Genomic DNA, 115,343 nt, shown 5'->3' with positions numbered 1-115,343 from the left:
CTAACGATGGACAGAAAGGCATTGGTCTGGTGATGCTGGTCCTGATCGGCGTCGCCCCGGCGGGCTTCGTGGTGAATATGAACGCCTCCGGTTACGAAATCACCCGTACCCGCGATGCGGTCAACAATGTGGAAACTTTCTTCCAGCAGCGCCCTGACCTGCTGAAGAAAGCCACCGGCGTTGACCAGCTGGTTCCCTCTCCGGACACCAATACCGCGGCCAACGGCGAGTTTCATTGCCATCCGGCGAACACCATCAACGCCCTTGACCGCGTGAAGACCATGCTGACCGGCGTTGAGAACTACGAGTCGCTAAAACCGGAACAGCGCGGCCAGCTGCGTCGCATCATGCTCTGCATCTCAGACACTACCGACAAAGTGGCGAAACTGCCGGACGTGAGCGCTGACGACCAGCGTCTGCTGAAGAAACTGAAAACCGATATGCTGAGCACCATCGAGTACGCGCCAATCTGGATTATCATGGCGGTCGCGCTGGCGCTGGGTATTGGTACCATGATCGGCTGGCGCCGCGTGGCGACCACCATCGGTGAGAAGATCGGTAAGAAGGGCATGACCTACGCCCAGGGGATGTCGGCGCAGATGACCGCAGCGGTCTCAATCGGTCTGGCGAGCTACACCGGAATGCCAGTTTCCACCACCCACGTGCTCTCCTCCTCGGTAGCGGGGACGATGCTGGTGGATGGCGGTGGTCTGCAGAAAAAGACGGTAACCAGCATTCTGATGGCCTGGGTACTGACCCTGCCGGCAGCGATTATCCTTTCAGGCGTCCTTTACTGGCTCTCCCTGAAGCTGATTTAAGCGTTATTCGTTCAAAACGGGCCAGCTTGCTGGCCCGTTTTTTATTCTGAAAATATCGTTAGTGCCAGATCATCAGCGCAATCAGGCTCACCACCACCAGGCCGCACAGGGCGCTGGTCAGAATAAACTGGCGACGAACACGTTCGCAGCGACGAATAAATTCATCGTCATGATGGTCACGGTAGCGCTGGGCATAGATATACCAGACCAGCCGCATCTGTTTGCTGGGCTGCCCGTGCGAGGTAAAAAAGCCGCCGCCATCGACGTACTGATAGAGCAAGGGATCGCAACCACGTAGCACAACCAATAATGCACGCAACGATGAGAAGTAGCGTGCCATATTCACCACACAAACGACACACAGGGCCCAAAACAGCGCAATAGTGCTGATCATACCTCCTCCCCGGCGACCCGCCCACGGAGAAATCCTCCGCGGCTACCGCTCCCCAAATAACCGACGACAATACCGTAAAGAGTGCGATTCCGATCACATTTATTTTTCCGACCGGCTCATTAAATAGTGTAGGAGATCCATTAATTTTTTTACCACAAGGTTATTCGTTATCAATACGTAAGACGGATAAATTTGTTTAGCTTTTAGGTGAACCCAGTGCATTGACGGAGTGCGGGGGGCGCTATAAGGTAAGAAATATCTTCTACAATGAAGTCCTTAAAGGCTACCCTCCCGCGAATGTAGCACGCAGGACGCGGGCGAAACGGCAGCGCCAGCTGTCAGGTCCAATGGTCATCGACAAACTTATGGAAGGAGTAACACTATGGCTTACAAACATATTCTGATTGCAGTAGACCTGTCCCCGGAGAGTAAAGTACTGGTTGAAAAAGCCGTTTCTATGGCCCGCCCTTATAACGCGAAAGTCTCCCTGATCCACGTGGATGTAAATTACTCCGACCTCTACACCGGGCTGATTGACGTGAACCTCGGCGATATGCAAAAACGCATCTCCGAAGAGACCCATCACGCGCTGACCGAGCTCTCAACCAACGCCGGCTACCCGATCACCGAGACCCTGAGCGGCAGCGGCGACCTCGGTCAGGTGCTGGTCGATGCGATTAAAAAATACGATATGGACCTGGTGGTCTGCGGCCATCATCAGGACTTCTGGAGCAAGCTGATGTCCTCTGCCCGTCAGCTGATCAACACCGTCCATGTCGACATGCTGATCGTCCCGCTGCGCGACGAAGAAGACGAATAACCCTCCCGTTGTGTCATGCCAGACGCCCGCCGCTGCGGGCGTTTTTATTTTCGCTTCTGCCCCGCCAGACAACAGAGATTAACTCCATAAAAAAGCTATTCAATTAGTGTGATCAGCCAGTTATTCACTAAAACATCTATATAATAATCTACTCATTAAGCCAATAACCGCAGCATGGCGAGTTATCAGACATTTTCGGCGCGTTCTGGCATACGCGTTCATACTTTTTGGGAAAGTAATACAAGGCGAAGGAATATGAATACAACTGCACCTACGGGTTTGCTGCAGCAACCTCGTCCGTTCTTCATGATCTTCTTTGTGGAGCTCTGGGAACGTTTTGGCTATTACGGCGTTCAGGGGATCCTGGCGGTCTTCTTTGTTAAACAGTTGGGCTTCTCTCAGGAACAGGCCTTTATCACCTTCGGCGCCTTCGCGGCGCTGGTTTACGGGCTGATCTCGATCGGCGGCTACGTGGGCGACCATCTTCTGGGGACCAAACGTACCCTGGTGCTCGGCGCGGTTGTGCTGGCTATCGGCTACTTTATGACCGGGATGTCGCTGCTGAAACCGCAGCTGATCTTTATCGCCCTCGGCACCATCGCCGTCGGCAACGGTTTGTTTAAAGCCAACCCGGCGAGCCTGCTGTCAAAATGCTATCCGCCGAAGGATGCCCGTCTCGACGGGGCGTTCACCCTGTTTTATATGTCGATAAACATCGGTTCGCTGCTGTCGCTGTCGCTGGCGCCGGTGATCGCGGAAAAGTTTGGCTACGCGGTGACCTATAACCTGTGCGGCGCGGGGCTGATTATCGCGCTGCTGGTCTACTTCGCCTGCCGCGGGATGGTGAAAGATATTGGCTCCGAGCCCGATCATCGCCCCCTCAGCCTGCGCAATCTGGCGCTGGTGCTGGCCGGTACGGTGGTAATGATTTTTCTCTGCGCCTGGCTGATGCATAACGTGATGATCGCCAACCTGGTGCTGATTGTCCTGTCGGTCGTGGTCATTGCGTTCTTTTTCCGCGAGGCGTTTCGCCTTGATAAAACCGGGCGCAACAAAATGTTCGTCGCCTTTATCCTGATGATCGAGGCGGTGCTGTTTTACATTCTCTACGCCCAGATGCCGACCTCGCTGAACTTCTTCGCCATCAACAACGTCCATCATCAGATCCTGGGTTTTACCATCAACCCGGTCAGCTTCCAGGCGCTGAACCCCTTCTGGGTGGTGGTAGCCAGCCCGGTGCTGGCGGCGATTTACACCCATCTCGGTCATAAGGGTAAAGACCTGACCATGCCGGTGAAATTTACCCTCGGGATGTTCCTCTGCGCGCTGGGCTTCCTGACCGCCGCGGCCGCCGGGATGTGGTTCGCCGACGCCCAGGGATTAACCTCGCCGTGGTTTATTGTGCTGGTTTATCTGTTCCAGAGCCTGGGCGAGCTGCTGATCAGCGCCCTGGGGCTGGCGATGGTCGCCGCGCTGGTGCCGCAGCATCTGATGGGCTTTATTCTGGGGATGTGGTTCCTGACCCAGGCCGCCGCGTTCCTGCTCGGCGGCTATGTGGCGACCTTCACCGCGGTGCCGGAAAATATCACCGACCCGCTGCAGACGCTGCCGGTTTACACCAGCGTGTTCAGTAAAATTGGCCTGGTGACCCTGGGGGTCACGGTGGTGATGGCGCTGATGGTGCCTTGGCTGAACCGGATGATTAATACCCCGGCCAGCGCCGAGTAACCGTTTAAGATGGCCGATCCGCACTGGCGCCGTTTGTTCAAATATTACGGTTCCCGGCTTGCGCTACGCTGAGCCGGGCTACAATGCGGTAGCCCGGATAAGGCGCGTTGCGCCGCTATCCGGGAGATACCACCACGGCGTAATATTACTCCGGTGTGCCGGCGTAGATATCAAACCGATGCCCTTTGGTCACCACCGCGTTCGGCGTGGCGACTTCCGCCAGCGGCGGCGCGTAATCCGGGCGCTTTACCACCACCCGTTTGGTCGCCAGCTGGCGCGCCGGGGCCAGCAGGCCATCGGCGTCTAAATCAGGCCCCACCAGCGACTGAAAAACGCGCATCTCTTTCTTCACCAGCGCGCTTTTCTGCTTATGCGGGAACATCGGGTCGAGGTAGACCACCTGCGGACGCGGGGTGATATCGGTCAGCGCCGTCAGGCTGGAGGCGTGGATCAGCTGCAGCCGCTCCTGCAGCCAGCCGCCGATTTCCGCATCGGCATAGCCGCGGGCCAGACCATCGTCGAGCAGCGCGGCGACCACCGGATTGCGCTCCAGCATCCGCACGCGGCAGCCGACCGACGCCAGCACGAAGGCATCGCGCCCCAGGCCGGCGGTGGCGTCAACCACATCCGGCAGATAATCGCCTTTAATGCCCACCGCTTTGGCTACCGCTTCACCGCGGCCGCCGCCAAACTTGCGCCGGTGGGCCATCGCCCCGCCGACGAAATCGACGAAGATACCGCCAAGCTTAGGCTCATCGCGCTTACGCAGCTCCAGATGCTCAGCGGTCAACACCAGCGCCATCAGGTTATCGTCATCCTGCTCCAGCCCCCAGCGGGCGGCTAAAACAGATAAGGCGCCGTCTCCGGCGCCCGTTTCATCAATTAAGCAGATCTTCACGTAGCAATCAGCCTTTGATCCCGTAATGCTCAAGCATCGCGTCCAGCTGCGGCTCGCGCCCGCGGAAGCGTTTGAACAGCACCATTGGCTCTTCGGAACCGCCGCGGCTCAGGATGTTGTCGAGGAACGACTGACCGGTTTCGCGGTTGAAAATCCCCTCTTCTTCGAAGCGTGAGAAGGCGTCTGCCGCCAGCACGTCGGCCCACAGGTAGCTGTAGTAACCCGCCGCGTAACCACCGGCGAAGATATGGCTGAAGGCGTGCGGGAAGCGGCCCCAGGTTGGACCCGGCACCACGGCGACCTGCTTTTTAATCTCCGCCAGGGTCTCAAGGATTTTCGCCCCCTGCTCCGGCTTGTACTCCGCGTGCAGGCGGAAATCGAACAGGCCGAACTCCAGCTGGCGCAGAATAAACATCGCCGCCTGGTAGTTTTTCGCCGCCAGCATTTTCTCCAGCAGCGCCTGCGGCAGCGGTTCACCGGTTTCATAATGACCGGAGATAAAGGCCAGCGCTTCCGGCTCCCAGCACCAGTTTTCCATAAACTGGCTCGGCAGCTCGACCGCGTCCCACGGCACCCCGCTGATGCCGGAAACCCCGGCGGTATCGATGCGGGTCAGCATATGATGCAGACCGTGGCCGAACTCGTGGAACAGGGTGATCACTTCGTCGTGGGTGAACAGCGCCGGTTTGCCGTTGACCGGACGGTTGAAGTTACAGGTCAGGTAGGCGACCGGCTTCTGCAGGGAGCCATCCAGCTTACGCATCTGGCCGACGCAGTCGTCCATCCACGCCCCGCCGCGCTTGTGCTCGCGGGCATACAGGTCGAGATAGAAGCTGCCGCGCAGCTCGTTGTGTTCGTCATACAGCTCGAAGAAGCGCACTTCTGGATGCCACACATCGACATCGGTACGCTCTTTGGCGGTAATGCCGTAAATGCGCTTCACCACTTCGAACAGACCGTTAACGGCTTTGTTTTCCGGGAAATAGGGGCGCAGCTGCTCATCGCTGATGCTGTAGAGATGCTGTTTCTGTTTTTCGCTGTAGTAAGCGATGTCCCACGGCTGCAGCTCTTCGACGCCGAACTCGGCTTTAGCGAAAGCGCGCAGCTGGGCCAGCTCTTTTTCGCCCTGTGGACGGGCGCGTTTTGCCAGGTCGGTGAGGAAGTCGAGCACCTGCTGCGGATCCTCCGCCATTTTGGTGGCGAGGGATTTAAAGGCGTAGCTGTCAAAGCCCAGCAGCTGCGCCAGCTCGTGGCGCAGAGCGAGGATCTCCGCCATCACCGGGCTGTTATCCCATTTCCCGGCGTTCGGCCCCTGATCGGAGGCGCGGGTGGAATAGGCGCGGTACATCTCTTCGCGCAGCGCCTGATTGTCGCAGTAGGTCATCACCGGCAGGTAGCTCGGGATATCCAGCGTCAGCAGATACCCTTCCTGCTCTTTGGCCTGGGCCTGCGCCTGAGCGGCGGCCAGCGCGCTTTCCGGCATACCGGCCAGATCGGCGACGTCGGTCACCAGCTTGTTCCAGCCCATGGTGGCGTCAAGAACGTTGTTGCTGTACTGGTTGCCCAGCTCAGAGAGGCGCGCGGCGATTTCACCGTAGCGTTTCTGTGCCTCCGGCGGCAGGCCAATACCGGATAATTCGAAATCGCGCAGCGCGTTATCAACCGCTTTTTTCTGCGCGGTATTCAGCGTGGCGTAGTTATCGCCATCGCGCAGGTCGCGGTAGGCTTTATACAGGCCTTCATGCTGGCCGACCCAGGTGCTGTACTCGGAGAGCAGCGGCAGCGTCTGTTCGTAGGCCTCGCGCAGTTCCGGGCTGTTTTTTACCGAATTGAGATGGCTGACAGGCGAGAAGATGCGTCCCAGCACATCGTCCACTTCCGCCAGCGGCTGGCAAAGATTTTCCCAGCTATACGGCGCGCCGTGCGCCACCGCGCTTTCCACTGCGGCCCGGCAATCCTCCAGCGCTTTGGTGACCGCGGGGACCACGTGCTCTGGTTTGATCGCAGAAAAAGGCGGCAGGGAAAAAGGCGTCAGTAATGGATTGGTCATATGCGCTGTCCTGTTGAAAAGGGTGAGTGAAGCGCGCGTCCGGCGCTTATGCATGAGATCTAGAATGGGGGATAGTTGGGGGAATTTCAATGACGGGCGGTGCGTCAGCCTGGGTATTGCTGCGATAAGTCCGCCCGTTGCCGGAAAAACGCGGCACGCGGTGCAGCGTGCCGGAAACCGCATTAATGCCCTTTTTGCGCCATTTCCCAGGCCGCCGACAGATTTACCCGCTGCCAGAACTGCTGCTCGGGGGTGGCGCCGGACAGCGGGTAGCCCGCCGGCAGCGCGGTATTGACCATCAGCGCCCGACGCTGGGCCGCAGACAGCTGCGGCAGGGCAGCCTCCAGCAGCACTTCCGCCCCCTTCGGCACCTGCAGGCGCGGCTGCGGCCCCGTCTGCCGCGGCAGGTCGTAGGTCATGGTGAAACGAGTGAAATCACGCATCGCCGGATCGCGCCAGGGATCGTCTTTCAGGCTGCTCTTCGCGCACTCGGCAAGCGATGTGCCGCAGGCTTTCGCCAGCGCGGCGCGCAGCTGATCGCGGGCTTCGTTAAATAATACCCGGTAGCGCGGATCGTTAAGATAATGGGCCACGTTGCGCTCGGCCACCATCCGCGAGCCGATCACATCCAGGGGATAGTGGACACCCAGCACGATGCGCGAATAGCCATAGCGTGCGCCGCGCGCCACCAGCGCGTCGTAGCGCTCCGGGATCATCGCCGCCAGCAGCAGCGCATCAGTATAGCCAGTGTTGGTGTGACCGCTGGGGAACGAGCCGCCGTCGGCGGTATAGGGCTGGTTATCCTTCACCACCACGTCGTCCGGCACCAGGTGAATGGTGTTGCCCTGCACCAGAAACGGCCGCGGATTGTTGTAGTGCTTTTTCGCCTCGCCGGTGCTGACCTCCGAGGCTTTGATCAGCGCCGCCGCTTTCCCTAGCGCGCCCTGGTCATAGGCGGTCAGAAACGCGTTGCCCAGCCGCGGCCCCAGCGCGTCGCTGAGGAAGTAGAGGTAGCTAATCCCTTCCGCATCGGCCAGCGCCTGACGGCGGGTGGTCTGTACGGCGTCGCGGTTAATGGCGGTGACCGTCGCCAGATTCTGCTGCACGACGGTCTCCCGCAGGCTGCTGAACGCCGACAGCAGCGCAACGCCCGCCTGCTGATTGGCCCGGGTCTGGAAGTCATAGCCGCTGGCCTTCAGCCATGCGGTATCGGCCTGGGTTGTGTTTTGTTTCGTGTGCGCCAGCCGATCGCGTGTCAGCGCGGCGGCATCCCCCTGCAGAGCGTGGCGCAGCTGCGCCAGCGCCTGTTGCTCAAGATCGTCATACGCCTGGCTGGAGGCAGCCGGCGTCACGCTATTGGCGAGGGCCGCCGCCCTGTTCAGCGGGATGTCTTTAGCCAGAACCGGTTGCGCCAGCAGCAGCGCCACGGCCAGCAGCGAGAGTTGATTTTTCATTATTTTTCCTTTTATTCAAACAATTACCTTGCCTGTATCCGACGCTAGCGCGGCCGTTTGACGCTTTTATGACATCGTTATGTTTTGCAACGCTTTTGGCAGAAATGAAACAGCGCGGCGGCGCAGCGGTAATCTCGGCCGATCTGCGGTAAACTATCGGTTAACTTGTTTATTTCCCGGAATCTCTGCATCCATGCTCAGTTATCGCCACAGCTTTCACGCAGGCAACCACGCCGACGTCCTCAAACACACCGTTCAGAGCCTGATCATCGAAGCGCTGAAAGAGAAAGAAAAACCGTTTCTCTACCTGGACACCCACGCCGGCGCGGGCCGCTATCAGCTGAGCGGCGAGCACGCCGAGCGTACCGGCGAGTATCTCGAAGGCATCGCCCGGATCTGGCAGCAGGACGACCTGCCGGCAGAGCTTGAGCCCTATATTTCGGTGGTCGAACACTTCAACCGTAACGGCCAGCTGCGCTACTACCCGGGCTCCCCGCTGATCGCCCGCCAGCTGCTCCGCGAGCAGGACAGCCTGCAGATGACCGAGCTGCACCCGAGCGACTTCCCGCTGCTGCGCGCCGAGTTCCAGAAAGACAGCCGCGCGCGCGTCGATAAAGCCGATGGCTACCAGCAGCTGAAAGCTAAGCTGCCGCCGGTCTCGCGCCGCGGTCTGATTCTGATCGACCCGCCGTACGAAATTAAAACCGACTATCAGGCGGTGGTGACCGGGATTAACGAAGGCTATAAACGCTTCGCCACCGGCACCTACGCGCTGTGGTATCCGGTGGTGCTGCGCGCGCAAATAAAACGCATGATCAAAGATTTAGAAGCCACAGGTATCCGCAAAATTCTGCAAATCGAGCTGGCGGTGCGTCCGGACAGCGACCAGCGCGGCATGACCGCCTCCGGGATGATCGTCATCAACCCGCCGTGGAAGCTGGAGCAGCAGATGAACAATGTGCTGCCGTGGCTACACAGCAAGCTGGTGCCGGCCGGTACCGGTCACACGACCGTCAGCTGGATCGTGCCGGAGTAATCGCAACCATCGGTGGAACCTTTTACGCCTCGCGCTACAATCGCGGCAATCAACGATTAAGGACATATGGGCATGAGCAAACATTATGATTACCTCGCCATCGGCGGCGGTAGCGGCGGTATCGCCTCGATTAACCGTGCGGCCATGTACGGCCAGAAGTGCGCGCTGATTGAAGCCAAAGCGCTGGGCGGCACCTGCGTCAACGTCGGCTGCGTGCCGAAAAAAGTGATGTGGCATGCGGCGCAGATCCGCGAAGCCATTCATCTTTACGGCCCGGACTACGGTTTCGATACCACCATCAACCATTTCGACTGGGAGAAGCTGGTCGCCAGCCGCAGCGCCTATATCGACCGCATTCATACCTCCTACGACAACGTGCTGGGTAAGAATAACGTCGACGTGATCAAAGGGTTTGCGCGCTTTGTCGATGCCCACACCGTGGAAGTGAACGGCGAGACCATTACCGCCGATCATATCCTGATCGCCACCGGCGGCCGTCCGAGCCACCCGAACATTCCGGGCGTGGAATACGGTATTGATTCCGACGGTTTCTTCGAACTGCCGGCGCTGCCGAAACGCGTGGCGGTGGTCGGCGCGGGCTACATCGCCGTTGAACTGGCGGGGGTGATTAACGGCCTCGGCGCTGAGACCCACCTGTTCGTGCGTAAGCACGCGCCGCTGCGCAGCTTCGATCCGCTGATCGTCGACACGCTGGTGGAAGTGATGAACGCCGAAGGTCCGCAGTTGCATACCAACGCCATCCCGAAAGCGGTGGTGAAGCATGCCGACGGTAGCCTGACCCTTGAGCTGGAAGATGGCCGCAGCCAGACCGTTGACTGCCTGATCTGGGCGATTGGCCGCGAACCGGCGACCGATAACTTCAACCTGGCGGCTACCGGCGTGAAAACCGACGATAAAGGCTACATCGTCGTCGATAAGTTCCAGAACACCAGCGTGCCGGGCATCTACGCCGTGGGCGATAACACTGGCGCCGTCGAACTGACCCCGGTGGCCGTGGCCGCAGGCCGTCGCCTCTCCGAACGCTTGTTTAACAACAAGCCGGAAGAGCATCTGGACTACAACAATATTCCGACCGTGGTCTTCAGCCACCCGCCTATCGGCACCGTCGGCTTAACCGAGCCGCAGGCGCGCGAGCAGTATGGCGACGACGCGGTGAAGGTCTACAAATCCTCCTTCACCGCGATGTACACCGCCGTCACCTCGCACCGCCAGCCGTGCCGCATGAAGCTGGTGTGCGTTGGCCCGGAAGAGAAGATTGTCGGCATCCACGGCATCGGCTTCGGAATGGATGAGATGCTGCAGGGCTTTGCGGTGGCGTTGAAGATGGGCGCTACCAAAAAAGACTTCGACAATACCGTCGCTATTCACCCGACGGCGGCAGAAGAGTTTGTCACCATGCGCTAACACGCGAGCGCCGGATGATAAAAAGAAGCCCTGAGGGGCTTCTTTTTTTATGCTCAGGCCACGCCGTTATTGCCATGGCGCATAAACGCCGGGCGCTGATTGAGCGCCATATACCAGCGCTCCACGGCCGGCATTTCCGGATGCGCAAAGGGCGTCATCTTCCAGCGATGCACCGACAGCCCCAGCACGATATCGGCCAGGGTGAAGCGCTCGCCGGCTATCCACGCCCCGGTACGCTGCAACTGCGCCTCGACAATGCGCACACAGTGGGTCCAGGTGGCAATGCTCTCTTTAATCGCCGCCGGATCCTGAAAGCGAGGATCTTTACGCACCAGCCCCATAAAGGCATGGCGCCAGGCATTATTGAACTCGGTCGCCTGCCAGTCCATCCAGTGCTCCACCTCGGCGGCGGGCTGCGGCTCAGCGGGCAGCAGATCCCAGCGCTCCGCTTTCCGCGCCAGATAGCGGCAGATGCTATTCGACTCCCAGAGCACAAAGTCATCGTCCAGCAGCACCGGCACCAGGCTGTTAGGATTCAGGCGCTGAAATTCAGGGGTGTCCAGGGGCTTAAACCCGCTGCCGTAATCCTCCTGCTGGTACGCCAGCCCGATCTCCTCGCAGGTCCACAGCACTTTCCGTACATTGATTGAAGAGCGTTTGCCCAGAATTGTTAGCATCGTCAGCGATTCCTCAGCCATAAAAGACAGTTCATTCACTCTACTCTATTGCCAGCCAGCAACAAGGCAGAGCGCTGGATAATGTGTATAGTTGATTCCAGCCTGTTTGCCGAAAAGGAACCCGACATGTTGACCCCTTTTACCGTTTTGATGCCCGCCAATATTCGTTTTGGTCGCGGTCAGGCCCAGAGCGCCGCCCCCTGGCTGGCGCAGCAGGGTGGTCCCATTCTGCTGGTGCATGGCGCCAGCCCGCAGCGGGCGGCGTTTCTCCGCCAGCAGCTGGAGGCGCTGCAGCTTGCAGTCACGACGCTGGCGATAAGTCGCGAACCCTGGCTTAGCGATATTGAGCAGGGCGTCCAGCTGGCGCGCGAAAAAGGGATCAGGGCGGTGGTCAGCCTCGGCGGCGGCGCGGTGATTGACGCCGGTAAGGCGATTGCGGCGCAGGTCCCCGCCACCGGCCCGGTGATCGACTATCTGGAGGTGGTGGGAACGGGCCGTCAGCTGGAAGCCAGTCCCCTGCCGTTCGTGGCGATCCCCACCACCGCCGGGACGGGCGCGGAGGTTACCAAAAATGCGGTGATCAACGTTCCGGAACAGCAGCGGAAGGTGAGCCTGCGCGACGACCGGATGCTGCCTGACCTGGCGATTGTCGACCCGGCGCTAACCGACAACGCGCCGCGGAGTATCACCCTGAGCTCCGGCCTTGACGCCCTGACCCAGGTGATAGAGCCGTGGCTCTGCAGCCGGGCCACCCCTTTCACCGACGCCCTCTGTCAACAGGCGATCCCGCGGGGTATCCGCGCGCTGAAGGTTCTGATGGAAAAAGAGTGCCCGGCCAGCCGCGACGAGATGGCCTGGGTCAGCCTGTGCGGCGGACTGGCGCTGGCGAACGCCGGGCTGGGGGTGATCCACGGCCTCGCCGGCCCGTTGGGCGGCCTGAGCCGCGCCTCGCACGGTGCCCTGTGCGGCAGCCTGCTGCCGTTTGGGCTGGCGCTGAATGAGTCGCAGATAAACGACCCCGCCCTGCGCCAGCGCTTCAACGACGTTCGCCGCTGGCTGGCCGACGGGCTGGAGGTCCCGGCGGATCGGGTCTGGGACAGTCTGCGGGAATGGAGCCTTCGCGCCGGTCTCGGCACCCTGCGCGACCTCGGCGTGGCGCGCGACGCGCTGGAGCCGGCGGCGCTGGCCGCCAGCACCTCCTCATCCATGAAGGCCAATCCGGTCAGCCTGAGCAGCGAACAGCTGCTGGAGATGCTGGAGGCGGCGTGGGAGTGAGCGCCCCGGGATAAAATTTTGTTGCATAATGAATGCTCCGAATTTTATCTTCGCCCAAGCGCGGACTTATTAATGATTTATCAAGGCTTTACTTAAAAATCACGGCGTCCCCTGCAGGCGGAAAAGCGTGATCTAACGCACAGTTTGCTTCACACTCACCGAAGCGACTGTCTACGCTTAAAAGACAAGGCCGGGTACGCCCGGCCGCGAACTCACGCTATCCGGAGGTCCGTATCGCTATGTTCAGCCAGAAATTACGCCACGTTGAAGACGACGAGTTAAGGATCGACATCGATCCCTGCTACGAAGCCGATCCGTACGAATTAAAGCTGGATGAGATGATTGACGCTGAACCGGAGCCTGAGGTGATCGAGGGGCTTCCGGCGTCTGACGCCCTCACCCCGGCGGATCGCTATCTTGAGCTGTTTACCAACGTGCAGAAATCACGCATTTTTGCCGACAGCAAAACGTTTCCCGACTGCGCGCCGAAGCACGACCCGCTGGACATCCTGCGGAACTACCGGAAGGTCAAACGTCAGCCCAATTTCGATCTACGGCAGTTCGTTGAGGACAACTTCTGGCTGCCGGAGAGCCAGACCGACGTTTACACCTCCGACCCCAACCTGACGCTGAAAGAGCACATCGATAAGCTGTGGCCGGTGCTGACCCGCGAGCCTCAGGATCATATCCCCTGGTCGTCGCTGCTGGCGCTGCCGCAGGCCTATATCGTCCCCGGCGGCCGCTTTAGCGAAACCTATTACTGGGACTCTTATTTCACCATGCTGGGGCTGGCGGAGAGCGGCCGGGAAGATCTGCTGAAATGCATGGCCGATAACTTCGCCTGGCTGATTGAAACCTACGGTCATATTCCGAACGGCAACCGCACCTACTACCTCAGCCGCTCGCAGCCACCGGTGTTCGCCCTGATGGTCGAACTTTTTGAAGAGGACGGCGTGCGCGGCGCGAAGCGCTATCTGGATCATCTGAAGATGGAGCACGCCTTCTGGATGGACGGCGCCGAGTCGCTGATCCCGCATCAGGCGTATCGGCACGTGGTGCGCATGCCGGATGGCTCCCTGCTCAATCGCTACTGGGACGATCGGGACACGCCGCGGGATGAATCGTGGCGCGAGGACGTGGAGACCGCCCGCCACTCGGGACGGCCGGCTAATGAAGTCTACCGCGATCTGCGGGCGGGCGCCGCGTCCGGCTGGGACTACTCCAGCCGCTGGCTGCGGGATATCACGCGGCTGGCCAGTATCCGTACCACGCAGTTTATCCCCATCGACCTGAACGCCTTCCTGTTCAAGCTGGAGACGACCATCGCCAACCTCTCCGGGCTGAAGGGCGATCGCGAGACGGAAGCAGCCTTCCGCCAGAAGGCTCAGGATCGGCGGGCGGCGGTTAACCGCTACCTGTGGGACGATGAGAACGGCTGTTTTCGCGATTATGACTGGCGCCGCGAACAGCTGGCGCTGTTTTCCGCCGCCAGCATTGTCACCCTTTACGTCGGCCTGGCGACCCACGAACAGGCGGAACGCCTTGCCGATGCGGTGCGGGCCCGCCTGCTCACCCCCGGAGGGATCATGGCCACCGAATACGAAAGCGGCGAGCAGTGGGATAAACCCAACGGCTGGGCGCCGCTACAGTGGATGGCGGTGCAGGGATTTAAACGCTACGGTCAGGATCCGTTGGGAGATGAGATCGCCTGGAGCTGGCTGCAGACGGTCAACCACTTCTACAAGCAGCACCACAAGCTGATTGAGAAATACCACATCGCCACCGGCGTGCCGCATGAGGGCGGCGGCGGGGAGTATCCCCTGCAGGATGGCTTCGGCTGGACCAACGGCGTGGTGCGCCGGCTGATTGGCCTGTACGGTGAGCCAACCTAGTCGGGCTGTTCCCGGCGGCCTTCTCCTGCTATGTTCAGGGGATTCGCCCTGCCCGGAATGACGCTTATGCCTGAACTTCTGACGCCGCGCCTGCGCTGCTCACCGCTGCAGCTGGACGACTGGTCGTTTTTTCTTTCCCTGCAGCAGGATCCGCAGGTCATGCTCTATGTGGCCGACCCCCGGCCGCAGGCGGCCATCCGCGAGGCGTTCGATTCGCGGCTGCCGCCGTGGACGCCCGGGGATGCACACTGGCTGTGCCTGGTGGTGCGCGACAGGCTGACCCATACCCCGCTCGGCCTCACCGGTTACCTACATCATCAGCGCGACATAGCCGAGGTCGGCTTTCTCTTCGCCCCGGCGGCGCAGGGCCGGGGCTACGGCTACGAATCGCTGCGCGCGCTGTGCGACTACGCCTTCACCACCGGCGGCGTCCGCCGCCTGACCGCCACCGTCACCGCCGGCAACGAGGCGTCTAAGCAGTTACTGCTCAAAGCCGGGTTCCGGCTGGAGGGGGAGCTGCGGGAGAACTACTGGCTCAACGGACGCTGGCACAACGACTGGCTGTTCGGTCGGCTGCGCCCTAGCGCGCCGCCGCTCACGGTCTGACGACAGCGGGGTTCAGAGGAACATCCCTCCCGAGACTTCCACACGCTGCGCGTTCATCCACGCCAGCTCATCGCTGAGCAGGGCGGCGATGGCGTCGCCGATATCATCCGGTAGCCCGACGCGCCCCAGCGCGGTCTGGGCGGCGATATGCCGATTCACCTCGGCGTTATCACGCACCTCCCCGCCGCCAAAATCGGTCTCAATGGCCCCCGGCGCGATGATGTTCACCGATATCCCCCGTCCGCCCAGCTCTTTCGCCTGATAGCGGGTCAGGACCTCCATCGCCCCCTTCATCGCGGCGTAGGCCGCATAGCCCGGCAGGGCAAAGCGCGCCAGGCCGCTGGAGACATTAAGGATCCGCCCCCCGTCCTGCAGGAGGGGCAGCAGCCGCTGGGTCAGAAAAAACGGCCCTTTGAACTGGATGTTCATCAGCTCGTCAAACTGCGCTTCACTGGTCTCGGCGAAGGGGACGTTGAGGCCGATCCCAGCGTTGTTCAGTAAATAATCAAAGGTAGTGCGTCCCCACTTCTGCGCCAGCACCTGCGCCACCTCGCTGGCAAAGGCGTCGAATGTTGAGGAATCGCCGACGTTCAGCGCCAATGCTGCCGCCTTGACCCCTTTTTGCTCAATCTCCGCCACCACATCAAGAGCCGCCTGGCGGTTGCTGTGATAGGTCAGAAGAATGTCGGTTCCCTTCGCCGCCAGCTTCAACGCGGCGTTTTTACCCAGGCCACGGCTGCCGCCGGTCACTAAAGCGATACGTTGTGTCATCAGAAGACCCCTTTCAGGTTGCGTTGTGATTGTGTCCTAGCTTATTAACTGCCAGTAAAACAATAAATACGCTACATTACGTTTTACTGTTTCATTCACAACAACAATAGGCCATGAGCATGGATAAAATTCATGCAATGCAGTTATTCATTCGCGTAGCGGATCTGGAGAGCTTCTCCCGCGCCGCCGAGACCCTGGCGCTGCCGAAAGGCAGCGTCTCGCGGCAGATTCAGGCCCTGGAAAGCCATCTTGGCGTGCGGCTCCTGCACCGTACCACCCGTCGGGTTCAACTCACCCAGGATGGGATGGTCTACTACGAGCGGGCGAAGGATCTGCTGAGCAATCTCGACGAACTGGACGGGATGTTCCAGCACGATCCGGCGAGCATCAGCGGTCGGCTGCGGGTGGATATGCCGGTCGGTTTTGCCAAAAAGCTGGTGATCCCGCATCTGCCGACTTTTTTGCAGCAGTATCCGGGCATCGAACTGGAGCTGAGCAGCAGCGACCGGCTGGTGGACGTGATCCGCGAGGGGTTTGACTGCGTGGTGCGCGTCGGCGCGCTCAAAGACTCCGGGCTTATCGCCCGCCCGCTGGGCAAGCTGACGCAAATTAACTGCGCCAGTCCGGACTACCTGGCCCGTTTTGGCTACCCGCAATCCCTGGAGGATCTGGCGGATCATGCCCTGATCCACTACGCCAGCACTCTCGGAGTCCGTCCTTCCGGCTTCGAGGTGGTGATCGACGGCGCCGTGCGCTGGGTAAAAAGCGGCGGCATATTGACGGTCAACAGCACGGAAACCTATCAGGCGGCCTGTATCGCCGGGCTGGGAATTATTCAGGTGCCGCGCACCGGCGTGCGCGAGGCGTTACGCGCCGGCGAACTGATCGAGATCCTGCCCCAGTACCGCGCTGAGCCGCTGCCGGTCTCGCTTATTTACCCGCACCGGCGCAACCTCTCCCGCCGCGTGCATCTGTTTATGGAGTGGCTGGGTAGCCTGATGAAAGATTACGTCGATTGATCCGCACGAAGGATGAACGGGGGGGCGGGCAGATGCGTTCCTGCAGGATACGGCATTTAAGGTATACTTTTTGCTGAATCTCGCGGTAAAAAAGGAAGAAATTACGTATGACGCCGGAAAACGACGATCGACGCCCACCACAGGAACCGGACACGCAGCCGGAGAAAAGCAAAAGCCCCCTCGACGCCCTCAATGACACGGCCGTCGGCCAAAAAGCCAGCCAGGCGCTGAAGACCGTCACCGGAACGGCGGCTAAAGTGCAGCGCAACCCGGTGATCGCCCACCTGCTACGCGCCGCAGAGCGCTTCAACGACCGGCTGGGAAATCAGTTCGGCGCGGCCATCACCTATTTCTCGTTCCTGTCGATGATCCCGATCCTGATGGTCTCATTTGCCGCCGCCGGCTTCGTTCTGGCCTGGCATCCGACCCTGCTGCAGGACATTTTCGACAAAATTCTGCAAAACGTCAGCGACCCGACGCTGGCGGCGACGCTGAAAAACACCATCAACACCGCGGTGCAGCAGCGTACCGCCGTCGGTGTGGTCGGCCTGCTGGTGGCGCTCTATTCCGGTATTAACTGGATGGGCAACCTGCGCGAAGCGATCCGCGCTCAGTCACGCGACGTCTGGGAGCGCCGGCCGCAGGACGAGGAGAAAATCTGGATAAAATACTTCCGCGATCTTATCTCGCTGATCGGTCTGCTGGTGGCGCTGATTATTACGCTGTCGATCACCTCTGTCGCCGGTTCCGCCCAGCAGTTGATTATCTCCGCGCTGTATCTGGACAATATTGAATGGCTGAAACCCGCCTGGCGGCTGATCGGTCTCGCCATCTCTATTTTTGCCAACTATCTGCTCTTTTTCTGGATCTTCTGGCGGCTGCCGCGCCATCGTCCGCGGCGCAAGGCCCTGTTTCGCGGCACGCTTATCGCGGCGATTGGCTTTGAAATCATCAAAATCGTCATGACCTGGACGCTGCCGGCGCTGGTGAAATCCCCCTCCGGGGCGGCGTTCGGATCGGTGCTCGGGCTGATGGCCTTTTTCTATTTCTTTGCCCGCCTGACGCTGTTCTGCGCCGCGTGGATCGCCACCGCGGAGTATAAAGACGACCGACGGATGCCGGGCAAAACCCACCGCTGACGTATTGCGAGGATGAATAAAAGAGGCAAAATTCATCCTCGCGCTTGATTTCAGCAGATAAATCCAGCGCGTAACTTTTATTTAACGAAAAACTGGTTTTATTCTCTATCCTTTTAATTGTGTGAAGCATTTCATAGAACTATTTTTTCTGGCGTAAAAATTATCCGCTTTTTGCCGCTTTTTTGCGCATTCCCCTCGTTTGTTACAGATTGAAATGTCCCTGTGGCTGTGGCTATATGGCTTTTCGTTCGCGCAAAAATAAGAAAGATCTATGCAAGCCACAGCCACCACACTCGAAAACACGCAGGAAACCGCCCCGGTCAACTCACGCAATAAAGTCGTTGTCGCCTCGCTCATTGGCACCGCCATTGAGTTTTTCGACTTCTACATTTATGCCACTGCCGCGGTCATCGTCTTCCCGCATATCTTCTTCCCGCAGGGCGATGCCGCCGCGGCCACCCTGCAATCGCTGGCCACCTTCGCCATCGCCTTCGTCGCCCGGCCAATCGGCTCCGCGCTGTTTGGCCACTTCGGCGATCGCGTCGGCCGCAAGGTTACCCTGGTGGCTTCGCTGTTAACCATGGGGATCTCCACCGTGGTGATCGGCCTGCTGCCCGGCTATGAAAGCATTGGCATTGTCGCGCCGATGCTGCTGGCGCTGGCGCGCTTCGGTCAGGGACTTGGCCTCGGAGGGGAATGGGGCGGCGCGGCGCTGCTGGCTACGGAAAACGCCCCGGCGCGCAAGCGCGCCCTGTACGGCTCCTTCCCGCAGCTGGGCGCGCCGATCGGCTTCTTCTTCGCCAACGGCACCTTCCTGCTGCTCTCCTGGCTGTTAACCGATCAGCAGTTTATGGAGTGGGGCTGGCGTGTGCCGTTTATCTTCTCCGCGGTGCTGGTGATCATCGGTCTTTATGTTCGCGTTTCGCTGCATGAGACCCCGGTCTTCGCCAAAGTGGCGGCGGCGAAAAAACAGGTCAAAATCCCGCTGGGTACCCTGTTGACCAAACACGTTCGCGTGACGGTGCTGGGCACCTTCATCATGCTGGCAACCTATACCCTGTTCTACATCATGACCGTCTACTCGATGACCTTCAGCACCGGCGCGGCGCCGAATGGCCTGGGCCTGCCGCGTAACGAAGTGCTGTGGATGCTGATGATGGCAGTGATTGGCTTTGGCGTGATGGTGCCGATCGCCGGCCTGCTGGCGGATGCCTTTGGTCGTCGTAAGAGCATGATTATCATCACCACGATGATTATTTTGTTCGCCCTGTTCGCCTTTAAACCGCTGCTGGGCTCCGGCAATCCGCTGCTGGTCTTCGCCTTCCTGCTGCTGGGCTTAAGCCTGATGGGACTGACCTTTGGCCCGATGGGCGCGCTGCTGCCGGAGCTGTTCCCGACGGAAGTGCGTTACACCGGGGCATCGTTCTCCTATAACGTGTCGTCGATCCTCGGCGCCTCGGTGGCGCCGTACATTGCCGCCTGGCTGCAGGGCAACTATGGCCTCGCGGCGGTCGGCACCTATCTGGCGGCGATGGCGGCGCTGACGCTGATCGCCCTGCTGCTGACCCACGAGACCCGCCACCAGTCGTTATGATCCTTCGCCCTGACGCCGCTGGCGTCAGGGCGCTCTCCTACTTTTTCATCTGCGACAAAATGGTCCGGCACTGGTTGCTATCGCCCTCCGCCGGAGAAACCAGCGCCAGCAGCGCGGCAGCCGGGGTCACCAGGGTGGCCAGCGCCGCCGCTACCGCGCCGCGGACAATCAGCGGCCCGGCCTTCACCCCCGCCTGCGGCGATTTAAAGGTGCCGCGAACATACAGCGGGGAACGCAGGGTGATCACCCGGAAGCCTTTGCTTTCCGGATCGATGGTCAGGTCCAGCTGCTCGGAGGCGAAGCTGGCGGTCCCGGTTACATTGATCAGCGCGTTTTCCGTATCGAAGGCAAAAATCTGCGGCCGGGCGACGCCGTTGGTCACGTCGATATTGGCCGCCGCGCAGTTCACCCGAACCTCCTCATCGCCAAAAATCTGGCCGATCAGGTAGTTGCCAACGTTAAGGCCGAGAATTTCCATCAGGTTGCGACTGATCAGGCCGTCGTTCATCAGCAGCTTCAGGTTGCCGTTGCTGTTGCCGAGCAGGGCCGCCACCGAGTTGCCGCTGCCGCGCAGCTGAACGTCGCCATTCATCTCGCCGAGGGTTTTCTGCATCATCTCGACGTTCGGCATCAGCGCCTTCAGCTTCAGGCGCCGCGCCTGCAGATTGGCCTCACCCTGCAGCGGCTTTTTATCGCCCTGCAGGTGCACGCTGCCGGCAATCGACCCGTTGGCCAGGCCAAAACGCACCGGCTGCAGGCGCAGGTCGCCATCCTCCAGGATCACGTGAGTCGCCAGATCGCTGATCGGCAGCGTGCCGCCGTGCTCGATTCTCCGGCCCTTAAAGCGCACATCGGCATCCATCACCTGCCATTTATCGGTTTCAAAGCGGTCCGCCGGCAACACTTTACCCGCCGGCTGCGGTCGGTCGCCCGCCTGGCGCGCAGCGCCTTTCTTCGTCCCTTTGCCGGAGTCGACGCCGATTAACGGCCCGAGATCCGCCAGCCGCAGCTGCTTCGACTCCATGTCGCCGCTGAGCTTCGGTCGCGGTTTGCCAGTGGTATAGGTCAGGGAGCCATGAATGTCGCTATCGCCGATCCGGCCGTTAAAATCCTGATAGTCAAAGCGCATGCGGTTTTTCTGCTTAAAGTCGGCGCGCAGGTGGCCGTCGGTGGAGAACGACGGCGTCTCCGGCAGCAGCACGCCGGTCAGGTCGTAGAGGTCGCGCAGCGAATCGCCGGCGAATTTCAGCCGCAGGTCAATGCCACCGACGTTGAGCGGGTCGCTGACCGTGCCGCTAAACGCCACCCGCGTATTGCCGGAGCGGAAGTCGCCCTGCAGCGGGAAAGGCGTGCTTGCGCTGCGCAGGGCCAGCATGCCGCCGATTTTACCGTTGCCGCTAACCGGCTGGCCCTTGTAGCGGCCCTTCAGCGACAGGCCAAAGACATAGTCGCCTGGTTTCGCCGCGCTCTGCCGATCCTGCGTGCCGGTGACTTCGCTGAACGGCAGCGGTTTGCCTAGAGGATCGACGAGGATGGTGATATCGCTGCGGGTAACCTTGTCATCGATGGCGATAGTCCCGCGGTCGAAAAGAATATTATCAAGGCGGAAAGACCAGCTGGAGGGGGCGCTGTCCCCCGCGGCACGCCTATCGCCAGCCAGCTGAAAGGTCCAGTTATTGTTGTCTTCCGCCAGGCGGATCAGCCGCACGTCGGGCCGTTCCAGCTTGATCCACGGCAGATACACCGTTTTGCTCAGCAGCGCCAGCGGGGCGAGGGTCGCCTCCACCCGCGGCAGGTGGATCATGGTCACCTGGGGAATGGCCGGCGGATTGCCCAGCACGATATCCTCCGCGTGCACATGGGGCCACGGGATCCAGCTGCGCCAGCCGCGCTCCTCCGGCTGACGCTCCCAGACCACGCCGAGATCGCCGCGGATGGCGAACGGGCGGTTCAGCTCGGCAGACACTTTCTGATTGATCGTCGGCTTCAGCCGGTTCCAGTCAAAGGTGGCCAGCACGATAAAGAAGAGAACGATCAGCAACAGTATCGTTCCTGTGATGATTACCAACGTTTTACGGGTTCTGCTCATCCCTACTCCGCTCCTTTTGCATCACGTCAGTCCTGAATATAGTCAAAAAGCGGCGTTTCTCCTGGAAATGCGCTTTTCGTCACATTACGCGCGTCAGGTCAAAAAAATAATGGAACGATGTTTTAATATGATTGACCAGCAAAACAGCGCAGCGCACACTAGCGCTTATATCGATTCCATTGCAGGTTCTGGCTATGTCTAAAAAAATTGCCGTCATTGGCGAATGCATGATTGAGCTGTCAGAGAAGAACGGGGCCGTTAACCGCGGCTTTGGCGGCGATACCTTAAACACTTCGGTCTATATCGCGCGGCAGACAGATGCCAGCGCGCTGAGCGTCCACTACGTCACCGCGCTGGGAACCGATGCGTTCAGCCAGCAGATGCTCGACAGCTGGCAGCAGGAAAACGTCAACATCGATCTTATCCAGCGGATGGCCGACCGCCTGCCGGGGCTGTATTACATTGAAACCGATGACGCCGGCGAGCGCACCTTCTACTACTGGCGCAACGAGGCGGCGGCAAAATTCTGGCTGGAGAGCGATCGCGCAGCGGCGATTTGCGAAGAGCTGGCCACTTTCGACTATCTCTATCTGAGCGGTATCAGCCTCGCCATTCTCAGCCCGGTCAGTCGTGCAACGTTGTTCACGCTGCTGCGTGAGTGCCGCGCCAACGGCGGCAAGGTGATCTTCGACAACAACTATCGCCCGCGCCTGTGGGCCAGCCAGGCGGAGACGCAGCAGGTTTATCAGGAGATGCTCGCCTGCACCGATATCGCGTTTCTGACCCTCGACGATGAAGACGCGCTGTGGGGCGAAAAACCGGTCGCCGAGGTGATCGCCCGCACCCACGCCGCCGGCGTGGAAGAGGTGGTGGTGAAGCGCGGAGCGGATGCCTGCCTGGTCTCGGTTAGCGGGCAACCGCTGCGGGAAGTGCCGGCCGTCAAGCTGGCCAAAGAGAAGGTGGTGGATACCACCGCCGCCGGCGACTCCTTCAGCGCCGGCTATCTGGCCGTTCGCCTGACCGGCGGCGATGCTGAATCCGCCGCCAGACGCGGACATCTGACCGCCAGCACGGTGATCCAGTATCGCGGGGCGATCATCCCGCGGGAAGCGATGCCGCAATAATCCTCACCTGTAAGCGCTCTCCGGCCGCCGCTGGCGCGCCGGAGAGGCGTCAGGTTACTGCCCCGACGGGATGTCGCTGGCCTCGCTGTGGGCGTCAACCGTATCGGCGCTGCCGCTGGTCGCTGCGGCCGCCGGACTCGCCGGACTCGGCGCCATCAGTTTTTCCCACGTGGCCTGCAGCTCCTTCATGTTGTATTCCGGTTCGCCTTTCGGCTGCTGTAACACCAGCGCCATATCCTGAGAGAGTTGCTGACGCAGGTACTGGTTCAGCATGTCCACCGTCAGGGAGTTGAGGAACTCCTGACGCAGCTTCTGGTACTGCTCCGGCGCGATATCCACCACCTGATTTTGCAAGGAGCGCATGCGCTGGCTCATCAGAATGTCGGTATCGGTGCGCGCATAGGTGGCAAACAGCTTCTGCAGCTCGAGGCTTTTCTGGGCGATAAGCGCGTCAAACTCCTCCTGCGGCAGGCCGTTGTCGCGCACTTTCGCCAATTCGCGCGAAACCACGCTCAGGTTGTTATTCAGGCGCTCGCCCGGCGATTCGATATTGATGGCGCACTGCGCGCGCTGATAGAGCACCCGGCAGTCGAAACCAAGCCCAATATCCTTGACGTTATTTTTGCTCAGGCTCTGCTGCACGTGCCAGAACAGCGCTTCGCGGGCGAGGTCGTCGCGCCAGTAGCGCTGCAGCGCTGCGGAATCGCGGATCGGCTGCCAGGGGGCGTCCCACATGATGGACAGTTTGTCCTGGCGCACGGCGCTGGTCATGATGCTGACCGGCACGGTGGGCAGCGGCGATAAGGTCGGCACCGCCGCCGGCGTTTCCCGCTTACCCTTCAGATCGCCAAAGGTCTTGCTGATTTGCTCAGCGACGCTGCGGCTGTCGACGTTACCCACCACGATCAGCGTCATGGCGTCAGGGGTGTACCATTTTTGATAAAAGTCTTTCAGCTGCGCCACGTCGATCGGCTGCTTCAGCGGCGCGGCGGGATCGTGGCCCAGCATGGTGGAGCCCTTCAGGCGATAGCGCCACCAGCCCTCTTTGGTATCCAGCGGCCAGGTCGCCACCATGTCGTTGCCCTGCAGCGCGTGATTGATCGATTCAGGCGTAATGGTCAGTTTACCGCTGGCGTCCGCCAGCCAGCTCAGCGCCTCTTTCAGCAGATCGTTGCGGTTATTCGGCAGGCTGAGATTAAACATCGTGTAATCGTAGGAGACGATGGCCGGCGGCAGAGGACGCTTCGGGTCAATACTCTGCTGCCACAGCGAGCGCGCCTGCATCGTCGGCAGGCTGCCGCTTTGCGTCAACGCCAGACGGGGAATAAAACGGCTGAAACCGCTCTGCTGAGTGCTTTCGCTCAGCGAGCCAATATTCACGGACAGACGGACTTCGATACGGTCGCTGGGACGCTGCGGCGTGGCCAGCACCTGCCACGACAACCCATTCGCTAAGGTCCCTTGTTGCCAGGCCGGATCAGGCTGGAGCGCTTCTGCCTGCACATAACCGGCCGCCGCTACCATCAGCAAACCGCCCGTTAAGAGTTTAATTGTTGTGCCCTGCATGTGAACCCCTGATGAACATTCCTGGTTACAACAGCATCCCACTGACGGGCTGCCGAAAAAAGTGAGAGTGAAATACGTCGGTTAGACCACACGGAGACGAAAATGTCGCATGACAACGTAAAATAATCATTTCGTGTCATTCCCGCCGGGCGGAAATGACCTCTAATTATGCGCAGGAGCCCGTACTCCAGCAAGGGAGTACGGGCCTAAGAGGAGGATTTAAGAGGATAATTCGTGCGTTTTGTTCGCGGGAACGCGGTTATTCAGCACATCATCCATCTGTTTGGCATCGAGTTCTTTCACCCATTTTGCCACCACCACCGTGGCGACGCCGTTACCGACCAGGTTAGTCAAAGCGCGGGCTTCGGACATAAAGCGGTCGATACCGAGGATCAGCGCCAGGCCAGCGACCGGTAAATGCCCAACCGCCGAGATGGTCGCCGCCAGCACGATGAAGCCGCTGCCGGTCACTCCCGCAGCCCCTTTCGAGGAGAGCAGCAGCACCACCAGCAGGGTGATTTGATGGAAAATATCCATATGGCTGTTGGTCGCCTGGGCGATAAACACCGCCGCCATCGTCAGATAGATAGAGGTGCCGTCGAGGTTAAACGAATAGCCGGTCGGGATCACCAGGCCCACCACCGACTTACGACAGCCGAGCTTCTCCATCTTGTCGAGCATGCGCGGCAGCGCCGATTCGGATGAGGAGGTCCCCAGCACGATCAGCAGCTCTTCACGGATATAGCGGATAAATTTAAAGATGCTGAAGCCGGTGGCCCGGGCGATGCTCCCCAGCACCAGCACCACGAACAGGATACAGGTGATATAGAAGCAGATGATCAGCTGCCCCAGCTGCACCAGGGTGCCGACGCCATATTTACCGATGGTGAAGGCCATGGCCCCGAAGGCGCCGATCGGCGCCAGGCGCATAATCATATTGATGATGCCGAAGATGACCTGCGAGAAACTTTCAATGACGTTGAAAATCAGCTGGCCCTTGCTGCCCAGACGATGCAGGGCAAAGCCAAACAGAACGGCGAACAGCAGAACCTGCAGGATGTTGCCGCTGGCGAAGGCGCCAATGACGCTGCCCGGGATCACATCCAGTAAAAAGGCCACCACCCCCTGGTCTTTCGCCTGCTCAGCGTACACCGCCACCGCTTTCGCATCGAGCGTCGACGGGTCGACGTTCATCCCGGCCCCCGGCTGCACCACGTTGACGATAATCAGACCGATAATCAGCGCGATGGTGCTGACCACTTCGAAATAGAGTAGCGCTACCGCCCCGGTACGGCCAACGGCTTTCATGCTCTCCATCCCGGCGATCCCCGTCACGACGGTACAGAAGATAACCGGAGCAATCACCATTTTAATCAGCTTAACGAAGGCGTCGCCGAAGGGTTTCATTTGCGCGCCCAGTTCCGGGTAAAAATGGCCCAGCAGAATACCGATCGCTATGGCCGTCAGAACCTGGACATAGAGGCTTTTAAAGATAGAGGTTTTCATAGGGTGTCCTTTGGGAATAACCACAGAGCAAGAAGGGATATTTGACGTCTGTGGCTTAAAAATAACACCCTGGAAACATTTCAGAAATAACTAACGCCGAAAGTGCAAAGCAATTGTTAAAATCTTTGAGCTGACTCGCACAAGTCAACAAAACATTTACAAATTTGCATCCTCCCGGACCGGGGAGAGATAGCGCGCGCTGAACGCCTCCTGCGGTAAAGCGCAACCGAACAGATGGCCCTGGAGCACCTCGACGCCGGCGGCTTGCAACCAGCGGTACTGGGCCTCGTTCTCCACCCCTTCCGCCACGATACGTAGCGACAGGCCGCGCGCGAGCTGGATCATCGCCGGCACCATGCTGACATCCTCCGGCAGCATATCGATGAATACCTTATCGATTTTCAGGATATCCACCGGCAGGGCCTTCATCTGCTGCAGCTGGTGCAACCCGGCGTAACCCATGCCAAAATCATCCAGCGCAATACGTACCCCGGCCTCGCGCAGAGGCCGCAACCGCGCCATCACGTCCTGCGGATCGTCCATCCGGCAGCTCTCCGTCACCTCGAGGATTAAGGTACCCGGCGCGATGCGGTAGCGGGCGATCAGCTTCAGCATCTCCTCGCCGCGATCGTGCTCCAGCAGCTGAAGCAGCGAAACATTGACCGACAGCGGCAGCATAATCCCCTGGCTTTGCCAGGCCGCCAGCTGGCGGCAGGCCTCTTCCATCACCCAGTAGCCGACCGGGATAATCAGCCCGCAGGACTCAATGCGCTCAATCAGCGCCGGCGGTAGCGACCAGCTGCCATCCGCCTGCCGCTGACGCAGCAGCACCTCGGCGCCGCAGATCTCGCCGCTGGCGCAGGCCACCTGCGGCTGCAGCCAGATAGCGAACTGCTGGTTGTCGAGGGCGGTCATTATATCGTGCTCTTCCATCAAGCGACGCTGAGCCTTTTCCATCTGCTCGGGATCGAAGAACTCAATCTGGTTTTTACCTTTGCGTCTTGCGGTGACGGCGGCTGACACCGCGCGCCGGTAAAACTGTTCGGCGCTGAGGCCGGGGTGGAACATAACGATCCCGACGCTGGCGTAGGGTCGCAGCTGCAGACCATGCAGCGGCAAACGTTCATTAATAATAGTGAGCACTTGCTTACTTAACGTCACCGCCTGCCAGGATTCGGCGAGGCCATCGGCGAGAATGGCGAAGTCATAGCCGCTCACCTGGGCCAGCACCATCTGCGGCGGGATCGCGGCGCGCAGCTTCTCCACCAGCGTCAGGAGCAGCATTTCGCGCTGGCTCTCCTTGAGCACGCCGGCGGCGTCCTGTAGGGTTTCACAGGCGACGACGATCAGCGCGGCGCTCTGCGGGCGGGCCACCGTCTGCTCCAGCATCGCCAGCAAAAAGGCTTTATTCGGCAGCTCGGAGACCGGGAAGCGGGTCGACTGGATGGACAGCTCATCATGCTGGCGCACCAGGCTCTGCTGGTTGCGGTTATAGCTGCGCACCAGCATGCCGATCTCGTCGTCATGGTGCAGGCGCGGGAGGGTCAGCTGATGCCCAAGACGCTCCTGCTGGGAGAGATCGTTCAGCTCGCGGGCGATACGCCGCAGAGGGCGAACCATCAGCCGGTTGATGCACCAGGTGAGCGCCACCGTCAACATCAGCACCAGAAGTAAGTAAGCAGTCACTAACGTGGCAAGGGCGCTCATGACGAATTTATACATGCGATAGGAATCGGCCTGCAGCACCAGATAGGCCAGCGGCTGCGGGTTGGCCGGCCGCTCCAGCGAATAAATGGGCAGCGAAATCTGCACCGGCAGCTCAAACAGCCGGGTGATGGTCACCGGCACCGACCGCTCGGGGATAAACCGCATCCGTAACGCCTGGAACTGGTTGGGCAAGACCACATCCGCCCGGCTGACGATGCCAGCAGGCTGGATACGGCTTAAAATAGCTTCCGCTTCCGGAATATCGGCTTTCAGAATAGCCGCCGACAGCGGTTCGCGAACGGATCGCGCGATACTTTCTAACTGCGTGGCCGTGGTAAAGCGACTCTGTTGCACAAAGTGAAACAGCAAAATAGTGCAAAAAACCAATACAAAGGCCATGGACACGCTCGCGACCATCGCCATCTGTTTGATTGTAAGTGAACGGCTGACGCGCAACGGTGTTCTCCACTGATACTGAATGCATACCCGGTATCAATCCTTCAATCCCGGTCGTTTCAGGCTGATTATATACTCAAATCCTTCGCCCACGCCCGCGAGGGATGAAGTGACGGGATATTTCCGCGCGGTGACGCAGACGCCGGAGAGACCTCCCCGGCGGCCGACGGTGGGCAACGCCTCACGAGTATACGCGAAGCGCGCCGTGGAGTGGCGCTCTGTGACGTAATTCAGCCTATTCTGCTACCAGTCGGCGTAAGGCACCAGCGGCTGGGGCGGCATATCCAGATCCCCCTGCCAGCCTGCCGCCGAGTAGCGGACGTAAAGCAGCGCATGGCTTGGGGTATAATCCTTCGCCTGCTGAATATCGACCGCGGCGCCAACGAACCAGTTGCTGGTCACCCGCCGCTCCACCAGCGCTCTGGCGGTGTAACCGAATCCCTGGCTGCTGCTGCCCTGCTCCGTCAGTTCGCTGGCGCGCTGCCGGTAGTCGGACGGGATCAGGTTCAGCAGCGGATAGCGGGCCTGCGTTTGGGTACGCGAATGGGACCATGACACCGACCCGCCGAGTTCCCAGGACCAGTTCTCCGTGCGCTGACGCCAGGTCACCGGCACGGCGAAAGAGAGGTACTCCTGCGGGCTGTAATAGCCGCCCTGGCCGAGGGTGTAGCCGCTGAGATCTTTGTCGTAGTGCCAGATCATATTGTTGAGGCCGACGGTGACGCGACGATTATTCTCGTTAATCACCTTGTAGTAGTAGCCGGTCATCCAGCGCACGCGCCAGTTATCCGCCACGTTTTTACCGGTCAACGAGTCGGCCCCCAGCGAGGACCAGATCCCGTGCGCTTCGCCCCGGTCATAGCTGAGGCTCACACCGCCGCCGTCGGCGCGGACACCGCCCCAGGTGGTGCCGGTATGGCTGTTGCTGTCTTTCTGCCCGCCGAAGGAGAGCAGCGAGCTGGAGATGGGCCGCCGGTGGACGTTGACCGTGTACCCCACTGGCCCGACGTCGCTGCTGTAGCTCAGGCCGCCGACCACATCGACGACATTGAAGCCCATCGGCGTGGTGCCGATATCCCCGCTCCAGGTGTCGTTCTGCCAGCCGACCGCCACGCTGGCCCCGCTGTCGGTCTGATTTTTACTGCCGCTGGTGCAGGCGATCTCCCCACAGGTGCCCCAACTGGGCGAGTAGCTCCCGTCACTGTGGGTGGAAAAGCTGCCGGCATCCATATTGACCAGGTCGGTGCGGAAGAACATCCGGCCATCCGCTAGCGGGGCATCCACCTGCAGCATGGTGGTATGCGCCTTCAGATCGGAATAGCCGCCGGTGCCGCTGGATCCCCAGAAGTCATGTTCCAGGGTGACGTTCAGATCCTGCTGGCGATAAAGATCGGCGGCATCGCTGCGGATCCCGCGCTTCAGCCAGTCATCCCGGCTGTCGTTGCGCGTCAGCCGGGTAAAGGTATCGTTATCCTGCGGCTGCGCGGGGGTGATGCCGGAGGCCACCATCGCCTCCCGGTAGTGGGTCAGCGCCTGCTGCGGCTCCCCGTTCCGGGTGGCAAAGCGCGCGGCATCGCGCAGCACCAGCGCGCTCTCCATCGAGGGCGGCTGCGCCTTCGCCTGCGGCACAATCTGGTTAAAAATCCGTTGGGCGTCAGCGGTATCGCCAAGGCCAGCTCGCGCCAGGGCGACCCGCCGCTGCATATTCATGGATTCGGCCTCTGCGCCTTTCAGCTGCATGACCTGCGCCCGGGCGGCCGGTTTATCCCCCTCGGCCAGGTAGACTTCCGCAAGGCCGAGGCGCGCATCGCCGTTGTCGGCTTCCTGACGCAGCACCCGCTGATAGTCGGCAATCGCCGTCTGGTTGTCGCCGCGCTGCTGCGCCCAGTCGGCCAGCGTCAGGTTATAGCGTACCGAGGCCGGCTGCTGTTTGATGAGGGCGATCGCCTGCGCTTCCTCGCCGCTGTCGCGCAATTGGTTCGCCTGGCGCAGCACCCGGTCGCTTTGCAGACGCGCCTCCAGTTCACGGATGTTATCCGTCCACGCGCTGCGCGGCAGGGTGGCGATTTGCGCCAGCGCCAGATCGTCCTGGTCGTTCCCCGACAGGTACAGCCCCGAGGCGTATATCCGTTCAGCATCCTGCGGCTGGCGGTTGACCATCGCCCGCATCAGCGCATCGGCTTGCTGGCGTTCGCCGGCGCTGACCAGATCCCGCGCCAGACGATAGGTGATCCACACGCTGTCCGGATCGAGCGCCAGGCGCCGACGCTGGACTTCCGCCGCCTGCGCCCAGTTGCCCTGGCTCTCCAGGGCCTGCGCCTGTTTCTCCAGCCGGTCGTTGGTCAGGCTGCGCTCGATATCATCAATACTGCGCCGCTGGGCAGCAGGAAGGCCGGCGATCCAGGCGCTGGCTTTCTCGGGCGATTCGGCGCGATAGAGGTTGGCCAGGCCGCGCACCGCCAGGTTATTGCCGCGATCCAGGCGCAACGCCTGCTGATAATAGCGCTCCGCCGCCGCCGACTCTTTGCGCGCCGCCGCGACGTCGCCCAGCCCCAGCACGGCATAGCTGTCGGTCCGATCGACCCGCTGCGCCTGGGCATAATAATTCTGCGCTTGCGCAAGCTTACCGGCCTTCAGGGCGTTATCCCCCTGCTTGATCAGCAGCCAGTAGAGGTTGGTTTGCAGCAGGCTGTCCCATTTGCCGCGATTCGGGCTGTCGGGATCCATGGCGATCGCTTTATTGAGCTGGGCCACCGCCCGCGCGCGGTCGCCGCGCTGGGAATAGGCCTGGCCGAGGGCGCCCACCGCATCGCTGTCGCGGCTGTCGGCCTGAACGGCTTTCTGCAGATCCGCCACCGCCTGCGAGGTATTTCCGGATTTGATCGCCGCCAGCCCTTCCGAGCGGGCGCGGAACGTCGGATCCTGCAGCTGCGCCTGCTGTTGGTCGAGCAGGACGCGGGCGTTCGCCGCCACCGAGCCGGTAGGAAACTGCAGCAGGAATTGCTGCAACGCCTGCACGCTGGCCTTGCTCACCGGCATGCTTTTCACCTCGCTGTACCACATATCGGCGGCGATACCGCGTCCTGAGGCCGAGCGGGCCATTTCCGCCAGATAGGCGAACCCTTCCTGCGGTTTGTTATCGGCAAACATCTGCTTCGCCAGCGCCGTGAGCAGGCTGACGTTGCCCGGCGCGCTGGCGTTCAGTTTTTTCAGCTGGCTGACGCCTTCGCTATGACGGGCCGGCAGGCGCGCCACCAGCGTCCAGTATTCAATCGCGGCATCAACATCATCCGGCACGCCGCCGAACAGCTTTTCGTAGGCGGCGATGGCTTCATCGACCTTCCCGGCCACGCCCAGCAGTCGCGCCTGCTGCAGCGCCTGACGACCCTCGCCGGTGTTGCTTTTCATCTCATTGCGCGACGCCTTCAGCTCCGGGGAGTCCGGCGCCAGCTTCGTCAGTCGCTCCAGCTCTTTTTGTGCCCCGGCGGCATCCCCCTGGCGCAGCAGATAGCGCATCCGCGCGGCAATCAGGTCCGGGTTGTTGGGGTCAATCAGCTCCAGACGGTACAGCGACTGGCGCACCAGGTCTTCACGATTGCTGGCCTCGCCGAGGCGCACCTGCTCCAGCAGATGTTCCTGGGCGGGCGTCGTCGCCGCCTGCGCTAACGGCAGCAGCGCAACGCCGAGGGACAGCGTGAGTAAACTTAGTGAGAGCTTGCGCATTCCTGGTTCCAGTCAGGTTGTAATTCGCCACCCGCAGTGAAACGAAAACGGTGTTGATCCCAACCCTGGCCAAACAGCGTCAGGACCGCGCTGTAGTAGGCATCCGCGCCGGGATAGTTATCGGCGACGCGCTGCCGTTGCACCGACCGGGCCTCGTCGTTCTGTAAAAACGGCAGCATCACCGCGGAAAAGCCCACCGGCCCCTGGCCGCTGGTTTTGCCGGTGGCGATATTCACTTTCTCCGGCGGTACCCCCTGCTCCGCGGTCTGCGCCGCCATCGGCGCAAAGCGGGCCAGCAGACGCGCTTTCTGCTTATCGCCGTCATGAAGCATGCCCACCCACAGGTAGACGCGAATCGCGTCATAGCTGCCGATCGGCGGCTTCTCCGTTTTCAGCTGCCAGCCTTTCCCTTTCTCATAGCGCACCCAGTCCGGGGTAAAGCCTTTCGGTGCGGTCTCCAGCAGCAGACGCAGGTTAGTATCGCGCAGGGCAGGCCACGGCGCGCCAAAACGCACAAAATAGGTGGCCAGCTGCGGTGGAAGATAGCTGGGGTTAAACCGCCAGCCGCTGTCATCGGCAAAACCGACTTTTCCCGGCAGCAGCATCGTGCCAAGGCCCGGCACCGCCACCGTCTCTTCATCGACAATCCGCGCCAGCAGCGCTTTCCCGGTCTCGGTGTACTGCGGCTGCTGCCACAGGCGCCCCGCCTCCAGCAGCGCCCAGGCTATCCACAGATCTGAGTCGGATGCCGAATTGCTGTCCAGCAGCGTCCACTGCTCGTCGTCCTTTTTCCCCCACAGCCAGCCCGGCAGATGCTGCCGCAGGTCGCCCTCCGCCAGGTTGTTCTGTGTCCAGGTCAGCAGCTTGTCGAACCCCGCGCGATCGTTGGCCGCCAGGGCAAAGAACAGGCCATAGCTCTGTCCTTCGGAAGTGGAAATTTTGCGCGCATCGCTGGGGTCGATCACCCGCCCCTCGGGGCTGACGTAGGCTTGCTTAAACTGCTCCCAGGCGGGCCACTGGCAGGCGGCGCTCGCCTGGCCCGCCGCCAGCACCAGCGCGGAGAGCACCGCGCCGCAAAGTACTTTCATCATGGTTTACTCATCATCCAGGCTAAGGCGGCGGCGGCTGATAATGCGCAGCATGCGCCACAGGACCCACGCCAACAGCACGATACTGACCGCGGCGAAGATCGCCAGCAGTATCGGGTGGTTAGAGAGCGCGAACCAGATGCGCTCGAACCAGGGCAGATGGCCGACATAGTAAACATCGCCCACCCGCAGGCTGTTGACGCCGGATTCGCGGATCACCGCCACCGAGCCAAACATCGCCGCCCGCTTACCACTGTCGTTGAGGGCGTTGGTTAGCAGTTCATTACCGCGCGGGCTGTCGGCCAGCAGGGCCACCACGCTGCGCTGATCGTTGTAGGGCGACTGGAAGCCAATCACCGCCGCCATCGGTCCGGAAGAAGTGATGTCGGTGCGGGTGTTGGGCGTGCGGGCCTCGTCATCGGGATAAATGCTCGCCAGGTCGTAATGACGCATCGGCATTTTCACCCAGCTTTTGGTCGCCTCGACCAGCAGGTTGATTTTGGTATCGTCCTTGAGGGACGAGGGGATCGCGCCGATCAGCAGCAGATCCGCATCTTTATTCTTGATCTGGTTGCCATCGTCAGTCATTTGCAGATTAATCGCCGCCAGGCCGGTCTGCGAACCGATGCCGCCCAGCGCCTGCAGCAGCGTCGCCACCTGGCCCTGGGTCGGCGCCTTCGGCACCACCACCAGGGTGTCGGCGAGGTCCGCCATACGGCTGTAAGGGAAGCCAGCATTGGCGAAGACGCGCAGGTCCGGTAGAGCAATAAAGTGATAATACTTCGAGAAGTCGATGGTCGAATCGTCGCCGATCACCACATGGTTCTGCACCGGCTGGAAGGTAATACAGTTGTCGATAGAGCCGCCGGGCATCGGGTTCATGTACTGGAAGTCAAAGCGCAGCTGGTTCACCGCCCCAAGACGCAGCGCGGGTATGGTAACCTCCGATTTGCCGTCCAGCAGCCCCTGCAGCACCGGCAGGCGCAGGATCAGTTTGTTCACGTCCTGCGAGCTGTTAAGGCTGAACGACTGCAGGAACTGGTCGTTAAGGCTGATATCCATCCGCGAGCTATCCTTCACCGGCGGCATGGTATAGCGATATTTCAGATCCATATCGATGCCGTTGGCCCGCAGCAGATAGAGATCCGGCGGCAGGTTAAGCGCCACGGTGATGGCATCCGGCACCAGCCCGCTGGACTGCAGCTGTTGCTCATAGGTTTTCAGCTCAGCAAAGGTGACCGAGCGGTCGGTGCGCACCCAGTTTGGCGCATCGTATGGCTGCCGCGGCTGCAGGGTTTTGATGCCGTCCACGGTGACGCTGCTGCCGCGGAACAGAATATTGCCCTGGGCAATCCCCTTCGCCGCCAGCAGCAGGTCTTTATCATCGCGGCCGAAAATAACCAGCAGCTTGACGTAAGGATCGTTCGGGTTGTCGATCATTTCGATGGTCGGCGCGTTGACCGGCGGATGATCGCGCAGGAAATCCGGACGCTTGTCGTTGGTGGCGAAGACAATGGCGTTACGATCCGGCAGTTCGTTGAAATAGACCGGGAACTGCTGGCCGCGCCAGCCGGCCTTGCTGCCGAACCATGAAGCGATAATCGCCGCCGCCTGCTGCTGGGCCACCGCCGGCGAGCCCGGGAAAATCATCGGCAGCGTCAGCGGGCGGTTGTCGCGCGGATCGTAGAACGGTACCGGGAAGTGCGACAGATCGTTATGCACCTTCAGCGACTGGTAGGTGAGATCCAGATAGCTTTCGCGCCCGACGTCCAGCCATAGCGTGCTGCTGGCCGGGTTTTCGCAGACATCGCGGTAGTGGCCGACAAACTCCAGCCGTATACGGTTGAAGTCGGTGATATACAGCGGGTCAATCGGCAGCTGTGCGCGGATCTTTTTCCCCAGCTGCTCTTTGGTGACGGGCAGGACGCCCATCAGCTCATCGTTGAGATAGACTTTCAGCTGCGACTGCACGGGCAGCAGCGAGGGCGACGGGGTGTATTCCAGATTGAGCAGCGCGTTAGCGACCAGCTCATCGCTACGCATGCCGAATTCAACCGAGGCGTCAGGCCGTGAGCCGCGCAGCACAATGCTGCCCGGAGGCGGCGCGATGGTGGCAAAGGTCAGCTTCACCTCCCGCTGCGGGACGTTCTCGGCGACCACCGCCGGAGCGGTCGGTTCGGCGAGGGTTGCCGTCGGCTCGCCTGTCGTCACCGGCGCGAGCGGGGAGGCCGCCTGCGGCTGAACGCCAGGGGCCGGATTCACCACGGTGGCCGGCGCCGCGTAAGAGGCCAGCGGATACCAGCTGCACATGCCCACCGCTACTGCACACATCCAGGAAAGTTTTCTTTTCATCGCATTATCATCATTGTTGAGCCATTGCCGGGTCTGCGGAGAGCGTCGGCGCGGCGCGTTCAGGGCGTCGGGGTACAAACGACACTATCCATGCCACCAGCGAGGTGAGCGCGCGGAAAACCACCTTCACCGACGGCGGCGAAAACTCCGCCAGGTGACGATAGCCACGGAACCCCAGCTTGAGGATATCCAGCAGGCTTTCCATCGGCTTGTCTTCCGGGAAGCTATCCTGCCAAAGCGCCCACGTATCGGCGCGGGCAAACGTACACTGCACAAAATCGATATGCTGCTGGTTGGTCAACGGCAGCAGCTGCAATCCCACTTCGCTGCCGTTGACCCGCGCGACCCGCACCGGGAAGGCATACTCCTGCTGTCCCCGTTTGAGCAGCAGCCTGGCGTTCTGCCCCTCCAACACCTGAGCGTCGCCGTGAATTTTGATCCCCAGCCCACCGTCGGAATAGTCGTGAACGGTGCAGGAGAACAGATGGCCATCTTCGCGGGCAATTGCCGCCGGCATGCTCATTTCGACACGATGCGACCGGCGGACCTGCTTGCTTTCGACCGAGACCGCCACCGCGCCGCCAAGAATAATCAGGTTGTAGAACACCCAGACAATACTCACCCAGACGGTGAGAATTTCGTTTTCCGGGCCGTACATAAAGCGCCAGATCCCCACCGCGACGCCGACCAGGTTGAGCAGCACGAGGTAGATATAGGGCCGGGAAATCACCCAGTCGACATACTCCTCTTCCACCAGTCCGCCCTTCGCGGTGACGTTGAATTTGCCTTTATGCGGATTAATCAGCGCCACAAAGGTGGGCGGCGCGATATACCAGGCGAGCACCGTCTCGTAGATTTCACTCCAGAACGAATGGCGATATTTGCCCTGAATCTTCGAGTTGGTCAGGCTGGCGTGGATCATATGCGGCAACACGAATAGCGCGATCATCAGCGCTGGCGCATAAATGATATAGGCATGGAGCAGCAAAAAGGCCAGCGGCGCCGTGAGGAAGATGAGGCGCGGAATACCGGAGAGAAAGTGAAGCATGGCGTTGGCGTAGCAGACACGCTGTACCAGCTTCAGGCCTTTGCCAAACAGCGGATTATCGAGGCGGAATATCTGCACCATCCCGCGCGCCCAGCGGATGCGCTGGCCGATATGCGCGGATAAACTCTCCGTCGCCAACCCCGCCGCCTGCGGAATACGCATATAGGCGGAGGTGTAACCCCGCCGGTGCAGGCGCAGCGAGGTGTGAGCATCTTCGGTCACCGTTTCGACGGCGATTCCGCCGATCTCATCCAGCGGGCCACGGCGAATCACGGCGCAGGAGCCGCAGAAGAAGGTGGCGTCCCACATATCGTTCCCGTCCTGCACCAGGCCGTAGAATAGCGTCCCTTCGTTCGGCGTTTTGCGAAAACGACCAAGGTTGCGCTCGAAGGGATCGGGCGAGAAGAAGTGGTGCGGGGTCTGCATCATCGCCAGCTCTTTCTCTTTCAGGAACCAGCCCATGGTCATCTGCAGAAACGAGCGCGTCGGCACATGGTCGCAGTCAAAGATCGAGACGAACTCCCCTTTGGCGTATTTCAGCGCATTGTTGATGTTGCCGGCTTTGGCGTGCTCATGGCTGGTACGGGCGATATAGTGCACCCCGACATCTTTGGCAAACTGGCGAAACGCTTCCCGTCCGCCGTCGTCGAGGATCCAGATGTTCAGCTTGTCCTTCGGCCAGTCGATGCCCTGCGAGGCGTAGATGGTGTTTTTCACCACGTTGAGATCTTCGTTGTAGGTGGGGACGAAGATGTCCACCGTCGGCCACAGATCCATGTCCTCCGGCAGCGGCACCGGTTGGCGGTTCAACGGCCAGACCACCTGGAAGTAGCCCAGCACCAGCACCACCCAGGCGTAGGTCTCAGCGAACAGCAAAATAATCCCGCACACCAGGCTTACCGGGTCGTTCCAGTTCAGCGTCGAGGTATAGCGCCACCAGATATAGCGGCACGAGACCGTCAGCGACAGCACGATCAGCATCAGCGCCGAGAAGCGGCCGGGGATGCGCCGCACCAGCAGCGCCACGCCCCACAGCAGCATCAGGAAGATAAACTGCGACAGCGGGTTAAAAGGCTGCGTAATACACATCAGCGCCAGCACCAGCGAGCAGCAGGTCACCCCCCCAAGGATCGCCCGGCGCAGTTTGGGATTGAGGTGCGCCAGCTCTTTCTGTTTATCCAGATGACCGGTGCGGGCGTTGACCTGCTCAGGCAATTTTTCCAGCCACTGCGTATAGCGACCGTGCACCCCTTCCAGCGCCGCCAGCGAACGCCAGTTGACCTTTTTCTCCGGCTCCGGCACGCGCGTTGTCAGTAACCACAGGGATTGCAGCAGGTAGCGCAGCGGATCCAGCGGACGTGGCCGATGCGGATTAATATGGGGGAAATAGGTGTCATGGTGCGCCAGAATCGCCTGCCAGCGCGGCGTCTCCAGCGGCATTAGCGCCCAGACCAGCGATGCCCACAGGCAGCCAAGCGACGCCGACAGCCAGGAGGCTCCATGCTGCCGGTAGTCGTCATAGCGCGCGCGCAGCCGCTCCCCCACCGGCGGGGTCAGCAGCAGCGTGCTGAGGCGGATCATGCCGGCCTCCCGCCGGCATAGTGGATCAGGCACCAGTTCGCCAGGGTCAGTACCTCTTCCGCCGCCAGAGAGTCCTGGCGATACTCCCCAAGGGGCTGCTTCGCCGCCAGGCACTCGGCCATCGCCTCGTCGCGATGAATGGTCACCGGCAGGATGCGCGGCTGGCTCTCGAGCCACAGCTGGTAGAGATCTTCCTGCAGCTGGCTGCCGACCCGCAGATCGTTAATCAGAATATCGCTGTTGGCCGGAAAGGGCTGCTGGTGCAAACGGATATGGCTGTTGGCGTCGGGATGGACCACCACCAGCGAGCGGTCGCAGAGCGTCAGCAGCTCGCGGGTCAACGGCGAATAGCCCGCCGGCAGATCCAGCAGTAGCCAGCGGTACTGCCCCTGCAGCTGCAGTACGGCCTCCGTCATCGCCCCCAGGGTGGGCTGCAGCTGGTCGACGTTTTCTCTTTCGCCCGCGCTGAGCTGGCCAAACGGCAGCAGATCGATATGCTGCGTATAGCGCAGACCCGCGTCGCGCCAGTCCCGGCCATCGAGCAGCGCCCGCGCCCAGCCGTCCTGATGATGGATGTCGGTATTGAAGAAAAAACGCAGCATATTATCCGGGCTGGCGTCGATCGCCAGCACCGTTTCACCGAGCAATTGCAGCGCCCAGGCGAGTGCAGCCGTAATGGACGTGACGCCAGTCCCCCCTCGCACGCCCTGTAATCCCAGAATAGCCATCTCCGGCTTCCTTATTTTTTCTCTGCAAACTCTGCCAGCAGCGGCCAGCGCTTCAGCGCCGCGTTCAGCTGTTCGCGCCTGGAAATATCATGATAATCAATATCCGGCAGGGAAAATGCCCGGCTAAGCGCCAGAAAATCATTTTGAAAGGTGTACCCCAGCGTGGCGTCCGTGGGTACCGCAGGATCTTTTGCTGGCATATCTCTGTCCGTTCGAAATTTATTATTAAACCAGAGGACGTATACAGCGCATCCTTAAAAAGCAGGTGTACATGCTAAAACTGATGACCTTTAATTTCAATGTTAGGTTTACTCTGTCAGTTTCGCTAGTAAACTTATCCAGTGTGAATCAGGGCGCACGAGGGATGCCGTGGATAGTGTATTTACTTTGGGTATTTCATCATTATGGGATGAAGTGTGCCATATGCCGGTCGGCGGGGTATGGTGGCTCAACGTTGACCGTTATGCCGATGCCGTCAGTCTATTTAATCAGACGCTGGCCACGCAGGCGAAAAACAGCAAGGTTGCCGCGCTGGTGATGGGGAATAAACCAAATGATATCATTTCATTAGAACACATTCACGGCCCGGATAATATTGCACTGTTTACCCTGCCGAATCGTCCGGAGGCGCTGGAAGAAATACATCGCGACTTGGTCTGCTCCCTCGAACCTGGCAATTATTTATTTATTCTGCTATGTGCTGAAAATGCCTGGCAAAATATAAATAACGAAAAGTTATGCGCCTGGGTGGAAAAGACCAGCCGCTGGGCGCAATATCATCGCTGCGCATTCTTAGCGATCAATTCCGCGCAGGATATTGATCGGCAGCTCACGCCTTTATTACGCGCGTACCGCTCCCTTTCCGGTCTGGCAAGTATTCGCTACCAGGGCGATCGCCATCTTTTTGATATTGCCTGGTGGGGAAGCGATAAAGGCATCAGCGCCCAGCAGCAGCTGATGGTGCAACATGATGACGCCGGCTGGCGATTAGCGCAGGATGCTGAAACCAGCGTGCAGCCGCGCAGCGATGAAAAAGCGATCCTCAGCAATGTGCGCGTGCTGGAAGGTGCCCCGCCGCTGTCGGAATACTGGACGCTGTTTGACACCAACGACGAGGTCTTCAACGCCGGGCGCACTGCGCAGGCGGCGACGATCCTCTTCTCCATTACCCAGAACACGCAAATTGAACAGCTGGGACGCTATATTCATACCCTGCGCCGTCAGCGCGGCACGGCGCTGAAAATTATTGTCCGCGAACAAACCCCCAGCCTGCGCGCGACTGATGAGCGGCTGCTGCTCAGCAGCGGCGCCAGCCTGGTGATCCCTAACAGCGCGTCGCTTTCCCGCTGCCTGACGCTGATTGAAAGCGTTCAGAACCAAAAGTTCTCCCGCCATATCCCGGAAGATTTTGCCACCCTGCTGACCTGGAGCCAGCCGTTAAAGCTGCGGGGCTATCAGAAATGGGACGCCTTTTGCGAAGCGGTGCATAACGTGATGACCAATACCCTGCTGCCGGCCGACAGCAAAGGCGTGATGGTGGCCCTGCGCCCGGCGCCGGGGCTGCGCGTTGAGCAGGCGCTGACGTTATGCAAACCCAACCGGATGGGCGACATCATGACCATCGGCAATAACCGGCTGGTGCTGTTCTTGTCGTTTTGCCGGATCAATGACCTCGATACCGCGCTAAACCACATTTTCCCGCTGCCGACCGGCGATATTTTTTCTAACCGCATGGTGTGGTTTGAAGACAAGCAAATCCTCTCGGAAATCGTAATCATGCGCGGCGTCGAGCCGGCGCGCTGGAACACACCGCTGCCTCTCACGGTCGGTAAAAACGAGACCATCAACGCCACCCATGATGGACGCCACTGGCGACGCTACCCCGAACCACACCGGTTAACCACCCGTGAGGAGCAAGTCTGATGATGTCTATCGCCGATATTCTGCAACTGGTGGTGCTCTGCGCCCTGCTGTTTTTTCCGCTGGGCTACCTGACGCGCCACTATCAGCGCCGGATCCGCACGACGTTAAGACTGATGTTCTTTAAACCCCGTTACGTGAAACCGGCAGGGGTATTACGCCGGGGAACAACGGTTAAGCAAGGCAAAGCGAACAAATGACAAATAAAAAAACGACCGCGGCACCGCTTCCGCTCTGGCAGTACTGGCGCGGCCTTGGCGGCTGGAACTTCTACTTTCTGGTCAAGTTTGCCCTGCTGTGGGCCGGGTATCTCAATTTTCACCCGATGCTTAACCTGGTGTTTCTCGCCTTTCTGCTGGTGCCAATCCCGCGCGAAAAGCTGCACCGCATCCGCCACTGGATCGCCATTCCGCTGGGATTCGCGCTGTTCTGGCACGATACCTGGCTGCCCGGGCCAGAGTCGATTTTTAGCCAGGGATCGCAAATCGCCGGCTTCAGCGCCAGCTATATCTGGGATCTGATTGTCCGCTTTATCAACTGGAGCATGGTCGGCGCCTTCTTTGTTTTACTGGTGCTGTGGCTGTTTATCAGCCAGTGGCTGCGCGTTACCGTGTTTGTCTCCGCGATGGTCGTCTGGCAGGCGGTCAGTCCGCTGCTGCCGGCCTTTACCATTTGGCCTGCCGGTCAGCCCACCACTGCCGCCGCCACCGCGCCGGCCAACGTCGGGACCAACGCCGCCGCTGGCGCCGCGTCCAGCCCGGCCAGCAGCGATATTCCGCCGCAGACCGAACCGCCGACCTCGGCCAACCTCACCAACTGGCTGAACGGTTTCTATGCCGCCGAGCAGAAGCGCAAGACACCGTTCCCGGACCAGCTGCCGGCGGATGCGCAGCCGTTTGACCTGCTGGTGATCAATATCTGCTCGCTCTCCTGGTCGGATATTGAAGCCGCCGGGCTGATTGACCACCCGCTGTGGAAGCATTTCGATATCGTCTTCAAAAACTTTAACTCAGCGACCTCCTACAGCGGACCAGCGGCGGTGCGTCTGCTGCGCGCCAGCTGCGGCCAGCTGTCGCATACCAACCTGTATCAGCCATCCGGCGCCGATTGCTACCTGTTTGAAAACCTGGCGAAACTCGGCTTCAACCAGCAGTTGATGCTCGGCCACAACGGCCTGTTCGGCGACTTCCTAAAAGAGCTGCGTTCGCTGGGCGGCATGCAGAGCCCGCTGATGGACCAGAGCGGTCTGCCGGTCAGCCTGCAGGCATTTGATGGTTCGCCAGTGTATGAGGATCTCGCGGTTCTCAACCGCTGGCTGAAGACCGAAGAGGCCAGCAGCAATCCGCGGAGCGCCACGTTCTATAACACCCTGCCGCTGCATGACGGCAATCACTTCCCGGGGCAAAGCAAAACCGCGGACTACAAAGTGCGGGCGCAGAAGCTGTTTGACGACCTGGATAACTTCTTCACCGAACTGGAAAAATCGGGGCGTAAGGTGATGGTGGTGGTGGTGCCGGAACACGGCGGCGCGCTGAAGGGCGATAAGATGCAGGTGTCTGGCCTGCGGGATATCCCGAGCCCGTCGATCACTAACGTCCCGACGGCGGTGAAATTCTTCGGCATGAAGGCGCCGCATGAAGGCGCGCCAATTATCATCGATCAGCCCAGCAGCTACCTGGCGGTGTCGGAGCTGGTGGTGCGCGCCCTCGACGGCAAAATGTTCAGCGAAGACAGCGTCAACTGGCAGCAGTATGTCGCCAACCTGCCGCAGAGCGCGGCGGTGTCCGAAAACGCCAACGCCATCGTTATCCAGTATCAGGGCAAGCCTTATGTCCAGCTGAATGGCGGCAGTTGGGTGCCTTATCCGCAATAAGCGACAAGGCCGCCTATTCTGGCGGCCTTACATCGTGAGACGTTCCTGCTCTTTTCTCTCAGCCCGCAGGCATACGGGCTGAGAAACCTGCAAAGCCATCACAGCGCTAGCGCTGATCCTGTTTCGCCAGCCAGACCAGCAGCTTGAGGCTGGCGGAGTAATAATCATCCTTGTCGTCAATCTGCGGCGCTTCCAGCGGTTCGCCAAGCGTTAAATCACGCACCGCCAGCAGGCCGCCGGCCATATTCCACGGGGCGACCTCGTTGGTGCTAACGTTGATCCACGCCGGAGTTTGCAGGCGCGGGTAACTCTGCATCCAGGCTTTCCACGGTGCGAGCAAGGCGCTGTGCGGATCGACCCACAAGATATACAGCGGGATACGGATCGCATCGAAACTCATCCGCGGCGGCCACTCTTTGGCCGGCAGCATCTTGCCATCCGCCCGCAGCGCCACCCAGTCGCTGGGCAGATGCGATTTCCCCCAGCCCATCTGCCCCAGCAGCGCCTGCCCGTCACTCTGCAATGTCCGCCAGGCGGTCAGGTGCGTCCGCTCCGCAAAGGCGCGCCAGGCCGGGAAGATGAAATAGGAGGGGTTAAGGTTCAGGTGGTCGTTGCGGTTAAACCCCTTCACGCCCGGGAGCATCACCTGGCGACCGGCGAAAGTCACCACCGTATATTTCAGCAGGGAGGCGGTGATGGCATCGGAGGCCGTGGCGTAGCGCTTGTCCTGCCACTGCTTTTGCGCGCGCAGCAGCGCCCAGGCGATCAGGGTATCGCCATCGGTGGCGTTGTTTTTATCGGCGATCGGGTCCGGCGCCACCGGGTTATAGCGCCAGTAAAACAGCCCGTTAGACTTGTCGCGCAGGGTGCTGTCCGTCCACTGCCACAGCTTGTCGAACGCCGGGCGATCGTTATTCGCCACCGCCAGGAGCATGGCGAAGCCCTGGCCTTCCGTATGCGACACATTGCCATTGGCGGTATCAATGATACGGCCGTCCGGCATCATAAAACGGGCCTTATAACGCTCCCAGGCCGTATCCGCCCACGCCCGGGGCACCAGCATTACTGCCGTTGTCACTATCACCGCCACTAAAGCACGCAGGGGCATAAATTCACTCATTATGGATGGTAGTAAAGAAACTGAACGTCAGAGACAGAGAACACCCGCTCACGCTGCAATATTACGTGAGCGCTGCCTCCCTGACTCTGCAGCCAGCGAGAATATAACCCCTCGAGTATGGCACAGAACGCGTTGCACCAGCGCACGCGCCCCGCATCATCGCGGCTGACCGGCAACGCCTGATGGCGCAAGCGCAGGCCATCCTCACCGACGTCGATGGTCACCACCCCCCAGTGAAAATGGGTCAGCAGCCGGTTGATATTCGCCTCCAGCTCCCCTACGGTCTCCGACGCCGGCAACGGATGGGTCTCCGCCAACGAGGCGCCCATCTGACGCAGGAAGGGCTGACTTTCCAGCTCGCCGGCATTATTTAACATACCTTCGACCATAATAATCAACAGATCGAACCATCCGGCAGGCGTTTGCTGCTGCTGAAACCAGGTCATCACCACCGGGTTATTGTTCTCCGTCATCATCAATGATCTCCTAACATATAGCGAATATAGAGCCCGGCGGTGCTTTCGTTATAATCCCCGAAGGTGTCATAGCCAATCTGGCCCCCCAGCGTCATCTGTTTGTTGACCTTGTAATCCGCCCCGGCGCGCAGGGTATAGCCGATGCCGCTCTTCGAGGTCGCGGAATAGTAGGCTTCCTTGGCAAACCCATTGCTCACCGCCGTCTCCAGGGTCTGCTGCCACTCCGAATTGGTCGGGAAATAGGCGCTCTTATCCTGGCTGTAAGACTGGTAGCCCACCGAGCCGCCGAGCTTCATGGTCCAGTTATCATATTTTTCCGTCAGACTGACCGGCAGCGACACGCTGACGTAGTTTTGCGGACTAAAGTAGCCCCCCTGGCCATAGGTGAAGTAGCTGAGGTTTTTGGAGTAATCCATATAGCTCATGCTCAACCCGGCCTGCAGCTGGCGGTATTCGTCATGATAGGGCCGCAGATAGACCCCGGCATTGGCGTTGATGCTGGTGTTGCTGGCGACGTTCTGCCCCAGGTAGCTGTAACCGCCGCCGCCAACGTAGAAGCCCGCGTCACCGTCGTCATAGCTCAGCTGCAGGGTGCCGCCGTTTTTCGTCACCTGCCCCCAGGTTTTACCGGAATAGGCATCCTTCAGACCGACATACGAAAGCAGGCTGTCGGTGAGCGAGCGGCGTTCGCCGGTGAGGATCAGCGACAGATAGTTGGTCAGCTTGGGCGACCATTTCACCCCGCCGACAACGGTATTCAGATCCTGGCCCAGCGGCGTGCTGCCGATATCGACCCGGTAATCGTCACCGCTTAGCGCCAGCGCCAGTTCGACGCCGTTGGCCTTCTGCGAATCGGTCGAGCCGCTGGTCTGGTCAACGTTCGGCTTACGGCTGGACGAGGAAAGATAGCTGGCCACCTGCCCCGAATCATAGCTCCCGAGCTTCGCCAGGTTTTCCATCCCGCTGCTGGTGGTCGGATTGAAGTCCGCCGCGTTCAGGGTGCCCAGGCCGCTTAACGCCTCTGCCCCCGGATTGCTGGCAAAATAGGCCGTCCGCTCCGCCTCGGTCATCGAGGCGATCGCCGCCTGCTCGCTGGTGGCGGTACTCACCATATTGGAGACCGCGTTGGCCAGCGGGTTGGCGCCGTAGCGACGCCAGGCGTCGCCGCTGGCGGTCCCGGCGTTTAACGACACCGGGGTGACGGTAAAGTCAAAGCGCGAGTCGCCAAACGGCGAGGAGGACCAGGTCAGCGGCGTTCTGAGCTCCGTCAGCTTGCTGGTGCCCGATTCGCCGTCGCGTCCGCGCACGTCCATTCCCCCCTGCAGCCAGCTGCCGGTTTTCTCCTGCAGCGACTCCATCATGGTGTCCACCTGACGCAGCATCCGCGTCTGGGCGGTGTCCACCGGCAGATCGGTGCGCTGGATCCCCGGCAGCGAGGAGCCGGGCGCGGCGGCCGACTGGGCAACCTGCCACGGCATATACTGCCCGTAGGCGGAAGCCGTCCGCGTCGGCGCCGACGTTTGCGACACGCCGATGAAGGGGTTATCCGCCGCCAGCACCCCGCCGACGGTCGGCGTTTCGCTGCTGTTGGTGCTTTGCATGCCCAGCAGTTTGCCGCGGGCGCTGCGCAGGTAGGTCATCGCCTGCTGATGATGACCCTGGGCCTCCGCCACTCTCGCCAGCAGCAGCAGGCGATCCGGGGAGTTATCCTGACGCAAGCCGCCGGCCAGCTGTTCCGCGCGATCGTTGTTCCCCGCCGACAGCGCGACGTCGATAGCCCCGGCGCGCGCATCCTGGTTCGGCGTATCGCGCGTCATCAGGTAGTCATAGACCACCCCGGCCTCTTTGTTCATTTTGCCGCTCTGGTACAGCCGCGCCATCGCGAACATCAGATCGGTATTCTGCGGATCGCTTTGCATGGCGCGGATCAGCTTGTCATACGCCGCGGCATAGTTGCCCTGCTCGCGCAGGCGGTCGGCCTCGTTGATCACATAGCCATTGCGAATGCTCGCCAGCTGCGTAGGCGTACTGCTGGCCTGCAGCTGCGGATTGCTGATCAGGTTCTGCGCCTCGCCGGTCAGCCCGGCCTGGTTCAGGACGGCGATCTGATCGGCGTAATCCCCGGCGTTGCCGGACACCCCGCCGCTGATATTGTTGCGCACCAGCGATACCGCGGTGGTCAGGTCGCCGCTCTCGGCCAGCAGCCGCGCCAGCTTGCCGGCGTCCGCCGGGGCTTTCGGCGGCGTGGAGGCCATCGCCCGCAGGGTATTGCTGGCGGCGATGGTATTGCCCTGCGCCAGGTAGTTTTCGGCGGTCACCAGCTGCAGGTTGTAGTTCACCCGCTGACGTAAATCGCGCATGTCGCTGGTCTGGCTGCCGCCGGGAATGCGCGCCAGCAGCGTCTGCGCCTGTTGCCAGGCGCCGTTTTCGCTGGCGAACAGCGCGGCGGCATACAACGCGCTGTTGCTGGCGCCGGGGCGATAGGCCGCCGACATCAGCGAAGAGGCCTCGCTGGCGTTACCCGATTTTTGCAGCAGTCGTGCCAGATCGAGACGCAGCCAGGGATCGTCCGGATAGCGGGCAACGCCTTCGCGCAGTGTGGCTATTGCGCCAGCTGGGTTACCGCTGCTGACCTGCGCCTGGGCCTGACGACGCAGGGCGTCGCCTGGCATGCCGGCCACCACTCGCGGCTGCAGTTTTTGCTGCAGGCTCTGCGGCAGCGTCTGCAGCATCGCCTGCGCCTCGGCGGATTTATTCTGCTCGCGCAGCACGTAGTAGAGGTTTTCCCGCGCCGCCGCATTCTGCGGGTCGTCGTTTAACAGTGAGCGCAGCGTTTGCTCGGCCTGGGGTAAATCTTTGTTATGCCGCAGCACATCGGCGCGAAACAGCTTCGCCGAGGCGCCCCGCGCCCCGCTCTGCTGCGCAAGCGGCGCGGAGAGCGCCAGCGCCTGGCTGATATTGCCCTGCTTATAGGCCTGCTGAGCCTGCGCCAGCTGGCCGTAGAACAGGGCATCAGCCGCCTGCTGACGGCGGGTCGCCGAGGCGTCGCCGCCGAGGTCCGCCGCCCGGCTCAGATATTGCGATGCGGCCTGGTAGTCGCCGCTGCGCTGCGCGATATAGCCCATGCCCGCCAACGCATCGGCATCCTGCGGGTTGGTCTGCAATACCTCTTCAAACTGCTGCTTCGCGGCAGCGGTATTGCCGCTGTTGAGATTGGCGTAGCCCTGGCCGCGCGCCTGGCCGCTGCGCCGTTCACGAAAGTAGTTCTGAACTTCGCTATCCTGCGGATGACGCTGCATCCAGGTATCGTAATACTGCTCATCCCCGGCCTGCGGACCCAGCCAGAGCAAGGCCTGACGCAAGCCGCTGTCCGCCTCTTTATTGCCGCTGGCCATCGGCTCGAGCAGGGCGATCCCTTCCCGACGGGTATCTTCCCGCCAGGTTAACGCTTTGCCCAACGCTACCCGCGGGGCGTTCTCCTGGGGATGCTGCGCCACGTACTGCCGCAGTTCGCTAATGGCCTGCGGATAGAGCGATTTGTCGCTGGCCATGGTCAGGTAATATTCCGCCGCCAGCCCGGCAGGCGGCGTATTGCCATTGAACATGCTGCGCCAGGTCGCCAGCGCGCCGGGGATATTGCCGCCGCGCGCCTGCTGGCGAGCCAGACTGAGCTGGCCCTGCGGCACCTGCGACATTTTTTTGGCGTTGTCCAGATCCTGCAGTCCCGGGCTGTCCGGCGCCGCTTTCGCCAGCCGCGCGCGCCACTGCGCCGCCGCCTGCATATCGCCGCCCTGCTGCGACCAGAGCGCCATCAGATACAGCGCCTGGGTGTTGTTGGCATCCACCGAGAGCACCTTCTGCAGGGACTCCATCGCCAGCTCGTCATGGGATTTCTCATGCCAGTAGTTGGCCTGGGCGAACAGCGCCTGCAGCGCCGCGTCGTTACCCGCCGCCAGCGCGCCGCCAGAAGCGCCGAGAGCCAGGGCGCCGGTGAGGCAGAATGTGGTGAGCCGCCGGGAGCTTTTCATCGTTATCGTTATCTTTCTTTTCATTGGTTATCCCCCGAACCCAGACGCTTACGGGCGTGACGTTTAAACATCGCGGTCAGCGCCAGTCCCATTATCGAGGTGGCAATCAGCCCCAGCAGAGCGAGGAAACCGGAGTGCTGGCTGGCATACCAGACCGCCATCATGTACCACGGCATCTGACCGCTGGGGAACGGCGTACTTACCTGGAAACTACGCACCCCGTTATCGCTGGTGATCACCGCGGTATCGCCACGGATCCCGGCATTGATGCGCGGTGAGTCCAGATCGTTTTTCAGTCGCGCCAGCTGGTCATCATTGCTGGCCATCGCCACCACCACCAGGCGGGCGGGATTCCACGGCGAACGATAGCTGATAAACCCGCGCCAGGCGCTGCTGGATGAGAAGTAGCGATCGGCATCGAGGCTGGCGGAGGTCCAGTCGCCGGTGAGTCGGCGCTGCGCTTTTTGCCACAGGTCGGGCTCGCGGACGCTCAGCACATTATCCACCGGGCGGTAGGGTGAGTCGGCCAGCAGGCTCTGGTTGAAGGCCTGCTGATCGAGAGCGGTGACCGCCAGCACATCACGTTCGCGCAGCGACTGCAAATCCCCGCCGCCGGTGGGCATCCCAAGCACGACGCGGTTATTCGCCAGCGCGGTGCCGGTCGCATTCCCGGAGCGCGCCGCCAGATTCAGCAGGGTTGCCACCTGGGTCTCAGACGGTTCCGCCGGCAGCAGGAGCGTCGTTTGCGAATAGTCCGCCAGCCGCGAGAAAGGGAAAGAGGCGCCGACGAAATAGGAGAGGTTTGGCAGCAGCGAGAAGTGTCGTGTTTTGCTCAAATCAATCCATGAGTCGTCAGTGATGCGGCTCTTGATATTGTTATTCAGCAGAACCGAGCACGGAACATCGTCCTTCGGCACCACATTGAAGTACATCGACAGCTGGTTATCGCCATAGATCAGGTAGGGTGCCAGCGGGATGGTAAAGCGCTCCTGGCGCGCATCGCCCCCGAGGTAGCGCCAGACTTTCTCCAGCGGCCCCTGCTTGTTCATCGGCAGGTTGTTGAGGAAGGTGCCGTTGAGCGTGACGCTCAGCAGGGACTTGTCTTCATTGATCCAACTCTCCGACGGGAAGCGGTAGCCAACCTGCAGCGGGATCGTCTCGCCATCCCACAGATAGAGGTCCGGCGCGGCGCGGAAGGCGATACGTAAAGGTTCGTGCCAGACGCCGCTGACGGTCGGGCTTTGATCCTTACGCAGCAGTTCGCTGAGTCTGACTGGACGATCGGTGGGGATCCAGCGCGGCGCATCGTACGCTTTGCCAACCGGGATGGTCTGTGGTTCAACATCCAGCGTCGCGGTTTGCGGCGCGAAGTTGCCGCGGGTCAGGCGCCAGGCGGCCATGCGCAGCGCGGTATCGTTTTTGCCGACAATCAACAGCAGCTTGTAGGCTGGATTGGCGGGGTTGGCGATGATGCGCAGCAGTGGCTTATCGGTTTCCGGCAGCGTCATGCCGCCCACCTGCTCGCCCGGGTGGCCAATCACGATACCGTGGCGTTCCGGCAGGCGGTCGCGCAGCGCGCTGAAGGCGATGCCGCGATAGTCCGCCTGGATACCCAGCCAGGAAGAGACCAGCGCCGCGGCGCTGAAGACGTCGGCCGACGGCTTCGCTCCATAGGAAACGGCGATGTCCGCCGGCGTCATCTGCATGCTGTCGAAGAATGGACGCGGGAAGTGGCTCAGATCGTCGCTGATGTTCAACTGCTGGCTTTCCCAGCTGAAATGCGACGTGGGCAGCACCGTCACCCGCGACGAATCATGAATGTCACGCTGGCACTGCAGGGTATCGCCATCGTTGATCTTCACGCTCAGGTTATTACTGGAAACCATCAGCGCGGGCGGGATATCCAGTTGATAATGGGAGACATCCTCGCCATCGGCGCCCAACGGCAGGGTGCCGAGCGGTTGACCGTTGAGCATCAGCTGCAGGGTGGCGTTGCGGCTCGCCATTTCCGGCGATACGCGAACGGCAAGGCTAAGCTGCGAATGGATCACCACCTGATCGGAAGGCAGGGTAAAGCTGACGCCCCCCTGCCGCTGACCGCCGCTGAGAATAATGCCGTCCGGCATCCCCATCTGCGCCAGATTCAGATCGCCTCCCCAGACCGGGGCAACAGGAATGACCTCCGGCGCGGCCGACCCGCTCACCGGCGGGGGCAAGTCCGGCATATCCGGCGCAGGGGCCGTCGCCGCCGCATCGCCGGCGGTGTCGGAGGCTGTCGGGGAGGCGCTCTCCTCCGGCGAGGCGGCCGGGGGTTCGTCGCCTGGCTCGCTGTCCGCCGCGCCATTGAGCTGCGGAAAGCTCAGCGGCGCGGCGGCGCCGGAGCCCGGTTCTTCACTGTGCAGCGCAGGCGCAGAGAGCATCCCTGCCAGCAGCGCCAGCGTCGTTAATCGCTTCATAACGTGCCATCCTCCTGCGCCGTTTTCGCCACTGTTGCCCGATTGCGCTGGCTGCGACGGGTTTTCCACGTCAGCCAGAACAGTTCGAACACGCAGCGTAAAATGGTGAAGAAGGAGCGGAACGGGTTATCCTGCGGGCGCGGCGGATTAATCCACGCATCCGCGCGGGCCAGCACCACGCGCACCAGCTCACGGCGGCGCGAAAGCGGAATATCTTCATCAAACTTGAGGCGCAGGAAGCGCTCGTCAGAGGTGACCAACTGAGCCGGGATGGAGATAGCCCCGGACTGCAGGATCAGCTCAACCTCTTCGATATCATCCTCCAGATGGCGCTTATCCGGCGCCACCACGCGGCAACCGCCCATCGACAGATCCTCGGTGTGGCTGCGGGACACGATGCCGCTGGCGTAATGGATCACTACCGGGATATCGACATCGATACGAATGGTTTTCCGCACCTGCCGCGTTTCACGCGCCACGGCAATCGCCGCCAGCAGGAAGATCAGGCTGTAGATCCCCCACCCGACGTTCAGAGCGATAACGTTGGGGTCCGAGCCAAAGTAGTCATGGCCAATCGCCCGGACGATGCCGACGATCACCCCCAGCGCCAGCAGACAGGCCACCACCAGGTGCGGACGCACCACGGTGAAATCGAAGTAGCCGACGTCCAGCAGGCCGCCCTTATCGGTGACGTTGAATTTGCCGCGTTTGGGGAAAATCATCGTCACCAGGGTCGGCAGCACCAGGTGGAAAGCCAGCACAATGTCGTAGATTTCCCCCCAGAAGCTGTAGCGATAGCGGCCGTTCATTCGCGAACCGACGTAGATGGCGAGAAACAGGTGCGGCAGCGCATAGGAGACGATCAGGCTCGCTGACGAGTAAATGATATTGAGGTTAAACAGCAGATAAGCCAGCGGGGCAGTGACAAACACCACCCTCGGGAGCGCAAACTGGTAGTAGAGCATGGCGCTGAGATAGCACAAGCGCTGCTGGAAGGTCAGCCCGCGGCCAAACAGCGGGTTATCGACGCGAAAAATCTGCGTCATGCCACGCGCCCAGCGGGTACGCTGGATAACGTGTACCACCAGGCGCTCGGTGGCGAGGCCAGCCGCCAGCGGAATATCGAGAAAGGCCGACTTCCAACCAAGGCGCTGGAACTTGAGCGCCGTATGGGCATCTTCGGTCACCGTTTCAACGGCGAAACCGCCGATCTGCGCCAGCGCCTCGCGGCGGATCACCGCGCAGGAACCGCAGAAAAAGGTGGCGTTCCAGTTATCGTTGCCCTGCTGAATCGGGCCATAGAACAGCATCCCTTCGTTTGGGATGTTGCGCCCGACGGAGAGGTTGCGCTCGAACGGATCCGGGGAATAGAAGTAGTGCGGCGTCTGCACCAGAGCCAGCATCGGATCTTTCAGGAAGCCGCCGACGGTGGCCTGCAGAAACACGCGCGTGGCGACGTGGTCGCAGTCGAAAACACAGATAAGCTCCCCCTGGGTCAGGGTTAGGGCGTGGTTGAGGTTCCCCGCTTTAGCGTGTTTGTTATCGTTGCGGGTGATATAGCCCACCCCGACGTCGGCGGCGAAGACGGCAAACTCGCTGCGTTTACCATCATCCAGAAGATAGATTTTCATTTTATCTTTTGGATAATCAATACATTGTGCCGCGAGGACGGTGTCACGCACCACCTCAAGCGGTTCGTTATAGCTCGGAATATAGATATCCACCGTCGGCCACTTGCTCATATCATCCGGCAGCGGAACAATACCGCGCTTCAGCGGCCACACGGTCTGCAGATAGTTAAGCAGCAGCATCACCCAGATATAGACTTCCGCCAGAAAGAGCCCCATGCCGAGGATAGTTTCAATAGCTGAGTTGAAGTGCAGGGTCTGCGTGAGGCGAAAATACATGTAACGGGTAGACATCAGCAGCGACGTGACGACCATAATGACCGATACGCTGCGGCGCTTGCTGAACCCCATCAGAAAGAGAATACCGATGCTCAGCAGACCAAAAATATACTGCTTCTGGCTGTCCATCGGCGTGATCACCACCAGCACGGCGACGGGTGACAGCACCAGCGCCAGCAACCAAAAAAGAGATTTTTTCATTCAGCAGCCCTGCAATAAGTTAAAGCCCTGACATGCGTGGCTGGCTGTGCACCGTGCCATCGCCAATATGGATACCCAACAGCGAAGATATTTTTTTAGCAATAATTTCAATATCGAAGGCCGCTGCCGAGGAAGCGTTAAAGTCCAGAATCGACTTCTGCGACGCATTGGCCTCCACCACGCTTTCATCACGATGGACGATGCCAAGCAGTCGCTCGCCCAGCTTCTCTTCCATCAGGCTGGTGACGTCCCGGCTGACCTGGCGACGGCTATCGCTTTGGTTAATGACGAAATAGTGCCCATGCTTGTGATTCAGCGCCGCGCCGGTCAGGCGCTGTTTTTCCACGTGCGCCAGGGTCGACATCGAGGCAGTATCAGCCAGCAGCGGGATCAGATGCAGGTCCGCCAGCCCCGTCAGCGCCTTTAGCGCCGGCGAAGGCCCTGGCGGCATATCAGCGATGGTGATAAGTCCGGGATAATTCAGCAGTGCGGACAGTCCGCGCTGGAGAAAATGGTCATTGTGGGTCAGCTGCTCATCAAACGCCTGACGCTGCGCTTCGCTCACTTCGCCATACGGCAGGACGAAAATGTTGCTGCCGGCGCTCAGCACGCACTGGCTCCAGTCGTGCAGCTCCAGCGCCTTCGCCACATAGCCGCGCTCATCGTTCAGCGGCACGCCAAAATGCAAACGCAGCGCGTTCTGGACATCAAAATCCAGCGCCAGCACTTTGCTGCCGGTCCGCGCCAGCGAATAGGCTAAATTGGCCGCCAGGGTCGTTTTCCCTACGCCACCTTTCGGTGAACAGACGCAAATCAACGGCATGTTGCGATCCTTTCCAGAAGTGATTTCAAAGGCTGGTCTTTATTTTTCGCCACCGGCTCTGCGCTTTTCGCCGCGAACAGGTGGGCATAGTTCTCGGCGGTGGGCGCGGGTCGAGGAGCCATTCTCGGCGGCGCCATTGCCGGTTCAGGCGCCGGGATTGAAGGCGCAGGGGTCACCGCAGGCTCCTGCCTGACTGGCTCCGGCGCGGCGGTGGCGGTCTCCACGGCCGGCTGCGGGGCCGCTGGCGCGGCCGGAGCGGCAGGCACAACGGAAGCGGAGGCTGGCGCCGCCGCTACGGCCGCTTCTATCTGGTGGAACAGATCCGCGGGCACTGACTGCGGCAGGGGCGCGGAAACCGAGCCTCCCAGCGCCAGGGAAGAGGGTTTCTCTGCGCCGGGATTTAGCTGATTGAGGATCGCCCAGTCGCCATGCTCGCGCGTGGCGGCTTGCGATGAAAGATCCTGAAATTTGAGGTTTTGCGTCCGCGTTTTTTCCTGAAAGCGCTGCAGATCATCATAATGGTTCATTGATAACCTCATGATTTTAAAAATTTCATATTAAGTTTGTTGTTATTTTCTAAGTATATTTAAAATATCGTTGCGTCTCTGGTATGGCAGAAAACGCGCCGTTGGAGACGTACCAATACATACGGTTGACAGGGTTATAATAGTTTAGAATTTGATTTCCGGTGTGATTCCACGGCAGAAGTATCGCTACACTAACATTTTCTTTTCAGAAGGATAGCCCCATTTTTTAGGTATGCGTCCATCCTTAAACCACGCTTCCACCGCGCTTCCCGTCCGTTTTTATATAAATGTATTAGGTAATGATAGAATCATAGCGTCAGATCAGCGAAAGAATAAACCTGAACCATTTTAATTTCTCTTTAATTCTATAAAAATGGACTGAAAGTCTTATTTTTTCGGATAATCGACGAAGAATGCGCCGAGGACGTGGCATTCACTGCGATAAAAGGCGATATCGCCGGGTTTTATCCCCGGCGGGAGAGAAGCCCCCGGTTATCGGACCGGGAGCGTGCCGTCAGGCGTGGGGCTTTTGCGGATTCTCATCCTGGTCGACGGCAAAGCAGGCCACCAGCTGGCCGCCGTAATCCTTCAGCTGCGGCTGAAGCTGGGTGCAGGGGCCGAAGCGCCGGCGGCAGCGCGCGTTGAAGGCGCAGCCCGGCGGCGGATTCAGCGGGCTCGGCAGCTCGCCGGTCAGCTTAATCCGCTCGCGACGGTCGTCCGGGTTCAGACGCGGCGTCGCCGACAACAGCGCCTGGGTGTACGGATGACGCGGATTGTTAAAGATCTGGTCCTTGGTGCCCTTCTCCACGCAGCGGCCGAGATACATCACCATCACTTCATCAGCGATATGCTCGACGACCGACAGATCGTGGGAAATAAACACGTAGGACAGACCTAAATCCTGCTGCAGATCCATCATCAGGTTCAGCACCTGAGCGCGTACTGAAACGTCCAGCGCGGAGACCGGCTCATCGGCGATCACCACGTCCGGATCCAGCATCAGCCCGCGGGCAATGGCGATACGCTGGCGCTGACCACCGGAGAACATATGCGGGTAGCGATCGTAATGCTCTGTTTTCAGGCCCACTTTCGCCATCATCGCCAGCGCTTTTTCGCGGCGCTGCTCTTTGCTCAGGCTACTGTTAATCAGCAGCGGCTCTTCCAGAATCTGCCCCACTTTTTTACGCGGGTTCAGAGAACCGTAGGGGTTCTGGAACACAATCTGGATTTTTTGCCGGCGCAGCTTCTGCGCCTGTGGGTCGTGCTTAAGTAGATCCTGCCCCTGATAATAGAGCTCGCCGCCGGTGGGAATTTCAATCATCGTCAGCAGACGACCGAGGGTCGATTTACCGCAGCCCGACTCTCCCACCACCGCCAGCGTTTTACCGCGCTCAAGAGTAAAGGAGACGCCGTCCAGCGCCTTCACCAGCCGTTCCGGGGCGAATAATCCCTTCTTCACCGGGTAGTGTTTTTTCAGATCAATGGCCTGCAACAGCGGTTGTGGCGTGGCGGCCTTTTGCGTACTCATAATCCAGGCCTCCCGGCATCATCGAGTGGGTAGTGACATTTAGACTGGCGACCGCCATTGAGATCCGCGAGCGCCGGCTCTTCGCTACGGCATTTATCCGTAGCATAGGGGCAGCGCGGGTTCAGCAGGCAGCCGTTGGGACGGTCATATTTCCCCGGCACTACGCCCGGCAGCGACGCCAGACGCGCTTTATCCTGGGCAAACTCCGGCAGCGCACGCAGCAGCGCCTGGGTGTATGGATGGCGCGGCGCGCGGAAAATATCCTTCGCATCGCCAGTCTCCACCACCTGACCGGCATACATAACGATAATTTTATGCGCGGCCTCGGCCACCAGCGCCAGGTCGTGGGTGATCAACACCAGCGCCATATTCTCCTGCTGCTGCAGTTCCAGCAGCAGCTCGATGATCTGCGCCTGAATGGTCACGTCCAGCGCGGTGGTCGGTTCATCGGCAATCAGCAGTTTTGGCCGACAGGCAATCGCCATCGCGATCATGACGCGCTGGCTCATCCCGCCGGAAAGCTGATGCGGGTAGACGTCCAGCCGCGACGCCGGATCGGGAATGCCGACCTGGTTCAGCAGGTCGATGGCCCGCTGGCGGCGGGTTTGCTTGTTGCCGCCCTGATGGACTTTTATCGCTTCCATAATCTGGAAGCCGACGGTAAAGCAGGGATTGAGGCTGGTCATCGGATCCTGGAAGATCATCGCCACCTCCGCCCCCACCAGCTGGCGCCGCTCTTTTTCAGAGATGCGCTGCAGGTCGCGGCCGTTAAACTCCAGTTTGTCCGCCATGACCCGGCCGGGGTAATCAATCAGACCCATAATCGCCAACGAGCTGACGGATTTACCGGATCCAGACTCCCCGACGATGCCGACCACTTCGCCCTGCTTCACGCTATAGCTGATGCGGTCCACGGCGCGGAACGGCGCGTTTTCATCGCCGAAATGCACCGATAATTTATCTACATTCAATAACGCCATCTCGAACCTCTTACTGCTTCAGTTTGGGATCGAGCGCGTCACGCAGACCGTCACCCATCAGGTTAAATGCCAGCACCGTCAGCAGGATCGCCACGCCCGGGAAGGTCACCACCCACCAGGCGCTCTGCGCGAACTGCAATACGTCGGAGAGCATGGTGCCCCACTCCGGCGTCGGCGGCTGCGCGCCCATGCCGAGGAACCCCAGCGCGGCCATGTCGAGAATGGCGTTAGAAAAGCCCAGCGACGCCTGAACGATCAGCGGCGCGAGACAGTTAGGCAGAATATTGACGAACATCTGGCGCATCGCCCCGGCGCCCGCCACGCGGGAAGCGGTCACGTAGTCGCGGTTGACCTCCACCAGCACCGCCGCGCGCGTCAGACGCACATAGTGCGGGAGCGCCACGAAGGTCAGCGCCAGCGAGGCGTTGACGATGGAGGGTCCGAAGATAGCCACCAGCACCAGCGCCAGAAGCAGACTCGGCAGCGCCAGCATAATATCGACGACGCGCATGATGATTGAGTCCACCACTCCGCCGAAATAGCCCGCCACCAGGCCGAGCACCACGCCGAGGATCAGCGACAGGACCACCACCAGGCAGCCCACCAGCAGCGACAGGCGCGCGCCATACATCAGGCGAGACAGAATATCGCGGCCCACGTCGTCGGTGCCGAGCAGATGCGCCAGGCTGCCGCCCTCCTGCCAGAACGGCGGCGCCAGCAGCGAATCACGGAACTGATCCGCCGGGTTATACGGGGCGAGAAAGTTGGCGAACACGGCGATAACGATCATCACCGCCACGTACACCAGACCGACCACCGCCCCTTTATTGCGTTTGAAATAGTGCCAGAACTCCTGCAGCGGGGTCATGGGCACCGGCGCAGTGATAACTTTATTTTCAGTAACTTGTGACATGATGACCCCTTACTTCTTATGCCGGATACGCGGGTTCACCACGCCGTACAGCAGGTCGACCAGCAGGTTGACGAGGATAATCATCGTCGCCACCAGCAGCACCCCGCCCTGCACCACCGGATAATCGCGACGCTGCAGCGCGTCGATCAGCCAGCGGCCTAAACCAGGCCATGAGAAAATGGTTTCCGTCAGGATGGCGCCCGCCAGCAGCGTGCCCACCTGCAGGCCAATCACCGTGACCACCGGCAGCATCGCGTTACGCAGCGCGTGGATCACAATCACCCGCATCCGGGTCAGGCCTTTGGCGCGCGCGGTGCGGATGTAGTCTTCGCCGAGCACTTCCAGCATCGACGATCGGGTCATACGCACGATCACTGCCAGCGGAATGGTGCCCAGCACGATGGCGGGCAGGATCATATGCATTAAGGCGTCAATAAAGTCGCCCTGCTCGCCCCAGATGGCGGTGTCGATCAGCATAAAGCCGGTCAGCGGCAAGGTATCGTCAAGGAAGACCGTATCGCTGATACGCCCGGAGACCGGCGTCAGGTTCAGCTGCACCGAAACCAGCATAATCAACATCATGCCCCACCAGAAGATAGGCATCGAGTAGCCGGTCAGCGCCAGGCCCACCGCGGTGTGGTCAAAGATGGAGCCGCGTTTTACCGCAGCCAGCACGCCCACCGGAATGCCGACGGCGACGGCGAAGATCATCGCGCAGACGCCCAGCTCAAGGGTGGCTTTAAAGCGTGGGACAAACTCCTGCCACACGGGAATGCGGCTTTTCAGCGAGATGCCTAAATCGCCGTGCAGCACGCCCCAGATATAGTGGGCATATTGCTGCCACAGCGGCTTATCAAGGCCCATTTCGGCCAGCAGCTGCGCGTGACGTTCGGGGGAAATACCACGTTCGCCCGCCATAATCATCACCGGATCGCCGGGGATCATATGGACGAAGGCAAAGGTGAGAAGGGTGATACCGATAAATGTCGGGATGACAAGTCCCAGACGTCGGAGAATAAACTGCAACATAACCCGGATTCTCTCTAGTGACGCCCCGCCTGGCGACAGGGCGTCTGTATTGCTCACAAAAGCATTCCCCGGAATAGCGGGAATACGCCCCCCACCTCTCCCACGCGGGGAGAGGGGGTCAGGCATCGTGCTTATTATTCGACAGAGACGTTATCGAAGTGGTGTTTACCCAGCGGATCCACCACATAGCCTTTGACTTCTTTACGCACTGGCTCGTAAACGGTGGAGTGAGCGATGATCAGCGCCGGAGCCTGGTCATGCATCACTACCTGAGCCTGTTTGTACAGTTCAATACGCTTGTTGTGGTCGTCGGTGGCGCGGGCCGGCTGAATCAGATCTTCAAACGGCTTATAGCACCAGCGCGAGTAGTTGGAGCCGTCTTTCGCCGCGGCGCAGCTGAACAGGGTGGCGAAGAAGTTATCCGGATCCCCGTTGTCGCCGGTCCAGCCCATCATGACGCTCTGGTGCTCGCCCGCTTTCGCGCGTTTCAGATACTCGCCCCACTCGTAGGTGACGATTTTGGCCTGGACGCCAATCTTGGCCCAGTCGGCCTGGATCATCTCCGCCATACGGCGGGCGTTCGGGTTATACGGACGCTGTACCGGCATCGCCCACAGATCGATAGTGAAGCCTTTTTCCAGGCCCGCTTCTTTCAGCAGCTGCTTCGCCTTCTCCGGATCGTAGGTGTAGTCTTTAACGTCGTCGTTATAGCCCCACATGGTCGGCGGGATCAGGTTCTTCGCCGCCTGGCCTGCGCCCTGGTAAACGGCTTTGATGATCGCTTCTTTGTTAACCGCGTAGGTCAGCGCCTGACGAACTTTCACGTCGTCCAGCGGTTTCTTCTCGGTGTTGAAGGAGAGATAACCGACGTTCAGGCCCGGCTGTTCCAGCAGGGTAATGTTCTTATCTTCCTTCATGCGCGCGATGTCCGCCGGGTTCGGATACGGCATCACCTGGCACTCATTTTTCTGCAGCTTGGCATAGCGCACGGAGGCATCCGGGGTGATGGAGAAGACCAGACGATCGATCTTCGGCTTGGTGCCCCAGTAGCCCGGGAAGGCTTTATACAGAATGCGGGAATCTTTCTGATACTGCAGCAGCTGGAATGGACCGGTACCGATAGGATTGAGGTCTACTTTTTCCGGCGTGCCGGCTTTCAGCATGTTGTCGGCATACTCTTTAGAGAGAATAGAGGCGAAGTCCATGGCCAGGTCAGCGAGGAACGGCGCTTCCGGGCGGGTCAGGACGAACTGGACGGTTTTATCGTCCACTTTCTTCACTTCGCTAATCAGGTCGGGTAACCCCATCCCTTCAAAGTATTCATAGCTGCCGCCAGAAACTTTATGGTACGGGTTATTGGTATTCTTCTGACGATCGAAGGAGAACACCACGTCATCGGCGTTCAGGTCACGGGTTGGTTTAAAGTCTTTATTATCCTGCCATTTCACGCCCTGACGCAGGTGGAAAGTATAGGTTTTACCATCCGGGCTGACTTCCCATTTTTCAGCCAGTCCAGGAATAACTTCCGTCGTACCGGTTTTGAATTCGACCAGGCGATTGTAGATCGGTACGGAACTGGCGTCATAGGTGGTGCCAGAGGTGAAGAGCTGTGGGTTAAAGCCTTCCGGCGAGCCTTCTGAACAATAAACCAGGGTTTTCGCTTGCACGCTGGCAGCGACGGTCATGGCGACAAGGCTCAGACCAAGCTTCAGCATCCCTGATTTCTTCAAGGAAATACTCATTATTCTGCTCCAAAACTGTGATGTTGTTTGCATATATCCGCCGGACCTTTATTTATTTTTATTCGTCATATTCGAATGATGGATGCGTTGGCTGTGCTCAATAAGCCAGTCACATAGCCATCTATGCTCCTGGGGATGCTCAAGCTTGCCGCCTTCCCGCAATTCGAACTATTTAGAATATACCCGGTCCAGTCGGTGGTGCCCGAAGGCGTTGAGAGAGATGGGGATTCCTTTCGCAAAAACGACTGAGTTGCAGTACGGATTCTCCATGAAATGCCCCTCATGCCCTACAATCTGTCAACAGAATGGGGAAACGTCAATACAGCCAGCCGGGTTTTACATCCAGCGTGAGAAACGACAGGCAAAGATTAAAAAAACTTCAAGACGCTATTTTCAGCAGAGAAATTTATGCTACTGGCTAATATGCAGAATAAAGACCTTATTAATTTGCGACACCCAGTGGGAAACAATGCCAGTAAATGAGAAAAAATTCTTGCTATGTGACCAATATGTGAGCGGTTAATAGCGTGAACGTTAAAACGCACAGCGGAAAATGCTGTATTCAGCCATAAGCTTCGCGAAAAAAGATCTGTTCATCGATAAAAAAATGCAATGGAAGATGTCACAAAATAGCGAACAGCTGGCTGGAAACGGGGGTAAAGATGTTTTTTGTGATTTTGATGCGGTTTTGGGCCGGGAGACTGCAGACGGTGCCCGGCGGCGCTGCGCTTGCGCGGGCCTACGAGATCTGGAGCGAACCTTCGGGGTTCTCATCCTCACTGGCCGCAGAAGCAAAAAAGCCTGCTCATTGAGCCGGCTTTTCGAATTTGGTCGAGGATGACTCGCCACTTTGTGGCTCGCCCTGCGGGCCGTTGCTGACGCAACGTTCTCTCGCTTCGCTCGAGTCGAACCTCCTGCCCCCGGAGGTTCTCATCCTCACTGGCCGCAGATGCAAAAAAGCCTGCTCGTTGAGCAGGCTTTTCGAATTTGGTCGGTGATAGAGGATGACTCGCCACTTTGTGGCTCGCCCTGCGGGCCGTTGCTGACGCAACGTTCTCTCGCTTCGCTCGAGTCGAACCTCCTGCCCCCGGAGGTTCTCATCCTCACTGGCCGCAGAAGCAAAAAAGCCTGCTCATTGAGCAGGCTTTTCGAATTTGGTCGGTGATAGAGGATGACTCGCCACTTTGTGGCTCGCCCTGCGGGCCGTTGCTGACGCAACGTTCTCTCGCTTCGCTCGAGTCGAACCTCCTGCCCCCGGAGGTTCTCATCCTCACTGGCCGCAGATGCAAAAAAGCCTGCTCATTGAGCAGGCTTTTCGAATTTGGTCGGTGATAGAGGATTCGAACCTCCGACCCCTTCGTCCCGAACGAAGTGCGCTACCAGGCTGCGCCAATCACCGAATGCGGGGCGCATCTTACTGCTGGGATGCCTACCCGTCAATGCCTTATTTTCAAAAAATCGTTCAACCGGCGAGAAACTCAGCACCCTGCGCAGCGAATCGCCGGTTGGTCCGCTTTTTTAGCGGCAGCTGACCTCAAACGCTTTGCGATGCTCGGCTACCTTACAGGTCACCGGCTCACCGAGATAAGTTGGGCCCGCCGGTTTGAATGTAAACTCTCCCAGCAGCATCGTCAGTTCCCCCAACCCCGGGCAGGTATGCTGATGACGCATAATGTCCGGGCGGGTATCGTTGTTTACCGCGCGGGCGATGTCGCTGTACGCCAGCTTGTCGGCAAACGCATTGGCGCAGAACTGCAGTTCGCTTTGCGCCATATGCGCGGCCTGCCCTTTCAGCTCGGCATGCTGCGCCAGCAGCAGCTGGCGAACCTCGCCGGCCCGGCTGTAGCCAATCGCCGTATACCCTGCCTTATTGCTGAGATTGACGCTGGCGCCGGCCTCGAGGAGTGCCTCGACATTGGCTTTATTATTCATTTTGACCGCCAGCATCAGCGGGCTGAGGTCGTTGGCGGAGAGCTGGTCCACCTTTGCGCCGCGCTGCACCAGCGCCGCGATCACCGCAGGCGACCCCTGACCCGCCGCCACCTGCAGCGCCGTGAGCCCTTCCCGGTTCGGCTTATCCACCTCCACGCCGGAGGCTGACAACGCCAGCACCAGATTGGGATCGTCCCCCGCCGCCGCCAGCATCAGCGGCGTGGTGCCGGATTTATCCGCCAGGCTGGTATCCGCCCCGGCGTTGGCCAGGGTCGTGATGGTTTCCGCCGAACGCGCGTGATCGACAGCGAGGAAAAAGACCGATTCCCCTGAAGCATTGACGGCCTTCACGTCCGCCCCATGCCCGATCAGCAACGCCACGATCTCGTCAACGTTCTTCTTAAACGCGCCGGGGGCCAGTTGTAACGCCATGTCTTCCGTCATCAGCGCGCGGCTGCCCGTCGCCAGCGATTTCGCCGCCGTTGCGCCGACAATCTTGTCCAGCGCACTCTGCTCCTCCACAGGCGCATCGGGCTTTTTCATCGCCAGAATATGCTGGTAGTCGCTTCTGACGTCCCCGCCGTCGGCAATGGCGGACATCAATGCCGTGCTCTTGTCGACGGTGGTCTGATTCACCGACGCTCCCGCCTGGAGAAGATCGCCGATAAGCGCCGCATCGCTGCCTCGCGCCGCCGCCAGCATCAGCGCCGTGACGCCCTGGCGCGTCTGGAGATTCGGCTGCGCCTGACGCTTAAGCAGGAGCGCTACCACCTCGCGACGATTTTCCGCGGCAGCGACCATCAGGCCACTTAAGCCGGTTTTATCCTGACCATCCACATCGATGCCGTTATTCAGCATGGCTTCGATCGTCGCCGGCGCATCGTATTTACAGGCCAGCAGGAACTGGCGGGTTTCCTCTTCGGACTGACAGCCCGTTAACATCAGCAGGCACAGCAGGGCCAACCCCTTTATTACCTTCATCCTTTCTCTCCGTGAAAAGTGGCTGCACAGGAGGAGCGGGAACACTGGAGGGTATTCAAAGAAGAAGAGGCAACCTGCCAGACACATCCGCTGTGCAAAAAAATCCCTCGCCCGGCGGACGCCGGCGAGGGATTAGCTTATCCTGGGCTCAGGAAAGGAAAACAGACCCGAGAATCTGAAAAATCCGCTGTCTTACTTTTTCCACCGACACCAGTTATTGTTCTCGTTGATCCCGCCATCCGGCGAGGTATAGCCGAGGCAGCCCATAATGGTGTCGTACAGCTCGACGTGGCGGCGCGGCACCTTCATCGCGGCCTGCTGCTGCAGATGGGCAAACGCAGCGGCATGATCCGGATTCTCCAGGTATTTATCCGACATCCAGACCATCATCGGCACACGGAACTGTTCCGGCGGCGCCATCTTGCGCGGCGTACCGTGCAGATGTTCACGCTCGTTAATCGACTCGCCATGGTCGGCGGCATAGAACACAATCGCTTTCTTATCCCGCAGCTGGTCGAGGACGCTGACGATAAAGTGATCGACATAGGTCACGCTGTTGTCGTAGGAGTTGATCAGCTCCGCTTTCGAGCACTTGTTATCAACACCGACGCACTCCGGCTTCCACTGGGCGAAGCTGCGCGGATAGCGTTGGGTGTAGTTAAAGTGCGAGCCTTTCGTGTGGAGGATGATCAGGTGCTTACCAGAGGCGTTGCCCTGCTCCATACCGCGCTTCATCTCATCCACCAGCAGCATATCGTCAACGCTCTTGCCGCGGTTGCGCGGCTCGGCGCCAATCTGCTCGCGATAGGCGATATTGTTGGCCATCGTGTTGCTGTAGAACCACATCTCACTCTGCATGGCGTACAGATTGCCGCTGAAGCCCAGCTGATGAAGCACCGCAAAGACGTTCTGCTCTTTGAGGGTCCGCTGCGGGTTATCCTCTGCCCCGCCCTGACGCACAAACATGCAGCGTAACGACAGCTTGGTGGCGGTATCGCACGAGTAGCCGCGGAAAGCGACCAGATTCTTCTCTTTCGCCAGCTCTGGCGTGGTGTTACGGCTATAGCCAAGGATGCCCATATGATCCCAGCGGGTGGTTTCGCCAATGATAAACACCACGTAGGTGTCATCGAGCCCTTCCGGGGCGACGTAGGTAAATTTCTTCGCCGGGTTAATCAGCGATTTGTTATCTGAGGATTCATCCACCTGCGCCCAGGCGTACAGCCCCAGCGCCGACAGCCAGTTCGACGGCAGGTAGGAGTTGGCGATCACCCCGCCGTAGCTCGGCATATCCACTTCCGAATGGCGCTCGACATCGTGTTGGCGCAGCTCAAGCAGGCGGATAGGTCCCCAGACGATGAGGCCGGCCAACACCACGATCAGCACGTTTTTAACCCGCTGGCCCGGGGTACGCAGTTGGCGCAGCAGCGTATGGCGGCAGCGGTTGCTCCAGATAAACAGCAGTGGCGGCGCGCTCACTGCCGCCAGCCAGAGGATCAGATGCCAGCCGATGACCTCTTTCGACAGGTCGATATCGGTGGTCAACACCGAGGCGATAATCCCGTAGCCAATCACCACGTTAAGGAACGTCATGTAGTAACTGGCGGCGGCGGAAAACAGAACAATCAGTGTCGCCAGAATGCGCCAGATACGGCGACCGAACAGCGACAGAAGACGTAACAGGAAGAAGGTGACAAAGACCGTGGCCACCAGTTCAACGACACCGGAAAGCCCTTTCCAGACAGTGAACTCTTGAGCATAACCATCGAAACGCCGAAAAAAAACGGCGACGTTCATAAACCAGCCGATGTACAGCGCCAGCCAAAAACTAAGCTTCTGCTGCGTCATCGTTCTAATATATTTCATGCAAGCAAACCTGGAAAAAGAAGAATAAAACACCGCCTGACGCTGTGGCATGAGTCAGTAGGCTAATAGGGTGCGTTAGGGTTGGTTATCAGAAACCTCTACAAAGCGCGATAAGTAGACCACAGGGAACGGGAAAAGTATCAGGAGGGAATGTGATCCAGCCAAACATTTACAAAATATTTGGCTGGATTGGCACTATTTGCTTAGGGTATTAATCAGGGGCACGTTTCACGCTGCAGGTTTCAGGCATGCGCCTCGCTATAGACACTGCCTTTCGGCTGACGAATGGTGGTGGAAAGCGCCAGCGAAATAATCAGCAGGGCGAAGATCACGCAGAAGGTGACGTAGAAGCCCCCGAACAGCGAAGCGATGAGGGAACCGCAGATGCTGCCGATACCAAAACCCAGATAAATCACACCATAGTTTTTCGCCAGGTTGTTCAGACCGAAGAATTCACTGACCAGCGATGGGAAGACGGTGATGGTTCCGCCGAAGTTAAAAGCAACGCAGGCGATGGCGGCGAAAAAGGTCATGGCATTCAGCGGAGCGAACAGCAGCGCGGCCATCCCCACCAGCGACACCACCTGACCGATGGTGATCACGCGAATGCGGGAAATTTTATCGGACAGGATACCTAACACCAGGCGACCGCTAAGGTTAGCGATTGAGATAACCGTTACCGCATTGGCCGCCGTGGCGACATCCAGGTGGACCATTCCCTGCGCGATATCTTTCGCCACGCCAATCACATACAGACCGCTCATGCAGGCCGTCAGGAACATCACCGCCAGCATCCAGTACTGCGGTTTACGCATCGATTCGGCGAGAGTGAAGTCGTTTTCCACGACGCCGTTGGCCGTGGTGGTCGCCGTATGATTTGGCGCATCTTTCATCAAGGTCGCGCCAAAGACGATCATCACCAGCACGATAGCGCCCCAGATAACGAAGGTTTTTTCCAGACCAACGGTGGCCAGCAGATGAGTATCAATGAATTTGAACCCCAGGCTGCCGAGGCCATAGGAACCGATGGAGAAGGCGGAGATCAGCCCTTTGCGTTCCGGGAACCACTTGACGCAGTTCGACAGGGTCAGCAGATAACCGGCGCCGTCCGCCAGCCCCACCAGCACGCCAGCGCTCAGCCACAGCATCATCAGGCTGCTGGAGTGGGCGGTCAGAAAGAAGCCCAGACCAAGCAGGATCCCGGAGGCCATGGTGACGCGCTTCACGCCAAAACGCTCCTGCAGCTTGCCGGCGACCGACGAAGAGAGCGCCAGCCCGAGGCTCAGCAGGCCAAAGGAGAAGGCGACCTGGCTGACCGGCTCGCCCAGTTTGTCAGACAGTGAACTGTTAAACAGGCTCCAGGTATAAACCGAACCGAGAGCGAATTGGGTGATGATGGTGCCGATAAGCGTAAGCCAGCGGGTCGATTGACGGTTTGCAGCGTTCATAGCAGTTGTCCTGATAAATTAACTGCCGCCACAATAGCGAAGGCCCCTCATCCAGTGGGGGAAAAAGGCATGAACTGCCATCAGCAGGGAATGAAATGCATTAATGGCGGAATGAATGACATTGCATGACATTCATTCCGCGAATTTCAGGGAAAAAGTTAGTGTGCGCTATCTCACAGAAATGCGCCATTACTGAGATTTAACAATAACCACATCGTTTCAAATGCGTAACAATCGCGGGTCAAAAGTTGGCGCTGACCCCCATCAGATAGAGCGTATTTTCCCCCGATGGGACGTTGTCCGCCTGTGACAGCGTGGCCCATGCCGCCACATGCGATCCCAGCGGCATATCGGCGCCCAGGGTGACATCACTCCAGCCGCCCTCTCTGGCGCGGGTGGTCGGCGACCAGGCATCGCTGGCGAGCGACTGGTTATAGCTCACCTGCGCCCAAGGGTGCACGCCCCACAGCGACTGATAATCCATACGCCAGCCGAGCGTGTTGACATATCCCGTCTCGCCCACGCTTTTCGTCGCCGGCGCGGTGTAGTCGCTGCGCAGGCTGGCCACCGGCCCGGAGGTCATGCCGTTTGCCAGCAGATAATTCCAGCCGACGCTCATCCCACGGCTGCTGTCCGGCGGCGCCAACCCCTGGTTTAACGCCAGTCCGCCCGGCGTTTCAGACGACTTCATCCGCTCGGCGAGGATATCTTCATAGCGTGGTTGGTGATCGCTATCCCATGTATAGCGTTCCGACGTATTACTTTTTGTATCGATAGCGATATATTCCTGTTGCCAGGCATTCGCTCCAGAGACACACGACACCCAGACGGATACGCACACCGGGAACAAGAACCCCCGGAGGCCATTGCATTTCTTTATTATCATTAATGCGACTCCAGAAAAGAGCCGAATCGGCATTATTGCTGTGTTTTTTTGGGGGATACGATTTCCCTGTATTAACTATTATCTTTATCTTTCAGTCGTCAAGCCGGGGCGTCCACTTTTTTAGCGCAGAGGGAGAAATAGCTATGCAGCGTTGCGGATGGGTGAGTCAGGATCCGTTATATATCGAGTATCACGATACCGAATGGGGTGTCGCGCAAAAAGCGTCCCAGCGGCTGTTTGAAATGATCTGCCTTGAGGGTCAGCAGGCCGGGTTATCATGGATCACGGTGTTAAAAAAACGGCAAAACTATCGCCAGGCTTTTCACCAGTTCGATCCGGTGCGCGTGGCGGCGATGGGGGATGAAGATATCGAGCGGCTGCTGCAGGATGCCGGGATTATCCGCCATCGGGGAAAAATCCAGGCCATCATCGGCAACGCCCGGGCGTATCTGGCGATGGAGGAAAATGGCGAGTCGTTCACTGATTTTGTCTGGTCCTTCGTCGACAATGCGCCCCAGGTCACCCGCGCGGCGACGCTGGCGGAGATCCCGACCACGACGCCGGCCTCAGATGCGTTGTCTAAGGCTTTGAAAAAACGCGGTTTTAAGTTTGTCGGTTCGACGATCTGTTACTCTTTTATGCAGGCCTGCGGGCTGGTCAACGACCATGTCACCGGCTGCTTCTGTCACCCGGGAGGTCAGGATGATCCGCAAGTGGGACGCTAAAGATAACCTGCCGCTGCTGGACCTGTGGCTGGAAAGTACGATTCATGCCCATCCCTTTATCAGCGAAAGCTACTGGCGCGACAGCGTCGCGGTGGTACGGGATGTCTATCTTCCCGCCGCCAGCACCTGGGTCTGGGAGCGCGACGGGGAGCTAAAAGGCTTTGTCAGCGTGCTGGAGTCCCGTTTCGTCGGCGCGCTGTTCGTCGCGCCGGACGCTATTCGCCAGGGCATTGGCCGGGCGCTGCTGGATGAAGTCAAGCAGCACTACGCCTGGCTTAGCCTTGAGGTTTATCAGAAAAACGAATCAGCGGTCAGTTTCTACCATGCGCAAGGCTTCCGCATTGAAGATTGCGCATGGCAGGACGATACTCAGCACCCCACCTGGATTATGCGTTGGCCGGCGGATCAAATGCCGTAAGCGGCAGCGCCGGGCCGGTATATTTCTCCAGCCACGCCAGGGCGGTGTTACCGGCGCAGCCGTTGCCCAGGCGGGATGTTGGGATATCTTTAGTTAAGACGTTCACCGCCCCGTTTTTGCAGATGCCTGCCACCGGATCCAGGTCGGGCCACGCTCCTTCATGCAGGCATATCACCCCCGGGCGGATCCCCTCCGTCACCACCGCGCCGGCCAGCACCTGACCGCGGGCGTTCCACACCCGCACCAGATCGCCATCGGCAATCCCCCGCGCCCGGGCATCCTGCGGATGAATAGTCAACGGTTCGCGTCCGGCAACGGCATAGCGTTCGCGCAGCGCGGAGTAGTTCAGTTGACTGTGCAGCCGGTGGGCCGGATGGGCCGACAGCAGCTGCAGCTGCCCCGCCTCGGCGTTGCCATGCCACTCGTCGGGCTCCAGCCACATTGGGTGCGGCGGGCAGTCGGTGTAGCCAAAGGCGGCGATGGTCGGCGAGTGGATCTCAATTTTACCGCTCGCCGTTTTCAGCGGGTTGGCCTGGGGATCGTCGCGGAAGGCGGCAAAGCGGATGAAACGGGCATTCTCCGGCTCCTCCGGCATCTCAATCAGCTGGTTAGCCTGCCAGAATTCGGCAAACGGCGGCAGCGTCACCTGCTGCTGGGCGCCGCGCCGGGCGGCCATCTGATAGAAGGTCTCCAGCCACTGCAGATCGCTCTTCCCTTCGGTAAAGCGCTCGCGGCCGCCCGCCTCCCAGCGTTCGCTGAGGTCGGCAAAGACCGCGAAATCATCGCGCGCTTCACCCTGCGGGGCGACCACCTGCTTCATCGGCACCAGATGCTGATTGCTGTAGTCCCCGGTCATCGTCAGATCGTTGCGCTCAAACGAGGTGGTCGCCGGCAGGACGATATCGGCATGACGCGCGGCGGCGGTCCAAAAGCATTCGGAGATGACGATAAGCTCTGGTTTCTGCCAGGCCTGAATCAGGCGGTTGGTATCCTGATGATGGGTAAAGTTGGCGCCGCCGGCCCACCAGATAAAGCGAATATCGGGGAAGCGCCGCGCCATGCCGTTGTGCTGATACTCCGCCCCCGGGTTCTCCAGCGCCTCGACAATCCGCGCGACCGGGATCTTCTCCACGGCGTCCACGCCTCCGGCCACGCTCCCCTGCATCGAGCCCAGCACCGCCGCGCGGCGGGTCGGATTGCCGCCGTTGGCGAAATGGTAGGAAAGACCAAACCCGCCCCCCGGGGTGCCAATCTGCCCCAGCATCGCAGCCAGGGTGACCAGCATCCAGTGTTTCTGCTCGCCATACTGCTGGCGCTGCATGCCCCAGCCAGACATCAGCATAGTGGTGTTTTCGTGGAAAAGTTTCGCCAGTTCGCGGATCTTATCCGCTGCGACGCCGCAGATAGCCGCCGCCCAGTCGGCGGTTTTCGCCACGCCGTCGCTTTCGCCGGTCAGATAGCGGGCAAAAATCTCGTAGCCGCTGGCGCAGCGGGCAAGAAACTCGTCGTCCTGCCAGCCATTCTCCACCAGCGTATGGGCGATACCCAGCATCAGCGCGACGTCGGTGCCCATATGCGGCGCGATCCACTCCATCGAATCGCCAAAGAAATCGACAGTTTCCGATCGCATCGGATCGATGCAGATCAGGCGTTTTCCGCTCTGGCGCAGCCGGTCGAACCACGGGATACCCTGCTCGTCGGAGGCGTTCCAGGCAATTTTCAGCGTATTCAGCGGGTTGGCGCTCCACAGCACCACTACCTCGCTGTATTCCAGCACCAGCGGCCAGCTGGTCTGCTGCTGATACACCTCATTGCCGCCCACGACGTAAGGCATGATCGCCTGCGCCGCGCCGGTGGAGTAATCCCCGAGATGGCCGGTGTAGCCGCCCGCCAGGCTCATATAGCGCTGCAGCAGGGTGGCCGCCTTATGCAAGACGCCGTTAGAACGCCAGCCGTAGGAGCCGGCAAAAATAGAGGCCGGTCCGTAGCTTTCGCGGATCCGACGATGCTGGGCATCGATCAGATCCAGCGCCTGCTCCCAGCTCACCCGCACAAATTCATCCTGACCGCGGACCCCCTGGGGCTTGTCCGGAGAGGCAAGGAAACCTTTGCGCACCATCGGGTAGCGCACGCGGGTTTTACTGTGCACCTGGTCGCGCACCGCCGTTTGCAGCGAGTTGGCAAACGGTGTCGCCAGCGCGCCGCGGGAGGAAAGGACGTTTTCCCCGTCCGTTTCCACCAGCATCGGTCCCCAATGGGCGGCGGTTAAAATGGTTTTGGTTGCAGATGAGGTTGGCAAGGGCAGCTCCTGGTCAGCGAAAGCAGGTGTGGTGACGGTGCGATCGGCGCCGTTCAATGTTATTTACAAAATGAGATGGTGTTTGGGGAATTTTCTACGTATTCGCGCGTCATAATCAACCGTCACGTTCGCTGTGACAAAGAATAAAAAGGATTAAGGACATTAAATGAAAAAACGCGTACTTATGATTGCGGCGCTGGTCAGCGGCACCCTGGCGATTTCTGGCTGCACCACCAACCCCTATACCGGTGAGCGTGAAGCAGGTAAATCCGGTATTGGCGCAGGTATTGGCTCCTTAGTGGGCGCTGGCGTCGGCGCGCTCTCCTCTTCCAAACATGACCGCGGCAAAGGCGCGCTGATTGGCGCAGCGGCAGGCGCGGCGCTGGGCGGCGGCATAGGCTACTACATGGACGTGCAGGAAGCGAAGCTGCGCGACAAAATGCAGGGAACCGGGGTCAGCGTGACGCGAAATGGTGACAATATCGTGCTGAACATGCCGAATAATGTCACTTTCGACAGCAACAGCGCCAACCTGAAACCGGCCGGCGCCAACACCCTGACCGGCGTGGCCATGGTGCTGAAAGAGTATGAGAAAACCGCCGTTAACGTGGTCGGCTACACCGACAGCACCGGCAGTAAGGATCTGAATATGCGTCTGTCGCAGCAGCGTGCTGACAGCGTCGCCAGCGCGCTGATCACCCAGGGCGTGGCGGCCAACCGCATTCGCACCACCGGCATGGGGCCGGCGAACCCGATCGCCAGCAACAGCACGGCGGAAGGTAAGGCGCAGAACCGTCGCGTGGAAATCACCCTCAGCCCGCTGCAATAAGCGCATCCTCATGTTGCCCGGCCGCGCCTCTGCCGGGCAAAATGCTTGATATCGCTATTTTTCGCGCTAAGGTGTTGGCAGATTTTCAGCAAAGGAAGCCATCATGGCGAAAGCGGCGCGTGCAACCATTAGCGATGTGGCGAAAGCCGCAAAGACCGGCAAAACCAGCATTTCACGGTATCTTAACGGCGAGAAGCACCTGCTTTCCGACGATCTGTTATCACGTATTGAAAAAGCCATTGCCGAACTCGACTACCGCCCCAGCCTGATGGCCCGCGGCCTCAAGCACGGCCGCACCCGCCTCATCGGCCTGATCATCGCCGATATCACCAACCCCTATTCGGTCAATGTCATGAGCGGCATTGAAGCGGCCTGCCGGGAAAAGGGCTTTACCCTGCTGGTGTGTAACACCAATAACGAGCTTGACCAGGAGCTGCACTATCTCGACCTGCTGCGCAGCTATCAGGTGGAAGGCATCGTCGTCAACGCGGTCGGCATGCGGGAGGATGGCCTGAACCGCCTGCAGCAGTCGGCCCTGCCGATGGTGCTGATTGACCGTAAAATCCCCGATTTCGCCTGCGATGTGGTCGGACTTGATAACGCTCAGGCCGCCACCACCGCCACCGAACACCTGGTGGAGAAAGGCTTTGAGGCCATCCTGTTTCTCAGCGAACCGCTGGGCTCGGTCAATACCCGCCGCGAGCGCCTGAGCGCCTTTCGCGCCACGCTCGCCCGCCACCACGGCGTGGTGGCCGAAAACGCCGAAGTACAGCTCAACGACGGCGCGATGATGGACAACGTCCTGCGCCAGTTCCACGCCCGCCACCGCGGGATGCGCAAAGCGGTGATCTCCGCCAACGGCGCGCTGACGCTGCAGGTGGCCCGCGCCCTGAAGCGCGTCGGCCTGATCTGGGGCAGCGATATCGGCCTGCTGGGCTTCGACGAACTGGAGTGGGCGGAGCTGGCCGGCGTCGGCATCACCACCCTCAAACAGCCGACGTGGCAGATCGGCTACGCGGCGGTGGAACAGGTGATTCGACGCATTGCCGGCACTAACGACCCCATCTGCGAGCGGGTCTTTTCCGGCGAGCTTATCGTCCGCGGATCAACCTCCCGTTAACGATCCTTCGTGATGCCGATCATAAATTAAACATCTCGCCCTTTCTTATGGAACCGATACCATCTAGCGTAATAAGGAGATTAAGCAACAAACGCCGGGAGTAAGAGCGCGATGGCCAGAAAAATTATTGTCGTTACCGCTGCCTATGGTAATGACCATGTTAAATCCTTAGGCGGCCAGGCCGCCGTCCTGCCGTTTATCGCCGACGCCGGCGCGGACGGCGTCGAAATCCGCCGCGAGCTGTTCAGCGCCGAAGAGCTCAACGCCCTACCGGCGCTGGCAGCCGCCATCGAGCGCCACGGCCTGCTGGCTTGCTACTCCGCGCCCCAGGCGCTGTTCGCCGACAACGGCGAGCTTAACCCGCATCTCCCGACGCTGCTCGCGGAAGCGCAGACCCTTAACGCCCTGTGGCTGAAGCTCTCCCTTGGCCATTTCCGCCACAACCAGCAGCTCGACGAGCTGCGCCATATCCTCAGCGACAGCGGCATGGCGCTGGTGGTGGAGAATGATCAGACCGACTGCGGCCAGCTGGCGCCGATGCAGCGCTTCAAAGCCGCCTGCCGGGTCCATCAGCTGCCGATCACCTTAACGTTTGATATGGGCAACTGGCTGTGGGTCGGCGATTCGCCGGAAGAGGCAGCCCGCCATCTTGCGCCGGCGGTCAGCTATATTCATGTGAAAGCGGCGGAGCCACATCAGGAGAAATTCCGCGCTGTGCCGCCGGATCAGGCCGCCGACCGCTGGCTGGCCCTGCTCGATAATCTTCCCGCCGACGCGCCGCGTGGAATCGAGTTTCCGCTGACTGGCCATGACCTGACGGCCGTGACCCGCCGCTACGTCAACCTGTTACGCGAGGAATAAGCCGTGGAAAATTTAGATGTCATCACCATCGGCGAAGCTATGGCCATGTTTGTCGCCACCGAAACCGGCGATCTGGCCGAGGTGGAGCATTTTATGAAACGTGTCGCCGGCGCCGAGCTGAACGTCGCCACTGGCCTGGCGCGCCTGGGTCTGAAGGTCGGCTGGGTCAGCCGCGTCGGTAACGATAGCTTTGGCCGCTTCGTACTGCAATCGCTGGCGAAAGAGGGGATCGATAGCCATGCTGTCGCCATTGATAACCGCTTCGCTACCGGTTTCCAGATGAAATCGAAAGTCGAAAATGGAACCGATCCCATTGTGGAGTATTTCCGCAAAGGTTCTGCCGCCAGCCATCTGTCGCCTGACGATTTTCGCGCCGACTACTTCACCAGCGCCCGTCATTTGCACCTGAGCGGCGTGGCCGCCGCGCTCTCTGAAAGCTCATATGCGCTGCTGGAGCATGCGGCGAAGGTCATGAAAGCCGAGGGCAAAACCCTCTCTTTCGATCCCAATCTGCGTCCGGTGCTGTGGAAAAGCGAAGCCGAGATGGTGGAGAAACTCAACCGTCTCGCCTTCCAGGCTGACTGGGTTTTGCCAGGCTTAAAAGAAGGCGTCATCCTCACCGGCCAGCAGACTCCGGAGGGGATCGCCGATTTCTATCTCTCGCGCGGCGTCAAGGCGGTGGTCATTAAAACCGGCTGCGACGGCGCCTGGTTCAAGAGCGCCAACGGCGAACAGGGCACGGTTGATGCCATTAAAGTCGAAAACGTCGTCGATACCGTCGGCGCCGGCGACGGCTTTGCCGTTGGGGTGATTAGCGCCCTGCTGGAAGGCAAAACCCTGCTTCAGGCGGTGAACCGCGGCAATAAAATCGGTTCGCTGGCGATTCAGGTCCAGGGCGACAGCGAGGGGCTGCCCACCCGCGACGCGCTGGGCGAATAACATTTATACGCAACAATAACAGCCGCCCTGTACCCTACCTGCAGCGCGGCACAGCAGCGCCCGTTTCGACGGACGTATGTCACCTCATTGACAGAGGCAAGCCTATGAATAGCTCAACAAATGCAACGAAACGCTGGTGGTACATCATGCCTATCGTGTTTATCACGTATAGCCTGGCGTACCTCGACCGCGCCAACTTCAGCTTCGCCTCCGCGGCAGGCATTACCGAAGACCTGGGCATCACCAAAGGGATCTCTTCCCTGCTGGGGGCGCTGTTCTTCCTTGGCTACTTCTTCTTTCAGATCCCCGGCGCTATTTATGCAGAGCGCCGCAGCGTTCGCAAACTGATCTTTATCTGCCTGATCCTGTGGGGCGGCTGCGCCTCCCTGACCGGGATTGTGCATAATATCCCGGCGCTGGCGGCCATTCGCTTTATTCTCGGCGTCGTCGAAGCGGCGGTGATGCCGGCGATGCTGATCTATATCAGCAACTGGTTCACCAAATCCGAGCGCTCGCGGGCCAATACTTTCCTGATCCTCGGCAACCCGGTGACGGTCCTGTGGATGTCGGTGGTCTCCGGCTACCTGATTCAGGCCTTCGGCTGGCGGGAAATGTTTATCATCGAAGGGGTGCCGGCGGTGATCTGGGCCTTCTGCTGGTGGGTGCTGGTGAAAGATAAACCGTCGCAGGTATCCTGGCTGGCGGAGAGTGAAAAAGCCGCGCTGCAGGAACAATTGGATCGTGAGCAGCAGGGCATCAAAGCGGTGCGTAACTATGGCGAGGCCTTCCGCTCCCGCAACGTGATCCTGCTCTGCGCCCAGTACTTTGCCTGGAGCATCGGCGTGTACGGCTTTGTACTGTGGCTGCCGTCGATTATCCGCAGCGGCGGCGAAAATATGGGGATGGTGGAAGTGGGCTGGCTCTCCTCGGTCCCATACCTGGCGGCGACTATCGCCATGATCGTGGTCTCCTGGGCTTCCGATAAAATGCAGAACCGTAAGCTGTTCGTCTGGCCGCTGCTGCTGATTGGCGGACTGGCCTTCATCGGCTCCTGGGCGGTCGGCGCCAACCACTTCTGGGTCTCTTACACCTTGCTGGTAGTGGCTGGTGCGGCAATGTATGCGCCTTACGGCCCCTTCTTCGCCATTATTCCGGAAATGCTGCCACGCAACGTCGCCGGTGGCGCCATGGCGCTGATCAACAGCATGGGCGCCCTGGGCTCCTTCTGCGGCTCGTGGTTTGTTGGCTACCTGAACGGTGCCACCGGCAGCCCAGCAGCTTCCTATATTTTTATGGGGGTGGCGCTTTTCGCCTCAGTATGGCTGACTTTGATTGTTAAGCCTGCTAATAATCAAAACCTTCCACTTGGCGCTCATCACGCCTGAACGACTCACACTACGGAGATTCGCATGAAGCCGTCTGTCATTCTCTATAAAACGCTTCCCGACGACCTGCTACAGCGTCTGGAGGAGCACTTTTCCGTCACTCAGGTGAAAAACCTGCGGCCGGAGACCGTTTCGCAGCACGCTGAGGCCTTTGCCCAGGCTGAAGGCCTGCTGGGCTCCAGCGAAAAGGTTGACGCCGCGCTGCTGGAGAAGATGCCGAAGCTGCGTGCGACCTCCACCGTGTCCGTTGGTTATGACAACTTCGACGTGGAGGCGTTGAACGCCCGCCGGGTGCTGCTGATGCATACCCCGACCGTGCTGACCGAGACCGTCGCCGACACGATCATGGCGCTGGTGCTGAGCACCGCCCGCCGGGTGGTGGAAGTGGCGGAGCGCGTTAAAGCGGGCGAATGGACGAAGAGCATTGGGCCAGACTGGTTCGGTACCGACGTACACCATAAAACCTTAGGTATCGTCGGCATGGGCCGCATCGGCATGGCGCTGGCGCAGCGCGCCCACTTCGGGTTCGGCATGCCGATCCTGTATAACGCGCGCCGCCAGCATCCGCAGGCGGAGGAACGTTTCAACGCACGCTATTGCGATCTTGATACCCTGCTGCAGGAAGCCGATTTTGTCTGCCTGATCCTGCCCCTGAGCGAAGAGACCCATCATCTGTTCGGCCAGGCGCAGTTCGCCAAAATGAAATCTTCCGCCATCTTTATTAACGCCGGGCGCGGACCGGTGGTCGATGAGCAGGCGCTGATCGCCGCCCTGCAGGCGGGTGACATTCACGCTGCCGGCCTTGATGTCTTCGAGCACGAGCCGCTGGCTAAAGATTCGCCGCTGCTGAGCCTGCCGAACGTCGTCGCGCTGCCGCATATCGGCTCCGCCACCCATGAGACGCGCTACAACATGGCGGCCTGCGCGGTGGATAACCTGATCGACGCCCTGAACGGCAAGGTCGAAAAAAACTGCGTCAATCCGCAGGTAAAATAAGCCATAAAAAACCCGGGTAGCGGCGGCAATCGCCCTCCCCGGGTTCTTTTTTGCATTCTGTCCGTTATCCAGCCCGTTCGCAACAGCTCACGTCAGCCAGACAGGGCATTAGCGGGTCGCGTTCACCGCCGCCGTCCATGCCTGATTAAACGCCTGATGCTGCGCCGCCAGCGGCCCAATCAGCGCATTGTACTGACTAGCCTGCTGGGAAGTCGGGAATTGAATGCCGTTGGCCACAAAGCTCACCTGGGTTCCCTGCTGGGCGACAAAATCCCCCACCTGAACCAGCTGCTGGGTAAAGATCTGCGCGGCCGGGATCAGCGGCTGCAGCGCGTCGGCTGGCGCCGTCACCACCTTGGCGTAAACCTGATCGAAGACCGGCTTGAGATCGTCCGCCTGCTTCAGCGCGCCATGCGCGGCATCGGCCTGCATTTTGGCATTCTGCAGCTGCTGGCTGAGCACGCCCAGCGCGCCGTTCGCCTGACGCAGCGGCTCGCGCTGGGTCATATAGTCCTGCGGAACGCGGATCGCATTGACGCTGTCCACTACCGGGCGCAGACCAGCGTCCATCGCCTGGCTCACCTGCTGCGAGTAGCCGTAGATCACCGCGTAGTCAGAGACAAACGGCCCAAACTGTTTTTTCTGATCGGCGGTCAGCGTCGGCAGTCGTTCACCGCTACGCATCGCCGTATTCTGCAGGAAGTCGATAAACGCTTTGCGCTGATCGCCTTCTTTATCAAAACACCCACTCAGGCTAACCACCATTAATAAGGCCGCCATAGCCGCAAACCAGCGAGAGCAGGACTTTCCTGTCGCCATTTTTTTACTCCTTTCAGCCAAAAAAAGCGCACAAAGACACACACGTGCCAGACGCTGACAAGGATAGTCCAGCTCGGCCTCGCAGGATACCCTTTACTGCTAATCTTACGCAGGAAAAACGCCATTCCGCACGCCGCTGCCGTCGCCTGGCGCGTCTGTTATGCGCATCACAAATATGCGCTTCAAATTAGACCGATGAATATCAATTAACTGATTGATATTTTTGAAATTTATAATCCACTGCCCAACGCCGCGCCCTGAAGCGGACGATAATCGCACGCTTTGGCGCCCACCCGGATTGCCTGGTCAGCGCTTCAATGATTTGATGAATGAGCGATTAACGGCGATGCGTTCGATTATCGCACAAATCAATCTCAACGACGCGAAGGCGACGATAATAACAAACCTCTGTCCCTCGCTCAGTCTGCCAGGAAAGCCGTATGACTAAGACAACCATCGACATTCAGGCCTTTATCAACGAGCACCCCTTCACCCGCTACCAGTGGATGATCCTCGCGCTCTGCTTCATCACCGTCGCGATGGACGGGTTCGACACCGCGATCATCGGATTCATCGCCTCCGACCTGGTCCAGGAATGGGGCGTGGAAAAATCAGCCCTCGGCCCGGTGATGAGCGCCGCGCTGGTTGGCCTGGCGGTCGGCGCGTTAACCGCGGGACCACTGGCTGACCGTATCGGCCGCAAGAAAGTGCTGATTATGTCGATCGTGGTGTTCGGAGGATTCAGCCTGCTCACCGCCTTTGCCACCAGCCTTAACCAGCTGACGCTGCTGCGCTTCCTGACCGGCCTGGGCCTCGGCGCGGCGATGCCCAATGCCGCGACGCTAATGAGCGAATATGCGCCGGAGCGCCGTCGGGCGCTGCTGGTGAACCTGATGTTTGTCGGCTTTCCGATGGGCTCGTCGCTGGGCGGCTTTTTATCCGCCTGGATGATCCCGCACTATGGCTGGCAGAGCGTGCTGGTATTGGGCGGCGTGATGCCTCTCCTGCTGGCGGTAGCATTAATTTTCCTGCTGCCGGAGTCCGCCCGCTATCTGGTGGTGAAGCGTCAGCCGGCGCAGCGCATTGCCGCCATCCTGCGGCGTATCGCGCCGCTGCCGGAGACGGTGGAGTTTGAGCTGCACGAAGCAGGCCAGGTGAAAGAGAAGTCGGCCATAGGCGTCATTTTCTCCCCACGCTACGCGGTGGGCACCGTGATGCTGTGCCTGACCTACTTTATGGGCCTGCTGATTTTCTATCTCCTGACCAGCTGGCTGCCGCTGCTAATCCGTGAAACCGGCGCATCGATGAGTCAGGCCTCAATTATCACCGCCCTGTTCCCGCTCGGCGGCGGAATTGGCGTGCTGATCCTCGGCGCTCTGATGGACAAGATCAATCCCAATAAGGTGGTGGCCGTCGGCTGGCTGCTGACCGGCGTTTTCGTCTGTTTGGTGGGCTTCTCTACCAGCAGCCTGGCGCTGATGGGGGTGATGGTGTTTATCGCCGGCAGTATTATGAACGGCGCGCAGTCGTCGATGCCGGCGCTGGCGGCAGGCTTCTACCCGACACAAGGGCGCGCCACCGGCGTGGCCTGGATGCTGGGCATTGGCCGCTTCGGCGGGATCCTTGGCGCGTTCAGCGGCGCCTTCCTGATGCAAGCCCAGCTCTCGTTTGAGACCATTTTCACCCTGCTGGCTATCCCGGCATTCCTGTCAGCCATCGCGCTGCTGATTAAATATCGGGTCAGTAAATCAGCGCCGGCGGCGACAGAGGACGCGAGAGGTCTGCAGAAAGCCTGATCGACAAGCCGGCGTCCCGCGCCGGCTTTGCCGCTTTTTTCTTATCCGTTTACAAAAATTTTCGAAGCCACTCCATCGTATTAGTAATCATGCTCTTAGGCACCGCTGCCGTTCGGCTATTGGGGCTGATTCGATAACCTGCTGGCAAATAATCACGGGCGTTACCATCCTTGATGCTTTTTTCTGACTATTCTTAAAGAGCTTTAGAAAAATCTCTTCCGCTGTGTGATAAAAGGAGTTCTCAATGGAATATAAAGATCCCGTGTTTGAACTGCTGAGCAGCCTGGAACACATCGTTTTTAAGGACGATAATCAGACACTTACCCCAAACCGTAAGTCCACTGTGTTTAGTGAATTTGAACAGCTGCGTAAAGGCACTGGACTTAAGATTGACGACTTCGCCAACGCCATGGGCGTGAGCGTCGCTATGGTAAGAGAGTGGGAATCGAGACGGGTAAGACCATCCCCCACTGAGCTAAAATTAATGCGCCTGATTCAGGCCAACCCGCAGCTTTCAAGGCAGTTACTCGATTAATCCCGAGCGCAGCGGTAAGGGCCAGCAAGGGAGCTTTTACCGCTGCACCGTAAAAAAAGTTTGCTATCAGGTGCTGAACGTGCGTTAATGCTCGCAGGTTTGATGTACAGACCACAGAGCAGTCGAATAGAGCAGTCCTTCTAAGGTTATCCAAAGATACCCCCGTAGTGAACTTTCCCTTTATCGCTTTAAATCTGTAGTCCAGACCGCTACGCCGCAAGGCTCACTTATTTTTTTAAAGGTAATTCACTATGTCCGGTAAAATGACTGGTATCGTAAAATGGTTCAACGCTGACAAAGGCTTCGGCTTCATCACTCCTGACGATGGCTCTAAAGACGTGTTCGTACACTTCTCTGCTATCCAGAACGATGGCTACAAATCCCTGGATGAAGGTCAGAAAGTCTCCTTCACCATCGAAAGCGGCGCTAAAGGCCCGGCAGCTGGCAACGTAACTTCTCTGTAAGTTCAAGCCGCTAAGAATCAAGAATCCCTGCCTGATGGCGGGGATTTTTTTTATCTGTCGCCAACAGCCGCCAGCATACGATGGCGGCTGTTGGGCATTCAGAGCCGGGTATAGCGCCAGCCCGTTTCCTCCCATGCCAGACTATGGGTCAGCCTCAGACCTTGTAAAAACGCCTCATCATGCGACACCACCAGCATCGCGCCGGGAAACGCCGCCAGCGCGCTTTCAATAGCCTGCGTCGATGCTAAATCGAGATGGTTGGTCGGCTCATCCAACAACAGCAGCTGGGCCGGATCGCGTCGCCAGAGTACGCAGGCCAGGGCCGCTTTCAGGCGTTCGCCGCCGCTGAGCGCCGACAGCGGCAGAGTGACCTTATCCGCGCCCAGCTGCAGCTGCGCCAGGCGGGTGCGCAGGAGGCCCTCATCCAGCGGGGTATCTTCCAGGCTCAGGTGCGCCATGACCGACAGGGATAAATCCAGCTGCGTCAGATGTTGATCGAGGTAAGCGGCGCTCACCGACAGCCGGACATCGCCTGAGGCGGCCTGCTCCAGCCCCAGCAGCGTTTTCAGCAAAGTGGTTTTGCCACAGCCGTTCGGCCCCTTTAGCGCGATGCGCATCGGACCATCCACGCGCCAGTCCAGCGGCGCAGCCGGTGCATGGTCGAGCTGTAATGACTCCACCACCAGCACCTGCTTGCCGGCGGCCACTTCGCTGCCCGGCAGGGTGAACATCACCGGCGTATCCTCTTCCACCCGCTCTCGCGCCTGCTGCACGGCGCCATTCAGACTGCTGTTCTGTTCACGATGCTGACGGCGCAGCGTTCCCGGACGCTCTTTTGCCGCGCCTTTGTACTTCACACGTTCAAAAGAGGCGATATTCAGGGTATCAACGGTACGCAGCGTCTGCGCCGAGCGCCGCTGGGCGGCGTCATGCTCCTTTTGCATTCGCGCGCGGGTGCGCCGTCGTTCGGTCACGGCATGCTCCAGCGCCGCGCGCGCGGCCTGCTGCTCCGCCTCGCGCTGCCGCTCATATTCAGCATAGTTGCCGCCGTAGCTGCGCAGCGCCGTCGGCGTCAGCTCAATAATCCTCGGCATCCGCGTCAGCAGCTCGCGGTCGTGGCTGGCGATCAGAGCTCCGCCCTGCCAGCTTTCCAGCTGGTGATAGAGCCACTCCCGCCCCTGGCGGTCCAGATGGTTGGTAGGCTCATCCAGCAGCAGATAATCGGCGCCGGAGACAAAGGCGCCGCACAGCAGAGCCTTCATCCGCTCGCCGCCGCTGAGTGAAAAAGCGGGGCGATCGGCAGAGAACGGCGGGAGATCGGCTTCACGGAAAGCTAAACTCAGGCGATCGGTGAGATCCCAGTGGCCATCCAATAGCTCGAAATCGTCGGCCAGTCCATTACCCTGTTCCAGGCGGAACAAGGCGTCAAATACCGGCGCATAGCCGAGCAGCGCGGCGAGGGTGGTTTCCGGCGTAAGCGTCGGCTGCTGCGCCACCCAGGCCACGGCGGCGGCGCGCTCAATATGGCCGCCGGCAGGAGAATCAAGGCCCGCCAGCAGGCGCAGCAGGCGCGTCTTACCGACGCCGTTCCGGCCGACCAGACCGCAAAGAGACGGTTCCAGCGATAAATTTAGCGGACCAAACAGGGTCTGTCCCGTCGCAAACTGACAGGTGACCTGATGTAAAACAAAAGCGGGGATGTGGGCGCAATGAGCCATAAGCACTCCTGAATGAAATCAATACTCCCCTACCCGCAACATCTGCGAGGTAAGGCGTGAAATTCATCAGTCGTGTTTGTTCATTTGTGGGGCGCGCTCCAGTGAGACGAGGGATTCGTCGGGGCATAGGATAGCCACACTCCGCTATGAATTTCAAGCCCGTTTAATTCAACGGCCGTGTAAAAATAAAAAGGCCTCCTGATATCAGGAGGCAAAGGATTTATTTGGTGAACAATGAAAGGGTGCATTGAGAATACCTGACACCGCAAGCATGGTGGGGATAGATCCCCACCAGATGCTCTTACTGTTTAATATCACAGGCTAAGAATGCCACCAGCTCAATATTTCCCTGCCTGATCTGTAATTCACATAGCGAATCACGAACCATCCAGGTCAATAATAAAATAGTGAAGCAAATCACTACTAAGCCAAACAACAGATACTTTTGCGGCATTCCTCGCCTCCCGTGTTGATTTTCAACAAGTAAGAGGCTACTCTTATGGTGTTCATGCATAGGGGAGCCTCACTTTGATTACTATCAGGTGGGGCTTTTCTCTGTCTGCCTCCCGCTGAATACCTGAGACACACAGTCTCAAGCACCCGCCGCCATTCTAGCGTAAATACCTCGCGGAATTATGTTTATATATTCCTAAACATTTCTTATCGATGAATGAAAATAATGAAGATATCAATGACAGAATTATTAGCGGTTCACCTATTTATATTTCACGTATAAAAAAACCTGCCCTGAGGCAGGTCTTTTATTATTTCCGATACGCTTACTGCAACAGAGAAATATCCGCTACCTGCAGGAACAGCTCGCGCAGTTTGGACAGCAGCGTCAGACGGTTGATGCGAACATCTTTGTCTTCAGCGTTAACCATCACGTTCTCGAAGAACTCATCCACCGGCTCGCGCAGGGCGGACAGCTCAATCAGCGCATCCTGATAGCGGCCTGCGGCGAAGTACGGCTGCAGCTTGTCGCGCAGCACCACCAGATTGCCCGCCAGCTTAATTTCCGCCGCTTCTTTCAGCACCGAAGCGTGAACGATGTCGTTCAGCGTTTCGTCGGATTTCGCCAGGATGTTGGAGACACGCTTGTTCGCCGCCGCCAGCGCGGAGGACTCTTCCAGAGTACGGAAGTGCGATACCGCCTTCATACGCGCATCGAAATCCGCCGGGCGGGTTGGACGACGCGCCAGTACCGCCTGGATAGTGTCGACACCGTAGCCTTCGTCCTGATACCAGGCGCGGAAACGGCCCAGCATAAAGTCGATCACGTCATCGACCACGTTGGCGTTGGTCAGCTTCTCACCGTACAGACGCACCGCCTCTTCAGTCAGCGTTTGCAGATCGAGATTCAGGTTCTTCTCGACGATAATACGCAGGACGCCCAGCGCGGCGCGGCGCAGCGCAAACGGGTCTTTATCGCCTTTCGGGTGCTGGCCGATACCGAAGATACCCGCCAGGGTATCCATCTTATCGGCAATCGCCACCGCGCAGGCCACCGGGTTAGACGGCAGCGCGTCGCCGGCAAAGCGCGGCTGATACTGTTCGTTCAGCGCCACGGCCACATCTTCCGCTTCGCCATCATGGCGCGCGTAGTGCATCCCCATCACGCCCTGGGTGTCGGTGAACTCGAAGACCATGTTGGTCATCAGGTCGCACTTGGACAGCAGGCCCGCGCGGGTCGCGTGGTTCACGTCAGCGCCAATCTGCTCGGCAATCCAGCCCGCCAGCGCCTGAATGCGATCGGTCTTGTCGCGCAACGTCCCCAGCTGCTGCTGGAACAGCACGGTTTCCAGACGCGGCAGGTTGTCTTCCAGACGTTTTTTACGGTCGGTGTTGAAGAAGAACTCGGCATCGGCCAGACGCGGACGGACTACCTTCTCGTTACCGGAGATGATCTGCTGCGGATCTTTCGACTCGATGTTAGCGACGAAGATAAAGTTCGGCAGCAGCTTACCGGCGTTGTCGTAGACCGGGAAGTACTTCTGGTCGCCCTTCATGGTGTAAACCAGCGCTTCAGACGGCACCGCGAGGAATTTTTCTTCGAACTTCGCCGTCAGCACCACCGGCCATTCCACCAGCGAGGTGACTTCTTCCAGCAGGCTTTCGCTCAGATCGGCTTTACCGCCAATCTTACGCGCCGCTTCTTCCGCATCGGCTTTGATTTTGGCTTTACGCTGTTCGTAATCGGCGATGACTTTACCGCGTTCCAGCAGGATCTGCGGGTACTGGTCGGCATGGTCGATGGTGAATTCCGGCTCGCCCATAAAGCGATGGCCGCGGATCACGCGATCGGACGGAATACCGAGGATAGTAGCCGGGATCACTTTGTCACCCAGCAGCAGCGTGACGGTGTGAACCGGGCGCACGAAGTGGACGTCAGACGCGCCCCAGCGCATCAGTTTCGGGATCGGCAGCTTCGCCAGCGAGCTGGCAATCATGTTCGGCAGCAGGGCTTCAGTGCTTTCGCCCTTTACATGGGCGCGATACAGCAGCCACTCGCCTTTGTCCGTGGTCAGACGTTCGGCCTGATCGACGGTGATACCGCAGCCGCGCGCCCAGCCTTCGGCCGCTTTGCTTGGCTTGCCTTCGGCATCGAACGCCTGGGCAACGGCCGGGCCGCGTTTTTCCACTTCGCGATCGGCCTGCGCCGCCGCCAGGTTGGCTACCTTCAGCGCCAGACGACGCGGAGCGGCAAACCATTCCACTTTACCGTGCGCGAGGCCGGCGTTATCCAGCTCTGCGGTCACGTTCGCAGCAAAAGATTCCGCCAGGCTGCGCAGCGCTTTTGGTGGCAGCTCTTCAGTGCCGATTTCCACCAGAAAAGTATTCTCAGACATGGCCGCCTCTTATTTATTCTTGTTGCACATCGGGAAGCCGAGCGCTTCACGGGAAGCGTAGTACGCTTCCGCCACTGCTTTCGTCAGGGTGCGAATGCGCAGGATATAGCGCTGACGCTCGGTGACGGAGATGGCTTTACGCGCATCCAGCAGGTTGAAGCTGTGAGCCGCTTTCAGAATACGCTCGTAGGCCGGCAGCGGCAGCGGGGTCTCCAGCGCCAGCAGCTGCTGGGCCTCTTTCTCATACTGCTCGAAGCAGGAGAAGAGGAAATCGACGTCGGCGTATTCGAAGTTATAGGTGGACTGCTCCACTTCGTTCTGGTGGAACACGTCGCCGTAGGTGGTTTTCCCCAGCGGGCCGTCGCTCCAGACCAGGTCGTAGACGCTGTCGACGCCCTGGATGTACATCGCCAGACGCTCCAGACCGTAGGTGATCTCGCCGGTCACCGGCTTACACTCCAGGCCGCCCACCTGCTGGAAGTAGGTGAACTGCGTCACTTCCATGCCGTTGAGCCACACTTCCCAACCCAGACCCCAGGCTCCCAGCGTCGGGTTTTCCCAGTTGTCTTCGACGAAGCGAATGTCGTGAATGGTCGGGTCCATACCCAGCTCTTTCAGCGACCCGAGGTACAGCTCCTGGATGTTGTCCGGAGAAGGCTTAATCACCACCTGGAACTGATAGTAATGCTGTAAACGGTTCGGGTTTTCGCCATAGCGGCCATCGGTTGGACGACGGGAAGGCTGTACGTAGGCGGTCGCCATCGGCTCCGGCCCTAGCGCGCGCAGGCAGGTCATCGGGTGAGAGGTGCCGGCGCCGACTTCCATGTCCAGTGGTTGAACAATGGTGCAGCCCTGACGAGCCCAGTAATCCTGTAAGGTCAGGATCAGGCCCTGGAAGGTCCTGGTATCAAACTTTTGCATATGATTTCGTGCTGGATACGTGTGGATTTAAAGGAAGGAGTCAGTATACCCGCTGGCTGCGAGATATACAGTACGAAACGGCGTAGTTTCAGGAAAACGGACGAAATTTACGCCAGGCGGGGTCGATTCAGCGCATCGAAAGATGCATAAACTGGCCGTCCGGGTCAAAGGAACAGATGAAACGTTCATTCTTGCCGGTACGGCCCGAAAGCTCATAGCTTGCCTGGAATTGTTCAAAATGGTTCACGTCAACTAACTGCGTTTGCGTGTTATAGCGGATAGCGGCCTGGTCCTTGCAAAGCTGCGCCATATTGAGCGTGGTTTGCGGGGTAATACGCGCGCGCTGCGCTTTTTGCGCCGGCGGGGAAACGGTCTCGCTGCAGCCCGCAAGGAGCAGCACCAGCATTATGGAAACGACACCTTTCACCACGTTCTCCTCCACCGCCTTGTCAGCAAGTTGTTATCGCAAAGATCCAGTATTACAGGTATTTTGCGAATATCATGAAACATCGACAAGCCTGTGACCAAAAACTCAGACTAATCTCGTGCGACACCGGGGCATAAGGCGGGTCAGACCTTATTTCGCCAGTAGACTTTGAGGGACGGATGCAAGAAAAGATTCACTGGATCACCAACCTGCGCGGCATTGCCTGCATGATGGTGGTGATGATCCACAGTACCAGCTGGTATATCACTCATCCGCATGCGATTACACTGCTGCAATGGGATATCGCCAATCTGCTCAATTCCGCCTCCCGCGTCAGCGTGCCGCTGTTTTTTATGATCTCGGGCTACCTCTTTTTTGGGGAACGCAGCGCCCAGCCGCGCCACTTCTGGCGGATTGGCCTGTGCATTGCGTTCTATAGCGCGCTTTCTCTGCTGTATATCGCGCTGTTTACCCATATCAACGTCGAGCTGTCGTTAAAGAATGTGCTGCAGAAGCCTGTCTTCTACCACCTGTGGTTTTTCTTTGCTATCACCGTTATCTATCTGCTCTCGCCGCTTATTCAGGTTAAGTCCGTCAGCGGCAAAATGCTGCTGACGCTGATGGCGATCCTCGGCATTCTGGCCAACCCCAATATGGTCGGCGTCAAAGCCGCCGGGATTGAGTGGTTGCCGGTCAACCTCTATATCAATGGTGACACCTTTTATTACGTGCTCTACGGCGTGCTGGGCAGGGCCATTGGCACCCTGAACACGGATAAAAAATGGCTGACCCCGCTCTGCGCCGCGCTGTTCCTCGCCGCCGTGTGGGTCATCTCCCGCGGCACGCTGCATGAGCTGCGCTGGCGCGGGGACTTCGGCGACACCTGGTATCTCTACTGCGGACCGGCGGTGTTCGTTTGCGCGGTCACCCTGCTGACGCTCGCCAAAAACTGGCTTAACGTGCGTCCCCTGCCCGGTATCGAATGTATTGCGCGTCATTCTCTGGGGATTTACGGCTTCCATGCCCTGATTGTACATGCGCTGCGCGCCAGCCATCTGGAACTGAGCCGCTGGCCGCTGCTGGATATTGTGTGGATTTTCAGCGCCGCCCTGCTCGGCAGTCTGCTGCTGTCCGGCCTGGTGCAGCGGGTTGATCGCCGCCGGCTGGTCAGCTAACGGCCCGGCGCACCGGACAACCGGGCGCCTATTCCGTTTTTTGCACCGCGCGGGCAACGCGGGCCCGTTCGGGGGTCGCAGATGCGCCGTATAAGCAGACAAACCACGCCGCGATATAGACGGCTTTTTCATACCAGTCTGCCGGCACATGCCAGGCGCCCACCAGCAGCAGGCCCGCCGACAGCAGCAACACCAGCCGGCATAACGCGATAAATCCGTCGTCCTGCCCCTGCCACCGTCTGGCGCGCTGATGGGCGAGGACGGCAAACATCCCCATCACCAGTACGCCAAGAAAATAACCTTTACCGCTAAACAGCGGGCAGGTCCGCCAGATACCCAGCAGATAAACCAGCGACCCTGCTGCCATCATCCCTCTGGCAATACTGCGTTTTATATTCATCGCTCCTCCCTGTCGACACGCGCTGATTATGACCGAACCGCCCGGCGATGGCGCAGGCCAGGTGCAGCAAAGCTGACATTTCGGAATTAATAAATACGTGTTTTGGATGAATGCAGCCTGGGCATTCAGGGGAGTAATCCGCCCGGCGCTGCCGGACGGACTGAGGCTATGACATCAGCGGTTTCAGCTGCTGATAAATCTGGCGGAAGGTTTCCCGCTGCGGCGCATAGTGGGCCACTCGGCGATCGTCCGGGCGATGCGCTTGCTCAAGCGGCAGCGGCGTCAACAGCCCGGCGCGGTCGGTTTCGCCGTGCACCGCCAGCTGCGCCAGCCTGGCCGCCCCCAGCGCCGGGCCGACGTCGCCCCCGGTACGGTAATCGAGCTGCTGGCCGCTGATATCCGCCAGCATTTGTCGCCAGTAAGCGCTACGCGCCCCGCCGCCGATAAGGGTGATGCTCTGCGGCTTGATGCCGCAGGCGTGTACCACGTCCATACCGTCCGCCAGCGCATAGCCCACCCCCTCCAGCACCGCCCGCGCCAGCTCTGCCGGCCCATGCTGATGCGTCAGGCCGAAGAAGACGCCCTTGGCCTGCGGGTTGTTGTGCGGCGTGCGTTCGCCCGACAGATAGGGCAGGAACCACACCGGACCGGCGCTCTCGTCGGCTGACTGTGCCGCCGCAATCAGCGCCGGCACGCTGGCGAGACCGGTTAATTTCGCCGCCCAGTCCAGACAGGAGGCCGCGCTGAGCATCACCGACATCAAATGCCAGCGGCCCGGCAGCGCATGGCAAAAGCTATGCACCGCGCTTTCAGGCTTGCTGAGGAATCCTTCGCTGACCGCGAAATACACACCTGAAGTGCCCAGCGACAGCATCGCCTGACCGGCATCGGCCATGCCAACCCCGACCGCGCCGGCGGCGTTGTCGCCGCCCCCCCCCACCACCAGCGCCTGTGGCATATTCCACGCCTGCGCCACCTCCGGGCGCAGCTGCCCGGTGACGTCGCTGCCTTCAAACAACGCCGGCATCGCGTCCCGGCTGAGATCGCAGGCGGCGAGCATCTCATCGCTCCAGTCGCGTCGGGCGACGTCCATCCACAGGGTACCGGCGGCGTCAGACATATCGCTGGCAAGCTCGCCGGTTATCCGCAGACGCAGATAATCCTTCGGCAGCAGCACTTTATCGACCTGGCTGAACACCGCCGCCTCGTGGCGCTGCACCCACAAGAGCTTCGGCGCCGTAAAGCCCGGCATCATCAGGTTGCCGGTGATCTGCCGGGAAGCGCTGACTTTTTCCTCCAGCAGCTGGCACTCTTCGCCGCAGCGGCCGTCATTCCATAAAATGGCAGGACGCAGCACCTGTAACGATTTATCCAGCAGGGTGGCGCCGTGCATCTGCCCGGCGATCCCCAGCGCCTTCACGTCGCGCAGACTATGCTGCGCGCCCAGGGCTTTCATCGCCGTGTCCGTCGCCTGCCACCACTGCTCGGGATCTTGTTCCGACCACAGCGGATGCGGACGCGAGACGGTAAGCTTTTCGGTATGCGATGCCACCACATCACTCTGCTCATTGAGCAGAATGGCTTTGACGCCCGATGTCCCCAGATCGATGCCGATATACATACTCCCTCTCCTTAAACGCGCGCCACGGCTGAGCGTGGCGCGAACAGAGCATCCTGGTGGCGACCCCGGTCACACCGGACGCCGCCGCATGATTACTTGTCAAACAGATAATGGTTGACCAGGTTTTCCAGTTGTTCCTGCTGGCCGCTGCGATGGTGCGGCGCCAGCTGATGCTGAACGGCATACTGGGCAATGTCGCTGAGGGTCATCTGCCCGTTCAGGATCTGCTGCCCCAGCTCGCCGTTCCAGCCGGCGTAGCGTTTGGCCACGCGTTTATCCAGCTCACCGTCCTCGATCATCCGCGCCGCGACCTTCAGCGACAGCGCCATGGTATCCATCGCGCCGATATGGCCATAGAACAGATCGTATTTGTCGGTGCTCTGACGGCGCACTTTCGCATCAAAATTGAGGCCGCCGGTGGTGAAGCCGCCCGCTTTGAGAATTTCATACATCACCAGCGCGTTCTCTTCGACGCTGTTCGGGAACTGGTCGGTATCCCAGCCCAGCTGCGGATCGCCGCGGTTGGCGTCGACGGAACCGAACAGCCCCAGCGCGATGGCCGTCGCGATCTCATGATGGAACGAGTGGCCGGCGAGGGTCGCATGGTTGGCTTCAATGTTCAGTTTAATCTCTTTTTCCAGGCCAAACTGCTTGAGGAAGCCGTAAACGGTAGAGGCATCATAATCATACTGATGCTTGGTAGGCTCCTGCGGTTTGGGCTCGATCAGCAGCGTGCCTTTAAAGCCGATTTTGTGCTTATGCTCCACCACCAGCTGCATAAAGCGGCCAATCTGTTCACGCTCCTGGCGCAGGTCGGTATTCAGCAGGGTTTCATAGCCCTCGCGACCGCCCCACAGAACATAGTTTTCGCCGCCCAGCTGATGGGTGGCATTCATGGCAGTGACCACCTGGGTGGCCGCCCAGCTGAACACTTCCGGGTCCGGGTTGGTGGCCGCGCCAGCGCCGTAGCGCGGGTTGGTGAAGCAGTTTGCGGTCCCCCACAGAAGCTTGACGCCGCTCTGCTGCTGCTTCTCCGCCAGTACCTCGACCATCCGGGCGAAGTTATTGCTGTACTCCTTGAGCGAACTCCCTTCCGGCGAGACGTCAACGTCGTGGAAGCAGTAGTAAGGCACGTTGAGTTTATGGAAAAATTCGAACGCCACATCGGCTTTGCGTTTGGCCATCTCCAGGGCGTCGCCAGGCTGCTGCCATGGGCGATCGAAGGAGCCCACGCCAAACATATCGGCGCCATTCCAGCAGAAAGTGTGCCAGTAACAGGCCGCAAAACGCAGATGATCTTCCATCCGTTTGCCCAGCACCAGTTCATCCGGGTTGTAATGACGGAAAGCCAGCGGGTTAGTGGATTTCGGGCCTTCGTAACGAACGCGATCGAGTTGATCGAAATAGGTCTGCATAGAGAACTCCATATTCAGAGATGCGGCGAATAACCAATCAGGTACCCTAAATAATTCGAGTTGCAGGAAGGCGGCAGGAGCGCGAGTCCCCGATAACCAGGGGGCGAAGCAACGAATGTCACCAACACACCTACAACTTGAAGTATGACGGGTTTAAGCCAATATAGAATTTCGCTTTCATTTTCCTCAATTACGTTATTTCACACCGCCATTGAGAGAATCCACAAACGTGCGCTAGCTCGCAAAAAATAATATCTGCTCGTTCTTCTGCCGTCCTGTCAGAGAAGTCCAGTGCAATAATAAGAGTGTGCATGAATAAAATACGATCGCCGTCATAATTTACGCATTAAACGAAATTTCATAACCGCAAAATAAAAACCGGTAATTGCCAGCCCTGCTTTCCGCGTTAAGAATCTGTAACGTATCCGCAACCTCATGTATCAAACATTATTTTCCGTTCGTCTTACCTACCCTTACAAAAAAGGTATCGTTATTATGAAGATAAAGAACCTTTGCCTTACGCTTTGCGCCAGCTCCCTCCTGCTCGCCAGCATGGCGGGGATGGCGAAAGAAGTGAAGATTGGCATGGCCATCGACGATCTGCGTCTGGAGCGCTGGCAGAAAGACCGCGATATTTTCGTCAATAAAGCGGAATCCTTAGGCGCCAAAGTTTTTGTTCAGTCCGCCAATGGCAATGAAGAAACGCAAATGTCGCAAATTGAAAACATGATCAACCGCGGCGTCGATGTCTTAGTCATTATTCCTTATAACGGTCAGGTGCTCAGCAACGTTATTAAAGAGGCCAAACAGGAAGGTATTAAAGTCCTGGCCTATGATCGCATGATTAATAATGCTGATATTGATTTTTATATTTCTTTCGACAATGAAAAAGTCGGCGAAATGCAGGCGCAAAGCCTGGTCGACAAAGTGCCGCAGGGTAATTATTTCCTGATGGGCGGTTCGCCGGTGGATAATAATGCCAAACTGTTCCGCGCCGGGCAGATGAAGGTCCTCAAGCCGTATGTCGATGAGGGCAAAATTAAGATTGTCGGCGATCAGTGGGTTGACGGCTGGCTGCCGGAAAACGCGCTGAAAATAATGGAAAACGCGTTGACGGCGAATAATAACAAAATCGACGCCGTGGTTGCCTCCAATGACGCCACCGCCGGCGGCGCCATCCAGGCCTTAACCGCCCAGGGGCTGGCCGGCAAAGTGGCGATCTCCGGTCAGGATGCTGACCTGGCGGGCGTGAAGCGCATTATTTCCGGTACCCAGACGATGACCGTCTATAAACCGATTACCACCCTGGCCACCAACGCCGCCGAAATCGCCGTTGAGCTGGGCAACGATAAGCAGCCGAAGTCTGACACTACGCTGAATAACGGTTTAAAAGATGTCCCTTCGCGCCTGTTAACGCCAATTGAAGTGAATAAAGAGAATATCGACGCCACGGTGATTAAAGACGGTTTCCATAAAAAGAGTGAACTGTAATGGCTGACGCCCCGCTGCGGGGCGTCATTTTCATCCCGCCGGATATCACTTTTCGGAGTCTTTATGGCCTGGCTACTCGAAATGAAGAACATCACCAAAACCTTCGGCGCCGTTAAGGCCGTGGATAATGTCAGCCTGCGCCTGAACGCTGGCGAGGTGGTCTCGTTATGCGGTGAAAATGGTTCGGGAAAATCGACGCTGATGAAAGTGCTGTGCGGTATCTATCCGCACGGAAGCTATGAGGGGGAGATTATTTTTGCCGGCGAAACGCTGCAGGCAAACCATATTCGCGATACCGAACGCAAAGGCATCGCCATTATTCATCAGGAGCTGGCGCTGGTGAAACATCTCACCGTGCTGGAGAACATTTTCCTCGGCGCCGAGATCTCCCGCCACGGTCTGCTGGATTATGAAACCATGACGCTGCGCTGCCAGAAGCTGCTGGCGCAGGTCAATCTGCCCATTTCGCCCGACACCCGCGTCGGCGACCTCGGCCTCGGTCAGCAGCAGCTGGTGGAGATCGCCAAGGCGCTGAATAAACAGGTTCGCCTGCTGATCCTCGACGAACCGACCGCCTCCTTAACCGAACAAGAGACCGCGACGCTGCTGGCGATCGTTCGCGATCTGCAAAACCACGATATCGCCTGCATCTATATTTCGCACAAGCTCAATGAGGTCAAAGCGATCTCCGATACAATCTGCGTGATCCGCGACGGCCAGCACATCGGCACTCGCGACGCCAGCGGCATGAGCGAAGACGACATCATCACCATGATGGTTGGCCGGGAGCTCACCGCGCTCTATCCCAGCGAACCGCACGCCCACGGCGAGGAGATCCTGCGGGTCGAACACTTGACCGCCTGGCACCCGGTAAACCGTCATATTAAACGGGTCAACGACGTCTCGTTTTCCCTGCGTCGCGGGGAAATCCTCGGCATCGCCGGGCTGGTCGGCGCCGGACGGACCGAGGCGGTGCAGTGCCTGTTCGGCGTCTGGCCGGGGCGCTGGCAGGGGGAGATTTTTATTGATGGCCAGCCGGTCAGCATCACTAACTGTCAGCAGGCCATTGGCCACGGCATCGCCATGGTGCCGGAAGACCGCAAAAAAGACGGTATCGTGCCGGTAATGGCGGTAGGTAAGAACATTACCCTGGCAGCGCTCAGCCAGTTCACCGGCGCGATGAGCAGCCTGGACGACGCCGCCGAGCAGCACTGTATTGAGCAGTCCATTCAGCGATTGAAAATTAAAACCTCCTCGCCGGAGCTGGCGATTGGCCGCCTGAGCGGTGGCAACCAGCAAAAGGCGATTCTGGCCCGCTGTCTGCTGCTTAATCCGCGCATTCTGATCCTCGACGAACCCACCCGCGGCATCGATATCGGGGCGAAGTATGAAATTTATAAACTGATTAACCAGCTGGTGCAGCAGGGCATCGCGGTCATTGTCATTTCATCCGAACTGCCCGAGGTGCTTGGTCTTAGCGATCGGGTGCTGGTCATGCACGAAGGCAGGCTAAAAGCCAATTTGGTTAATCAACATCTGACCCAGGAACAGGTGATGGAAGCCGCGCTGAGGAGCGAACGCCATGTCGAAGAACACGTCGTCTGAAATCAAACTTACTCCAACCGCCCCTACCGCCCTGCCGGCGCTGAAGGGGCTTAACCTCCAGGTCTTCGTGATGATCGCCGCGATCGTCGTCATTATGCTGTTTTTCACCTGGGTTACCGATGGCGCCTACCTGAGCGCACGCAATATCTCCAACCTGCTGCGCCAGACGGCCATCACCGGCATCCTCGCCGTCGGCATGGTGTTTGTGATTATTTCGGCAGAAATCGACCTGTCCGTCGGCTCGATGATGGGGCTTCTCGGCGGCGCGGCAGCGATCTTTGACGTCTGGCTCGGCTGGCCGCTGCCGCTCACCATTCTGGTGACGCTGGTGATGGGCCTGCTGCTCGGCGCGTGGAACGGATGGTGGGTGGCCTATCGTAAGGTTCCCTCGTTTATCGTCACCCTCGCCGGGATGCTGGCGTTTCGCGGCATTCTGATCGGCATCACCAACGGGACCACCGTCTCGCCCACCAGCCCGGCGATGGCGCAGATCGGCCAAAGCTACCTGCCAGATGGCATTGGCTTTGGCATCGGCGTTGTCGGCATGGCGGCGTTCATTATCTGGCAGTGGCGCGGACGGATGCGCCGGCAGGCGTTAGGTCTCGCGACCGCGTCTTCCACCGCCGCCGTTGGCCGCCAGGCCATTACCGCGGTGATTGTGCTGGGCGCAATCTGGCTGCTCAATGACTATCGCGGTGTGCCGACGCCGGTACTGATCCTCGCCGCCCTGCTGCTGGCAGGGCTGTTCATGGCCACTCGTACCGCCTTTGGCCGCCGCATCTACGCCATCGGCGGCAACCTGGAGGCGGCACGCCTGTCCGGGATTAACGTCGAGCGCACCAAGCTGGCGGTGTTTGCCATTAACGGCCTGATGGTCGCCATTGCCGGACTGATCCTCAGCTCGCGCCTCGGCGCGGGGTCGCCCTCGGCGGGCAACATCGCCGAACTGGACGCCATCGCCGCCTGCGTTATCGGCGGCACCAGCCTGGCGGGCGGGATCGGCAGCGTCGCCGGGGCGGTAATGGGGGCGTTTATTATGTCGGCCCTGGATAACGGCATGAGCATGATGGACGTCGCCACCTTCTGGCAATATATCGTCAAAGGCGCCATTTTGCTGCTGGCGGTGTGGATGGACTCCGCCACCAAGCGGCGCGCGTAAGGAAGCGCTCTCTGAAGAATGTCTGAATTCTTTGCGCTACCGCCAAACTTCGCCATAAGGCGCTTGAAATATCTCGGGCATTAGCCGGTAGTGTATACCCAACAGCATTCGGGTTGCAGACGGCGCATCCCGGCCGCGTATCGCGTACGTGGCCGGGGTGAATGAGAAAGCCAGGCCATCGGCAACATCATGAATGAAGGGGTATGACCGGGGTTAGAGCAGGAACATCATCTATGTTTGAAAAGCGTCACCGTATTACGCTGTTATTCAACGCCAACAAAGCTTATGACCGTCAGGTGGTTGAGGGTGTCGGCGAGTATCTGCAGGCCTCCCAGCTGGAGTGGGATATCTTTATTGAAGAGGATTTTCGGGCGCGAATCGAAAACATCAAAGAGTGGTTAGGCGATGGCGTTATCGCCGACTATGACGATCCCGAAATCGAAAAGCTACTGGCCGATGTCAACGTCCCCATCGTCGGCGTCGGCGGCTCTTATCATCAGCCAGAGCAGTACCCGCCGGTCCACTATATCGCCACGGACAACGCCGCGCTGGTGGAAAGCGCCTTTCTTCATCTGAAGGAAAAAGGAGTACACCGCTTCGCGTTTTACGGACTCCCCACCTCCAGCGGTAAACGCTGGGCAGTAGAGCGCGAGTACGCCTTCTGCCAGTTGGTGGCGAAGGAGAAGTATCGCGGCGTGGTCTACCAGGGGCTGGAGACGGCGCCGGAAAACTGGCAGCACGCGCAAAACCGGCTCGCCGACTGGTTGCAAACGCTGCCGCCGCAAACCGGCATCATCGCCGTCACCGACGCCCGCGCCCGCCACGTCCTGCAGGCCTGCGAGCTGCTGCATATCCCGGTGCCAGAGAAACTGTGCGTTATTGGCATCGATAACGAAGAGCTGACCCGCTATCTCTCTCGCGTCGCCCTCTCCTCCGTCGCCCAGGGCACCCGCCAGATGGGTTATCAGGCGGCAAAATTACTCCACCGGCTGCTGAATAACGAGGCGCTCCCGCTGCAGCGCCAGCTGATCCCGCCGATGCGCGTCGTTGAGCGACGCTCCACCGACTACCGGTCGTTAAACGACCCCTCCGTGATTCAGGCGATGCATTACATTCGCAACAACGCCTGCAAAGGCATCAAGGTGGAGCAGGTGCTCGACGCCGTCGGCATTTCACGCTCCAACCTGGAGAAACGCTTTAAAGAGGAAGTGGGGGAGACCATCCACACGGTGATCCACAGCGAGAAACTGGAAAAGGCGCGCAGCCTGCTGGTGTCCACCAGCCTGTCGATCAATGAGATTTCGCAGATGTGCGGCTACCCGTCGCTGCAATATTTCTATTCGGTGTTTAAGAAGGAGTACGACGTGACGCCGAAAGAGTACCGTGACCGGCACAGTGAAGTCATGATGTAGAGAGCAAAGAAAAATGCCCGGGCTTGCGCGCCGGGCATTAATAATGACGTAGATAAGCACATTACATGTGCGCGGCAATTAACCGCTGGTTATCCTGATACATCGCGAAGAGATAGTTGTTGTAGCTCGACCCTTTGGTCGAATACCCCTTCAGCTTATGAATCATGGTGCTGGCCGTTACTTCCTGATCCGCCTTACGCAGCTGCAGGCGCGATTTGCGGAAAGAGGAATAGGCCGGGTGGGTGTTCAGGTTGGTGACGTAAGCCTGCACCGACTGCTCCACCGACTCAAACTGCGAGTAGCCTTTCATCGCGCCGCGGCAGCGACCAGCGCCGCACTTCATGCCGAACAGATTGTTGTTCTCACGCGCCAGCTTAGAGGTACCCCAGCCACTTTCCGCCGCCGCCATGGTCGCAACCATGCTGTTCGGAATAATGTCGACACGCTCAAGCAGCGCGTTCCATGGCACATGACGCGTATTGCCTGACCACTTCACCTTGTAACGCGTCGCGATATCTTTCAGGCGCGCCTTTTCGCTCGGCGACCAGCGAGCATCGTACTGCTTGGAAACAAGCCAGTTACGATCCGCAGTAATCGCCTGATTCTGCTTGGTAATATAAGGCATGACCGTCCGGAGAAACGCTTTTTTCCTTGGTGTTCCGGAAGGGTATTTTCGCAAGTCAGGAAGTGAACTGCTCTTTACACTATTGCGAGAATACTCTTGTTTACTGCTTACCTTAGTACTACTGATCTTCTTAACCGTTGGGGCTTTATGACTCTTTGTTGCTGTGTGCGTTGTTGCCAACACACTACCTGAAAAGACGCAGGTTAGTAACATAAGTATGGCGGCCCCATATCGTCGTATGGGATTCGATATCATCAGGTCTCCTGGTCGGATATATGCATTCCAACACCTTGTTTTTCACAAAAAAACGATAGCTGAATCGCTAATAGTATCAAAAATACGCACTGAGGGCATCAACAGAAATAGTCCAATTCCGAATTGCTGTCATCTGAAATCGGTTTCTGCGCCGCATCGCCAGCGCGAAAATGCTAGCTTCGTCTCATTTTTAGCCTATTTTTTGAGCGGTGTCACTCACCCCTTTTCATCCTCCTGGTAAAACGTCCGCCGGGAGGAGTTCACCCTTGCGGCAACAAGGCACACTAGATAAAAACCGCTCAAGGATCCCGCAATGAAACTCGCTGCGCTTGCCACGTTATTCGTGCCTGGGATGGCCTTTGCCGCCTGGACCACTGCCGACTTCCCTGCTTTCACCGAAGAAGGGACGGGCCGCTTCATCAGCCAGAAAGTGGTTGAGAAGGGTACACGTCCCCTGCAGCTAAATTTTGACCAACAGTGCTGGCAGCCTTCCGGCGGCATTAAGCTCAACCAGATGCTCTCCATGGAACCCTGTCGCGGCACGCCGCCGCAATGGCGCATCTTCCGCCAGGGTCTGTATACCCTGGAGGTGGATACCCGCTCCGGCACGCCGACGATGATGATTTCGCTGGAGGAAAAAGAGGCCAGCGCCGCGGCGCCGCAGATCCGCCAGTGTCCGAAGTGGGATGGAAAACCTCTGACCATCGACGTTAGCAAAACCTTCGCCGAGGGCAGTAAGGTTCGCGATTTTTACAGCGGCAATGTCGCGACTGTCAGCGGCGGCAAAATCACTCTGCAGCCCGCCTTCGGCAGCAATGGCCTGCTGCTGCTTGAGCGCGCCGAGACGGCCGCGCCGGCGCCGTTCGACTGGCACAACGCCACCGTCTACTTCGTCCTGACCGACCGCTTCGTGAACGGTAACCCGGCCAACGACAATAGCTATGGCCGACATAAAGACGGCATGCAGGAGATAGGCACCTTCCACGGCGGCGACCTGCAGGGATTAACCAGCAAGCTGGATTATCTGCAGCAGATGGGGGTCAATGCCCTGTGGATCAGCTCCCCGCTCGAGCAGATCCACGGCTGGGTCGGCGGTGGGACGAAAGGCGATTTCCCGCACTACGCCTACCACGGCTATTACACTCAGGACTGGTCGAAACTGGACGCCAACATGGGGACCGAAGCGGATCTCCGCCGGCTGGTGGATGAAGCGCATAAGCGCGGAATACGTATTCTGTTCGACGTGGTGATGAACCATACCGGTTACGCCACCCTGGCCGACATGCAGGAGTTCCAGTTCGGCTCCCTGTATCTGCAAGGGGATGAGCTGAAAAAAACCCTCGGCGAGCGCTGGACGGACTGGAAGCCCGGCGCGGGCCAGACCTGGCACAGCTTTAACGACTATATCAACTTCAGCGACAAGGCCGGTTGGGAGAAATGGTGGGGTAAGAAGTGGATCCGCACCGATATCGGCGATTACGACAACCCGGGCTATGACGACCTCACCATGTCGCTGGCCTTCCTGCCGGACCTGAAAACCGAATCGAAGGAGGCGTCGGGCCTGCCGAACTTCTATAGCCATAAACCGGACACTGCGGCGAAGGCGATCCCGGGCTATACGCCGCGCGACTACCTGATGCACTGGCTGAGCCAGTGGGTGCGCGACTACGGCATCGACGGCTTCCGCGTCGATACCGCTAAACATGTGGAGATGGATGCCTGGCAGCAGTTAAAAACCCAGGCCACCGCCGCGCTGGCGGAGTGGAAAAAAGCCAATCCGGATAAAGCGCTGGATGCGGCGCCGTTCTGGATGACCGGGGAAGCCTGGGGACACGGGGTGATGGAGAGCGATTACTATCGCCACGGTTTTGATGCGATGATCAATTTCGACTATCAGGACCAGGCGGCGAAAGCGGCGACCTGCATGGCCAACATTGACCTCACCTGGCAGCAAATGGCGGACAAGCTGCAGAGCTTTAACGTGCTGAGCTACCTCTCCTCACACGATACGAGGCTGTTCCGCGAAGGTGGCACCACGGCGGCAGAGCTGCTGCTGCTGGCCCCTGGCGCCGTGCAGATCTTCTATGGTGACGAGTCGTCGCGCCCGTTCGGCCCCACCGGCTCGGACCCGCTGCAGGGCACCCGTTCAGAGATGAACTGGCAGGATGTTAACGGTAAAGCGGCCCGCAGCGTTACCCACTGGCAGAAGATTGGCCAGTTCCGCGCGCGCCATCCGGCGATCGGCATGGGCAAACAGACAACGCTGTCGATGCCGCGGGGTTACGGATTCGTGCGCGAGAGCGGTGAAGACAAAGTGATGGTCATCTGGGCCGGACAACAGCAGTAATACAGGAGTGGCTCCCTGCCCGGCGGGGAGCCATTCAGAACAATACGCTGATAAAATATCGATTCACAGGATAAAAACAAAAATACCCCTCTTCCCTTCGATTTGCACCACGCTGGCGCTGGCGTTATGGTTAGCCACTTTCCAGAACCACCGACAGACGATTCGCGATGACATTTTCCCTTTTCGGCGACAAATTCACCCGTCATTCAGGCATTACCCGCCTGATGGAAGACCTTAATGACGGTCTGCGCACGCCGGGCGCTATTATGCTGGGCGGCGGCAACCCCGCTCAGATCCCGGAGATGAATGACTACTTCCAGCAGTTGCTCTCCGATATGCTGGATAATGGCAAAGCCCTTGATGCGCTTTGTAATTATGATGGTCCGCAGGGCAAGAGCGAGCTGCTGAGCCTGCTGGCGAAGATGCTGCGCGACGAACTGGGCTGGGAGATAGAACCACAGAATATTGCGCTAACAAACGGCAGTCAGAGCGCATTTTTCTACTTATTTAATCTGTTCGCAGGGCGTCGGGCAGATGGTACCACCCGCAAGGTGCTGTTCCCGCTGACGCCGGAATATATCGGCTATGCCGATGCCGGCCTGGAAGAGGATCTGTTCGTTGCCACCCGGCCGAATATCGAACTGCTGCCGGAAGGCCAGTTCAAGTACCACGTTGATTTTGAGCATCTGCAGGTGACGGAGGAGACCGGGATGATCTGCGTCTCGCGTCCCACCAACCCGACCGGCAACGTCATCACTGATGAAGAGCTGATCAAACTGGATGCGCTGGCGAATCAGCACGGGGTCCCGCTGGTGATTGATAACGCCTACGGCGTGCCGTTCCCGGGCATAATCTTCAGCAACGCCCGACCGCTGTGGAATCCGAACATCGTGCTGTGTATGAGCCTGTCCAAGCTCGGCCTGCCGGGCAGCCGCTGCGGGATTATCATCGCCAACGAGAAAATCATTACCGCCATCAGCAACATGAACGGCATTATCAGCCTCGCGCCCGGCGGTATCGGGCCGGCAATGATGTGTGAAATGATTAAACGTCAGGATCTGCTGCGCCTGTCAGAGACAGTGATCAAACCCTTCTATTACCAGCGGGTGCAGGAGACCATCGCCATTATTCGCCGCTATCTGCCGGAGGAGCGCTGCCTTATTCACAAACCGGAGGGGGCGATCTTCCTCTGGCTGTGGTTTAAGGATCTGCCGATCTCCACAGAGCTGCTGTATCAGCGGCTGAAAAAGCGCGGCGTGCTGATGGTGCCGGGGGATTACTTCTTCCCAGGACTCGATAAACCGTGGCCGCATACCCACCAGTGCATGCGCATGAACTATGTGCCGGACCCGCAAAAAATCGAGGCCGGGGTGAAAATTCTCGCCGAAGAGGTTGAATTCGCCTGGCGCGAACAGGAAGCGTAATTCCTGACGCTGCTGACGGGTAACGTCCGTCGGCGGACCCGCTCACGCCAGCGCCAGCCGCTGGCGTTTTTGCGCGCATAGCGCCTCCAGCTCCGCGGGAGCCATCACCCGCAGCGCCTGCGTCGGGCAGGCGGCTACGCAGGCCGGCCCCTCGGCGCGGTGGTGGCATAAATCGCATTTCAGCGCCTGCGCCTGCTGGTTCACCACCGTGACGGTCATCGCGCCGTACGGGCAGGCCACCATGCAGCTTTTACAGCCGATGCAGCGGCGCTGATCGACCCACCAGACGTCCTCCTCCAGACGAATCGCCCCCTGCGGGCAGACGCTGGCGCAGGGCGCATCCTCACACTGCCGACAGGCCGTCGCCGTTGATATCTCGCCGCTTTTCACCACCCGGATCCGCGGCGCGAAATGGCTTGTCGACAGCATGGACACATCCTGCGCCTGCTGGTGCGCCACCGCGCAGGCCACTTCACAGGTACGACAGCCAATACACTGTTGGGCATTAGCAATAAGAAACCGGTTCATCCTCTGCTCCCTGGGGATAAAACCGCAGGGTGCCAGAATAGTCCCTGCCCGCGCTTTGATCCTGAATGGAATCAGCGCTGTTTTTAGTCACTAGCACAACTGATTTTTCATTACGCTGAATTAATGTGCTCCTTACAGTAGCGGCGCTTCCAGGCGGCAGGCGTGAGGCTGGTGTGCTTACGAAAGATCTTGCGAAAATAACCGACGTCATTAAAGCCACACTGACCCGCGACTTCGGTCAACGACAGTGAATCGCTGATCAACAGCTTTTCCGCCGCTCTGACCCGCTGACGATGGATCGCTTCGGTCAACGTCACGCGGAAAACGTGACGATACACGCGTCCTAAATAGTCCGCATTACAGTGCAGCTCTTTCGCCAGCGTCGAGGCTGAAACAGGCAAGTGGTAACGGGTATGGATGATCTGCTGCGCTTTCCAGGCCAGCGCAGCGCCGGGACTGTCGTCCGGTTTTTCGCTTGCCGCCGCAGCAATCTGCTGCAGTATCAGCAATAACAGGAGCTCCAGCGCCAGGCTGCGGTGAATGTTCTCCTGTTCACGAAGAAACTGGCGAAACAGCGAAATAATGTATTGTGGATCGCTGACGCGGGTATGTTGCGGAACGTTAAGCAGCGCTGGCGGCAGAGACCGGACACTCTCCGTCAGTACTTCAAAATGCAGCCAATAAAATTTCAGGTCGGCGGGAAATTCCCCCACCCCAACATGAGAACGTTCTGGCCACAGCAATAAACTTTCCCCTGCATTAACGTTAAATATTTCATCCTCTTCGCAAATCGTTAACGTTCCCTTTTCGACAAAAATAATTTCCCAGGATTGCAGTTTACGCGCCGGATGGCTGCCGACGCCACGGGAAATAAATAAGCCGCCATTTTGTACGCGAATCGGAAGAGACATGGATAATTCAAGCATATATATTTAATTTTCCGCTAACGAAACGATAAAACATCTCTTTCCAACTGATTATTAATCATAAATTAACGCCTTTCCGGATCGGAATCACACTTTTATGACAAAGTCGGAATCGTTCTCTTTTTATACTTTTCCCTTCCCTTGTTGCCTCGTTTATTCGGTGCAAAATAATTAATGTATTTGCAAAAGACAAAAAATGTCCGCCGGCCAGACAGCGGAATAATTCTGAACATTATCTTCGGGAGTTATTTATGACTACGGCTCCGATTACGACAAGCGACCTCACGAAGCACATGCAGGACGACAAATTATCTCTCCGTGAAAAAATAGGCTATGGTCTGGGCGACGCCGGTGGCACGGTCATCACCTGCCTGATCATGAACTTTCTCACTTTTTTCTATACTGACGTCTTTGGGCTCACCCCGGCGCTGGTCGGTACTCTGTTCCTTGCGCTGCGCGTGTTTGATGCTATTTCCGATCCGATCATGGGCGTCCTCGCCGATCGGACCCAAAGCCGATGGGGACGTTTTCGCCCCTGGCAGCTATGGATTGCGGTTCCTATTGCAGCGATCGGCGTGCTGACCTTTACCGTGCCGGATGCCGGCATGGGGGTAAAAATCGCCTGGGCCTTCGGCACTTACCTGCTGCTTTCAGTCAGCTATACCGCGATTAACGTCCCTTACTGCGCGCTCATTAATACGATGACCACTCGCCATAGCGAGGTGATCTCCTGCCAGGCATGGCGCTTTGTACTATGCGGCGTGGCAGGATTCCTGGTCTCCGTGGGCCTGCCGTGGTTGGTAAAAGCGCTCGGTCAGGGGAATACCGCCCAGGGTTATCAGTATGGTGTCGGCGTACTGTGCGCCATCGCGGCGGTGATGTTTCTGTGCTGCTTTTTCTGGGTACGTGAGCGTGTTTCCCTGGAGATGCTCGGCAAATTCACCCTGCGCGAACATATCGCCGGTCTGCGTAAAAACGATCAGCTGTTACTCATGCTGGCGATGTCATTCCTGTTGATCAACGTGTTTAACATTCGCGGTGGCGGCTACATGTACTTCATTACCTATGTACTCGGCGGCTCTACTGGCTATACATCGCTGTTTTTCACCATGGTCACCTTTTCCTCGATTCTGGGCGCCGCGATCGTCAATTGGCTGTCGCGCCACGTTGATACCGTCAAGCTCTATTACTACACCAATGTGGTACTGGCCTTACTGGCGGTCGGAATGTGGTTCCTGCCCACCGGTCCGTCCTGGCAAACGCTGTGGCTGGCGGTCATTCTCGGCAATGGCATCATCCTGGGCTTTACCCTACCGCTGCATTTTTCGTTGATGGCCTTCTCTGATGATTATGGCGAATGGAAGACGGGTGTCCGTTCGTCGGGGATGAACTTTGCTTTCAACCTGTTCTTTATCAAGCTGGCATGGGCCTCCAGTGCGGGCATTATCAGCCTGGTATTTATCTACGTCGCTTATCAACCCGGCGCCAGCAACCAGACTCCATCCTCACTATCGGGGATCACGGCGATGGAAACCCTGCTGCCCGCGCTGTTCCATCTGTTGCTGGCCTTCGCTATCCGCGCCTGCAAGCTCAACAATCCCATGATGTCGCGTATTGCAGCCGATCTGCGCGCACGTCACGTTCAGTCTTAAGGAGAAATCATGGAAGTCGATCTGCACAAACTGAAAGTTAACGATCCGTTTCTGGGTCAGTATCAGCAACTGGTGCGTGATGTCGTCATTCCCTACCAGTGGGAGGCCCTCAATGACCGGATCGCCGAGGCTGAGCCCAGCCATGCGATAGAAAACTTCCGTATCGCCGCAGGTCAGCAGGCAGGAGAATTCTACGGAATGGTGTTCCAGGATAGCGATGTGGCGAAATGGCTGGAGGCCGTCGCCTGGTCATTGTGCCAGAAGCCAGATGCGGAACTGGAAAAAACCGCCGACGAGGTGATTGAACTGATTGCCGCCGCGCAATGTGAAGATGGTTATCTGAACACCTATTTTACGGTGAAAGCGCCCGGGGAACGCTGGACCAATCTCGCCGAATGCCATGAATTGTACTGTGCCGGTCACCTGATTGAGGCTGGGGTGGCATTCTTCCAGGCGACCAGTAAACGCCGCCTGCTGGAGGTGGCATGTCGCCTCGCCGATCATATCGACAGCGTGTTTGGTCCCGACGACAATCAACTGCACGGCTACCCGGGACACCCTGAAATAGAGCTGGCGTTAATGCGTTTGTACGATGTGACTCAGGAACCACGCTATATGGCGCTGGCTAATTACTTCGTTGAACAGCGTGGGACACAGCCGCATTTCTATGACATCGAGTATGAAAAACGCGGCAAAACTTCCTTCTGGAATACCTATGGGCCGGCGTGGATGGTGATGGATAAACCCTACAGCCAGGCGCATTTGCCGCTTGCCGAACAGACCACCGCTGTGGGTCACGCGGTTCGCTTTGTTTATTTAATGGCCGGCGTAGCGCACCTTGCGCGCCTGAGCAAGAACGAAGGCAAACGCCAGGATTGCCTGCGGTTATGGAAAAACATGGTCCAGCGTCAGCTGTATATTACGGGCGGCATTGGCTCACAGAGCAGCGGGGAAGCCTTCAGCAGCGATTACGACCTGCCGAATGATACCGTTTATGCGGAAAGCTGCGCCTCTATCGGGCTGATGATGTTCGCGCGCCGCATGCTGGAACTGGAAGCCGACAGCCAATATGCTGATGTAATGGAGCGCGCGCTGTACAATACCGTTCTGGGCGGTATGGCGCTGGACGGTAAACATTTCTTTTACGTCAACCCCTTGGAAGTGCAGCCTAAGTCTTTAAAATTCAATCATATTTATGACCATGTTAAGCCTGTTCGTCAGCGTTGGTTCGGCTGTGCCTGCTGCCCACCGAATATCGCTCGTCTTCTGACCTCACTGGGGCATTATATCTACACGCCACGCGAGGAGGCGTTGTATATCAATCTCTATGTCGGCAATCAGGTCGAGATCCCGGTTGGGGAAAAGACGTTACGCCTGCGTATCAGCGGTGACTATCCCTGGCGGGAACAGGTCAAAATTGTCATCGAATCACCGTCAACAGTGAACCATACGCTGGCGCTGCGTCTACCTGACTGGTGCGAGGGTCCGCACATCACCCTGAACGGCGCGCCGGTCACGCAGGATATTCGCCAGGGCTATCTGCATATCCATCATCTCTGGCAGGAAGGTGACACCCTGATGCTTACCTTGCCGATGCCGGTTCGCCGGGTATATGGCAATCCGCTTGTTCGTCACCAGGCAGGCCAGGTCGCGCTGCAGCGCGGTCCACTGGTCTATTGTCTCGAACAAGCTGATAACGGCGAAGCGCTGCATAACCTGCTGCTGCCACGCGATGCCAGGTTCACGGTGTTTGAAGGAAAGGGGCTGTTTGCTCGCAACATGTTGATTCAGGCTCCAGGCTACAGAAAACATGCAGAAAACGCCGACGCGCAGAATCTCTGGAGCTACGATCACCCGCTGGCCACCCCCCATTCACAGACGCTGACCTTTATTCCCTGGTTTAGCTGGGCAAACCGCGGAGAAGGCGAAATGCGTATCTGGGTACGGGAAGCCGAATAAGGCCCGGCACAGCGCGACCTCCTCTTCCCCGGCAACACAGCGTTCGCTGTCCGCCGGGGAGCAGGCGTTAATGATTACAGAAACAACGCCTTATCGCGCAGGATATGATCGTTGCCGCGACGGCGGGTGAAGCCAATCCGATCGAAATATTCCAGGATCTGGATCGCCAGCTTCCGCCCTACGTTTAAGGTATCGCGAAAATCCGCCGCGCAGGTTGACCCGCGCAGTTGATCCAGCTCGCGCACCCGCTGGGCGAACTGCACAATGCGATCGTTGCGGTAGTAACGATCCTTGACGATCGCGGTAATTATCCCCTGCTGCGCCGCCTGGCGCAGCACCGCGCGCATCAGGGACTCTTCAACATGGACTTCGCGCGCGAGATCGCGCACCCACCAGGGATCATCGCCGAACAGGGCCTCCACCTTCTGCCAGACCGCCTGCTGCTCGTCGGTAAACCCGGCTTTATGCTCGGGCAGATGCAGCCAGCCGTGATGGCTGCGGACTAAGCCGCTCTCGCGCATCTGCTCAATCAGCAGCAGCACCAGCGCTTCATCTTCCATCGGCAGCGCGATGCGGCGCAGGCGCTCCCGGCCAGGGCCCGGCTCGTCGCGATGCTGTTCATGGTAGCGCGCCAGGGCATCCAACAATTTTCGCTGCCAGCGGGCGGCAAGCGGCGCGCTAAGCAAGCGCTGTCCGGCCTGCAGATAGTCAGGCCGCTGGATCAAGGCCGCCATTCCGGTTTCACTCAGCTGCCGAGCCCAGGCGAAGCGCTCAAGCCGGACGGCGTCCCGCTGCAGATGCAGCTCCAGGGCCTGCGCATCGTCAGCGCCAACCGCCGCCAGGGCGTGCAACCACTGCAAATACTCCGGTTTACGCTTGCCGCGGCGCGGGGGATCCAGCGTCACCACTCGTGCGCCGGCCAACGTCAAGCGAGCAGAGATATCGCGTAGTACCAGCCGGTCGTTATCCGCCAGCCACAGCGGGGTATCCAGCACCAGCTCCGCCAGGTCGCCCTCAAGGAGCGACACCCGGCCGGTGATGTGGCTGGCAGCGTGGTGAATATGCAGCGGCTGCCACTGGCTGAGTGGCGTATGGCACTGCAGTTCGACAATCACCCGCTCTGCAGGCTCCGGCGGCGGGGTAGAGAGCAGCCAGTCGCCGCGGTGCAATGCCTCTTTCTGCGCATCGCCGACAATGTTCAGCGCAATACGCTGCCCGGCTTGCGCCTGCTCAACCGCTTGATTCTGGGCATGCAGACCGCGGACGCGCATCGGCGTGTTGACGCCGGTAAGCCACAGGGTATCCCCGACCCGTACTTCGCCGGAGAGCGCCGTCCCGGTGACCACCAGCCCCGCCCCTTTGACGGTGAAAGCGCGATCCAGCGCCAGGCGAAAACGCCGCTGCTGCGGATGGGGGCGCTCCGCAAGCTGCAGCAGATGGCTGCGCAGTTCGGCAATACCGAGGTTTTCCACCGCCGCGGTGGGGAAGAAAGCGGCGGCGTCAAAGCCAAGTTCGCGCAGGGCCTGCTCGACCTCCGCCTGAACCTCCGCCACCCGGGCGGCCGTCACGCGGTCCGTCTTGGTGAGCGCCACGGTCAGCGTCGGCTTTCCGGTCAGCTGCAGGATCGCCAGGTGTTCGCGGGTTTGCGCCATCACCCCGTCATCGCAGGCCACCACCAGCAGCGCATGGTCGATCCCACCCACCCCCGCCAGCATGTTGGACAAAAACTTTTCGTGCCCGGGCACGTCAATAAACCCCAGCACCCGCCCGTCCGGCTGCGGCCAGTAGGCATAGCCGAGATCGATCGTCATTCCCCGCGCTTTCTCTTCCGGCAGACGATCGGCATTCACGCCGGTTATCGCCTGCAGCAGCGTCGTTTTGCCGTGGTCAACATGTCCAGCGGTGGCAATAATCATCGTAACAACATCTCCATAAACCGGGTTTCATCTTCCAGACAGCGCAGATCCAGCCAGAGCCGGCCGTCATAAATGCGGCCAATCACCGGGCATGGCAGCCTGCGCCAGCGGGCCGCCAAAGCCTCCAGCCGGCTGCCGCGGCCGTCATGGGGGGTAAAGGTCAACGCCGCGCCAGGCAGACGGTCGACGGGTAACGAGCCGCTGCCAATCTGCGACTGGCAGGCTGCCACGTTGACGGCAAAATCAGCATAGTGTGCCGCCAGGGCAGGCTGCAGGCGTTCAGCCTGCAAGCGGATCTCGTCCGCCGGGCGGGTGAGCAGGCGCAGCGTCGGTAAGGTTTCCCGCAGCGCTTCCGGATGCTGATAGAGGCGCAGCGTGGCTTCCAGCGCCGCGAGAGTCATTTTATCCGCGCGCAGGGCCCGCTTCAGCGGATGGCTCTGCAGGCGGGCAATCAGCGCGCGTTTGCCGACGATAATTCCGGCCTGCGGGCCGCCGAGCAGCTTGTCGCCAGAGAAACTGACCAGGCTCACCCCGGCGGCGATCATCTCTTGCGGCATCGGCTCCTTCGGCAGGCCATACTGACTGAGATCCACCAGCGACCCGCTGCCCAGGTCGGCCACTACCGGGACGTCCAGCTCGCGGCCGATGACCGCCAGCTCCGCTTCGTCGACGGCTTTGGTAAAGCCTTCAATGCTGTAGTTGCTGGTGTGGACCTTCATCAGCAGGGCGGTATTGTCATTCACCGCCTGGCGATAGTCTTTGGCGTGGGTGCGGTTGGTGGTGCCCACTTCGTGCAGCTGACAACCTGCCTGACGCATCACGTCGGGAATGCGGAACGCCCCGCCGATCTCCACCAGCTCGCCGCGGGAGACCACCACCTCCCTGCCGCTGGCGGTGGCCGCCAGCATCAGCAGCACGGCCGCCGCGTTGTTGTTCACGATACAGGCATCTTCCGCGCCGGTGATCTGGCACAGCAGATCGGCAATAGCGCGATCGCGATGGCCGCGCCCGGCGTCGTCGAGATCATATTCGAGCGTCACCGGCGCGCGCATCGCGCTGACGACCGCCTCCACCGCCGCCTCAGCCTGGATGGCGCGCCCGAGATTGGTGTGCAGCACCGTACCGGTGAGATTAAACACCGGACGCAGGGCGCTCTGCCGGCTGGCGGTCAGCCGCTGCGCGCAGGCACTCAGCCAGTCATGGCTCCAGTCAGGCAGTGTCTGACACTGGCGGATCTGTTCCCGCGCCTCGTCCAGCATCTGGCGCAGCTGCGTCACCACCTGCGAATGGCCGTGCTGCGCCAGCAGGGAGGAAAAAGCGGGGTCGCGGAGTAAGCGGTCAATGGCCGGAAGCCGGGTATAAAGCGCACGAATTTCGGTAGTCATGAATGGGCCTGGCGGTAAGTTATTTTCCCCCCTCCCGACGGGAGAGGGAGTCAACAATCAGCGGCGATTGTAACGCCTCCTTGCGCAAACTGTTACCTGCCTGGGTCAAGTCCGCGGCGGTTCGGTGCGCGCAAAGCTGGCGCGCTGGAACAGCGCATCCACCAACTTCACCAACTGCGGCCGGGTGGCGCACCAGCCCGGCGCCACCCGGCGAAAGTTCAGGTAGGCAATGGCGCAGGCCGTAGAGATGGTCGCCAGATTGACCTCGTCGCCGCGTAGCGTTCCGTCCGCCGCGCAGGCTTCCAGCCTGTCGAGGCCGCGCGCCACTTTCTCCCGCTGGCGGAGCAGCTCTTGCTCTGACTGTTGGGCCGCAGGGCGAGCTTTTTCGCGCACCAGCGCCTGGGCGGCCTCCATCACCCCATCTGCCAGCGCTTCAAGCTGGCGCATCCTGAGAGCGGCTCTGGGATCGGCGGGGATCATCGGCGGCGCCACGCCCAGCAGCTCGAGATACTGCGCGATAACCGGAGAATCAAACCAGCATTCGCCGTCATCTGTCACCAGCGCCGGCACTTTGCCCAGCGGGTTATAGCGCGACACGCCGTTGCTTTCGCTGTAGGGGGATTCGTTGACAAATTCAAAAGGGATGCGCTTTTCCAGCAGGATCACCGATATTTTGCGCACAAAGGGACTGGTGTAGCTGCCGATCAGTTTCATAGCCTGCTCCTTATCGCCAACAAAGATATGAGTATGGCTCAGGGCGAGGTAAAAGGCAGGTGAGCATCCCGCTCAACCTGCCGCCGATCGCATTAATGGTCGAGATAGAGGTAGTGCATCCAGCTGGTCATGCGCAGCAGCACTTTACGCATCACCGAAACGTGGGCGAAATGGTCGGAGTAGACCGCCACCTGCGCATAGATGCCATCGGGTAGTGCATCGATTTCGGCATTCGGATCGAGCTCAATGGTCGCCAGCACGCCATCGCTGCCCGGCGTCACGGTCAGCGACTGCAACGCCCCCTGCGCCTGATAGGTTCCCCCCGGTACCACCGGTAAAATGCTCACCAGTTTGCCGTGGAATACCTGTCCGGGCAGGGCATTAAACACCGCTTCCGCGTCGTCGCCCTTCTCCAGCCTTAACAGCGAATTTTGCCTGAACTGGGCGACGATCAGCCTTTTTTGCTCAGGGATAAACACCATCACCGGCCGCAGCGGCAGCGAGGCAGCGTAGGTCCCCGGACGGATCAACACTTGAGTGATATACCCATCGCTGGGCGCCCGCACGGTAGTCTGGTCGAGATTGTACTTCGCCTCCGCCAGCTGGGCGCGCAGGCTAACCACCTGCGACTGCTCGCCGTTGATCATGCTGTCCAGCTGGCTCTGGATCTGCGCCTGTTCCGCTACCGACGCCTTGACCAGCGCGTCCTGAGCCAGGTAATTCTGCCGGGCGTTATCGATGTCGCTTTCTGAGAAGGGATTCACCCGGGCCTGGCTCCCTTTCAGGTAACGTTGATAGTCTTTATATAAGCGATCGCGTTCCGCCGATACGCGGGTGGTGTTGGCCTGGGCTTCAGAGAGCTGCGCCTTGAGGGTGTTAATACTGTGCAGCGCTGTCACCAGGTCGGCCTGCAGACGGTCGACCCGCGCCTGATAGCGCGCCGGGTCAATAGTAAAAAGCACCTCGCCCTTTTTGACGCGCTGATTCGCTTTGTCGGTGACGCTGTCAACTACTCCGGTAACCTGCGGCGTGATAGGAATAGATATCACCGCCTTTTGCGCCAGAAAGGTGTAAGGGTGGTTATAGTTCATTAATAAAATAAGCGCGCTAACAATAAATACGCCCCCAAGCGCCGCGGTGGGAACTGTCCATTTATTTACCGGTATTTTGAAAATTTTAAATATCGACCAGGCGATAGCCACGTAGGTCAAAATTATCAACAGATCCATAGTTTATTTCTCCGCCGCAGAGGTGGACTGTGGCCGCTGGATGGCCGCCACCTGATGTTCAAGGTCGCTCAGTCGTTGGCGAAGCTGTTGTATATCGCTTTCTTTTTCAGGTTCGTCGGGGTCCGTATTCGCCTTATGCTGCATGCCCCAGCCGCGCTCAGGTTGGTACAGCGTGGCCCATATCCATAAAAACGGCCAGATGACGTGGAGAGTAAAAAGACTGACCCATCCGGCGACATGAATAGCATCGGAATGGGGGTGGTTGCGTTTTTTGGCAATCAAATAAGGAATATCGTGAATAACGATAATCCCATAAAAAATGACCAGAAAAACGAAGATCAGAACACCCAGCGCAAAATAATTGAGAAACATAATTCCCTCGGCTTTACGCTAATAATTTATATAAATTTTATTCACGACCCACTGACATCCGGGCCGCTGATTTGAGCATAATTCACCCCTTTCATTTTTGCCATCCGGTGGAAAAAAGTTATTTAACCAACATGGTTGCTTAGTTACACAGCCACCTCGCCCTGGCCGCAAAACCGGGCCGAGATCACAGCGGCGAAAATCCACCGTGAAATTCTTTGTGATCAAAATCACAAACAAACAACAAAAACACGAAACAAAATTGTGACAAATATCACACAAAATCGCAGATTAGCGGCAAAAACGACGGTCTGTTGTTTTTTTACACAGCAATTATGTGATCACAATCGCTACAAAACCCACCGCGCACCCTATATTCATGTGATCTACATCACATAAAAAGGCGTTGGCTGGACAGCTAAACGATTCAGTGCCAGATTTCGCACTATCAATCAGGGCCCGGCTACCTCTGCCGCCACATTAACAACAAACCTCGGGCTTTTAGCCTGCGCGATACGCAAAACAGAAGAAGGGGTGTTTTATGTCATCCGATATCAAGATCAAAGTGCAAAGCTTTGGTCGTTTTCTCAGCAATATGGTGATGCCGAATATCGGCGCGTTTATCGCGTGGGGTATCATCACCGCGCTTTTCATTCCGACAGGGTGGTTGCCAAACGAAACGCTGGCGAAGCTGGTCGGTCCGATGATCACCTACCTGCTGCCGCTGCTGATCGGTTACACCGGCGGTAAATTAGTCGGCGGCGAACGTGGCGGCGTGGTCGGGGCGATCACCACCATGGGCGTTATCGTCGGCGCGGATATGCCGATGTTCCTCGGCTCCATGATTGCCGGCCCGCTGGGCGGCTACTGCATCAAGAAGTTCGATAACTGGGTCGACGGTAAGATCAAATCCGGTTTTGAAATGCTGGTGAATAACTTCTCCGCCGGCATCATCGGGATGATCCTCGCTATTCTTGCCTTCCTCGGCATCGGCCCGGCGGTAGAAGTTCTGTCGAAAATTCTGGCGGCTGGCGTTAACTTCATGGTGGCGCACGACATGCTGCCGCTGGCGTCTATCTTCGTGGAACCGGCGAAAATCCTGTTCCTTAACAACGCCATCAACCACGGTATCTTCTCGCCGCTGGGTATTCAGCAGTCCCACGAGCTGGGTAAATCCATCTTCTTCCTGATTGAAGCGAACCCGGGTCCGGGGATGGGCGTTCTGCTGGCGTACATGTTCTTTGGCCGCGGCAGCGCTAAACAGTCTGCAGGCGGGGCGGCTATCATCCACTTCCTGGGTGGTATCCATGAAATCTATTTCCCGTACGTGCTGATGAACCCGCGTCTGATCCTGGCCGTTATCCTCGGCGGGATGACCGGTGTCTTCACCCTGACCATCCTCAACGGCGGTCTGGTCTCTCCGGCTTCCCCGGGCTCTATCCTGGCGGTGCTGGCGATGACGCCGAAAGGAGCCTACTTCGCGAACATCGCAGCCATTATCGCCGCGATGGCGGTCTCCTTCGTGGTCTCTGCGGTTCTGCTGAAGACCAGCAAAGTCAAAGAAGAAGACGATATCGAAGCCGCGACGCGTCGTATGCATGACATGAAGGCGCAATCAAAAGGCGCCAACCCGCTGGCGGCAGGCAATGTCACCAACGACCTGAGCCATGTGCGGAAAATCATCGTCGCTTGCGACGCCGGGATGGGGTCCAGCGCCATGGGCGCCGGGGTACTACGCAAGAAAGTGCAGGATGCCGGCCTGAGCAACATCTCGGTCACCAACAGCGCGATCAATAATCTGCCGCCGGATGTTGACCTGGTGATCACCCACCGCGACCTGACCGAGCGCGCCATGCGCCAGGTACCGCAGGCACAGCATATTTCGCTGACCAACTTCCTCGACAGCGGTCTCTACACCAGCCTGACCGAGCGTCTGGTGGCGGCCCAGCGCCACATCGACAACGAAGTCAAAGTCACCGATAGCCTGAAAGACAGCTTTGATGATACTGACAAAAACCTGTTCAAGCTGGGTGCGGATAACATCTTCCTCGGTCGCAAAGCGGCCACAAAAGAAGAAGCCATCCGCTTCGCCGGCGAGCAACTGGTGAAAGGCGGCTACGTCGAGCCGGAATATGTGCAGGCGATGCTGGACCGCGAAAAACTGACCTCGACCTATCTTGGCGAGTCCATCGCGGTGCCGCACGGCACCATCGAAGCGAAAGACCGCGTGCTGAAAACCGGCGTCGTCTTCTGCCAGTACCCGGAAGGGGTGCGCTTTGGGGAAGATGAAGACGATGTTGCCCGCCTGGTGATCGGCATCGCCGCCCGCAACAACGAGCACATTCAGGTGATTACCAGCCTGACCAACGCGCTGGATGACGAAACGGTGATTGAGCGACTCGCGAACACCACCAGCGTCGACGACGTACTGGCGCTGCTGAATAAATAAACAGCCGGTCCATTCCCTCTCCTTTTTGGAGAGGGTTTGGGTGAGGGGAAAAGCCTCACCCCAGCCCTCTCAGGTAAAAACATTAATTGAAGGTTAATACTATGAAAGCATTACATTTTGGCGCAGGTAATATCGGACGTGGCTTTATCGGTAAACTGCTGGCCGACGCGGGCATCGAGCTGACGTTTGCCGATGTTAATCAGACCGTACTTGATGCCCTGAATGCCCGTCATAGCTACCAGGTTCACGTCGTTGGCGAAAATGAGCAGGTGGATACCGTCTCCGGCGTGAATGCCGTCAGCAGCATTGGCGACGAGGTCGTGGATCTGATCGCCAGCGTCGACCTGGTGACCACCGCCGTCGGTCCCGTGGTCCTTGAGCGCATCGCCCCGGCCATCGCCAAAGGGCTAGCGAAGCGCAAAGCGCAGGGCACCGAACGCCCGCTGAACATTATCGCCTGCGAAAATATGGTGCGCGGCACCACGCAGTTAAAAGGCCACGTATTTAACGCCCTGGCGGAGGAAGATAAGGCCTGGGTGGAAACCCATATCGGCTTCGTCGACTCCGCCGTTGACCGTATCGTGCCGCCATCGGCGTCCGCTACCCATGACCCGCTGGAAGTCACCGTGGAAACCTTCAGCGAATGGATCGTCGATAAAACCCAGTTCAAGGGCGAACTGCCGACCATCCCGGGAATGGAATTAACTGATAACCTGATGGCATTTGTCGAGCGCAAGCTCTTCACCTTGAACACCGGGCATGCTATAACCGCCTACCTCGGAAAACTGGCGGGCCACCAGACGATTCGCGATGCGATCCTCGACGAGAAAATTCGGGCCGTCGTGCAGGGCGCGATGGAGGAGAGCGGCGCGGTGCTGATCAAACGCTACGCCTTTGACCCGCAGAAGCACGCGGCTTATATCCAGAAAATTCTTGGCCGTTTCGAGAACCCGTACCTGAAAGACGATGTTGAGCGCGTTGGCCGT

Annotated in this window: 86 protein-coding genes, 1 tRNA gene, 3 other RNA genes and 2 pseudogenes (2 of these 92 running past the window's edge); 37 read left to right on the top strand and 55 right to left on the bottom strand. The window is 59.2% G+C overall.

Annotation, left to right across the window (positions count from 1 at the left end):
• Positions 1 to 818, top strand: the 3' portion of a protein-coding gene (gene pitA, locus GT756_RS19940) for an inorganic phosphate transporter PitA (RefSeq protein WP_004204940.1). It extends 679 nt beyond the left edge of the window; only the last 818 of its 1,497 coding nucleotides appear in the window; its start codon lies off the left edge, out of view; its stop codon occupies positions 816 to 818.
• 58 nt (positions 819 to 876) lie between these two features.
• Here pitA and uspB read toward each other — a convergent pair whose 3' ends face one another.
• A complete protein-coding gene (uspB, locus tag GT756_RS19935; RefSeq protein WP_002921203.1) occupies positions 877 to 1,212 on the bottom strand; it encodes a universal stress protein UspB in 336 nt (111 codons plus the stop codon).
• 382 nt (positions 1,213 to 1,594) lie between these two features.
• On the opposite strand from uspB, the gene uspA reads away from it, so the two are divergent.
• Both uspA and dtpB read left to right on the top strand, forming a co-directional pair.
• Positions 1,595 to 2,032 carry a universal stress protein UspA gene (gene uspA, locus GT756_RS19930; RefSeq protein WP_004145166.1) on the top strand — a complete coding sequence of 146 codons (438 nt, stop codon included), beginning with the start codon at positions 1,595 to 1,597 and terminating at the stop codon, positions 2,030 to 2,032.
• Positions 2,033 to 2,287: 255 nt separating this feature from the next.
• Positions 2,288 to 3,760: a dipeptide/tripeptide permease DtpB gene (gene dtpB, locus GT756_RS19925; protein ID WP_004204941.1), complete on the top strand. Its 1,473-nt coding sequence runs from the start codon at positions 2,288 to 2,290 to the stop codon at positions 3,758 to 3,760.
• Between the two features lie 145 nt (positions 3,761 to 3,905).
• Here dtpB and rsmJ read toward each other — a convergent pair whose 3' ends face one another.
• The 3 genes from rsmJ to GT756_RS19910 all read right to left on the bottom strand — a co-directional run bounded on the left by rsmJ (position 3,906) and on the right by GT756_RS19910 (position 8,162).
• On the bottom strand, positions 3,906 to 4,658 hold the full coding sequence (gene rsmJ, locus GT756_RS19920) for a 16S rRNA (guanine(1516)-N(2))-methyltransferase RsmJ (protein ID WP_004204942.1): 753 nt from the start codon (positions 4,656 to 4,658) through the stop codon (positions 3,906 to 3,908).
• Between the two features lie 7 nt (positions 4,659 to 4,665).
• Positions 4,666 to 6,708, bottom strand: a complete 2,043-nt coding sequence (gene prlC, locus GT756_RS19915; protein WP_023291276.1) for an oligopeptidase A — start codon at positions 6,706 to 6,708, stop codon at positions 4,666 to 4,668.
• 182 nt (positions 6,709 to 6,890) lie between these two features.
• The gene (locus GT756_RS19910) at positions 6,891 to 8,162 is read right to left on the bottom strand and encodes a phosphatase PAP2 family protein (protein WP_160125023.1); all 1,272 of its coding nucleotides are present in this window, start codon (positions 8,160 to 8,162) and stop codon (positions 6,891 to 6,893) included.
• 193 nt (positions 8,163 to 8,355) lie between these two features.
• On the opposite strand from GT756_RS19910, the gene GT756_RS19905 reads away from it, so the two are divergent.
• Together GT756_RS19905 and gorA are read left to right on the top strand one after the other, a co-directional pair.
• Positions 8,356 to 9,198 carry a 23S rRNA (adenine(2030)-N(6))-methyltransferase RlmJ gene (locus GT756_RS19905; RefSeq protein ID WP_004204945.1) on the top strand — a complete coding sequence of 281 codons (843 nt, stop codon included), beginning with the start codon at positions 8,356 to 8,358 and terminating at the stop codon, positions 9,196 to 9,198.
• Between the two features lie 72 nt (positions 9,199 to 9,270).
• The gene (gene gorA, locus GT756_RS19900) at positions 9,271 to 10,623 is read left to right on the top strand and encodes a glutathione-disulfide reductase (protein ID WP_053809892.1); all 1,353 of its coding nucleotides are present in this window, start codon (positions 9,271 to 9,273) and stop codon (positions 10,621 to 10,623) included.
• A gap of 53 nt (positions 10,624 to 10,676) precedes the next feature.
• Here gorA and GT756_RS19895 read toward each other — a convergent pair whose 3' ends face one another.
• Positions 10,677 to 11,300: a glutathione S-transferase family protein gene (locus GT756_RS19895; RefSeq protein WP_023319290.1), complete on the bottom strand. Its 624-nt coding sequence runs from the start codon at positions 11,298 to 11,300 to the stop codon at positions 10,677 to 10,679.
• Between the two features lie 126 nt (positions 11,301 to 11,426).
• On the opposite strand from GT756_RS19895, the gene GT756_RS19890 reads away from it, so the two are divergent.
• The 3 genes from GT756_RS19890 to GT756_RS19880 all read left to right on the top strand — a co-directional run bounded on the left by GT756_RS19890 (position 11,427) and on the right by GT756_RS19880 (position 15,073).
• Entirely contained in the window at positions 11,427 to 12,575 is a 1,149-nt protein-coding gene (locus GT756_RS19890) for an iron-containing alcohol dehydrogenase (RefSeq protein WP_160125022.1), read from the top strand.
• Between the two features lie 239 nt (positions 12,576 to 12,814).
• The gene (locus GT756_RS19885) at positions 12,815 to 14,467 is read left to right on the top strand and encodes an alpha,alpha-trehalase (RefSeq protein WP_053809890.1); all 1,653 of its coding nucleotides are present in this window, start codon (positions 12,815 to 12,817) and stop codon (positions 14,465 to 14,467) included.
• A 66-nt stretch (positions 14,468 to 14,533) separates the two neighbouring features.
• Positions 14,534 to 15,073, top strand: a complete 540-nt coding sequence (locus tag GT756_RS19880) for a GNAT family N-acetyltransferase (RefSeq protein WP_160125039.1) — start codon at positions 14,534 to 14,536, stop codon at positions 15,071 to 15,073.
• Between the two features lie 12 nt (positions 15,074 to 15,085).
• On the opposite strand, the gene GT756_RS19875 is transcribed toward GT756_RS19880, so the two are convergent.
• On the bottom strand, positions 15,086 to 15,844 hold the full coding sequence (locus tag GT756_RS19875; RefSeq protein ID WP_017900000.1) for an SDR family NAD(P)-dependent oxidoreductase: 759 nt from the start codon (positions 15,842 to 15,844) through the stop codon (positions 15,086 to 15,088).
• Between the two features lie 119 nt (positions 15,845 to 15,963).
• Between GT756_RS19875 and GT756_RS19870 the strand changes: the two genes are divergently transcribed.
• From GT756_RS19870 to GT756_RS19860, 3 genes are all read left to right on the top strand, one after another.
• Positions 15,964 to 16,863, top strand: coding sequence for a LysR family transcriptional regulator (locus tag GT756_RS19870; RefSeq protein WP_023319292.1), 900 nt, complete (start codon positions 15,964 to 15,966; stop codon positions 16,861 to 16,863).
• A 107-nt stretch (positions 16,864 to 16,970) separates the two neighbouring features.
• Positions 16,971 to 18,002: an inner membrane protein YhjD gene (yhjD, locus tag GT756_RS19865; protein WP_004204960.1), complete on the top strand. Its 1,032-nt coding sequence runs from the start codon at positions 16,971 to 16,973 to the stop codon at positions 18,000 to 18,002.
• A gap of 271 nt (positions 18,003 to 18,273) precedes the next feature.
• A complete protein-coding gene (locus tag GT756_RS19860) occupies positions 18,274 to 19,596 on the top strand; it encodes an MFS transporter (RefSeq protein ID WP_017900001.1) in 1,323 nt (440 codons plus the stop codon).
• A 37-nt stretch (positions 19,597 to 19,633) separates the two neighbouring features.
• Here the strand turns inward: GT756_RS19860 and GT756_RS19855 are convergent, their stop codons facing one another.
• Positions 19,634 to 21,685, bottom strand: coding sequence for an AsmA family protein (locus tag GT756_RS19855; RefSeq protein WP_160125021.1), 2,052 nt, complete (start codon positions 21,683 to 21,685; stop codon positions 19,634 to 19,636).
• A 194-nt stretch (positions 21,686 to 21,879) separates the two neighbouring features.
• Here GT756_RS19855 and GT756_RS19845 point away from each other — a divergent pair, with 194 nt between their 5' ends.
• On the top strand, positions 21,880 to 22,809 hold the full coding sequence (locus tag GT756_RS19845; protein ID WP_004204963.1) for a sugar kinase: 930 nt from the start codon (positions 21,880 to 21,882) through the stop codon (positions 22,807 to 22,809).
• A 54-nt stretch (positions 22,810 to 22,863) separates the two neighbouring features.
• Here the strand turns inward: GT756_RS19845 and GT756_RS19840 are convergent, their stop codons facing one another.
• The 9 genes from GT756_RS19840 to bcsR all read right to left on the bottom strand — a co-directional run bounded on the left by GT756_RS19840 (position 22,864) and on the right by bcsR (position 38,764).
• Positions 22,864 to 24,375 (bottom strand): pitrilysin family protein, encoded by a 1,512-nt coding sequence (locus GT756_RS19840; protein ID WP_160125020.1) that lies wholly within the window; start codon positions 24,373 to 24,375, stop codon positions 22,864 to 22,866.
• A gap of 219 nt (positions 24,376 to 24,594) precedes the next feature.
• Positions 24,595 to 25,881 (bottom strand): dicarboxylate/amino acid:cation symporter, encoded by a 1,287-nt coding sequence (locus tag GT756_RS19835; protein WP_004204966.1) that lies wholly within the window; start codon positions 25,879 to 25,881, stop codon positions 24,595 to 24,597.
• A gap of 156 nt (positions 25,882 to 26,037) precedes the next feature.
• A complete protein-coding gene (gene hmsP / locus GT756_RS19830) occupies positions 26,038 to 28,044 on the bottom strand; it encodes a biofilm formation regulator HmsP (RefSeq protein WP_216846594.1) in 2,007 nt (668 codons plus the stop codon).
• A gap of 243 nt (positions 28,045 to 28,287) precedes the next feature.
• Positions 28,288 to 31,767 carry a cellulose synthase complex outer membrane protein BcsC gene (bcsC, locus tag GT756_RS19825; RefSeq protein WP_160125019.1) on the bottom strand — a complete coding sequence of 1,160 codons (3,480 nt, stop codon included), beginning with the start codon at positions 31,765 to 31,767 and terminating at the stop codon, positions 28,288 to 28,290.
• Positions 31,749 to 32,858, bottom strand: coding sequence for a cellulose synthase complex periplasmic endoglucanase BcsZ (bcsZ, locus tag GT756_RS19820; RefSeq protein ID WP_017900006.1), 1,110 nt, complete (start codon positions 32,856 to 32,858; stop codon positions 31,749 to 31,751). Before bcsZ ends, bcsC begins: the two co-directional genes overlap by 19 nt.
• A gap of 3 nt (positions 32,859 to 32,861) precedes the next feature.
• Positions 32,862 to 35,207, bottom strand: a complete 2,346-nt coding sequence (bcsB, locus tag GT756_RS19815; RefSeq protein ID WP_032426090.1) for a cellulose biosynthesis cyclic di-GMP-binding regulatory protein BcsB — start codon at positions 35,205 to 35,207, stop codon at positions 32,862 to 32,864.
• A 10-nt stretch (positions 35,208 to 35,217) separates the two neighbouring features.
• Positions 35,218 to 37,836, bottom strand: coding sequence for a UDP-forming cellulose synthase catalytic subunit (bcsA, locus tag GT756_RS19810; protein WP_148390289.1), 2,619 nt, complete (start codon positions 37,834 to 37,836; stop codon positions 35,218 to 35,220).
• The gene (bcsQ, locus tag GT756_RS19805; RefSeq protein ID WP_004204974.1) at positions 37,833 to 38,564 is read right to left on the bottom strand and encodes a cellulose biosynthesis protein BcsQ; all 732 of its coding nucleotides are present in this window, start codon (positions 38,562 to 38,564) and stop codon (positions 37,833 to 37,835) included. The genes bcsA (GT756_RS19810) and bcsQ overlap by 4 nt, the downstream gene beginning before the upstream one ends.
• Positions 38,565 to 38,575: 11 nt before the next feature.
• Entirely contained in the window at positions 38,576 to 38,764 is a 189-nt protein-coding gene (bcsR, locus tag GT756_RS19800) for a cellulose biosynthesis protein BcsR (RefSeq protein ID WP_002921513.1), read from the bottom strand.
• Positions 38,765 to 38,933: 169 nt separating this feature from the next.
• On the opposite strand from bcsR, the gene bcsE reads away from it, so the two are divergent.
• From bcsE to bcsG, 3 genes are read left to right on the top strand one after another with little or no spacing between them, the layout of a single operon-like run.
• Positions 38,934 to 40,487: a cellulose biosynthesis protein BcsE gene (gene bcsE / locus GT756_RS19795; RefSeq protein ID WP_048295701.1), complete on the top strand. Its 1,554-nt coding sequence runs from the start codon at positions 38,934 to 38,936 to the stop codon at positions 40,485 to 40,487.
• Complete coding sequence (gene bcsF, locus GT756_RS19790; protein WP_004204976.1) at positions 40,487 to 40,684, top strand: cellulose biosynthesis protein BcsF; 198 nt, start codon at positions 40,487 to 40,489, stop codon at positions 40,682 to 40,684. Before bcsE ends, bcsF begins: the two co-directional genes overlap by 1 nt.
• Positions 40,681 to 42,357 (top strand): cellulose biosynthesis protein BcsG, encoded by a 1,677-nt coding sequence (gene bcsG / locus GT756_RS19785; protein WP_160125018.1) that lies wholly within the window; start codon positions 40,681 to 40,683, stop codon positions 42,355 to 42,357. The genes bcsF and bcsG overlap by 4 nt, the downstream gene beginning before the upstream one ends.
• 106 nt (positions 42,358 to 42,463) lie before the next feature.
• On the opposite strand, the gene GT756_RS19780 is transcribed toward bcsG, so the two are convergent.
• The 21 genes and pseudogenes from GT756_RS19780 to GT756_RS19685 form a co-directional block, all read right to left on the bottom strand.
• Entirely contained in the window at positions 42,464 to 43,465 is a 1,002-nt protein-coding gene (locus tag GT756_RS19780; RefSeq protein ID WP_160125017.1) for a glycosyl hydrolase family 8, read from the bottom strand.
• An 11-nt stretch (positions 43,466 to 43,476) separates the two neighbouring features.
• Positions 43,477 to 43,953 carry a cellulose biosynthesis protein BcsD gene (gene bcsD, locus GT756_RS19775; RefSeq protein WP_004204979.1) on the bottom strand — a complete coding sequence of 159 codons (477 nt, stop codon included), beginning with the start codon at positions 43,951 to 43,953 and terminating at the stop codon, positions 43,477 to 43,479.
• On the bottom strand, positions 43,953 to 48,005 hold the full coding sequence (locus GT756_RS19770) for a cellulose biosynthesis protein BcsC (protein WP_043522509.1): 4,053 nt from the start codon (positions 48,003 to 48,005) through the stop codon (positions 43,953 to 43,955). Before GT756_RS19770 ends, bcsD begins: the two co-directional genes overlap by 1 nt.
• On the bottom strand, positions 48,002 to 50,437 hold the full coding sequence (gene bcsB, locus GT756_RS19765; protein WP_114508496.1) for a cellulose biosynthesis cyclic di-GMP-binding regulatory protein BcsB: 2,436 nt from the start codon (positions 50,435 to 50,437) through the stop codon (positions 48,002 to 48,004). The genes GT756_RS19770 and bcsB (GT756_RS19765) overlap by 4 nt, the downstream gene beginning before the upstream one ends.
• Positions 50,434 to 52,545: a UDP-forming cellulose synthase catalytic subunit gene (gene bcsA, locus GT756_RS19760; RefSeq protein WP_004204982.1), complete on the bottom strand. Its 2,112-nt coding sequence runs from the start codon at positions 52,543 to 52,545 to the stop codon at positions 50,434 to 50,436. Before bcsA (GT756_RS19760) ends, bcsB (GT756_RS19765) begins: the two co-directional genes overlap by 4 nt.
• 19 nt (positions 52,546 to 52,564) lie before the next feature.
• A pseudogene (locus tag GT756_RS19755) lies at positions 52,565 to 53,357 on the bottom strand (cellulose synthase operon protein YhjQ/BcsQ).
• Between the two features lies 1 nt (position 53,358).
• Positions 53,359 to 53,895 carry a cellulose biosynthesis protein BcsO gene (locus GT756_RS19750; protein WP_048326010.1) on the bottom strand — a complete coding sequence of 179 codons (537 nt, stop codon included), beginning with the start codon at positions 53,893 to 53,895 and terminating at the stop codon, positions 53,359 to 53,361.
• Positions 53,896 to 54,211: 316 nt separating this feature from the next.
• Positions 54,212 to 54,391: pseudogene (locus GT756_RS25985) on the bottom strand (hypothetical protein).
• Positions 54,392 to 54,409: 18 nt separating this feature from the next.
• Positions 54,410 to 55,423, bottom strand: coding sequence for a dipeptide ABC transporter ATP-binding subunit DppF (gene dppF / locus GT756_RS19745; protein WP_004204985.1), 1,014 nt, complete (start codon positions 55,421 to 55,423; stop codon positions 54,410 to 54,412).
• Positions 55,420 to 56,403, bottom strand: coding sequence for a dipeptide ABC transporter ATP-binding protein (gene dppD / locus GT756_RS19740; protein ID WP_043522501.1), 984 nt, complete (start codon positions 56,401 to 56,403; stop codon positions 55,420 to 55,422). Before dppD ends, dppF begins: the two co-directional genes overlap by 4 nt.
• 10 nt (positions 56,404 to 56,413) lie before the next feature.
• Positions 56,414 to 57,316 carry a dipeptide ABC transporter permease DppC gene (gene dppC / locus GT756_RS19735; protein ID WP_004204988.1) on the bottom strand — a complete coding sequence of 301 codons (903 nt, stop codon included), beginning with the start codon at positions 57,314 to 57,316 and terminating at the stop codon, positions 56,414 to 56,416.
• A 9-nt stretch (positions 57,317 to 57,325) separates the two neighbouring features.
• The gene (gene dppB / locus GT756_RS19730) at positions 57,326 to 58,345 is read right to left on the bottom strand and encodes a dipeptide ABC transporter permease DppB (protein ID WP_002921786.1); all 1,020 of its coding nucleotides are present in this window, start codon (positions 58,343 to 58,345) and stop codon (positions 57,326 to 57,328) included.
• A 134-nt stretch (positions 58,346 to 58,479) separates the two neighbouring features.
• Positions 58,480 to 60,087, bottom strand: a complete 1,608-nt coding sequence (gene dppA / locus GT756_RS19725; RefSeq protein WP_023319303.1) for a dipeptide ABC transporter periplasmic-binding protein DppA — start codon at positions 60,085 to 60,087, stop codon at positions 58,480 to 58,482.
• A gap of 821 nt (positions 60,088 to 60,908) precedes the next feature.
• Positions 60,909 to 61,041, bottom strand: a non-coding RNA gene (locus tag GT756_RS19720) — RtT sRNA.
• Between the two features lie 34 nt (positions 61,042 to 61,075).
• Positions 61,076 to 61,208, bottom strand: a non-coding RNA gene (locus tag GT756_RS19715) — RtT sRNA.
• Positions 61,209 to 61,242: 34 nt separating this feature from the next.
• A non-coding RNA gene (locus tag GT756_RS19710) (RtT sRNA) lies at positions 61,243 to 61,375 on the bottom strand.
• A 34-nt stretch (positions 61,376 to 61,409) separates the two neighbouring features.
• Positions 61,410 to 61,486: transfer RNA gene (locus GT756_RS19705), tRNA-Pro, on the bottom strand.
• 119 nt (positions 61,487 to 61,605) lie between these two features.
• Positions 61,606 to 63,000 carry an ankyrin repeat domain-containing protein gene (locus GT756_RS19700; protein ID WP_049093594.1) on the bottom strand — a complete coding sequence of 465 codons (1,395 nt, stop codon included), beginning with the start codon at positions 62,998 to 63,000 and terminating at the stop codon, positions 61,606 to 61,608.
• Between the two features lie 192 nt (positions 63,001 to 63,192).
• Entirely contained in the window at positions 63,193 to 64,866 is a 1,674-nt protein-coding gene (gene eptB, locus GT756_RS19695) for a kdo(2)-lipid A phosphoethanolamine 7''-transferase (RefSeq protein WP_048295705.1), read from the bottom strand.
• Between the two features lie 242 nt (positions 64,867 to 65,108).
• Positions 65,109 to 66,314: an MFS transporter gene (locus GT756_RS19690; RefSeq protein ID WP_004204995.1), complete on the bottom strand. Its 1,206-nt coding sequence runs from the start codon at positions 66,312 to 66,314 to the stop codon at positions 65,109 to 65,111.
• A gap of 241 nt (positions 66,315 to 66,555) precedes the next feature.
• Positions 66,556 to 67,137 (bottom strand): autotransporter outer membrane beta-barrel domain-containing protein, encoded by a 582-nt coding sequence (locus tag GT756_RS19685; protein ID WP_072140522.1) that lies wholly within the window; start codon positions 67,135 to 67,137, stop codon positions 66,556 to 66,558.
• 206 nt (positions 67,138 to 67,343) lie between these two features.
• Here GT756_RS19685 and tag point away from each other — a divergent pair, with 206 nt between their 5' ends.
• A complete protein-coding gene (gene tag / locus GT756_RS19680) occupies positions 67,344 to 67,925 on the top strand; it encodes a DNA-3-methyladenine glycosylase I (RefSeq protein ID WP_064187403.1) in 582 nt (193 codons plus the stop codon).
• Positions 67,903 to 68,343, top strand: coding sequence for an N-acetyltransferase (locus GT756_RS19675; RefSeq protein ID WP_004205000.1), 441 nt, complete (start codon positions 67,903 to 67,905; stop codon positions 68,341 to 68,343). The genes tag and GT756_RS19675 overlap by 23 nt, the downstream gene beginning before the upstream one ends.
• Here the strand turns inward: GT756_RS19675 and GT756_RS19670 are convergent.
• Positions 68,312 to 70,642, bottom strand: a complete 2,331-nt coding sequence (locus GT756_RS19670; protein WP_048326017.1) for a molybdopterin guanine dinucleotide-containing S/N-oxide reductase — start codon at positions 70,640 to 70,642, stop codon at positions 68,312 to 68,314. The two genes, GT756_RS19675 and GT756_RS19670, sit on opposite strands and share 32 nt — an antisense overlap.
• 166 nt (positions 70,643 to 70,808) lie before the next feature.
• On the opposite strand from GT756_RS19670, the gene GT756_RS19665 reads away from it, so the two are divergent.
• The 6 genes from GT756_RS19665 (at position 70,809) to ghrB (ending at position 76,772) form a co-directional block, all read left to right on the top strand.
• Complete coding sequence (locus GT756_RS19665) at positions 70,809 to 71,471, top strand: OmpA family lipoprotein (RefSeq protein ID WP_002921917.1); 663 nt, start codon at positions 70,809 to 70,811, stop codon at positions 71,469 to 71,471.
• Positions 71,472 to 71,574: 103 nt separating this feature from the next.
• The gene (locus GT756_RS19660; RefSeq protein ID WP_004205002.1) at positions 71,575 to 72,591 is read left to right on the top strand and encodes a LacI family DNA-binding transcriptional regulator; all 1,017 of its coding nucleotides are present in this window, start codon (positions 71,575 to 71,577) and stop codon (positions 72,589 to 72,591) included.
• Positions 72,592 to 72,702: 111 nt separating this feature from the next.
• Entirely contained in the window at positions 72,703 to 73,452 is a 750-nt protein-coding gene (locus GT756_RS19655) for a sugar phosphate isomerase/epimerase (RefSeq protein WP_017900019.1), read from the top strand.
• Positions 73,453 to 73,455: 3 nt separating this feature from the next.
• A complete protein-coding gene (locus GT756_RS19650) occupies positions 73,456 to 74,391 on the top strand; it encodes a sugar kinase (RefSeq protein ID WP_004205005.1) in 936 nt (311 codons plus the stop codon).
• A gap of 104 nt (positions 74,392 to 74,495) precedes the next feature.
• Complete coding sequence (locus GT756_RS19645) at positions 74,496 to 75,776, top strand: MFS transporter (protein WP_004205006.1); 1,281 nt, start codon at positions 74,496 to 74,498, stop codon at positions 75,774 to 75,776.
• A 24-nt stretch (positions 75,777 to 75,800) separates the two neighbouring features.
• Positions 75,801 to 76,772 carry a glyoxylate/hydroxypyruvate reductase GhrB gene (gene ghrB / locus GT756_RS19640; protein WP_017900020.1) on the top strand — a complete coding sequence of 324 codons (972 nt, stop codon included), beginning with the start codon at positions 75,801 to 75,803 and terminating at the stop codon, positions 76,770 to 76,772.
• Between the two features lie 108 nt (positions 76,773 to 76,880).
• Here ghrB and GT756_RS19635 read toward each other — a convergent pair whose 3' ends face one another.
• A complete protein-coding gene (locus tag GT756_RS19635; protein WP_002921929.1) occupies positions 76,881 to 77,591 on the bottom strand; it encodes a DUF3053 domain-containing protein in 711 nt (236 codons plus the stop codon).
• Positions 77,592 to 78,031: 440 nt separating this feature from the next.
• Between GT756_RS19635 and GT756_RS19630 the strand changes: the two genes are divergently transcribed.
• The 3 genes from GT756_RS19630 to cspA all read left to right on the top strand — a co-directional run bounded on the left by GT756_RS19630 (position 78,032) and on the right by cspA (position 80,386).
• The gene (locus GT756_RS19630) at positions 78,032 to 79,387 is read left to right on the top strand and encodes an MFS transporter (protein WP_017900021.1); all 1,356 of its coding nucleotides are present in this window, start codon (positions 78,032 to 78,034) and stop codon (positions 79,385 to 79,387) included.
• 244 nt (positions 79,388 to 79,631) lie between these two features.
• Positions 79,632 to 79,922 (top strand): HTH-type transcriptional regulator, encoded by a 291-nt coding sequence (locus GT756_RS19625; protein WP_160125016.1) that lies wholly within the window; start codon positions 79,632 to 79,634, stop codon positions 79,920 to 79,922.
• 251 nt (positions 79,923 to 80,173) lie between these two features.
• On the top strand, positions 80,174 to 80,386 hold the full coding sequence (gene cspA, locus GT756_RS19620) for an RNA chaperone/antiterminator CspA (RefSeq protein ID WP_000014594.1): 213 nt from the start codon (positions 80,174 to 80,176) through the stop codon (positions 80,384 to 80,386).
• Positions 80,387 to 80,484: 98 nt separating this feature from the next.
• Here cspA and GT756_RS19615 read toward each other — a convergent pair whose 3' ends face one another.
• From GT756_RS19615 to GT756_RS19595, 5 genes are all read right to left on the bottom strand, one after another.
• The gene (locus GT756_RS19615) at positions 80,485 to 82,104 is read right to left on the bottom strand and encodes an ATP-binding cassette domain-containing protein (RefSeq protein WP_064190062.1); all 1,620 of its coding nucleotides are present in this window, start codon (positions 82,102 to 82,104) and stop codon (positions 80,485 to 80,487) included.
• Positions 82,105 to 82,405: 301 nt separating this feature from the next.
• On the bottom strand, positions 82,406 to 82,558 hold the full coding sequence (hokA, locus tag GT756_RS19610) for a type I toxin-antitoxin system toxin HokA (protein WP_004205012.1): 153 nt from the start codon (positions 82,556 to 82,558) through the stop codon (positions 82,406 to 82,408).
• A 325-nt stretch (positions 82,559 to 82,883) separates the two neighbouring features.
• On the bottom strand, positions 82,884 to 84,953 hold the full coding sequence (glyS, locus tag GT756_RS19605; protein ID WP_160125015.1) for a glycine--tRNA ligase subunit beta: 2,070 nt from the start codon (positions 84,951 to 84,953) through the stop codon (positions 82,884 to 82,886).
• A 9-nt stretch (positions 84,954 to 84,962) separates the two neighbouring features.
• Positions 84,963 to 85,874, bottom strand: coding sequence for a glycine--tRNA ligase subunit alpha (glyQ, locus tag GT756_RS19600; RefSeq protein ID WP_004205014.1), 912 nt, complete (start codon positions 85,872 to 85,874; stop codon positions 84,963 to 84,965).
• 127 nt (positions 85,875 to 86,001) lie between these two features.
• Entirely contained in the window at positions 86,002 to 86,301 is a 300-nt protein-coding gene (locus GT756_RS19595) for a YsaB family lipoprotein (RefSeq protein WP_025999219.1), read from the bottom strand.
• Positions 86,302 to 86,480: 179 nt separating this feature from the next.
• Here GT756_RS19595 and GT756_RS19590 point away from each other — a divergent pair, with 179 nt between their 5' ends.
• A complete protein-coding gene (locus GT756_RS19590) occupies positions 86,481 to 87,476 on the top strand; it encodes an acyltransferase (protein ID WP_064151003.1) in 996 nt (331 codons plus the stop codon).
• A gap of 28 nt (positions 87,477 to 87,504) precedes the next feature.
• On the opposite strand, the gene yiaB is transcribed toward GT756_RS19590, so the two are convergent.
• The 3 genes from yiaB to xylA all read right to left on the bottom strand — a co-directional run bounded on the left by yiaB (position 87,505) and on the right by xylA (position 90,912).
• Positions 87,505 to 87,876 (bottom strand): inner membrane protein YiaB, encoded by a 372-nt coding sequence (yiaB, locus tag GT756_RS19585; RefSeq protein WP_004205017.1) that lies wholly within the window; start codon positions 87,874 to 87,876, stop codon positions 87,505 to 87,507.
• 166 nt (positions 87,877 to 88,042) lie between these two features.
• Entirely contained in the window at positions 88,043 to 89,497 is a 1,455-nt protein-coding gene (xylB, locus tag GT756_RS19580; protein ID WP_160125014.1) for a xylulokinase, read from the bottom strand.
• Between the two features lie 92 nt (positions 89,498 to 89,589).
• Positions 89,590 to 90,912 carry a xylose isomerase gene (xylA, locus tag GT756_RS19575; protein ID WP_057212716.1) on the bottom strand — a complete coding sequence of 441 codons (1,323 nt, stop codon included), beginning with the start codon at positions 90,910 to 90,912 and terminating at the stop codon, positions 89,590 to 89,592.
• A 495-nt stretch (positions 90,913 to 91,407) separates the two neighbouring features.
• Between xylA and xylF the strand changes: the two genes are divergently transcribed.
• The 4 genes from xylF to xylR all read left to right on the top strand — a co-directional run bounded on the left by xylF (position 91,408) and on the right by xylR (position 96,579).
• Complete coding sequence (gene xylF / locus GT756_RS19570) at positions 91,408 to 92,403, top strand: D-xylose ABC transporter substrate-binding protein (protein WP_017900027.1); 996 nt, start codon at positions 91,408 to 91,410, stop codon at positions 92,401 to 92,403.
• A gap of 63 nt (positions 92,404 to 92,466) precedes the next feature.
• Entirely contained in the window at positions 92,467 to 94,008 is a 1,542-nt protein-coding gene (locus GT756_RS19565; protein WP_017900028.1) for a xylose ABC transporter ATP-binding protein, read from the top strand.
• Entirely contained in the window at positions 93,986 to 95,167 is a 1,182-nt protein-coding gene (xylH, locus tag GT756_RS19560) for a xylose ABC transporter permease XylH (protein ID WP_017900029.1), read from the top strand. Before GT756_RS19565 ends, xylH begins: the two co-directional genes overlap by 23 nt.
• A 233-nt stretch (positions 95,168 to 95,400) precedes the next feature.
• Positions 95,401 to 96,579 (top strand): D-xylose utilization transcriptional activator XylR, encoded by a 1,179-nt coding sequence (gene xylR / locus GT756_RS19555; protein WP_004205023.1) that lies wholly within the window; start codon positions 95,401 to 95,403, stop codon positions 96,577 to 96,579.
• A gap of 61 nt (positions 96,580 to 96,640) precedes the next feature.
• Here xylR and GT756_RS19550 read toward each other — a convergent pair whose 3' ends face one another.
• Positions 96,641 to 97,459 (bottom strand): protein bax, encoded by an 819-nt coding sequence (locus tag GT756_RS19550; protein WP_017900030.1) that lies wholly within the window; start codon positions 97,457 to 97,459, stop codon positions 96,641 to 96,643.
• Between the two features lie 313 nt (positions 97,460 to 97,772).
• Here GT756_RS19550 and GT756_RS19545 point away from each other — a divergent pair, with 313 nt between their 5' ends.
• Positions 97,773 to 99,806, top strand: coding sequence for an alpha-amylase (locus GT756_RS19545; RefSeq protein ID WP_160125013.1), 2,034 nt, complete (start codon positions 97,773 to 97,775; stop codon positions 99,804 to 99,806).
• Between the two features lie 167 nt (positions 99,807 to 99,973).
• The gene (avtA, locus tag GT756_RS19540; protein ID WP_004205026.1) at positions 99,974 to 101,230 is read left to right on the top strand and encodes a valine--pyruvate transaminase; all 1,257 of its coding nucleotides are present in this window, start codon (positions 99,974 to 99,976) and stop codon (positions 101,228 to 101,230) included.
• A 42-nt stretch (positions 101,231 to 101,272) separates the two neighbouring features.
• Here the strand turns inward: avtA and GT756_RS19535 are convergent, their stop codons facing one another.
• Together GT756_RS19535 and GT756_RS19530 are read right to left on the bottom strand one after the other, a co-directional pair.
• Positions 101,273 to 101,758 carry a 4Fe-4S dicluster domain-containing protein gene (locus tag GT756_RS19535; RefSeq protein ID WP_004205027.1) on the bottom strand — a complete coding sequence of 162 codons (486 nt, stop codon included), beginning with the start codon at positions 101,756 to 101,758 and terminating at the stop codon, positions 101,273 to 101,275.
• 110 nt (positions 101,759 to 101,868) lie between these two features.
• Complete coding sequence (locus GT756_RS19530) at positions 101,869 to 102,684, bottom strand: helix-turn-helix domain-containing protein (RefSeq protein WP_004205028.1); 816 nt, start codon at positions 102,682 to 102,684, stop codon at positions 101,869 to 101,871.
• A 251-nt stretch (positions 102,685 to 102,935) separates the two neighbouring features.
• On the opposite strand from GT756_RS19530, the gene GT756_RS19525 reads away from it, so the two are divergent.
• Together GT756_RS19525 and GT756_RS19520 are read left to right on the top strand one after the other, a co-directional pair.
• Positions 102,936 to 104,336, top strand: a complete 1,401-nt coding sequence (locus tag GT756_RS19525) for an MFS transporter (protein WP_048293888.1) — start codon at positions 102,936 to 102,938, stop codon at positions 104,334 to 104,336.
• A 9-nt stretch (positions 104,337 to 104,345) separates the two neighbouring features.
• Positions 104,346 to 106,295: a glycoside hydrolase family 127 protein gene (locus GT756_RS19520; RefSeq protein ID WP_049115155.1), complete on the top strand. Its 1,950-nt coding sequence runs from the start codon at positions 104,346 to 104,348 to the stop codon at positions 106,293 to 106,295.
• Between the two features lie 74 nt (positions 106,296 to 106,369).
• Here GT756_RS19520 and selB read toward each other — a convergent pair whose 3' ends face one another.
• The 5 genes from selB to GT756_RS19495 all read right to left on the bottom strand — a co-directional run bounded on the left by selB (position 106,370) and on the right by GT756_RS19495 (position 111,911).
• Positions 106,370 to 108,211 carry a selenocysteine-specific translation elongation factor gene (gene selB / locus GT756_RS19515; protein WP_049115157.1) on the bottom strand — a complete coding sequence of 614 codons (1,842 nt, stop codon included), beginning with the start codon at positions 108,209 to 108,211 and terminating at the stop codon, positions 106,370 to 106,372.
• Positions 108,208 to 109,596 (bottom strand): L-seryl-tRNA(Sec) selenium transferase, encoded by a 1,389-nt coding sequence (gene selA, locus GT756_RS19510; RefSeq protein ID WP_065697458.1) that lies wholly within the window; start codon positions 109,594 to 109,596, stop codon positions 108,208 to 108,210. Before selA ends, selB begins: the two co-directional genes overlap by 4 nt.
• 105 nt (positions 109,597 to 109,701) lie before the next feature.
• Positions 109,702 to 110,310, bottom strand: coding sequence for a glutathione S-transferase (locus GT756_RS19505; protein WP_017900037.1), 609 nt, complete (start codon positions 110,308 to 110,310; stop codon positions 109,702 to 109,704).
• A gap of 92 nt (positions 110,311 to 110,402) precedes the next feature.
• Entirely contained in the window at positions 110,403 to 111,539 is a 1,137-nt protein-coding gene (locus GT756_RS19500) for an HlyD family secretion protein (protein WP_004205034.1), read from the bottom strand.
• A gap of 3 nt (positions 111,540 to 111,542) precedes the next feature.
• The gene (locus tag GT756_RS19495) at positions 111,543 to 111,911 is read right to left on the bottom strand and encodes a DUF3302 domain-containing protein (RefSeq protein ID WP_004205035.1); all 369 of its coding nucleotides are present in this window, start codon (positions 111,909 to 111,911) and stop codon (positions 111,543 to 111,545) included.
• Positions 111,912 to 112,449: 538 nt separating this feature from the next.
• Between GT756_RS19495 and mtlA the strand changes: the two genes are divergently transcribed.
• Together mtlA and mtlD are read left to right on the top strand one after the other, a co-directional pair.
• Positions 112,450 to 114,357, top strand: coding sequence for a PTS mannitol transporter subunit IICBA (gene mtlA / locus GT756_RS19490; RefSeq protein ID WP_017900038.1), 1,908 nt, complete (start codon positions 112,450 to 112,452; stop codon positions 114,355 to 114,357).
• Positions 114,358 to 114,458: 101 nt separating this feature from the next.
• On the top strand, positions 114,459 to 115,343 hold the 5' portion of the coding sequence (mtlD, locus tag GT756_RS19485; protein ID WP_004205038.1) for a mannitol-1-phosphate 5-dehydrogenase. 264 nt of this gene lie beyond the right edge of the window; only the first 885 of its 1,149 coding nucleotides appear in the window; it begins with the start codon at positions 114,459 to 114,461; its stop codon lies off the right edge, out of view.

It is taken from the genome of Klebsiella sp. Q2 (genome assembly GCF_009900705.1).
Lineage (GTDB): Bacteria > Pseudomonadota > Gammaproteobacteria > Enterobacterales > Enterobacteriaceae > Klebsiella > Klebsiella quasipneumoniae.
This window is presented reverse-complemented; position numbering and strand designations above follow the sequence as displayed.

Excerpts from the sequence above, each read along its gene's own strand:
- uspB (WP_002921203.1), bottom strand. The coding sequence starts at position 1,212 with ATGATCAGCACTATTGCGCTGTTTTGGGCCCTGTGTGTCGTTTGTGTG.
- uspA (WP_004145166.1), top strand. The coding sequence starts at position 1,595 with ATGGCTTACAAACATATTCTGATTGCAGTAGACCTGTCCCCGGAGAGT.
- dtpB (WP_004204941.1), top strand. The coding sequence starts at position 2,288 with ATGAATACAACTGCACCTACGGGTTTGCTGCAGCAACCTCGTCCGTTC.
- prlC (WP_023291276.1), bottom strand. The coding sequence starts at position 6,708 with ATGACCAATCCATTACTGACGCCTTTTTCCCTGCCGCCTTTTTCTGCG.
- GT756_RS19910 (WP_160125023.1), bottom strand. The coding sequence starts at position 8,162 with ATGAAAAATCAACTCTCGCTGCTGGCCGTGGCGCTGCTGCTGGCGCAA.
- GT756_RS19905 (WP_004204945.1), top strand. The coding sequence starts at position 8,356 with ATGCTCAGTTATCGCCACAGCTTTCACGCAGGCAACCACGCCGACGTC.
- gorA (WP_053809892.1), top strand. The coding sequence starts at position 9,271 with ATGAGCAAACATTATGATTACCTCGCCATCGGCGGCGGTAGCGGCGGT.
- GT756_RS19895 (WP_023319290.1), bottom strand. The coding sequence starts at position 11,300 with ATGCTAACAATTCTGGGCAAACGCTCTTCAATCAATGTACGGAAAGTG.
- GT756_RS19890 (WP_160125022.1), top strand. The coding sequence starts at position 11,427 with ATGTTGACCCCTTTTACCGTTTTGATGCCCGCCAATATTCGTTTTGGT.
- GT756_RS19885 (WP_053809890.1), top strand. The coding sequence starts at position 12,815 with ATGTTCAGCCAGAAATTACGCCACGTTGAAGACGACGAGTTAAGGATC.
- GT756_RS19880 (WP_160125039.1), top strand. The coding sequence starts at position 14,534 with ATGCCTGAACTTCTGACGCCGCGCCTGCGCTGCTCACCGCTGCAGCTG.
- GT756_RS19875 (WP_017900000.1), bottom strand. The coding sequence starts at position 15,844 with ATGACACAACGTATCGCTTTAGTGACCGGCGGCAGCCGTGGCCTGGGT.
- GT756_RS19870 (WP_023319292.1), top strand. The coding sequence starts at position 15,964 with ATGGATAAAATTCATGCAATGCAGTTATTCATTCGCGTAGCGGATCTG.
- yhjD (WP_004204960.1), top strand. The coding sequence starts at position 16,971 with ATGACGCCGGAAAACGACGATCGACGCCCACCACAGGAACCGGACACG.
- GT756_RS19860 (WP_017900001.1), top strand. The coding sequence starts at position 18,274 with ATGCAAGCCACAGCCACCACACTCGAAAACACGCAGGAAACCGCCCCG.
- GT756_RS19855 (WP_160125021.1), bottom strand. The coding sequence starts at position 21,685 with ATGAGCAGAACCCGTAAAACGTTGGTAATCATCACAGGAACGATACTG.
- GT756_RS19845 (WP_004204963.1), top strand. The coding sequence starts at position 21,880 with ATGTCTAAAAAAATTGCCGTCATTGGCGAATGCATGATTGAGCTGTCA.
- GT756_RS19840 (WP_160125020.1), bottom strand. The coding sequence starts at position 24,375 with ATGCAGGGCACAACAATTAAACTCTTAACGGGCGGTTTGCTGATGGTA.
- GT756_RS19835 (WP_004204966.1), bottom strand. The coding sequence starts at position 25,881 with ATGAAAACCTCTATCTTTAAAAGCCTCTATGTCCAGGTTCTGACGGCC.
- bcsC (WP_160125019.1), bottom strand. The coding sequence starts at position 31,767 with ATGCGCAAGCTCTCACTAAGTTTACTCACGCTGTCCCTCGGCGTTGCG.
- bcsZ (WP_017900006.1), bottom strand. The coding sequence starts at position 32,858 with ATGATGAAAGTACTTTGCGGCGCGGTGCTCTCCGCGCTGGTGCTGGCG.
- bcsB (WP_032426090.1), bottom strand. The coding sequence starts at position 35,207 with ATGAAAAGAAAACTTTCCTGGATGTGTGCAGTAGCGGTGGGCATGTGC.
- bcsA (WP_148390289.1), bottom strand. The coding sequence starts at position 37,836 with ATGATCCGCCTCAGCACGCTGCTGCTGACCCCGCCGGTGGGGGAGCGG.
- bcsQ (WP_004204974.1), bottom strand. The coding sequence starts at position 38,564 with ATGGCTATTCTGGGATTACAGGGCGTGCGAGGGGGGACTGGCGTCACG.
- bcsR (WP_002921513.1), bottom strand. The coding sequence starts at position 38,764 with ATGCCAGCAAAAGATCCTGCGGTACCCACGGACGCCACGCTGGGGTAC.
- bcsF (WP_004204976.1), top strand. The coding sequence starts at position 40,487 with ATGATGTCTATCGCCGATATTCTGCAACTGGTGGTGCTCTGCGCCCTG.
- bcsG (WP_160125018.1), top strand. The coding sequence starts at position 40,681 with ATGACAAATAAAAAAACGACCGCGGCACCGCTTCCGCTCTGGCAGTAC.
- GT756_RS19780 (WP_160125017.1), bottom strand. The coding sequence starts at position 43,465 with ATGCCCCTGCGTGCTTTAGTGGCGGTGATAGTGACAACGGCAGTAATG.
- bcsD (WP_004204979.1), bottom strand. The coding sequence starts at position 43,953 with ATGATGACGGAGAACAATAACCCGGTGGTGATGACCTGGTTTCAGCAG.
- GT756_RS19770 (WP_043522509.1), bottom strand. The coding sequence starts at position 48,005 with ATGAAAAGAAAGATAACGATAACGATGAAAAGCTCCCGGCGGCTCACC.
- bcsB (WP_114508496.1), bottom strand. The coding sequence starts at position 50,437 with ATGAAGCGATTAACGACGCTGGCGCTGCTGGCAGGGATGCTCTCTGCG.
- bcsA (WP_004204982.1), bottom strand. The coding sequence starts at position 52,545 with ATGAAAAAATCTCTTTTTTGGTTGCTGGCGCTGGTGCTGTCACCCGTC.
- GT756_RS19750 (WP_048326010.1), bottom strand. The coding sequence starts at position 53,895 with ATGAACCATTATGATGATCTGCAGCGCTTTCAGGAAAAAACGCGGACG.
- dppF (WP_004204985.1), bottom strand. The coding sequence starts at position 55,423 with ATGAGTACGCAAAAGGCCGCCACGCCACAACCGCTGTTGCAGGCCATT.
- dppD (WP_043522501.1), bottom strand. The coding sequence starts at position 56,403 with ATGGCGTTATTGAATGTAGATAAATTATCGGTGCATTTCGGCGATGAA.
- dppC (WP_004204988.1), bottom strand. The coding sequence starts at position 57,316 with ATGTCACAAGTTACTGAAAATAAAGTTATCACTGCGCCGGTGCCCATG.
- dppB (WP_002921786.1), bottom strand. The coding sequence starts at position 58,345 with ATGTTGCAGTTTATTCTCCGACGTCTGGGACTTGTCATCCCGACATTT.
- dppA (WP_023319303.1), bottom strand. The coding sequence starts at position 60,087 with ATGAGTATTTCCTTGAAGAAATCAGGGATGCTGAAGCTTGGTCTGAGC.
- GT756_RS19700 (WP_049093594.1), bottom strand. The coding sequence starts at position 63,000 with ATGAAGGTAATAAAGGGGTTGGCCCTGCTGTGCCTGCTGATGTTAACG.
- eptB (WP_048295705.1), bottom strand. The coding sequence starts at position 64,866 with ATGAAATATATTAGAACGATGACGCAGCAGAAGCTTAGTTTTTGGCTG.
- GT756_RS19690 (WP_004204995.1), bottom strand. The coding sequence starts at position 66,314 with ATGAACGCTGCAAACCGTCAATCGACCCGCTGGCTTACGCTTATCGGC.
- tag (WP_064187403.1), top strand. The coding sequence starts at position 67,344 with ATGCAGCGTTGCGGATGGGTGAGTCAGGATCCGTTATATATCGAGTAT.
- GT756_RS19675 (WP_004205000.1), top strand. The coding sequence starts at position 67,903 with ATGATCCGCAAGTGGGACGCTAAAGATAACCTGCCGCTGCTGGACCTG.
- GT756_RS19665 (WP_002921917.1), top strand. The coding sequence starts at position 70,809 with ATGAAAAAACGCGTACTTATGATTGCGGCGCTGGTCAGCGGCACCCTG.
- GT756_RS19660 (WP_004205002.1), top strand. The coding sequence starts at position 71,575 with ATGGCGAAAGCGGCGCGTGCAACCATTAGCGATGTGGCGAAAGCCGCA.
- GT756_RS19655 (WP_017900019.1), top strand. The coding sequence starts at position 72,703 with ATGGCCAGAAAAATTATTGTCGTTACCGCTGCCTATGGTAATGACCAT.
- GT756_RS19645 (WP_004205006.1), top strand. The coding sequence starts at position 74,496 with ATGAATAGCTCAACAAATGCAACGAAACGCTGGTGGTACATCATGCCT.
- ghrB (WP_017900020.1), top strand. The coding sequence starts at position 75,801 with ATGAAGCCGTCTGTCATTCTCTATAAAACGCTTCCCGACGACCTGCTA.
- GT756_RS19635 (WP_002921929.1), bottom strand. The coding sequence starts at position 77,591 with ATGGCGACAGGAAAGTCCTGCTCTCGCTGGTTTGCGGCTATGGCGGCC.
- GT756_RS19630 (WP_017900021.1), top strand. The coding sequence starts at position 78,032 with ATGACTAAGACAACCATCGACATTCAGGCCTTTATCAACGAGCACCCC.
- GT756_RS19625 (WP_160125016.1), top strand. The coding sequence starts at position 79,632 with ATGGAATATAAAGATCCCGTGTTTGAACTGCTGAGCAGCCTGGAACAC.
- cspA (WP_000014594.1), top strand. The coding sequence starts at position 80,174 with ATGTCCGGTAAAATGACTGGTATCGTAAAATGGTTCAACGCTGACAAA.
- GT756_RS19615 (WP_064190062.1), bottom strand. The coding sequence starts at position 82,104 with ATGGCTCATTGCGCCCACATCCCCGCTTTTGTTTTACATCAGGTCACC.
- hokA (WP_004205012.1), bottom strand. The coding sequence starts at position 82,558 with ATGCCGCAAAAGTATCTGTTGTTTGGCTTAGTAGTGATTTGCTTCACT.
- glyS (WP_160125015.1), bottom strand. The coding sequence starts at position 84,953 with ATGTCTGAGAATACTTTTCTGGTGGAAATCGGCACTGAAGAGCTGCCA.
- glyQ (WP_004205014.1), bottom strand. The coding sequence starts at position 85,874 with ATGCAAAAGTTTGATACCAGGACCTTCCAGGGCCTGATCCTGACCTTA.
- GT756_RS19590 (WP_064151003.1), top strand. The coding sequence starts at position 86,481 with ATGCAAGAAAAGATTCACTGGATCACCAACCTGCGCGGCATTGCCTGC.
- yiaB (WP_004205017.1), bottom strand. The coding sequence starts at position 87,876 with ATGAATATAAAACGCAGTATTGCCAGAGGGATGATGGCAGCAGGGTCG.
- xylB (WP_160125014.1), bottom strand. The coding sequence starts at position 89,497 with ATGTATATCGGCATCGATCTGGGGACATCGGGCGTCAAAGCCATTCTG.
- xylA (WP_057212716.1), bottom strand. The coding sequence starts at position 90,912 with ATGCAGACCTATTTCGATCAACTCGATCGCGTTCGTTACGAAGGCCCG.
- xylF (WP_017900027.1), top strand. The coding sequence starts at position 91,408 with ATGAAGATAAAGAACCTTTGCCTTACGCTTTGCGCCAGCTCCCTCCTG.
- GT756_RS19565 (WP_017900028.1), top strand. The coding sequence starts at position 92,467 with ATGGCCTGGCTACTCGAAATGAAGAACATCACCAAAACCTTCGGCGCC.
- xylH (WP_017900029.1), top strand. The coding sequence starts at position 93,986 with ATGTCGAAGAACACGTCGTCTGAAATCAAACTTACTCCAACCGCCCCT.
- xylR (WP_004205023.1), top strand. The coding sequence starts at position 95,401 with ATGTTTGAAAAGCGTCACCGTATTACGCTGTTATTCAACGCCAACAAA.
- GT756_RS19550 (WP_017900030.1), bottom strand. The coding sequence starts at position 97,459 with ATGATATCGAATCCCATACGACGATATGGGGCCGCCATACTTATGTTA.
- GT756_RS19545 (WP_160125013.1), top strand. The coding sequence starts at position 97,773 with ATGAAACTCGCTGCGCTTGCCACGTTATTCGTGCCTGGGATGGCCTTT.
- avtA (WP_004205026.1), top strand. The coding sequence starts at position 99,974 with ATGACATTTTCCCTTTTCGGCGACAAATTCACCCGTCATTCAGGCATT.
- GT756_RS19535 (WP_004205027.1), bottom strand. The coding sequence starts at position 101,758 with ATGAACCGGTTTCTTATTGCTAATGCCCAACAGTGTATTGGCTGTCGT.
- GT756_RS19530 (WP_004205028.1), bottom strand. The coding sequence starts at position 102,684 with ATGCTTGAATTATCCATGTCTCTTCCGATTCGCGTACAAAATGGCGGC.
- GT756_RS19525 (WP_048293888.1), top strand. The coding sequence starts at position 102,936 with ATGACTACGGCTCCGATTACGACAAGCGACCTCACGAAGCACATGCAG.
- GT756_RS19520 (WP_049115155.1), top strand. The coding sequence starts at position 104,346 with ATGGAAGTCGATCTGCACAAACTGAAAGTTAACGATCCGTTTCTGGGT.
- selB (WP_049115157.1), bottom strand. The coding sequence starts at position 108,211 with ATGATTATTGCCACCGCTGGACATGTTGACCACGGCAAAACGACGCTG.
- selA (WP_065697458.1), bottom strand. The coding sequence starts at position 109,596 with ATGACTACCGAAATTCGTGCGCTTTATACCCGGCTTCCGGCCATTGAC.
- GT756_RS19505 (WP_017900037.1), bottom strand. The coding sequence starts at position 110,310 with ATGAAACTGATCGGCAGCTACACCAGTCCCTTTGTGCGCAAAATATCG.
- GT756_RS19500 (WP_004205034.1), bottom strand. The coding sequence starts at position 111,539 with ATGGATCTGTTGATAATTTTGACCTACGTGGCTATCGCCTGGTCGATA.
- GT756_RS19495 (WP_004205035.1), bottom strand. The coding sequence starts at position 111,911 with ATGTTTCTCAATTATTTTGCGCTGGGTGTTCTGATCTTCGTTTTTCTG.
- mtlA (WP_017900038.1), top strand. The coding sequence starts at position 112,450 with ATGTCATCCGATATCAAGATCAAAGTGCAAAGCTTTGGTCGTTTTCTC.